At 39.0% G+C, this 81,335-nt stretch carries 63 protein-coding genes (1 of these 63 cut by a window edge); 34 read left to right on the top strand and 29 right to left on the bottom strand.

Annotated elements, in window-relative coordinates; all coding sequences use genetic code 11:
- Positions 1-282 precede the first annotated feature (282 nt).
- From QL995_RS13030 to QL995_RS13015, 4 genes are all read right to left on the bottom strand, one after another.
- Complete coding sequence (locus QL995_RS13030) at positions 283-750, bottom strand: glycine zipper 2TM domain-containing protein (RefSeq protein WP_010554239.1); 468 nt, start codon at positions 748-750, stop codon at positions 283-285.
- Between the two features lie 178 nt (positions 751-928).
- The gene (gene lpoB / locus QL995_RS13025) at positions 929-1,549 is read right to left on the bottom strand and encodes a penicillin-binding protein activator LpoB (RefSeq protein ID WP_007375407.1); all 621 of its coding nucleotides are present in this window, start codon (positions 1,547-1,549) and stop codon (positions 929-931) included.
- Positions 1,550-1,560: 11 nt separating this feature from the next.
- Entirely contained in the window at positions 1,561-1,986 is a 426-nt protein-coding gene (locus tag QL995_RS13020; protein ID WP_007582549.1) for a YcfL family protein, read from the bottom strand.
- A gap of 8 nt (positions 1,987-1,994) precedes the next feature.
- On the bottom strand, positions 1,995-3,359 hold the full coding sequence (locus tag QL995_RS13015) for an adenine DNA methylase (RefSeq protein ID WP_290294341.1): 1,365 nt from the start codon (positions 3,357-3,359) through the stop codon (positions 1,995-1,997).
- A gap of 513 nt (positions 3,360-3,872) precedes the next feature.
- Between QL995_RS13015 and QL995_RS13010 the strand changes: the two genes are divergently transcribed.
- Positions 3,873-4,742: a DMT family transporter gene (locus QL995_RS13010; protein ID WP_290294340.1), complete on the top strand. Its 870-nt coding sequence runs from the start codon at positions 3,873-3,875 to the stop codon at positions 4,740-4,742.
- Positions 4,743-4,761: 19 nt separating this feature from the next.
- Here the strand turns inward: QL995_RS13010 and QL995_RS13005 are convergent, their stop codons facing one another.
- From QL995_RS13005 to QL995_RS12975, 7 genes are all read right to left on the bottom strand, one after another.
- Positions 4,762-5,448 (bottom strand): M15 family metallopeptidase, encoded by a 687-nt coding sequence (locus QL995_RS13005; RefSeq protein ID WP_290294339.1) that lies wholly within the window; start codon positions 5,446-5,448, stop codon positions 4,762-4,764.
- Positions 5,448-6,578 (bottom strand): succinyl-diaminopimelate desuccinylase, encoded by a 1,131-nt coding sequence (dapE, locus tag QL995_RS13000; protein ID WP_290294338.1) that lies wholly within the window; start codon positions 6,576-6,578, stop codon positions 5,448-5,450. The genes QL995_RS13005 and dapE overlap by 1 nt, the downstream gene beginning before the upstream one ends.
- Positions 6,578-6,922 carry an ArsC family reductase gene (locus tag QL995_RS12995; protein ID WP_024592532.1) on the bottom strand — a complete coding sequence of 115 codons (345 nt, stop codon included), beginning with the start codon at positions 6,920-6,922 and terminating at the stop codon, positions 6,578-6,580. Before QL995_RS12995 ends, dapE begins: the two co-directional genes overlap by 1 nt.
- A 4-nt stretch (positions 6,923-6,926) precedes the next feature.
- Complete coding sequence (locus tag QL995_RS12990) at positions 6,927-7,424, bottom strand: PTS glucose transporter subunit IIA (protein ID WP_290294337.1); 498 nt, start codon at positions 7,422-7,424, stop codon at positions 6,927-6,929.
- A 3-nt stretch (positions 7,425-7,427) separates the two neighbouring features.
- The gene (locus tag QL995_RS12985) at positions 7,428-7,814 is read right to left on the bottom strand and encodes an ACT domain-containing protein (RefSeq protein WP_007582563.1); all 387 of its coding nucleotides are present in this window, start codon (positions 7,812-7,814) and stop codon (positions 7,428-7,430) included.
- A gap of 226 nt (positions 7,815-8,040) precedes the next feature.
- Positions 8,041-10,200 (bottom strand): phosphate acetyltransferase, encoded by a 2,160-nt coding sequence (gene pta, locus QL995_RS12980; RefSeq protein ID WP_165721502.1) that lies wholly within the window; start codon positions 10,198-10,200, stop codon positions 8,041-8,043.
- 1 nt (position 10,201) lies between these two features.
- Positions 10,202-11,416 carry an acetate kinase gene (locus QL995_RS12975; protein ID WP_290294336.1) on the bottom strand — a complete coding sequence of 405 codons (1,215 nt, stop codon included), beginning with the start codon at positions 11,414-11,416 and terminating at the stop codon, positions 10,202-10,204.
- 284 nt (positions 11,417-11,700) lie between these two features.
- Between QL995_RS12975 and yfbV the strand changes: the two genes are divergently transcribed.
- The gene (gene yfbV / locus QL995_RS12970) at positions 11,701-12,147 is read left to right on the top strand and encodes a terminus macrodomain insulation protein YfbV (protein ID WP_007582569.1); all 447 of its coding nucleotides are present in this window, start codon (positions 11,701-11,703) and stop codon (positions 12,145-12,147) included.
- Here the strand turns inward: yfbV and QL995_RS12965 are convergent.
- From QL995_RS12965 to xthA, 3 genes are read right to left on the bottom strand one after another with little or no spacing between them, the layout of a single operon-like run.
- Entirely contained in the window at positions 12,144-12,959 is an 816-nt protein-coding gene (locus tag QL995_RS12965) for a putative RNA methyltransferase (RefSeq protein WP_290294335.1), read from the bottom strand. The two genes, yfbV and QL995_RS12965, sit on opposite strands and share 4 nt — an antisense overlap.
- Positions 12,956-13,603: an energy-coupling factor ABC transporter permease gene (locus QL995_RS12960; RefSeq protein ID WP_010554248.1), complete on the bottom strand. Its 648-nt coding sequence runs from the start codon at positions 13,601-13,603 to the stop codon at positions 12,956-12,958. Before QL995_RS12960 ends, QL995_RS12965 begins: the two co-directional genes overlap by 4 nt.
- 5 nt (positions 13,604-13,608) lie before the next feature.
- Positions 13,609-14,415 (bottom strand): exodeoxyribonuclease III, encoded by an 807-nt coding sequence (xthA, locus tag QL995_RS12955; protein ID WP_290294334.1) that lies wholly within the window; start codon positions 14,413-14,415, stop codon positions 13,609-13,611.
- Between the two features lie 240 nt (positions 14,416-14,655).
- Here xthA and QL995_RS12950 point away from each other — a divergent pair, with 240 nt between their 5' ends.
- The 4 genes from QL995_RS12950 to rluB all read left to right on the top strand — a co-directional run bounded on the left by QL995_RS12950 (position 14,656) and on the right by rluB (position 17,448).
- Entirely contained in the window at positions 14,656-15,087 is a 432-nt protein-coding gene (locus QL995_RS12950; protein ID WP_007582577.1) for a hypothetical protein, read from the top strand.
- Positions 15,088-15,314: 227 nt separating this feature from the next.
- Entirely contained in the window at positions 15,315-15,836 is a 522-nt protein-coding gene (locus tag QL995_RS12945) for an EF-hand domain-containing protein (RefSeq protein WP_290294333.1), read from the top strand.
- Between the two features lie 152 nt (positions 15,837-15,988).
- Positions 15,989-16,579: an SMC-Scp complex subunit ScpB gene (gene scpB / locus QL995_RS12940; protein WP_024592539.1), complete on the top strand. Its 591-nt coding sequence runs from the start codon at positions 15,989-15,991 to the stop codon at positions 16,577-16,579.
- Positions 16,576-17,448 (top strand): 23S rRNA pseudouridine(2605) synthase RluB, encoded by an 873-nt coding sequence (gene rluB, locus QL995_RS12935; RefSeq protein ID WP_007582584.1) that lies wholly within the window; start codon positions 16,576-16,578, stop codon positions 17,446-17,448. The genes scpB and rluB overlap by 4 nt, the downstream gene beginning before the upstream one ends.
- An 83-nt stretch (positions 17,449-17,531) precedes the next feature.
- Here the strand turns inward: rluB and QL995_RS12930 are convergent, their stop codons facing one another.
- Complete coding sequence (locus QL995_RS12930; RefSeq protein WP_007375386.1) at positions 17,532-18,278, bottom strand: YciK family oxidoreductase; 747 nt, start codon at positions 18,276-18,278, stop codon at positions 17,532-17,534.
- 206 nt (positions 18,279-18,484) lie between these two features.
- Between QL995_RS12930 and QL995_RS12925 the strand changes: the two genes are divergently transcribed.
- Together QL995_RS12925 and sohB are read left to right on the top strand one after the other, a co-directional pair.
- Complete coding sequence (locus QL995_RS12925; RefSeq protein ID WP_290294332.1) at positions 18,485-20,914, top strand: VolA/Pla-1 family phospholipase; 2,430 nt, start codon at positions 18,485-18,487, stop codon at positions 20,912-20,914.
- A gap of 100 nt (positions 20,915-21,014) precedes the next feature.
- Positions 21,015-22,031 (top strand): protease SohB, encoded by a 1,017-nt coding sequence (sohB, locus tag QL995_RS12920; protein ID WP_007582588.1) that lies wholly within the window; start codon positions 21,015-21,017, stop codon positions 22,029-22,031.
- Between the two features lie 97 nt (positions 22,032-22,128).
- Here sohB and QL995_RS12915 read toward each other — a convergent pair whose 3' ends face one another.
- Positions 22,129-23,463 carry a dicarboxylate/amino acid:cation symporter gene (locus QL995_RS12915; RefSeq protein ID WP_007582590.1) on the bottom strand — a complete coding sequence of 445 codons (1,335 nt, stop codon included), beginning with the start codon at positions 23,461-23,463 and terminating at the stop codon, positions 22,129-22,131.
- Positions 23,464-23,656: 193 nt separating this feature from the next.
- Here QL995_RS12915 and QL995_RS12910 point away from each other — a divergent pair, with 193 nt between their 5' ends.
- The gene (locus QL995_RS12910; RefSeq protein ID WP_290294331.1) at positions 23,657-26,980 is read left to right on the top strand and encodes a hypothetical protein; all 3,324 of its coding nucleotides are present in this window, start codon (positions 23,657-23,659) and stop codon (positions 26,978-26,980) included.
- Positions 26,981-27,228: 248 nt separating this feature from the next.
- Entirely contained in the window at positions 27,229-29,934 is a 2,706-nt protein-coding gene (gene topA, locus QL995_RS12905) for a type I DNA topoisomerase (protein ID WP_290294330.1), read from the top strand.
- 318 nt (positions 29,935-30,252) lie between these two features.
- On the opposite strand, the gene QL995_RS12900 is transcribed toward topA, so the two are convergent.
- A complete protein-coding gene (locus QL995_RS12900; RefSeq protein WP_007582596.1) occupies positions 30,253-30,495 on the bottom strand; it encodes a hypothetical protein in 243 nt (80 codons plus the stop codon).
- Between the two features lie 240 nt (positions 30,496-30,735).
- Here QL995_RS12900 and QL995_RS12895 point away from each other — a divergent pair, with 240 nt between their 5' ends.
- A complete protein-coding gene (locus QL995_RS12895; protein WP_007582598.1) occupies positions 30,736-31,281 on the top strand; it encodes a TIGR00645 family protein in 546 nt (181 codons plus the stop codon).
- Between the two features lie 92 nt (positions 31,282-31,373).
- Here the strand turns inward: QL995_RS12895 and QL995_RS12890 are convergent, their stop codons facing one another.
- On the bottom strand, positions 31,374-32,996 hold the full coding sequence (locus QL995_RS12890) for an alpha-glucosidase family protein (RefSeq protein WP_197188882.1): 1,623 nt from the start codon (positions 32,994-32,996) through the stop codon (positions 31,374-31,376).
- Between the two features lie 662 nt (positions 32,997-33,658).
- On the opposite strand from QL995_RS12890, the gene QL995_RS12885 reads away from it, so the two are divergent.
- The 6 genes from QL995_RS12885 to QL995_RS12860 all read left to right on the top strand — a co-directional run bounded on the left by QL995_RS12885 (position 33,659) and on the right by QL995_RS12860 (position 45,785).
- Positions 33,659-36,442, top strand: coding sequence for a TonB-dependent receptor (locus QL995_RS12885; RefSeq protein WP_007582601.1), 2,784 nt, complete (start codon positions 33,659-33,661; stop codon positions 36,440-36,442).
- Between the two features lie 132 nt (positions 36,443-36,574).
- Positions 36,575-38,065, top strand: coding sequence for a tryptophan halogenase family protein (locus tag QL995_RS12880; RefSeq protein ID WP_290294329.1), 1,491 nt, complete (start codon positions 36,575-36,577; stop codon positions 38,063-38,065).
- Between the two features lie 2 nt (positions 38,066-38,067).
- Positions 38,068-39,918, top strand: coding sequence for a glycoside hydrolase family 13 protein (locus tag QL995_RS12875; protein ID WP_290294328.1), 1,851 nt, complete (start codon positions 38,068-38,070; stop codon positions 39,916-39,918).
- Between the two features lie 90 nt (positions 39,919-40,008).
- Positions 40,009-41,868 (top strand): alpha-amylase family glycosyl hydrolase, encoded by a 1,860-nt coding sequence (locus tag QL995_RS12870; RefSeq protein WP_290294327.1) that lies wholly within the window; start codon positions 40,009-40,011, stop codon positions 41,866-41,868.
- Positions 41,861-43,366 (top strand): MFS transporter, encoded by a 1,506-nt coding sequence (locus QL995_RS12865; RefSeq protein WP_197236692.1) that lies wholly within the window; start codon positions 41,861-41,863, stop codon positions 43,364-43,366. Before QL995_RS12870 ends, QL995_RS12865 begins: the two co-directional genes overlap by 8 nt.
- 10 nt (positions 43,367-43,376) lie before the next feature.
- On the top strand, positions 43,377-45,785 hold the full coding sequence (locus QL995_RS12860; RefSeq protein ID WP_290294326.1) for a glucan 1,4-alpha-glucosidase: 2,409 nt from the start codon (positions 43,377-43,379) through the stop codon (positions 45,783-45,785).
- A gap of 128 nt (positions 45,786-45,913) precedes the next feature.
- On the opposite strand, the gene QL995_RS12855 is transcribed toward QL995_RS12860, so the two are convergent.
- Positions 45,914-47,821, bottom strand: a complete 1,908-nt coding sequence (locus QL995_RS12855) for a prolyl oligopeptidase family serine peptidase (protein WP_290294325.1) — start codon at positions 47,819-47,821, stop codon at positions 45,914-45,916.
- Positions 47,822-47,894: 73 nt separating this feature from the next.
- Positions 47,895-51,080, bottom strand: coding sequence for a TonB-dependent receptor (locus QL995_RS12850; RefSeq protein WP_101164482.1), 3,186 nt, complete (start codon positions 51,078-51,080; stop codon positions 47,895-47,897).
- A gap of 1,347 nt (positions 51,081-52,427) precedes the next feature.
- Between QL995_RS12850 and QL995_RS12845 the strand changes: the two genes are divergently transcribed.
- Entirely contained in the window at positions 52,428-55,355 is a 2,928-nt protein-coding gene (locus QL995_RS12845; protein ID WP_290294324.1) for a TonB-dependent receptor, read from the top strand.
- Between the two features lie 207 nt (positions 55,356-55,562).
- On the opposite strand, the gene QL995_RS12840 is transcribed toward QL995_RS12845, so the two are convergent.
- Positions 55,563-56,579 carry a LacI family DNA-binding transcriptional regulator gene (locus QL995_RS12840; protein ID WP_290294323.1) on the bottom strand — a complete coding sequence of 339 codons (1,017 nt, stop codon included), beginning with the start codon at positions 56,577-56,579 and terminating at the stop codon, positions 55,563-55,565.
- Between the two features lie 291 nt (positions 56,580-56,870).
- On the opposite strand from QL995_RS12840, the gene glk reads away from it, so the two are divergent.
- The 6 genes from glk to QL995_RS12810 all read left to right on the top strand — a co-directional run bounded on the left by glk (position 56,871) and on the right by QL995_RS12810 (position 64,105).
- Positions 56,871-57,863 carry a glucokinase gene (glk, locus tag QL995_RS12835; protein ID WP_010555044.1) on the top strand — a complete coding sequence of 331 codons (993 nt, stop codon included), beginning with the start codon at positions 56,871-56,873 and terminating at the stop codon, positions 57,861-57,863.
- A 36-nt stretch (positions 57,864-57,899) separates the two neighbouring features.
- The gene (locus QL995_RS12830) at positions 57,900-58,913 is read left to right on the top strand and encodes a LacI family DNA-binding transcriptional regulator (protein WP_007582617.1); all 1,014 of its coding nucleotides are present in this window, start codon (positions 57,900-57,902) and stop codon (positions 58,911-58,913) included.
- Positions 58,914-59,249: 336 nt separating this feature from the next.
- On the top strand, positions 59,250-61,100 hold the full coding sequence (gene edd, locus QL995_RS12825) for a phosphogluconate dehydratase (RefSeq protein ID WP_007582619.1): 1,851 nt from the start codon (positions 59,250-59,252) through the stop codon (positions 61,098-61,100).
- Between the two features lie 33 nt (positions 61,101-61,133).
- Positions 61,134-61,754, top strand: coding sequence for a bifunctional 4-hydroxy-2-oxoglutarate aldolase/2-dehydro-3-deoxy-phosphogluconate aldolase (gene eda / locus QL995_RS12820; RefSeq protein WP_024590106.1), 621 nt, complete (start codon positions 61,134-61,136; stop codon positions 61,752-61,754).
- 9 nt (positions 61,755-61,763) lie between these two features.
- Positions 61,764-62,768, top strand: a complete 1,005-nt coding sequence (gap, locus tag QL995_RS12815; RefSeq protein WP_007582622.1) for a type I glyceraldehyde-3-phosphate dehydrogenase — start codon at positions 61,764-61,766, stop codon at positions 62,766-62,768.
- Between the two features lie 212 nt (positions 62,769-62,980).
- The gene (locus tag QL995_RS12810; protein ID WP_290294320.1) at positions 62,981-64,105 is read left to right on the top strand and encodes a sterol desaturase family protein; all 1,125 of its coding nucleotides are present in this window, start codon (positions 62,981-62,983) and stop codon (positions 64,103-64,105) included.
- Between the two features lie 77 nt (positions 64,106-64,182).
- Here the strand turns inward: QL995_RS12810 and QL995_RS12805 are convergent, their stop codons facing one another.
- The 4 genes from QL995_RS12805 to QL995_RS12790 form a co-directional block, all read right to left on the bottom strand.
- A complete protein-coding gene (locus tag QL995_RS12805) occupies positions 64,183-65,508 on the bottom strand; it encodes a leucine-rich repeat-containing protein kinase family protein (RefSeq protein WP_290294319.1) in 1,326 nt (441 codons plus the stop codon).
- Positions 65,509-65,549: 41 nt separating this feature from the next.
- Complete coding sequence (locus QL995_RS12800) at positions 65,550-66,263, bottom strand: YebC/PmpR family DNA-binding transcriptional regulator (RefSeq protein WP_010555049.1); 714 nt, start codon at positions 66,261-66,263, stop codon at positions 65,550-65,552.
- A 269-nt stretch (positions 66,264-66,532) separates the two neighbouring features.
- Positions 66,533-68,611, bottom strand: a complete 2,079-nt coding sequence (locus QL995_RS12795) for a M13 family metallopeptidase (RefSeq protein WP_290294318.1) — start codon at positions 68,609-68,611, stop codon at positions 66,533-66,535.
- Positions 68,612-68,851: 240 nt separating this feature from the next.
- Positions 68,852-70,630, bottom strand: coding sequence for an ABC transporter ATP-binding protein/permease (locus QL995_RS12790; RefSeq protein WP_290294317.1), 1,779 nt, complete (start codon positions 70,628-70,630; stop codon positions 68,852-68,854).
- A gap of 108 nt (positions 70,631-70,738) precedes the next feature.
- On the opposite strand from QL995_RS12790, the gene QL995_RS12785 reads away from it, so the two are divergent.
- The 7 genes from QL995_RS12785 to QL995_RS12755 all read left to right on the top strand — a co-directional run bounded on the left by QL995_RS12785 (position 70,739) and on the right by QL995_RS12755 (position 76,032).
- A complete protein-coding gene (locus tag QL995_RS12785) occupies positions 70,739-71,200 on the top strand; it encodes a hypothetical protein (protein WP_197151363.1) in 462 nt (153 codons plus the stop codon).
- A gap of 108 nt (positions 71,201-71,308) precedes the next feature.
- Complete coding sequence (gene secD, locus QL995_RS12780) at positions 71,309-73,147, top strand: protein translocase subunit SecD (protein ID WP_290294316.1); 1,839 nt, start codon at positions 71,309-71,311, stop codon at positions 73,145-73,147.
- The gene (gene secF / locus QL995_RS12775; RefSeq protein ID WP_290294315.1) at positions 73,140-74,075 is read left to right on the top strand and encodes a protein translocase subunit SecF; all 936 of its coding nucleotides are present in this window, start codon (positions 73,140-73,142) and stop codon (positions 74,073-74,075) included. The genes secD and secF overlap by 8 nt, the downstream gene beginning before the upstream one ends.
- Positions 74,076-74,261: 186 nt before the next feature.
- Positions 74,262-74,738: a GreA/GreB family elongation factor gene (locus QL995_RS12770; RefSeq protein ID WP_101217297.1), complete on the top strand. Its 477-nt coding sequence runs from the start codon at positions 74,262-74,264 to the stop codon at positions 74,736-74,738.
- 323 nt (positions 74,739-75,061) lie between these two features.
- Positions 75,062-75,319 carry a type II toxin-antitoxin system Phd/YefM family antitoxin gene (locus tag QL995_RS12765; RefSeq protein WP_010555056.1) on the top strand — a complete coding sequence of 86 codons (258 nt, stop codon included), beginning with the start codon at positions 75,062-75,064 and terminating at the stop codon, positions 75,317-75,319.
- Entirely contained in the window at positions 75,307-75,624 is a 318-nt protein-coding gene (locus QL995_RS12760; protein ID WP_024592928.1) for a type II toxin-antitoxin system RelE/ParE family toxin, read from the top strand. The genes QL995_RS12765 and QL995_RS12760 overlap by 13 nt, the downstream gene beginning before the upstream one ends.
- Before the next feature lie 198 nt (positions 75,625-75,822).
- Positions 75,823-76,032, top strand: coding sequence for a zinc ribbon domain-containing protein (locus QL995_RS12755; protein WP_007582647.1), 210 nt, complete (start codon positions 75,823-75,825; stop codon positions 76,030-76,032).
- A 270-nt stretch (positions 76,033-76,302) separates the two neighbouring features.
- On the opposite strand, the gene QL995_RS12750 is transcribed toward QL995_RS12755, so the two are convergent.
- Complete coding sequence (locus tag QL995_RS12750) at positions 76,303-76,641, bottom strand: zinc ribbon domain-containing protein YjdM (RefSeq protein ID WP_101217298.1); 339 nt, start codon at positions 76,639-76,641, stop codon at positions 76,303-76,305.
- Between the two features lie 293 nt (positions 76,642-76,934).
- Here QL995_RS12750 and QL995_RS12745 point away from each other — a divergent pair, with 293 nt between their 5' ends.
- Genes QL995_RS12745 through QL995_RS12735 form a run of 3 tightly spaced genes read left to right on the top strand, consistent with a single transcriptional unit; the run spans position 76,935 to position 79,967 of the window.
- A complete protein-coding gene (locus QL995_RS12745) occupies positions 76,935-78,329 on the top strand; it encodes a RimK family protein (RefSeq protein WP_169060176.1) in 1,395 nt (464 codons plus the stop codon).
- A gap of 4 nt (positions 78,330-78,333) precedes the next feature.
- Positions 78,334-79,446 carry a GNAT family N-acetyltransferase/peptidase C39 family protein gene (locus QL995_RS12740; protein ID WP_290294313.1) on the top strand — a complete coding sequence of 371 codons (1,113 nt, stop codon included), beginning with the start codon at positions 78,334-78,336 and terminating at the stop codon, positions 79,444-79,446.
- A gap of 8 nt (positions 79,447-79,454) precedes the next feature.
- Positions 79,455-79,967, top strand: a complete 513-nt coding sequence (locus tag QL995_RS12735; RefSeq protein ID WP_007582656.1) for an MgtC/SapB family protein — start codon at positions 79,455-79,457, stop codon at positions 79,965-79,967.
- Positions 79,968-79,983: 16 nt separating this feature from the next.
- On the opposite strand, the gene QL995_RS12730 is transcribed toward QL995_RS12735, so the two are convergent.
- From QL995_RS12730 to QL995_RS12720, 3 genes are all read right to left on the bottom strand, one after another.
- On the bottom strand, positions 79,984-80,802 hold the full coding sequence (locus QL995_RS12730) for an EAL domain-containing protein (protein WP_290294312.1): 819 nt from the start codon (positions 80,800-80,802) through the stop codon (positions 79,984-79,986).
- A gap of 157 nt (positions 80,803-80,959) precedes the next feature.
- Positions 80,960-81,208 carry a hypothetical protein gene (locus tag QL995_RS12725; RefSeq protein ID WP_290294311.1) on the bottom strand — a complete coding sequence of 83 codons (249 nt, stop codon included), beginning with the start codon at positions 81,206-81,208 and terminating at the stop codon, positions 80,960-80,962.
- 88 nt (positions 81,209-81,296) lie between these two features.
- Positions 81,297-81,335: the 3' end of a helix-turn-helix domain-containing protein gene (locus QL995_RS12720; RefSeq protein WP_290294310.1), read on the bottom strand. The gene runs 972 nt beyond the window's last position; the window shows 39 of its 1,011 coding nt (coding positions 973-1,011); its start codon lies beyond the right edge, outside the window — the gene reads right to left on this strand; the stop codon is at positions 81,297-81,299.

Here is an 81,335-nt window from a genome sequence, read left to right as displayed (position 1 = left end):
AGGGCACACCCCAAACGCGATCGAAAAACAGGAGTATTTCAGTATGGGGTAGAGCCAAATTTTTAAGGCTGTACTTAATGTTTTTCTTAAGTACCTACCTATGACATCCATGTAGGCAACAAAGAGTTAATTGCCGCTAGGCAGAACCCTTCGGGCAGCGCATGTTTGGCATTTATGCTGCGTTATCGCCTATTTATAGGGAACAACCACAGTTCATAGGCTCTGCCTTGTCTAAATACCAAACATTCTGCTGTAAATTCAACCACCAAAGTTCAGCACGTCCTAGTACGCTTTATCTACACGCACTGTGTTGTCGTTCAAGTACACTAATCTTACGTTATCGCCTTTGCTAAAACGCATTGATTGGTCCTGATCTTGAACAACCATAAACTGGTCGCCATTTTCAACTTGTATTAATAACTCTACAAAGTGATTTTGCTGATAATGACTTTGCTGCTGCCTATTATGTGCAACACTGCCGCCAATTACCGAACCTAATATTGTTGCTACTGTGCGGCCGCTACCACCACCAAACTGGTTGCCTACTACGCCACCGAGTAATGCACCGCCGAAGGTTTTCCAGCCGTTGTTTTTGTCTTGAATGATTTCTTGTTCGGTAATATTGCGTACCGATTTTACGTCACCAAATAAAACTTGCTGCACAGGGACTGCTTTATTGCGCTCGTATTTAGCAAACGTAGGCGCACTTATTGTAAGTAAAGCGCACATAATTACAGTAACTGCTTTCATAACTTGCTCCTTTTATACCAACCTGCATAAATCTCTGATCAATTTAACGAATTAAATTGCGCTATAACGTCGTTAAAATTTTTTTATTTAGAACAACTAGATACAAAAACTTTTGCCTAGTACTAGCGTAATTTTCTTAACGTTAAATAGAGCCCATATATAAGCCGATTGGTATTAGCTACCAGCCAAAGGTTGATTTTTCTTTAGTTTTACGAATTTCAGTTTCGTCTGCCCATTCAACTAGGCCGCTTTCCATATCCATTAAACGCATCGTAAATTTATAGTATACGTCTGATTTATCGGCATTTGATTTAACGATGCTTGATAAATTTCCGTATAACATATATTGCGCGCCAATTTGTTTACCAAATGCAACGGCTGTTGCAGGGTTAACAAGGGCATCTTCGTTTTGAAACGTTAATTGCTCACGTACTGACTCAACACGCGTCATATCTACAAAACGGAACTTACCACTGCGTAGCATTTGTGTTGAGATTGAATCGGTGATTGATTCTGTATCAATGTGCTCACTAGTTTTGTTTTTAATACGCTCAACAAATACTACAGGGCGTTTATTAGCGGTCATTGTGCCAACAACGGGTGAGCTGAGTAATGAGTCGGTCATTTGGCTCGCTACTTTTTGTAAGTCGGTAGAACCAAAATTAATATCTGTTGTTTCTACTGCTTGTGCATCGCCATAACTTACTACGGCTTTATTAGCACAGCCACTTAATACTAAAGCGCTTAGGCCAACTAAAGCGTAAGTTGATGCTGTTTTAAATTTGTTACTGATGATCATGGTTGTTTCCTTTAATCTTTAAATTCTTGTGATTCGGTAGACACTTCTCTTACTGCTAAAGAAAAGGTAACCGCATCAGAGCTAGGTGCTAAGCCCGGTAATTGTGTTTTTGCAAAACCAAATAAGGTGAGTGCTTGCCAAGGTGAATGATTGCCTTTAATAACAAAGCCGTCTTTATCAAACCAATTAAATTGATACTGCAAATACTGTGATTTTTTATACTGGCTCGAAAGTGTCACTACTACATCGGTTAACTGGTTGGTTTGACGTGTTTTAACATCAGTAATGGCCAGCTTTTTACCGAGCTCTGGGTTATCTACACGTAATTGCTCATTAAACTGATTTTTATTTTGTTCAACAGAAATACCCGATGTAACCGGTTTGCTGGAACATGCACTGAGCATTAAGACTGCTAATAATGGCGCTATGTATTTCATGATGGCTCCTAAAGTTGAACTACGTGGTAATTAAAGTAGTTATTAACGGAGGTTAAGTAAATTAACGTTAACCCTTGCTTACTAACGATAAAATTTATAGGTGCTTGTGTGCCTATATGCAGAGAATGCTCACCTGTATTTAGGCTTTGCCTTGCAACACTTATTTGATTTGGAAGTGTAAGCCAGCTACGTGTATCAGCTTGCTCAGACGCCAAATTATAAATATTAGCAAGTATGTTACCTACATCACCGGCACTGCGAGCAAGTTCTGCACGCACTTTCTCTTTAGCTACTAATCTAAGTACTTGGCGAGCTACTTTTGCAGGTATTTGATCTTCTAATGTTTTTGCTGCAAGTGCTTCAATGTGTACTAATGGGCTCAGCTCTAAGCTTTGTGCATCTATGTTTATATTATTAAGGCGGCGCACATAGGCGTTATCTTTGTAGACTGGCATTGCAAGGCTGTAAAAGCGTGCATCGCCGCGTGATGAATAAATTGGTAAGCGCAGTTTAAATTCATCTTGTTTTGGTACTAAGCCTTGTTCAAATAAAACAATTACTTCGCCTTGTGTTGCAGAAATAGTGGGTGCATCACTAAAGCGTTTTTTAAATTCGCTTAGGTCTTGGTCAAACCCTTGTTTTTTAGCAAGGCGCATTACGTCCTGCTGTAAATAAATATTGTTAGGTTGTATAGCCAGTGCTTTTTTATAATCAATATAAGCATCGTCATACTGTTTAGCACTTTGGTAAAGCAAAGCAGATAAATAAAATGTGTAGGCATTTTGAAAGCCATTTTTCACGTCTCTGGTCACATTGCCCATGCTAGGGTAGTGCTGCTGCGCTTCCTTAACTGTTGAGTCGCCATCTGTTTTATTTTCGCTTAGTGCATCAACTTGTACTTTATTAGCGCGGCGAATTTCGACCAAAGCGCCTTCTACATCATTTTTATACACGTAGTTAAGTGCTTTATAACTATGAAGCATACTCATTTCGTAAGCCGGTGGCACATAAGTTATGGCTGAGTCGTTAGTAAATAACGCATTGCTTTGCTCAAGCCCCGCACTTACTTGTATTTTGGCGGCTTCACGTTTTTTTTGCATTTGCGTATACACGTTCTCAAATTTACTTTGTGCCTCTTGTGGCGTATTGGCTAAGTCGTTTAAGCGAGCTTGCTCAAGTTGGTTGAGTAAGTAGCTGCTGTGCATGGCGCTATTATTGGCAATAAGGGATTGCGCTTCTTCGATATTGTTTTTCTCGATCGCATTTCTTATTGGTGTCATTTGCGTGGCATAGTCATTAAATAGGTCATTAAAGCCCATTGTGCTACACCCACTTAAAATACAACAAAAGCTTAAAATTATACTTAGGCGCACTGCGCACTCCTCTCAATTCACCTGTATAGATTAACATATTATTTTTAGCTAAATGTGTGAAATATTGTAAAAAATCGTAGAGTAAAACTGCCTGCTAATAAAGAAATATAAAATGACATTGGTGAACAAAGTGTGAATTTTCTTGTTGGGTAACAATATTGAAATGCTTAAGGTACTTTATTGGTCTTATTGAATACAATGATCTCTAAAGCGTAATGATAAATGAATTTTTTAAATGAAGTAATTGCTATTCACTAAGTCGTATACGAAAAATACTAAAAGGGTATCTTGTGTTGTAGACACCGTATTTTGCAAATGCGGCTAAGATTTTAGTATAAATGATCTAATTTATTAAAACTAAATACTCCCTTTGCACAGTTATAACAATCCTGTTTAAATGTGCTGCTCAGTAAGCGGTTTTATAGGCGCTTATGACAATGTTTTTAGCTTAGTAGGTTAATTAATTAATTGAAATAACGTTGTAATTTGTTTTTTCGTTGCAAAGGAATTTTTTTGAAAGCCACCCTATACACATTAATTGCTTTAATTGCGTTTGCCGCAAATTCTCTTTTTTGCAGAATGGCTTTAGCCGAAGGCTATATAGATGCTTGGAACTTTACAGTTATTCGCTTACTCAGTGGTGCTGCGTGTTTGGGCATTATAATGGCTATTTATACTCATAATTTAAAACGAAAAGGCACATTTAACCCCGCTATTTTAAGTGATAAAGGAAGCTGGCGAAGCAGTATAAGCCTATTAGTTTATGCACTTTGTTTTTCGATTGCATACGTAGAGCTAGATACAGGCACCGGTGCATTGATTTTGTTCTCAGCCGTGCAACTCACTATGATTGGCTGGGGTATATATCAAAAAGAGCAGTTGAGTGTGCTTCAGTGGTGCGCGTTTATAGTGGCGCTAGGTGGGTTTGTATATTTAATGCTGCCATCTGCTGCTATACCGTCATTATTAGGTGCATCACTTATGGCACTCAGTGGTGTGGCATGGGGTATTTACAGTATTCGCGGTAAAGTGTGCGTATCGCCACTGCGTACTACTGGGTTTAACTTTATAAGAAGCTTAGTGGCTATCCCTGTTTTATTACTTGTTGGTATGAGTTATTTAAAAAATATGAGTATTGAAGGGGTTTTGCTTGCATGTGCCTCGGGTGCGATAGCTTCTGGAATTGGTTACAGTGTTTGGTATGTGGCTATGCCACTGCTTAAAAGTACCCAAGCTGCTGTTGTGCAGCTTTGTGTACCTGTACTTGCAGCCGTTGCCGGGGTCTTGTTTTTATCAGAGCAGGTAACAATGGAATTTATTGTAGCAAGCTCATTAATATTAGGCGCTGTGCTGGTATTTATCTTAAATAAAAAGAAGGTGTGATACCACTTAAACAAGTTCTTTATGGCGGACTAACGTTTGTTACAAAGCGTGTATAAATAGCGGGTAAGTTATCAAGTATTGCCTGCTTACCCTGTAGTTCACTGTTTTTTATGCATTCAAAAAGTACTTGTTCGCTAAGCTTATTCACTAATAATTGCGATTGCTTAATATGGCTTATATGCCAAAGCTCAGGTGCGACACCACCTAAATCATGCTGGTAAGGGCGATAAAAGCCAAATTTATCTAAGTTAGTATCAAGCCAATTACTTAAAGGCGCAAACGGCCCACCTTGCTGGTATTCATCAGGTGTTAGCTGTAGTTTATAATCATTACTTACCGCAGCTTTATCAAACACATCTAAATCGGTGCCTAAATGGTGCCTGCTTGCCCCAGGTAGTGCAGAGTAGAGCATTATTGCTATGCATTTATCTACATCATTTAATTTAGTTAAATCTACAACCTTTTGCTGTTTATTATAAACAGGTCGAATACCTAAAAACTTATTATTCCAAATAATTGATTGACGATTAAAGTCGCGAAAACTTGAGGCAATAGTAAGCTCAAATCCCGCTTTTTGTGCTGCACTTTGCAGCGCTAAAAAGTCGCTAATAATAGCGCTGTGCAAGCGATGATTTTGTATATCAGTTAAATGTGTATCACTTTGGCCTGTGATACACATTATTGATGTGGGTTGAGTGACATTCATTATGTTAAAAGTTGCTCTAATATTAGCTCGTAAATGTCGGTAAGGGCGACTAAATCATCGGTACTTACGCATTCATCTACTTTATGAATAGTGGCGTTACGTGGACCAAGTTCAATTACTTTAGCACCTGTTTGTGCAATAAAACGACCATCTGATGTGCCACCGGTAGTTTCTAGATTCGTAGTTAAACCGGTTACTGATTTAATCGCTTTAACGGTGGCGTCAACAAGTGGGCCGTGCTCGGTAATAAAAGGCAAGCCATTTACTATCCAGCTTAATTCATAATTTAAGTTATGCTTTTGTAGGATGTCATTCACACGCTGTTGTAATTGCTCATGCGTTACTTGCGTGCTAAATCTAAAGTTAAACTGTACTTCTAGTTCACCCGGGATCACATTACCTGCACCTGTGCCGCTATTAATATTTGAAATTTGGAAGCTGGTAGCAGGGAAGTATTCATTTCCGTTATCCCACACCGTTTGGCTAAGCTCAGTAAGTGCAGGCGTTGCTAGATGAATTGGGTTTTGTGCTAAATGTGGGTAGGCAACATGACCTTGTACGCCTTTAACCGTTAGGTAAGCGGTAAGTGAGCCTCTTCGGCCATTTTTAACAACATCGCCTAATACATCTCGTGATGAGGGTTCGCCTACTAGGCACATATCTATTTTTTCACCACGTGCCTCTAGCGTATCAATTACGCGAGTGGTCCCGTTTACAAAAGGTCCTTCTTCGTCAGAGGTGATTAAAAAAGAAATCGAGCCTTTATGATCTGGATGTTTAGTAACAAAACGTTCGGTTGCTACAAGCATTGCGGCTAATGAGCCTTTCATATCGGCAGCGCCACGCCCGTGTAATAGGCCGTCTTTTATTAATCCTGAAAACGGCGGGTGTTGCCAATTTTTCTCTGGGCCTGTTGGTACAACGTCGGTGTGACCAGCAAAACAAAAGTGCGGCGATTGTGTGCCTTTTCGAGCCCAAGTATTAAGTGTGTCGGTAAAAAATAATGACTCTATATTAAAACCAACCGCAGCAAGGCGATTGTTCATCATTTGTTGGCAGCCAGCATCTTCGGGCGTTACCGATTCACGTTGGATTAGCGCTTGGGCGAGTTGAATTACGTCATTAGTCATTATTTAAAAATCTCGTCGTATTGGGCTGCTTTAAAACCTAAATGGTAACTGCCATTGTTTACCAGTACTGGACGTTTGATCATGGCAGGTTGTTCAACCAACAATGGGATAGCACTTTCTTTAGTTAGGCTTTGTTTTTGCTCATCAGTTAATGCGCGATAAGTTGTTCCACGTTTATTAACGAGTTGTTCCCAATCGAGCTTGTCTGCAAATTCACTCACCATTTGCTCATTTACGCCATCTTTGCGGTAGTCATGAAACGTAAATTCGATGTTGTTATCAGTTAAATGTTTTTTAGCTTTTTTTATCGTATCGCAGTTGCTAATGCCGTATAGAGTGATCATAAATCTAGTTCTTCTTAATAATAGTTAATAGTGTGTCTTCACCCGCATTTACATGCGAATGCGAGTAATGAAATGTGCCAAGGTTATGGCCGTTTAGTAAAATTAAACTAGCAAGCATTGGAGTATCAAGTTCTCGTAAATCAAAATAAGCAAGGCGTTGACCTTTGCATATTTTGCTACCATTGAGTTGCGCAATATGGGTATGCGTAATTGATTGCGAATCAAAAATAGTTAAGTTAATCAAGATTTTTAGACCATTATTAGCTTGTAGAATAAACTCAGTACCTGCATTTTTTACTTGTAACAAAGTTCCATCAAACGGTGCTAAAATTTTATGACTTGTTAGTTGCACCATAATACCAGGGCCCAGAGTGCCAAAACGAAAAAAAGGTTCTGGATGCTCTTTCAGTTCAATTACTTTACCTGTAAATGGGCTGGTAATATTTATTGCATTAAGAGGCGTTTTATTTTGAGCTAAATAGTCAATTTTTTGAGCTTTCATAAGTTAGTTTACCACCACGTTATAACCTTCTTTTTTTAAAGCGGAAATAGCATTTTCTGCAGTGTGTTTTTTTATGAGAATATAATCAGTATCGTAGGTTGAAATTGAAAAGATAGAAATTTTAGCGCGCGCTAATACCCCTGAAATATTAGCCATAATTCCGGTTAACGAAAAGCCAAGTGGACCTACAACCTCTAAAGCTTGCCAGTCGGGTTCGGTATCCAGGCTTTTTACTTCAAAATCGCTTGGGCATACAATTGAAAGTTCATCATGGGTTTTAGAAATAAAAAACAAAGATTGCTTTAAAAGTGCCGCAGGTATGTCGGCATCTACATCTAAACTGTGTATAGATAAAATGGTGCTGTGTAATTGTAATGTTTGTTTTGACATTAAAAGCCTGCGAACAGCAATATTGATAGCTTTATAGTATAGATTATTGGCTTTAAATTAAAGGTGTAACAACGACTAACTCAGCAGTAAATAAGTAGATAAAAGAAGGGAGTAAAAACTTACCCACAATTTCTGTGGATAAGTATGGGGGTTGCAGGGTATAAATAACCTAACTAGTTAATTATTAAATAAATAATAGCTAGGCTATAAAAAGCACACGTTACGTTTAATGAGTAATTAGCGCTTCTGTTTGAGCTGCCTGAATGGCAGTTAAGGCGATTGTATACACAATATCATCAACTAATGCACCACGGCTTAAATCGTTTACAGGTTTACGCATACCTTGCAGCATAGGGCCAATACTTATCAAGTCGGCACTACGTTGTACTGCTTTATACGTGGTATTACCCGTATTTAAATCTGGGAATATAAATACGGTCGCTTTACCGGCTACAGGGCTGTTAGGTGCTTTTTTAAGTGCTACGTTTTCCATTATAGCTGCATCGTATTGTAGTGGGCCGTCGATAATTAGATCAGGACGTTTTTGTTTTGCAATTTTTGTGGCTTCACGTACTTTTTCAACATCGGCACCTGTACCAGAAGTGCCCGTGCTGTAGCTGATCATGGCAACACGCGGCTCTATGCCAAATGCAGCTGCAGAGTCGGCAGATTGAATCGCTATGTCTGCAAGTTGTTCAGCATTAGGGTCTGGGTTAATCGCACAGTCACCGTAAACTAACACTTGGTCAGGCAGTAGCATAAAAAATACAGATGATACTAGTGATGACCCTGGTGCTGTTTTAATCAATTGCAGTGGTGGGCGAATTGTATTTGCCGTAGTGTTTACTGCACCCGATACTAAACCGTCTACTTTACCTTGCTCAAGCATCATTGTACCCAGTACGACGTTATCTTGTAATTGCTCTTGTGCTACTACGGCAGTTAGGCCTTTGCTTTTACGAATTTCGACCATAGGCGCAATATAATCATTAATAATGCTTTGAGGCTCGATAATACTTACATGTTCGTTTAGCTCAATACCTTGCTGCTGTGCAATGCGCATTATTTCTTCGCGATCGCCTAGTAATATAGTTTTAGCAATTCCGCGTTGACCACAAATAGCAGCCGCTTTAATTGTACGAGGTTCATTACCTTCTGGTAGAACCACGGTTTTACCTGCTTTACGCGCTTTAGTGGTAAGTAAGTAACGAAATGCGGGTGGTGATAACTTACGAGTTTTACCTACACTTTTAGCTAGAGTATCTAGCCAGCTTGAATTGATATGCTCTGCGTTGTGATCTTTTACTTTTTCAATACGTTGGTCATCATCATTTGGTACTTCCATATTAAAGTTATGCAGTAGTAATGATGTACGCCACGTGTCTGCATCGGTTGCGAGTATTGGTAAGCCGGTTTGCATGGCTTGCTCACACAAGGCCATAATACGTGGCTCTGGCTCAAAACCACCGGTGAGTAATATAGCACCAAGTTTAGTGCCGTTCATAGCAGATAAGCACGCAGCAACAAGTATGTCAGAGCGATCGCCCGGTGTTACTAATAAAGCGCCTGGCGTAAAATAATTTAAAATATTTGAAACCGTACGAGCACAAAAAGTAATACGGCGCAGACGACGATGAAGCATATCGCCTTCGTTAATAATCGTGGCTTTTAAGTATGCGCTTAAGTCTTTTACGCGCGGCGCTACTAAGTCAAAATCCCACGGGATTGCACCAAGTAACATAAACGGATTTTTTTTAAAAATAGGAAGGGATGCTAAACGATTTAACTCGTTTTCAAGCTCTTCAGGTTTATAGGCATCGACTAAATCGGCGCGTGCACGACCTTCTTCATCAAGTGGCGCATTTACTTTATTAAAAATACAGCCCAGTACGCGAGGATGATCGATACCACCATAGTTACCTGCTGCAATTTCAAGGCGGTCTTCTATTTGAGTAATGGTGTAATTACCAGGGGTAAGTACAAATACAATTTCGGCGCCGAGTGTTTGCGCAATTTCGCGGTTTACACGCCCAGCATAAGGTTGACGACGAGTAGGTACCATACCTTCAATAATAGCGACTTCGTCATCGTTTATTTTACTTTCAAAGCGTTCAACAATTTCCTCTAGGAGGTCATCACCTTTACCGTCGCCAATCATTTGCTCAGCATAATCAAGTGCAAAAGGCATTGGTGGGTTAATAGGTGAGCCTTGAGTAACTATTTGTGTTGATTTTTCAGGGCCTGTTTCACCAGAACGTGGCTGAGCTATTGGTTTAAAAAAGTTAACTTTAACTGTTTTTTGTTCAAGTGCACGCACTAAACCAACTGATACCGACGTCAAACCCACACCGGTAGAAACAGGAATTAACATAATACGACGTGCCATATTAAAGCTCCTTTACAATATTTGCAGCATCAAGGGCAATAACCCATTCTTCATTGGTTGGCATTACAACTGCTTTGACGTGTGAATTTTTACAGCTAATAACGCCTTCTTGACCAAAGCGCGCATTGAGGTTGGCTTGCGGATTACAATTAATGCCTAAAAAGGCAAGTTGTGTAATTACTTTTTCACGAATAATATCTGAGTTTTCACCAATACCACCAGTAAATATAACAGCATCAAGGCGCTGTAATGGCACCATATACGCCGCGATTTGTTTTGAAAGTCGGTAGCAAAACATTTCAATTGCGAGTATCGCTTTTTTATCACCGGCTATAGCGGCTTCTTCAATGGTACGGCAATCGTTAGAAAGCTCGCTAATACCTAACAAGCCACTTTTTTGATTTAGTAGGTTATCTATTTGCTGGGCTGTGTAATCAAGTTGAGTGGTTAAAAAGTTAAATAAACCAGGGTCAATATCGCCGCTACGTGTGCCCATTATCAGCCCCTCTAGAGGCGTTAGTCCCATGCTGGTATCAACACTCTTACCATTTTTAATAGCGCATACAGAACAGCCGTTGCCTAAGTGGGCACTAATAAAATTGCTTTGCTCGATAGGTTGCTCAAGTAACTTTGCTGTTTGCCCTGCAACATAAAAATGACTTGTGCCGTGAAAACCATAACGCCTAACACCAAACTCGGTGTACAACTTATATGGAAGAGCGTAAAGAAAGGCAACTTCATTCATAGTTTGGTGAAATGCAGTATCAAACACCGCGACTTGTGGCAAACCTTCAAACGATGCCTGCGCCGACGATATACCTAGTAAATTAGCGTGCCCATGAAGCGGCGCAAGCGTTGCCGACTGTGTAATGCCTGCAATTACTTGTTCGTCAATCAATACCGATCGCGTAAAGTGCTCGCCGCCATGTACAACACGATGGCCCACTGCGATAAGTTGCTCGTCTAAGTTGTGATCTTTTATTAAGCTTACAAGCGTATTTATAGCCTCAGCATGTGCTTGATTAGCCGCTAAGTCGATAACTGTTTTAGTACCATTAAATTTGTATTTAATAGAGGGTGCTTTAGCGCCTAAGCGTTCAGCAAGACCTGAAATGATTTCGTGACCATCGTTCGCATCAATAATGGCAAACTTTAAGCTAGAGCTACCACAATTTAAAACTAAAACGTGTTGTGATTCAGGAGGGGTTGTTGGCATAGATTCAATTTCCATAAACAAATTTAGTAAGTAAACGTTAATACGTAATCGTTACACTTACGGTATTAAATAAAGCTAAAACAATTGAATGTTCAATTGCAAAGTGGTTAACGCAATGTTAATTACTTTACCTTAATTAAGATGTTTAAGTTAGGATTGTTCGCCATTAAAAGGTAAATTTAAGCTGTTTTACTGAGAAAGTGTAACTCTTTCATTTTGTGTTACACTTTGCGTACAGCTCGTTTTTCCATTGTATTTAAAAGCAGTATCTGTGAGGAGTCATGATGCAAAAAAGTGTGATGTCACAATTACAAACTGGCCGTTTGTATGGTAAAAAATGGCCAATGCGCAAAGAGCTTGCGCCTTTGTTTTTAGAGTTTAGAGTAATTAGAGCGACTGAGCTTGCCATTACAGTAATGCCAATCTTAGCCATGCTAACATTGTTTTTTCAGCTAAATTACTTGGGTTCTGATTTTTTACCGCAAGCCATTGCAAGTGCATTATTTTTTATATCGCTACCATTACAAGGTTTATTTTGGTTGGGTAAGCGAGCGCAAACGCCTTTAGAGCCTGCGATGCAAAAATGGTATAACGAGCTGTACACTAAAATGGCAGCTAATGGATATCAAACGCAGTTAAGTGAAAACAAGCCCCGTTATATGGAGCTTGCCAATTTACTTAAAGATATGTTTGATAAAATGGACAGGGCGTTTACTAAAGAGCAGTTTTAGGGAGTTACATCATTATCTATTTTGGTAAACTGAGTAATATAAAACGATAAGGTGACAGTGTGTTCACCTTTTTCTTCGAGAGTTGTCCAGTGCTCGGGTCTAAATTTCCATGCAAATGGCGTCATCATTATTAAGTTTTTAATATCAGTAAAGCTAAGCGCTACATGCTCTGTTAAAAGGATCTGCTCTGATTTTTGAAACCCTTTTGGAGTGGCTATTTCAGTATGTTCGTTTACTTCTGAATATATATACGATTTTAGCTCTTTTAAATGACAAGGTCCTGGGCTTGCAACCACTAATGTTGCGTTTTGATTTGCTAGGCGTTCAAGCTCTTGCTCAAACAAAGGTGCAAATACACTTACAAGTACATTAGCAAATTGGCTTTTAAAGGGGGCTTGGCTGATTGATGCCACACTAAAATGGCAATTAGGGTAGCGCTTAGCTGCATATTTAACCGCTGATTTTGAAATATCGACACCGTATACAACAGCATTTGTTTTATTCGCGATTGCTTGGGTATAAAACCCTTCACCGCATCCTAAATCAATAATAGTATTCGCACTTATATTACTGATTATATCACTAAGGCTTTGCTGTAAAAAACGATAATACCCACGCTCTAAAAATGCACGTCTGGCTTGTACCATTTCAAGTGAATCACCCGGTTGTTTTGAATTTTTCTGTTGCACAGGCAGTAAATTAACATAGCCTTCTTTAGCAAAATCAAAGCTGTGGTTGTTAGCACAACGAAGTGTTGAATCAGTTTTCAAAAGTGCTAGGTTACACAGCGGGCATTGATATTCAAGACTCATGAGCCTAGGTAGTCCTTATCGTAAAAAGTTTTTACCCAATGCGGGCGATAGGTGATCATAATTGTTATAGCCATGCCGTTGAGCATTGCTTCAGGAAACCAAATTATGGCACTTAAATAAACGTAGTTATCTGCAAGTTCTTGCCAATTGTATTGCCCTATAGCTAAGTAAAATAAAGCACCTAGGCCTATTTTTATACAGGCTATAAATCCTGCGGTTATAAACGCACAAACAAATATATAAACAAAAAAATGACGAGGTAAATATTGGTAACTAATTATAAAGCCAAGATAGCTCAATAAAATAGGAATAAACGCACCAATAAGCAGTTGTACTGGTAACAGCTCAAGTTCAATTTGACCAAAGGCAGCGAGTAGGGCTGTGGCAAGTAGGCTACTTAAAATAGTCAATCGCCAGCCTAAAATTAATGTAGCAGCCGTAACACCTAGGATGTGTAAATCAAGGCCAGTTAAAATGCCAGCCTTTATTCGCCAAAGCACCGCAAACACTAACGCACACGCAAGTACGCCAGTTTGACGGACTGGCGTATTAAGCAATGTTTTATATGTTTTTTTATCAAAGCTCAATAGAGCAATAATAATTACAAGAGCCCAAAGTAGCCCCTGCATCGTTAGGCTGAGCATAATAATTACTTAAATGTTGACCATATAGGGGCATGATCTGACGGTTTTTCAATACCGCGAAGTTCGTAATCAATACCTGTATCTATGCAGCGTGCTGCAAGCTCATTGGTTGCAAGCACTACATCTATACGAAGTCCTCGATTATCTACAAACCCTTTAGAGCGATAGTCAAACCACGAGTATTGATCGTCTGTTTCGGGGTTTTGCTCTCTAAAGGTGTCTTTAAAACCCCAATTAAGTAATGTTGCAAGCCATTCACGCTCTACCGGTTGGAAAGAACATTTACCCGTTTTTAACCAACGTTTAGCATTTACTTCGCCAATACCAATATCTAAATCGGTAGGTGATATGTTGATATCACCCATAACGATGACATCTTGATCGGGTGTGTGATTGGCTTCAAGGTGTGTCATTAAATCTTTATAAAATTGACGTTTATAAGGGAATTTAGTTTCGTGATTAATATTATCACCTTGTGGGAAATAGCCATTCATGACAGTAAGGTCGCGACCGTTTTCTTGTTCAACAGTGACGCTTATCATGCGTTTTTGCGATTCATCTGTATCGGTGGCAAAACCTTTTAAGACCGATTTAGGCTCTTTTTTGCATAACATAGCTACGCCATAATGCGCTTTTTGACCATGAAAGTAGACGTGATATCCCATTTTTTGTACATCTTCTAATGGGAATGCTTCGTCGTGAACTTTAATCTCTTGCAAGCCAATAACGTCTGGTTGATGTTTGTCGATAATTGCTTGTAATTGGTGAAGACGAGCACGCAGACCATTGATATTGAAAGAAATCACTTTCATAAAATTTACCTTAAAATTGGTTCTATTTAATAGATTAAATTGTATCAGTAAATACGCGTACATAACATGACTGAATTGAGATAATAGCTGCGCAAATGTTGATCAAATGATGGGTAAAGTTTAAACATTGTGAATACAATATTAATTATTTAAATAAATAAAAAATTCAATTGAACTTAACTTTATTGAATATATAATGCGCGAAATTCACTTGTTTAGCTCGTTCAAATAGGATCTCTCATGAAAACTCAACTACTTTTAGCCACTGCTTTACTAGCATCTGCAACTGCGTCAGCTCAAAGCAATACTTACTTTAGCCAAGATAACAAAATTGAGTCTAAGTTATGTGTACTAAGTGCAAACGAAGGCTTTAGCGTTGCTCGTAAAGAAGCTGCCCAGCACGGTGTTTACCTATCTCGTTTTTCTAAAAGCATTTTATGTAATGGTGAAGATATTCGTGATATTGCTAAAAAAACGACATTAAGCAACGCATCAGTTGAGAAAGTAGAAGTATTTGCAAAAGACGCTCAACAAGAAACTCAATTATGTATGACGGCTTTAAAACAAGGTTTAGCACCTGTTCGTCAAAAAATTGGTAACCTAAACTCATTAAAATGTAATGGTCAAAACGTTACTGAGTTTGTTAAACGCTACCAAAACGCAGCAATCTAATTATTAGCTTAACTATAATAAGTAAATTTGAAATGCCTGGTTTTTACCGGGTATTTTTTTGCAAAAATTACAAGGTTGTTTGCAAAGCTTGCAAGCTTAACTTATTGAAACTGTTTAATAAATATACCGATCGAGATTAAGTTATTGATTATTATAAGTTAACTATTATTGGCATTGGATTTGTATTAGTTAAAGTGACATTTAATTAATTACGAAGGATACGTCTTATGAAAAAGTTAACATTAGCAGCCACTATTTTAGCATCATTAAGCATAGCGGCTTGTTCATCTAATCAAGGTCTTGAAAGAATAGACAGTGACTTTGCAAGTTTAGATAATGATAGCGATGGCTACATCTCAAAAATTGAAGCTGATGACGATAGCATTTGGGGCCATTTTTCAAATATTGATACCAATATGGATAACGAAATTAGCCGCAAAGAATTTAACACTTATATGAAGCTTAATAATGGCAAAGTAGCCACTGATTCTGAAGTAAGTGAGTCGGCATTTAAAGCTGAAATTGCTAAATTCGATAAAATTGAAAGCAGTTTTTCAAGCTTAGATAACGACAGCAATGGCTATATCTCGGTAGTTGAAGGTAACGATGATGATATTTCAAATCATTTTGGTTACATGGATAAAAACCAAGATAAGCGCATCAGTAAAAGCGAGTTTATGGGTTACATTAAAAAATACGGTAACGCAGTAGCTGAAGATGATGCATTAGAAGCTTTTAAAAGTAACTAATAGTTACCATTTTAGTAAGTAAGATTAAAGCCAGTGCTAGTCACTGGCTTTTTTTGTGTTTTAAATTTAGTTATTTGATAGATATATTTTCCTAGTTTGGTGTTGTTCTGTCATAATAGATGGCTGTGTATTTTTATTTGTTAAGAGTGTGTATGGCGGGTCGGCGAATTAGTGATGAACAACTAGTTGAGATCATTGAAGCAGCTATTTTTGTTGCAGATAAGCCTGTTAGTAAACGCCACCTTAAAGATATCGTATTAATAGATTTAGCTATTTCTATGACGCGAATAAATGACGCAATAGATACAATACAAGAACATTTTCAAACTCGTGGTATTCGCTTAGTTGAAGTTGGTAGTGGGTATCGGTTTCAGGCATGCAGTAGTTTAAGCCCTTGGTTAAATAACTTGTGGCAAGAACGCGCACCAAAATACTCGCGTGCTTTACTGGAAACATTATCACTTATTGCATACAGGCAGCCCATTACACGCGGCGAAATTGAGCAAGTAAGAGGTGTTACTACGGGTTCGAATATTATTAAAACCTTACTCGAAAGAGAGTGGGTTAAAGTGGTAGGGCATAAAGAGGTTCCGGGAAAGCCGGCTTTATATGCAACTACTAAGCAATTTTTAGATTATTTTTCGTTAACTGGACTTGAAAATTTACCTGCGTTGCCAACAGAGCAGCAAAGTAAAATTAACCAGTTATTGAGCGATCCTTCTGTGAGAGAACCATCCGAATGAGTATTATACAAGGTGAAAAGTTACAAAAAGTCTTAGCCCGTGCAGGCGTAGGCTCACGCCGTGAAATGGAAAAATACATTGACGCAAACCGCGTTAGTGTAAACGGTAAAGTGGCAAAGTTAGGTGACCGTGTTGAAGAAACCGATTTGATTCGTGTTGACGGACACAGTGTAAAAATCGAAGAAAAAGCAGACCGAATCTGTCGTGTGATTATGTATAACAAACCAGAAGGTGAGTTAAGCACACGTAAAGATCCTGAAGGGCGTCGTACTGTATTTGACCGACTTCCTCGTATTGATGGCGATCGCTGGATTGCGGTTGGTCGACTAGACGTTAATACATCGGGTTTAATGCTTTTTACAAACGATGGTGAACTGGCAAACCGTTTAATGCACCCAAGCTATGAAGTAGAGCGTGAATACTCTGCACGTGTATTTGGTGAAGTAACCAACGAGACGGTTAAAAACTTACTACGTGGTGTTGAGCTTGAAGATGGTCCAGCCAAATTCACGACTGTAACCCCTATGGGTGGCGAAGGTGTTAACCGTTGGTTTAACGTAACGTTAAATGAAGGGCGTAACCGTGAAGTTCGTCGTTTATGGCAGTCTCAAGATGCGGAAGTATCTCGTCTTATTCGTATTCGTTACGGTAAATTAGAGCTTGATAAGCGCGTGCCACAAGGTGGTTGGATGGAGTATGATTTAGAAACAGTAAACTACTTGCGTAAAACCGTTAAATTAGGCCGCGAAACACAAACTAAGCTTTCTGTTATGCCTGAAAAACGCAAAGATAAACGCGCTAAAATCAATCAAATTCGTAAAGCAGTTAAAAAACACAATCAGCGTGTTAAGCCGACTAAACGTAAATAATCAATTAGTTATTTATTGAACACAAAAAAGCCGCTAATTGCGGCTTTTTTAATGTGTGTTGTTTAAACTATTTAAACTCTAAATTACTTTTTTACTTGAGCATCTAACGATTCGCCATTCACTTCACTTGAATCGTCACTCATTAGATATAAATATGTAGGCATTAAATCCTCTGGTGTAGCAAGTGCGTCTCTATCTTCACCTGGATATGCAGCAGCTCGCATTGAAGTGCGAGTAGCGCCTGGGTTAATACAGTTTACACGAATATTCGTTTTACCTACTTCACATGCCCATGTTTGCATCATACCTTCTACTGCAAATTTTGAGATGGCATAAGGCCCCCAAAATTCACGACCTTTGCGGCCTACACCTGATGACGTAAATACTATCGATGCATTATCAGACTTACGAAGAACAGGAAAAAGTGCTTTAGTGATCATTGCTTGTGCAGTCACGTTTACTTTCATTATGTTTTCGAACGTAGATGAGCAAAAATGTTCAAGTGGACCCAGCGACCCTAAAATACCTGCATTATTAAGCAACCCATCAAGGCGGCCAAACTGATATTCGATTGTTGCAGCAAGGTCACGGTAGTTTTGCTTCGTTGCGCCTTTTAAATCCATAGGGACTATTGCAGGTTTAGGGTAGCCAGCATTAACAATTTCATCGTAAACACATTCAAGTTTATTAGTTGTTTTTCCTAATAAGATAACTGTAGCGCCGTATTTTGCATACGTAATTGCTGCAACTCGGCCAATACCATCACCGGCGCCTGTTATTAAAATAACTTTATCTTTAAGTGCGTTTTCAGCTGCTTGATATGTGTGCATAAAAGTACCAATTCATATAATTTTTTTGATTTTAACATAGCGAAACGTGAAGTAATCGAATTTATTGTAAAATTAGGTGGCGAAAATAGAAACTTTACGTTAAGTTTAACTGGTCTAATGTCTCATTAATAACCTGATTACATTGTTTTAACTTAATACACTGATTAAACACACTATAAAAATAAAATACGTGCGGAGCCAACAATATGAAAAAAATGCTACTTTCACTCTCGGTTACAGCTGCTTTAGCAGGTTGTGGCGGTGGAGAAACGTTAACAGATGTCAAAAACGACACAGCGCCAGTTATCCCAACAGCAACAGTTACATTTGATCCAGCAGCAGGTATCTTATCGGTACCTAATGATTTATTAATGAGTGGAACTCAAGACGGTACACTTAATATTCCTGGTGAATTAGATGACAACAATGTGTCTATTTCGCGCGCAGCTTATGCAAACCCTCAACTTGCACTAGGTGCACTTGATGGTTGGTCTTCGCAGGTTCCTTATAAAATCGATTTAACATTCCCACCAAATGTGAGTTTAGATGAAGCGTCTGCTGGGACCCCTGGTACAGTAAGAATTTTTGAAGTTGTAATGGGTGCAAGTTTAACTGATGCAGAATGTTCAGTTGTAGCTGCCGGTACTGCTTGTAAATTGGTCGGTGAGCTTACTTTTGGTGTTGACTTTGTTACTCAAGCTTCAGGTGATGGCGTTGCAATTATTCCTTTAAAGCCATTTACGGCGGGTAGCTCATACATCAATGTGTTAACTACTGGTCTTAAAGATTCATTAGGGCGTTCTATTGAGCCTTCTTCTACTTATGGGCTGGTTAAACAAGAAGCGCCATTAATTACAGAAGCCCAACTTGGTTTGCAGGGTGCTGTTAACAGTTACGAAAATGTAGTTGTAAGTTCAGGAGATATCACAAAAGAAGATATTATTTTTTCTAGTGCGATGACTATTCAATCAGCAGGCCCTGTACTTGGGACAATTAAAAAGTTACTAGCTGCAAGCTTGCAACAGCCTGCGTTACCAACTCCTGCGCTTCAAGTTCCTGAACAGCCTATGGTAAATGTACAACAAGTATTTGCTTCTCAGGGTGTAGAAGTCTCTGCTGCTTTCTCTGGTGTGCAATATCAAAAAGGTAGCATTATGTTACCGATGTATTTAGGTACGCCAACGGGTACTGATATTAGTGATTTAAGTGATACATATTGGCAAGGTATGTGTGATAACGCGGTGGCAATAATTGGTTATAAGGCCGTTGCAGGCGATGCATTTCCGACAGATCCTATTAGTGAAAATGATGGTTTATGTTCTGCATTAAGTGACGGACAATTACGTGACTTAGGACTAGACAGCACACGTCATTTAACAAAATACAACTCAATTCCAAAAGTACAAAGCATGGCAAATGTGCCAGTGCAAGTTACTAAACCTATTTTACCGATAATTAATGGTGTCCGTGCACAGTTACAATTAGATCCTATCGCAATGCCTGAAGGTGGATGGCCTGTTGTGATTATGCAGCACGGTATTACAACACAAAAAGAAAGTATGCTTGCTTTAACTGCGCAGCTTTCTATTCAAGGCTTTGCAACGGTTGCTATTGACCATCCAAGACATGGTGAGCGCGGGATAGATGTTGATGGTGATGGAACAGACGACTTTAATGCAACAACGGGTTCTGTGCTTAGTTACATGAACTTAAGTTCATTACTTGTTGCACGTGATAGCTTACGTCAATCGGCTGCTGATTTATTAGGCCTTCGTTTAGGCTTAAACTTTATTAACGATACAACTATTAATAGTAAAGACGTTACCTACATTGGGCATTCGCTAGGTTCTATTGTTGCCCCAGCATTTATTGCTCAAGCTAATACGCCAATGGCAGAAACGCTTGATCCGCTATTTAATGTAAACACGGTAGCTCTCGCAAGTGGTGGTGGCGGTATAGCAAGCTTCTTACTTGAATCTGCTGCGTTTGGTCCATTTATTCAAGGTTCAGTACTTTCACAAGCGGGTACAACAGAAGCTGATGAATTTACTGCATATTTACAAGGAGATGCAGTTTCTAACTGTGGCTCATTAATACCAGACATGGAAGCTTACTTGACGTGTGGCTACAACGAATATATTGCATCACTTACCACTGCGGGTGAAACGACTAAACTTACTAACATTCAAGGTGTATTTACACAGTTTGCTTTTGCGGCGCAAACAGCGCTAGATAGTGGCGACCCAACGAACTACGCAGCCACTGTGAAAGCATTAGGTACTCCTGTTTATACTAATGTTGTTGTGGGTGATGGTGTTGATAACAAGCCTGACCAAGTGATACCACCAATGGCAGCTAATAATCCTATTTCTGGCACAATTCCATTAGCTAACTTGATGGGTCTTGAGACAGTAAGTTCTTCGCAAGCATTGAGTGAAACACCAGCAAGCTACTTAGTTAAATTTACTAAAGGGCATCATGGTTCTATATTAACACCAGCTCAAGATGCTGCACAGGCTGCAACTGTTGAAGGCAGTGCTGCCGCTAATGCAGAAATGCAGTTGCAAGTAGCTACTTACTTAGCTGCTCGCGGACGGATGTTATTAGTTTCCAACCCTGAGGTTGTGACTGATTAATAACCAGTAAAATAATTAACCTTTAAAAGCCACTGAAAAGTGGCTTTTTTTTGCTTTAAAGCATGCTAAATTAGCTGAAATTTATAAATGGAGAAACCAGTTGGAATTTTTATACGAATACGGTTTGTTTTTTGCTAAAACAGTTACTTTTGTTATCGCTATAGCAGTTATTTTAATGCTAATAGTTGGCGCTGCAGTTAAGCCAAAGGCCAAAAAAGGTGAAATACAAATTGACGATATATCAGAGCAGCTAGTTGAACTTAAAGAAAGTTTTTTACAAAATACGTTGGGTAAAAAAGAGCTTAAAGCGCATCAAAAACAACTTAAATCAAAGAGTAAAAAAGCAGATAAAGATGAGCCTAAACCTCGTTTATATGTAATTGACTTTGTGGGTAGTATGGACGCTCACGAAGTAGAAAGCTTACGAGAAGAAATAACGGCTATTATCTCTATTGCCGATCCAAGTAAAGACAAAGTACTTATTCGTTTAGAAAGTGGTGGCGGTGTTGTACATGGCTACGGACTTGCTGCATCTCAGTTACAGCGTATTAAAAGTGCGGGTATTCCTCTGAGTGTTGCAATTGATAAAGTGGCAGCAAGTGGCGGTTACATGATGGCGTGTGTCGCGGACGAGATACTTGCAGCGCCTTTTGCAATAGTTGGATCTATTGGTGTGATAGCTCAAATACCTAACTTTAATAAAATATTAAAGAAAAATGATGTTGAATTTGAGCAAATAACAGCAGGTGAATTTAAACGCACACTTACTTTATTTGGTGAAAACACAGATAAGGCCCGTGAAAAATTTCGTGAAGAAATTGAACAAACACATGATTTATTTAAAACGTTTGTAAGCACTCAACGTCCAAGCTTAGATATAAACTTAGTTGCGACAGGTGAGCATTGGTTTGCAACTCAAGCGATAGATAAAGGCTTGGTAGATGTTATAAAAACAAGTGATGATGCATTGCTAGAGCAGCAACATGAGCGTCAAATTTATAAGATTAAATACAAAGTTAAAAAAGGGCTGAGCGATAAGTTAGCTCTTGGCTTGAGTAGTGGTGTAAATAAAGTGGGAATAAACTTACTTTCTAAGTTTAAGTCGTTAAATCCTTAGATTAGAATCTTTTTCAGGATTCAGTTTAATTATTTTTACTCGAAAAAAAACCTTGATGGATTGCATCAAGGTTTTTTTATAGCTGTATAAATGTAGCTTATGAGTCAATAGATTTATGATAATCTTCTAAGTCTTTAGCGGCATTAGGGTCGTTAAAGATGCTCTCATCTAGCTCACCTTCAGACTTGGCAACAACACAGGTAACCATACAATCGCCGGTTACATTAACTGCTGTACGTGTCATATCAAGTAATCTATCTACACCGATAATAATTGCAATCCCTTCTACAGGTAAGCCAACTTGGTTAAGTACCATTGCCAGCATTATTAAACCAACACCAGGTACGCCTGCTGTACCTACAGAGGCAAGTGTTGCTGTTAATATAACCATTAGGTAATCAGATATTGTCAAATCGACACTAAACACTTGTGCAATGAACACGGTAGCCACACCTTGCATGATGGCAGTGCCATCCATGTTAATGGTAGCACCCAGTGGGATAGTAAATGAGGCAACCGAGTTATTAGCACCTAACTTTTTAGTAGCAGTTTCAAGTGTAATAGGCATAGTTGCGCTTGAGCTCGAGGTACTAAATGCAAATAAGCATGTGTGCTTCATTTTTGCTAAGAAAATAAGCGGGTTTAAGCCCGTTAATATTTTTAAAAGCAATGTGTAGTTTACAAAAGCATGTAATAACAGTGCAAGCACTACAACGCCAAAATACTTTGCTAAGCTCACAATTAAGTTAAGCTCAATTGTTGTAAACAGTTTTGCCATTAAAAAGAACACGCCATAAGGGGCAATATTCATTAAAAGCGTAACTAGTTTTAAAATCACAGTGTTTAAATCTTCAAATACGGTAGCAACACGTTTTCCTGCTTTACCACTTAATGCCATTGCTACACCAAATAAAAGTGCAAACACAATAACTTGAAGCATATTGCCTTTGGCCATTGCTTCAAAAGGGTTTGTAGGAAACATATCTATAATTACACGGGCAAGAGTAGGCGCTTCTTTAGCATCATAAGTTGCATTAGATGGCAAGCTGATGCCCTCACCAGGGCTAAATAATAAGGCAAGTGTAATCGCCACTGTTATAGCAATAGCTGTAGTTAATAAATATAAACCAATAGATTTACCACCTAGGCGGCCTAGTTTTTTAGGGTCGCTTAAGCTACAGGTACCACAAACAAGCGATACAAAAACAAGAGGCACAACTAACATTTTCAAGCTGGCAATGAAGATTTGACCACCAACATGGAAAATACCATCAACAAAAAAGGCTTTAATTGGCAAAGAGAATAACCCAAGTGGTATTAGATAATCGTCTTCACCAGCTAATATAGCCTGAAATATAAAACCTACTGTAACCCCAAGCGCCATACCAATCATGATGCGAGTGGTTAAACTCATTGAACGGATTTTTGACATATTTCCTGATCTACATTTTATAAATTTGCCATAGACTACCAGCAAGGAAATATTTACTACAGAAAAAGTTAGTATTTATTTAAAAATATTTTGCACAAAAAAGTAATAAAAAACTGTGATTTTAGACTAAGTTATAGGTTAATATTAAGTGTAAATTAATTTTAATTATAATAACAACGCTAGGGAGAGGTTCATGCCTTTAATGCGACTGCTCGGCATTTCATTGCTAAGTTTTTTACTCACAGCCTGTGGTGGCGGTGGGTCACTTGAAAAAGACGGTTCTATAAGTGATGGTGATTCCACTACAGAGGCTGCTACATACTCGGTTTCATTAAAGGGGTATTCTCAAACAGACGCAACAGAGTTAAATTCTGTTACCGCTACCTCCTCTTTAGATTTACGTGCAATTCTTACTCAAGACGGTGTAATTGTTGCGGGTAAGCGCATTACGTTTACATTAGAAGATGAGATTGGTGAACTGTCTCCATCAAGTGCATTAACTCAAAACGATGGTATTGCAACGGTTGAACTTACAGCCGGTGCTCAAGCCGGTGCTGGAGAAGTAACTGCTACTTATACAGTCGATGGTGAATCTTATACAAGTACTTTTGCTTTTCAATCAAGCGGTGGGCAGGGTGATGATACTGGTGTTAGTGGGTCAACAACTCTAACAGTAAATATTGTCGATGAAAATGGTGCTAAGTATTCGGATACAAACCCGGTTACAACTGACAACTTAGGCACGGTTACAGCGACTTTAAAAAATGATGGAGTTGCACTTAGCGAGCAGCTTGTTACTTTTACTACAAACTTCACAGGTAAAATAACACCAGACTTAGGAACTGCAATTACAAACTCAGCGGGTGAAGCAAAAGTAACTCTCTCTAGTGGTAGTTTTAAAGGCGCAGGTCAAGTTGTTGCAACTTATAATCCTACGAACTCAACAGAAGTGAGTAATACAGCTGTATTTTATTCATCAGGTGATTCTGCACCAGTTGATTTGGCACAATTCTCTATATCAGTAAAGCTCTTAACAGGCTGTAACGCAGGCTGGGACGATAATCGTTCTAGCGTAAAACTTGACCCTACACAAGCAGCATCGGGTTGTACGGTAGCTAATACTATCTCTTCATCAGAACTAGGTGAATTATTTGTTGAAGTCATTGATGAGCAAAGTGGTGAAGGTAGTAAAAATTCACTTGTTAATATTTCAACAAATTTAGGTTCTGTTCTCCCTTCATCTGGGACAGCCCTTACCGATAACTTTGGTATTGCTCTACTAAAATTGCAACCTGGTAATACTGGTGGCGCAGGTACTGTTACTGTAACGTCAGTAGGTGAAAGTAATTCAACTAATTTTGCTGTAGGTATTGCTGATTTAACCCTAGAGGTTGATAACGGGCTAAATAAAGATTCTTCAGGAAATGTTATTCCTCTAAAAGCAGGTGGTAGTACCGTTATTGAAGTAACACTTTTAGATGAAGATGGTAATTTATACTTAACTCCAACAGATGTTGAATTCAGCTCAACTTGTGTAATTAGCGGCGACTCAGTAATTGATGCATCAGTAAAATCATCAAGTGGTATCGCAACATCAACATACCGAGCTACAGGTTGTAGTATTGACGATGATATTAATATCACGGTTGAGACAGGCGGTAAAAACTTTACTGCTACTACGATTATTCCTGTGGAAACATCAGCGGTACAATCAATACAGTTTGTTGATGTCAGTGAAACATTTATTGCATTACCTCCAGGTGAAGGCGGCGCCCCGACTCAATCGATCGTTAGATTTAAGTTAATAGATGCGGATGGTCTTGCATCCACGCAGCAACGTATTGATTTCAAGTTAACAGATTCAGTGGGGGCAGCTAAACTGTCACTTAGAACAAGTGATACAAATAATGAAGGCTTTGTTCAGACAACGGTTGAATCTGGCATAGTGCCTGGTCCATTAGTGGTAAAAGCGTGTTTTATTTCTAAAGAAGATGTTAATAATTTACCTGAAGGTGATGATTTAACGTGTTGGGTTGATGATGTAGAACTGTGTACATCAGAACCAAGCAATGAAATTTGTCCAGACGGAACACTTACTTTAGTACCATTAAGCGAGCAGATAAGTTCTGTATCGGCTCAGTTAACTTTAGCTTCGGGCGTAACAGACCAAAACAGTTTTGATGCAAGCCCAAATACGTTCAATACTAACTCACTTAATTATAACGGTGTTTTAAATGATATTACGGTATATTTTGGTGACCAATTTAATAATTATAACGGTGATGGTGTAGAGGCAACTATTTTAGCTGAAGCTGGTGTCATTGGCTCATCTAGCAATGAAGTTACTTGTAAAACTGACGATGCTACTTGTGTTGTAACCTGGCGCTCTCAAGGAGACCGTCCATTTTATGATTACAAATGGGGTAACCGAATTGGCGATATTGACGGGGACGCAACAACTACTGAAGGTATTAATCCAAAAACAGGTATTATAAATTGTGACCCATATTTTGGTATTGCAGCTCCTTGTATAAATGGTATTACACGCGCTAAAAATAATGCTGATGGCGTTGTTATGGGAGGGCGTGTAAGTGTTCTCGCTGTCACTAAAGGACAAGAGAACTTTGTAGATGAGCAAACCACTGATGATGTTAAGCGCACCAATGGCTTGTTTGATATTGGTGAATATTATACTAGTTACGATTTACCTGAAGCATTTATAGATCACAATGAAAATGCTGCCTTCGATAAAGCAAACTGTAGTGATGCAGATGCTTCAAATTATGACCCGTCTACGGATGAATGTTCTGAGTTAATTTCACGAGGTGGTCATAATGAAACATGGCGAGACCTAGATAATGACGGTATTTATGACTTTGCTGATGGTAAATATAATGGCTTATTATGTAGCGAAGCTGCTGAAAATGCAGGTGAGTGTTCTCGTGAGCTAATTGAAGTGCGTAAACAAATTGAATTGGTTATGTCTGGAGATAACCCATATGTTCGTTTTTCTGTGTTGAAAACAACGGATATTCTTGATGCACCGTATCCTGTTTATGTACCAGCAGATTGCTCTGTTTCAGTTACAGCAGTACTTGAGCCATCCGATGTATCTGAGCGTTGTGATATATCAGCAGTTGATTTATCAAATGTTTTTGCAGATAACCCTGAATATGATGAAACGGATCCAGATGAAACTGATCCTCAGCTATTGGAAGTTGGCTTATCTGGTATTACAGTTCGTATTCACTACACAGATGAGTTTGGTAATCCACTACCAGCGGGTACAACTGTATCTATAGCCTCTACAAATGGCGACTTATCTATTATCGAAAATAACGCTATTATTCCAAGTACGAATACGGATAAACCAATGTATTCAGATGTTCGTATTTCTCGTGAAGCGGATGGTAATGATAAATTTGACGGTGTACTTTCAATAACATTTGAGTTTACTACTCAGGCTGGTGGCACTAAAACAGTCTCCAAAGGAATAGAAATTTACGATAGTAAATAAGGCTTTATTTTAAAAATGCCAACCTTTAGGTTGGCATTTTTGTTTCTGTTCTATATATTCCACATCAATTAATCTAAAAACACCTGTTTGTTTAATTTAACGACAAAAATTGTTCGTTTATTCAGTAAATACTGAAAAGTTTGTATTAAAAGCTTGTAACAACTAGTGTTTGTAGATATACCTATAAATATTCGCGCCGCTTATGTCGGCAAAACACATTTTTAATATTTGGTTAGAAATAGGCAACTATGGGCAAATCGCTAGTAATTGTAGAGTCTCCTGCTAAGGCTAAAACAATTAATAAATATTTAGGTAATGACTTCATCGTAAAGTCCAGTATTGGGCATGTACGAGATTTACCTACTTCAGGTTCGAGCAAAGCTAAAGTGCCGGCAACTAAAACGCCAGCAGAAGTTCGTAAAATGGAACCTGAAGAGAAAGCAGCGTATAAAAAGCAACGAGATTATACAAACTTAGTCGCGCGTATGGGTATAGACCCAAACCAAGGCTGGGATCCGCATTACGAAATACTGCCTGGTAAAGAAAAAGTTGTTCAAGAATTACAAAAGCTGGCTGAAAACGCAGACCAAATATATCTCGCAACGGATTTGGATAGAGAAGGGGAAGCAATTGCTTGGCACCTTCAAGAAATCATTGGTGGTGATCCTGCTAAATATAAGCGCGTAGTTTTTAACGAAATTACTAAAAACGCAATACAGCAAGCGTTTGAAACACCTGGCGAGCTCAATACTGATATGGTTTACGCTCAGCAAACACGTCGCTTTTTAGACCGTGTTGTTGGCTTTATGGTATCACCTTTATTGTGGGCGAAAGTGGCCCGCGGACTTTCTGCAGGACGAGTTCAGTCTGTTGCGGTACGTTTATTAGTAGAGCGTGAGCGTGAAATTAAGGCGTTTATCCCTGAAGAATTTTGGGATATTCACGCTGACGTTAAAAATACTGAGTCTGAGTTACGTTTAGAAGTAGCCAAACAAGCAGGGAAGCCTTTTAAGCCTGTAAATGAGGCTCAGGCTAGTGCAGCGGTTAAAAGCCTTGAGAATGCAGAATACAAAGTAATTAGCGTTGAAGAAAAACCAAGTAAAAGTCGCCCAAGTGCGCCATTAATCACTTCAACCATGCAGCAAGCAGCAAGCACACGTTTAGGTTATGGCGTTAAAAAGACCATGATGCTTGCTCAGCGTTTGTATGAAGGCGGTTATATTACGTATATGCGTACCGATTCAACTAATCTTTCAAAAGATGCCGTTGAAATGTGTCGTGAGTATGTAACAAACGAGTTTGGTGCTAAATACTTACCAAAAGATCCAATTAGCTACAGCTCTAAAGGCAATGCACAAGAAGCGCATGAGGCAATACGTCCTTCAAGCGTTACCGTGTTATCTGGTCATGTTGAAGGTGTAGACGCCGATGCTAAAAAGCTGTACGAGCTAATTTGGCGTCAGTTTGTAGCGTGCCAAATGGTACCTGCTGAATACGATTTAACAACACTAACTGTTGCAGCTAACGACTTCCAGCTTAAAGCGAAAGGCCGTGTGCTACGCTTTGATGGTTGGACAAAAGTACAACCTGCGATACGTAAGAAAAACGAAGAAGATCAATCACTACCGGCTGTTAAAGAAGGTGAAGTCCTTACTTTAATCGAACTCGATCCTAAGCAACATTTTACTAAACCGCCAGCGCGCTTTAGTGAAGCAAGTTTAGTAAAAGAGCTTGAAAAACGCGGTATTGGTCGTCCATCTACTTATGCGTCAATTATATCAACGATTCAAGATCGTGGTTATGTACGTGTAGAAAACCGCCGTTTCTTTGCTGAAAAAATGGGTGAAATAGTTACCGATCGCTTGGTTGAAAATTTCACTGATTTAATGAACTTTGATTTTACAGCTAAAATGGAAGGCCGTTTAGATGATATCGCTGAAGGCGAGCGTGTATGGACTCAAGTTCTAGATAAGTTTTATGCTGATTTTTCAACGCAATTAACTGTTGCTAAAGACGAGCCAGAGAACGGTGGCATGCGTCTTAACGAGATGGTTGAAACCGATATTGAATGTCCTACGTGTAGCCGAAAAATGGGTATACGAACGGCATCAACTGGTGTTTTCCTAGGGTGTACTGGTTACAGCCTTCCGCCAAAAGAGCGTTGTACTACAACAATGAACTTGGTGTCGGGTGATGAAGCAGTTGCAGCTGATGTAGAAGATGTAGAAACTGAAAAGTTAATGCAGATGAAGCGTTGTCCTATTTGTGAAACTGCAATGGATTCATACCTAATCGACGAAACCCGTAAATTGCATGTGTGTGGTAATAACCCGGCATGTAAAGGGCATATAGTTGAAGAAGGTACCTTTAAAATTAAAGGCTATGACGGACCAATTATCGAATGTGATAAATGTGGCTCTGACATGGAACTTAAATCGGGTCGTTTTGGTAAGTATTTTGGCTGTAATAATGACGAGTGTAAAAACACACGTAAACTACTTAAAAGCGGCGAAGCTGCTCCACCAAAAGAAGACCCTGTTCACATTACTGAATTAGAGTGTGAAAAGTCAGATGCGTATTTTGTATTACGTGATGGCGCCGCTGGTATATTTTTAGCTGCAAATACTTTTCCTAAGTCTCGTGAAACACGTGCACCTAAGGTAGAAGAGTTAAAACGCTTTAGAGACCGTATCTCGCCTAAGTTTTATTACTTAGCAGATGCACCTGCTAAAGATCCTGATGGTAATCTTGCTGTTGTACGCTACAGCCGTAAAAATAAAGCTCAGTATGTTATGACTGAAGTTGACGGTAAAGCTACTGGGTGGACTGCTCATTATGAAGCAGGTAAATGGACAGAAGAAGCGAAGAAAAAGGCAGCACCTAAAAAGAAAGCTGCTGCAAAAAAGGCACCAGCTAAAGCAAAGCCTAAAGCGAAAGCTAAAAAAGAAGATTAATAAGCACGTTATCGCTTATTCATAACTTTTTATAGGTTTTGAAAACCATAAAAAAACCGGAACGCACAGCTTGTGTCTATTCCGGTTTTTTTGTGCCTAGTTAAATGTTTTCGCAACGGCTTTATTAGCAGTACATTCAACTAAGCGTATTGGAGATACCAATTTTATTAAAAAATGGTCATTATATTGCACTAAATAACCTATTCACTGCGTTAAAAAACATTCATATAAAACAACTATATGTCATGCTATTTCACTTGCTATTGAGCTATTTTCTTAGTGCTAAAATAGATCACTAATTTAATGCAATTGGTATGATTAAATCTTAACAGAAGATACTTTTTTATAGCCTTCAGATTCAAGCTCATCATTTACGCATTTTAATACGTAGGCATTTAGCTCTTCATTGCTTACGTCATCATCTTTAGCCCAGTTAACACACATTTCTGTGTATTCTTTTACCATTTCGGCTGAAGCTGTTGGCGCATCGTCTGCTACCGCGTAAGTCGCAGATACTGCAAATAGTGGAGCTACGATTAATGCTAGCAATGCTTTTTTCATTCGTTTATTCCTAAAAAAATGGTGTGATGACTGATTTACCCAGTTTAAGATTAGGTTTAAATCAGTAGTGCCCAATCCAGAACAACTCTGTTGGTATACTGATTTTTAAACGAAAACGAAATAAAAGATAACGAAATTTTTTTATCGTGAGGATGAGTAATTTACTTGTCAGGATTTCGCAGCATTGTGTTGCAGTGGTTTATAAGCTAAGGTCGCTTTTTTTAATTAAAAGACAAATCAATGTCATCACACACCCCTAATAAAAAACCACGCCAAGCTAATAAAGTAGAGCATGCATTAGAATCTTTTATTTTTAAAGGGCGTTGGCTACTAGCCCCATTTTTTGTGGGTTTACTATTTGCAGTTGTACTGTTGTTAATAAAGTTTTTTAAGCAGCTTTATTTAATGGGTATTGCGACATTTACAGCAACAAATCAAGAGTTACTTGTCGGTATTCTAACTTTAGTTGATACGGCATTATTAGCGGGGTTATTGCTGATCATTACATTTAGCGGTTACGAGAACTTTGTTTCTAAGCTTAATATTGATAATCATGAAGACAGACCATCTTGGATGGGAAAAGTTGGTTTTTCAGGTCTAAAGATGAAATTAATAAGTGCGATAGTCGCTATTTCTGCTGTTGAGTTATTAAAAGTATTTATAAACTCAGGCGCATATCCAAGTGATGAGCTACTTTGGAAAGTGACTATTCATGTTACGTTTGTAATGTCAGGCGTTTTATTTGCTTTAACTGACTACTTAAACAGTAAAACCCAAAGTCATTAGAAAAATTAAACGCACAAAAAAGCCCAAGTAATTTACTCGGGCTTTTTATGTTTAGAGCTTAGCTGTAATATTAAGTGTAATTTTTGATGTCATTAACACTTTGCATAAAAGCAAGCGAAAGGCTCAAGCGTAAGTGTGTCTTGGCTTAATTTTGCGCTGTGGTGGCTAAGCTCATTATATTCTTTAACGATTGATGTGGGCATATCAATACTTGTTTGTTGAGAGCTTAGATTAAATATGCACAGCATTTTTTGCGGTCCAAGCGTTCTATAAAAAGCAAGCACAGGCTCAGGCGTTTCAATAAACTCAATATCACCCTCTAGTAAAACAGTTTGGCTTTTGCGCCACGCCATAAACTCACGATAAGCGTTTAAAATTGAGTTGCTATCATTAGTTTGCACAGCGACTGATTGCTGTTTGTGTGCATCATCAACAGGTAGCCAAGGTTTTACGTCACTAAAACCCGCATGAGGTGAATCAGCTTGCTCCCAAGGCATTGGCGTTCTACAGCCATCACGCCCTTTAAAATTAGGCCAAAATGTTATGCCATATGGGTCTTGTAAGTCTTCAAAGGCAACACTTGCTTCACCTAAACCTAATTCTTCACCTTGGTACATACATACACTGCCACGAAGGGAGGCAAGTAGGGCGGTTAGCATTTTACATTGCTGAGGGTTTATTTCGCCATTTTCGCTCCAGCGACTTGCTACGCGCTCTACATCATGGTTGCTAAATGCCCAACACGGCCAACCCTCAGTCATACGTTGTTCAAGAGTTTGAACCGTAGTTCTAATATATTCACTTGAATAATCATTTGTTAAGAGCTCAAAGCTATATCCCATGTGCAGCTTATCGCCACCTTGGGTGTACTGTGCCATTGTCGCCAATGAATCCTCTGATGAGATTTCGCCAAGCGATACAGTACCTGGGTATTTATTGAGTAATGTGCGAATGTCTTGCATAAACTCAATATTTTCTGGCTGAGTGTTGTTGTAGTAATGATACTGAAATGCGTATGGGTTATCTTCACTAAAACCACGACCCTGGCGCTTATCTTTTGGTTTAGCTGGGTTATCGCGAAGTTGTGCATCGTGATAACAAAAGTTAATAGCATCTAATCTAAAGCCATCAACGCCTTTTTTAAGCCAAAACTCTACGTTATCAAGTACAGCTTGTCTTACGTCAGGATTATGAAAGTTTAAATCGGGTTGTTCGGTTAAAAAGTTATGCAAATAATATTGCCCACGGCGAGGTTCCCACTGCCACGCGCCACCACCAAAAATAGACAGCCAATTATTAGGTGCTGTGCCGTCATCTTTAGCTTCAGCCCAAACATACCAATCCGCTTTATCGTTATTTTGATTTTCGCGGCTATCTGTAAACCATTGGTGTTGATCTGATGTATGGCTTAGTACTTGGTCAATTATAATTTTAATGTTGCGATCGTGGGCTTGGCTAATAAGTTCATCAAAATCGTTTAAATCACCAAAAAGCGGGTCAATGTCACGGTAGTCACTAATATCGTAGCCAAAGTCTTTCATCGGCGATTTGAAAAAAGGTGAAATCCAAATTGCATCAACGCCTAAGCTTTTAATGTAATCAATACGATTAATAATCCCTTTTAAGTCACCAATACCATCGTTGTTGCTATCTTGAAAGCTACGCGGATAAACTTGATAAATAACCGCACCTTTATACCACTGCTTTTTGGTCATGCTTTTCTCCGTCATTCCACACAGTATTTAGACTATTCTTTATTGTGATTACGATTAATCACGTTATTTTCAAAAAGCATACGTGAAGCCTTTAATTCTGTAAAAAGTCTGCATACGTATGCACTAAAAATAATGCAATAAAATTATTTAAAATAAGCGCTTAGCGCATCTTTAGCGGTGTTCGTTTTGTGTGTTTAATGTTTACCAATTATGTTATTCATTCATTTTTTAGTTAAATTTAACCTAACAGTTTGTACTATAAAGGAAATATACCCTTGGTTTTACTATAAATGGTCTGACCAATTTAACACTTAGTAAATGTGCAATTATTTAAACGTTATATAACAGCGCTAATTAATTTCATCTTGTTTACATTCAAGTAGGAAGGCTATTAGTTTTCTACAAAATAGATTTAATCTGCCATGCTCTTTCAGTGTTTTTTGTTTTGTTTATTTTCAATAAAATCATATGGTTAAAATTATATGTGTGTAATGTATGTTAATATTAGGCTATATTGAAATTGTTGAATACGTATGCATAAAGTTGTTAATAAAATAAATCTGGCGTTAATATTCATCCTGACAACAAAATTAGCTCGCCTTGTTTAACTATCACTTAAACATTGGACGCGGGTATCACAATATGGGTAACGGGAAAACATTATGTCTATGTTCAAACCAAGTATATTAACTTTGGCATTAACAGCTGCAGGCTTATCAAGCTTTGCTACACAGGCTGCTCAAGAAGATACAATAAAAAAAGATGATGTAGAAGTTATCGAAGTTAAAGGCTTTCGTGGCAGTGTTGTAGAATCAATCAACACAAAACGTTTTTCTACACAGGTTGTAGAATCTATTTCTGCAGAAGATATAGGTAAGCTGCCAGACTCTTCAATTGCTGAATCAATTGCACGTTTACCAGGCTTAACAGCTCAGCGTTTAGATGGTCGCGCAAGTCGTGTCTCTATCCGTGGTTTTGGCGAGAATGAAAGTGGTACTACGTTTAATGGTCGTGAACAAGTATCGATTGGTGATAACCGTGGTGTAGAGTTTGACCTTTATCCATCAGAAATAATGAGCGGTGTAACTGTTTATAAAACGCCAAATGCAAGTATTGATGCTGAAGGTATTGCCGGTGTTATTAATATGCAAACCGTGCGCCCTTTAAGTAAAGGCGAGCGTGTTGTGCAAGTAAATGGGCAGTATGAGCAAACCAGCTTTGGTAAATTAAATCCAGACGGTAATGATGACGGCTATCGAGGCACTATCTCATACATCGATCAGTTTGCTGACGATACAATTGGTGTTGCCTTTGCTTTAAATACAATGAGTTCACCAAATCAAGAAAAACGTTGGAATTCATGGGGCTACCCAGAATTCACCGAAAATGGTAACGATTATTCAATTTTAGGCGGCGCTAAACCATTTGTACGTTCATCTACACTTGAGCGCGATTCTGCAATGCTAGTACTTGAAGCAGCCCCTACAGATAAATTAAACATGACGTTTGATGCGTTATATGTAGATTTTACAGATGAAAAAATTCTACGCGGTATTGAAGTTCCATTTGCATGGGGACAAGGTAGTATTGATGCAAATAGTGTTGTAGTTGATGAAGCATCTGGCTTTATAACTAGTGCAGTAACACAAGGCCAACGTGTAGTAGTTCGAAACGATTATGAAGAACGCGAAGCGGAACTTACAGCTTTTGGTTTTAATACTAAATATGATATTGACGATTCGTGGTCAGTAGAGTTTGATGCAAGTTATTCACAAGTAGACCGTAAAATCTGGAGTGTTGAGAGCTACTCAGGTACAGGGCGTGGTGATGCTCGCGGTGTTGCAGATAACTTAGGTTATACATTTAATGGTGGAAATACCGGCGCAAGTTTTACTCATGACTTAGATTATAGCGATTATGGTTTAATACAGTTAGGTGGCCCGCTATCGTGGGGTGCAAGCTCTGCACTTAACGATAAATATGGTTTAACTGGTACTGAGTATGAAAACCAAGCGCAAGATGGTTTTATTAATGCACCGACCATTGAAGATGAGCTGTCAACATTAAAAATAGCGGCTTCAAAGGTATTAGAAAACGAGTACATAAGCTCTATTGAATTTGGTATGTCTTACAAAGAACGTGAGAAAACAAAAGATTCAGAAGGTTACTTTATGACGTTATCTAGCTTTTCGCTTGATAACCCAGGCATGCTTAATGTGCCAGAACAGTACCGTAACGGAAGTGTTGATTTAGGCTTTATAGGCATGGGCGATATGATTGCTTATGACGTAAATGGCTTAGTTAACGACGGTTATTACGACTTACTGGCAGAGAGCTTAACAAATACAAGTCATGCGACTAAATCGTGGACTGTAAAAGAAGAAATTACTTCTGCATTTGTTCAAGCTAATATTAATGCTGAAGTAAGCGGCCTTGCATTAACGGGTAACGTGGGCGTGCGTTATGTACAAACTGATCAATCATCACAAGGTAATGCATTTAGTACTGTTGATGGTGTGGTTGTTACATCACCTACAAACATAAGTCATGATTACTCGCACGTATTACCTAGCTTAAACTTGTCACTTGCGATTGATGAGCAACAAACGATACGTTTTGGTGCTGCTAAAACAATTTCTCGTGCACGCTTAGATGAAATGAATTCATCAGTTAATGCTTCATATAATCAAACACCTGATGAAAATGGCAACTATTGGTCTGTATCGGGTGGTAACCCAAATTTAGAACCTAAAGAAGCAACCGGCTACGATTTTACTTACGAGAATTACTTTAGCGATGAAGGTTACTTCTCTGCTGCGTTTTTCTATAAAGATTTAACTCAGTGGATTTTTGACGGCACGTATGCAATTGATATGTCAGGCGTAGCTGACCCTTCAACAGGTGAAGTTCCTGCAACATCATCAGGTACAGGCAGCGGTAAAATAAATGGCGGCGGTGGCGATTTATATGGTTACGAGCTTTCACTAGCGTTACCATTTAAAATATTCCATCCATCTCTTGAAGGTTTTGGTTTAATTGCCAGCCATACTGGTATTGAGTCTGATATTGAAGATCAAAACGGTAACGATTACGAGCTACCAGGTCTTTCGGATAAAATTCAAAGCTTAACTGTTTACTACGAAATGCATGGTATGCAATTACGTACCAGTATGCGCAAACGCAGTGCCTTTAAAGGTGATGTATATGGTTTAGGTTTTAACACTGAACAAGTTGATATTTTAGGTGAAACTATTTGGGATGTTCAAGCAGGTTATGACTTCTCTGAGGCCGGTATTGAAAGCCTTGAAGGTTTATCTGTTCAGTTTCAAGTACAAAACTTAACTGAAGAACCGTTTACGTCACTTTCTGGCGATAATGCTCTACAAGTACGTGACTACCAAGATTACGGTCGTACTTACTTGTTAGGCTTTAGTTACAAGCTATAATAAAAGTTGTGTGTAGAAGCCCTTGTGATTTGTTTTACAAGGGCTTTTTTATAGCTAGTTTATCAAACTCTGATTAATACCAATTCGCTTAATTAAGTTTATTGAGCGCTGTATTAAAGCGTGGGCAATAATATGAAACCAATAAAACATGTTGTAATTGCAGGCGGTGGTACCGCAGGGTGGATAACAGCAGCACTGCTTAATAAAGTGTTAGGTAAAGTAATTAATATCACACTAATAGAATCATCAGCTATTGGTACGGTAGGAGTGGGTGAAGCAACGATACCGCCCATTATTCAACTTAATAACGCGCTGGGTATAAACGAGCAAGATTTTATTAATGCCACTAATGCTTCAATAAAATTAGGTATAGAGTTCGAAAACTGGAAAACGCCAGGGCATAGCTACATGCATGCGTTTGGCTCGTTAGGTAAAAACTTTCCCTTTTGCGATTTTTATAACTTTTGGTTAAAAGGTCAAATTACGGGTTGCGAAGACGACTTATGGGATTTTTCACTCAATTACCAAGCGGCTAAACAGCATAAATTTGCGCCACTCAATACAATTCCAAATACCCAACTACCTGGGCTGAGTTACGCATATCATTTTGATGCGACGCTTTACGCTGAATACTTAAAAAAGTTGGCTATATCGCGCGGTGTTAAACACATAGATGCAAAAATAAGCCATGTTGAACAATGCGATACAGGCAATGTTAAAAGCCTAGCACTGGATAACGACAGTCAAATTAGTGGGGATTTATTTATAGATTGCACCGGGCTGCGTGCACTATTAATTGAACAAACATTAAATACAGGGTTTATTGATTGGTCTCATTACTTACCATGCGATAGTGCAGTAGCCGTACAAACAAAAAGTACTCATGAGCTTAAGCCCTATACGCGATCTATTGCACATAGTGCTGGTTGGCAATGGCAAATACCACTGCAAAATCGTATTGGTAATGGCCTTGTTTATTGCAGTAGATACTTGTCAGATGATGATGCTAAGCAGTTACTGCTAAAAAGCGTACCCGCTGAGCCAATTACAGAGCCCCGTATTATAAAATTCAAAACAGGTCGGCGTTTAAAGCAATGGCATAAAAATGTGGTGTCGGTTGGCCTCTCAAGTGGTTTTTTAGAGCCGCTAGAGTCAACCAGTATTCATTTAATTCAAACTGCGGTTACGCGTTTAATTAAGCTATTTCCACACAACGGTATTAGCGATGCGTTAGTAACGGAGTTTAATAAACAAAGCGTTATTGAATTAGAGCACATACGTGATTTTATTATTTTGCATTATAAACTCACCGAGCGAGAAGACTCCCCGTTTTGGCGTCAATGCATGCAAATGGATATACCAAATTCCCTTACCCATAAACTGAATTTATTTAAACACACAGGCAAAGTAATACGTGAAGATGATGAACTATTCGCCGAAGTTGCTTGGCAGCAAGTCATGATAGGGCAAGGGCTTATCCCTGATGACTATAACAGTATTGTTGATTCACTAAGTGATGATCAACTGAGCGATTTATTCTCTACTTTAAAAACGTTGATCAGCTCAACTGTAACGCAATTACCAACTCACCAGAATTTTTTAGCCAGCATTAAAAAGGTATAACAATGCGATTTTTAAACACACTTTTACTAGTAAGCGCTTGTAGCTTACCAAGCTTTAGTTATGCACTTAATGTAGAGCCTGCCAATTGGTGGGTCGGAATGAATAAAAATAACATTACAGTACTCGTGCATGAGCAAAATATAGCTAACGAAGAATTTAAATTAGATAAGTATAAAGGAGTTGAACTTAATAACGTAACACGTACCGACAACCCTAATTATGCTTTCCTTCATTTAAATATTAGCGATAACGCCAAAGCAGGAACGCTCATGTTTAACAGCACTAATACAGCGCATAGCTTTGAGTTTCCTTTATTTACCCGAGATAAAAATAGCGCGCAACGCCAAGGTTTCACAAGTGCAGATGCTTTATATTTAATTACCCCAGATCGCTTTGTAAATGGCGACTCCACAAATGACACCGTTAAAAGCATGCTAGAAGCTGCAAATCCAGGCTTTAAAGGCGGGCGACATGGAGGGGATATTCAAGGTGTTATTAACGCATTACCGTATTTAAATAATTTAGGTGTAACACAGCTTTGGCTTACTCCAGTGCTTGAAAACAACATGCCAGATTACTCTTATCATGGTTACGCGATTACAGACTTTTACAACGTTGATCCGCGAATGGGATCGAATAACCTATACAAAACGTTATCAATAAAGGCTAAAGAGCAGGGCATTGGGCTTGTTATGGATATGGTGCTTAATCACTTTGGTGCTGAGCACCCGTGGATGAAGGATAAACCAACTCAAGATTGGATTAACTTTAATGGGCAGTTTGAAAATGGCAAAAATGCCACAAGCCATGCGCGCCAAACAATTCAAGATCCACACGCAAGTAACTACGATAAACGCCAGTTTAGCGATGGTTGGTTTGTCGCTAGCATGCCCGATTTAAACCAGCGCCAACCATTATTAAATGAGTATTTAATTCAAAATGCAATTTGGTGGATTGAATACGCAGATTTAAGCGGTATTCGTGTAGATACCTATTCTTATTCAGATAAGGCGTTTTTAAGTGATTGGACCAAGGCCATTATGGATGAATACCCACACTTTAATATTGTTGGCGAAGAGTGGACTTCAAACCCTGCAATAGCGTCGTATTGGCAGCGCGGTAAAGTAAATCAAGATGGGTATGTGTCAAGCTTACCCAGTGTGATGGACTTTTCGTTGCAAGAGGCGGTAATTCGAGCTTTAAATGAAGACGAGGGTTGGAGCACAGGCTGGGTTAAAGTATATCAGTCATTAGCTAACGATTTTTTATACCCAAACACCAATAACATTATGGTGTTTGCTGATAACCATGATATGAGCCGTTTATATACGGAATTTGGGCAAGACTTAGCTAAAACTAAAATGGCGATGACTTTGTTTTTAACAACGCGCGGCATTGCTCAAATATATTATGGAACCGAAATATTATTGGATAATACGCCGAGTAAAGATCATGGTGATATACGCATTGATTTTCCTGGTGGGTTCAAAAATCAAAACGCTAATGCGTTTACTGGAGTCGGGTTAAGTAAAGATCAGCGCGATATGCACGAAACTATAAGCACGCTACTTAACTTTAGAAAGCAAAGCCCGGCGCTTGCAAAGGGTAAGCTCGTTCATTTCACTCCGAACAATGGTGTTTATAGTTATGCTCGCGTTAGTGATACGCAAACAGTATTAGTTTTTATGAATAAAAACAAAGTAACACAAAAGCATAATCTTGATTACATGCAAGAAGTTATACCAAAAAATGCCAATGCGCAGGCATTATTCACACAACACACTTTTAAACTAACTAACAGTATTAACTTAGAGCCAATGACTGCTACGGTATTAGTGATTAATACGCCGTGAATGTTTAAGTGAATACGTATGCAGCAACTGTATGCTTGCTGCAGATATCTTTAGTATAAAGCTATAACACTACTGACAAAAAGACACACAATGAAAAAATCAGTTTATGTACCCGCATTACTGTGTAGCGCACTTATAACAAGTGCGTGCTCAGACAATAATGAAACCGAACAACAGCAAGCCCCTAAACAGGCACAAAATGAGTTAACAAAGCCTGTTGTATACCAAGTATTTACACGCTTATTTGGTAACACACAGACCGCGAATGTGCCCTGGGGTACAAAAGAGCAAAATGGCGTAGGTAAATTTGCCGACTTTAACGATGCTGCACTTAAAGGTATTAAAGAATTGGGTACGACCCATGTTTGGTATACCGGTGTTTTACATCATGCGCTAGTGGGCGATTATACCGAGTATGGGATTACGCAAGACGACCCTGATGTAGTTAAAGGCCGTGCAGGTTCACCTTATGCAATAAAAGATTACTACGACGTAAACCCAGATTTAGCCATAAATGTGACCAATAGAATGGGTGAGTTTAGTGATCTGATTGAGCGCACTCATGAGCATGGCATGAAAGTGGTTATAGATATTGTACCTAACCATGTGGCTCGTAATTATAAATCAGTAGCAAAACCCAAGGGAATAAATGACTTTGGTGAACAAGACGATACAACCAAAGCATATGATAAAAACAATAATTTTTACTATGTCCCAGGTCAGTCTTTTCAGGTTCCAACATCACAAAGCTATACAGTTTTAGGGGGTAATACTCACCCTTTAGCTGACGGTTTTTTTGATGAAACGCCAGCGAAATGGACGGGGAATGGTGCGCGTGCACCCAAGCCAGATATTAACGATTGGTACGAAACCGTAAGAGTCAATTATGGCGTTAAGCCTGATGGCAGCTATGACTTTCCTGTATTACCTAAAGAGCTAGAAAACCAAGATTATCGCGCTCATTATGCGTTTTGGCAAAATAAGGAACTGCCTAATAGCTGGTATAAATTTAGAGATATCACTCTTTACTGGCTTGATAAAGGCGTTGATGGTTTTAGGTACGATATGGCCGAAATGGTGCCGGTTGAATTTTGGAGCTTTTTAAATTCATCAATAAAAATGCAAAAGCCCGATGCGTTTTTATTGGCTGAAGTTTACAACCCACAAATGTACAGAGCGTATATTCAGCAAGGAAAAATGGATTACTTGTATGACAAAGTCGGCTTTTACGACACATTAAAAGCCATTATGCAGGGTAAGCAAGCTGCTAATACTATTTTTGCAGCCCAAAGCCAAGTGGCTGATATTGAAGCGCACATGCTGCACTTTTTAGAAAATCACGACGAACAACGCATTGCTAGCCCTGATTTTGCAGGTGATGCACGCTGGGGGAAACCAGCAATGGTCGTTTCTAGCTTAATTAGTCGCGCACCTACTTTATTATATTTTGCCCAAGATGTGGGGGAGGACGGATCTGAAAACGCAGGTTTTGGCACATCTACTCGCACCAGCATTTTTGACTATATTGGTGTACCAGCGCATCAAGCATGGATGAACAACGGAAAATTCGACGGCGCTAACTTATCGAGCGAGCAAGCATCACTTCGTGATTATTATAAATCAATAATGGCTCTTAATCGTTTACCCGCTGTTGTAGGTGGAACCATGTCAGAGCTTTCAATTAGCAATAGCGAACGCGTTGTTGGTTTTGTACGCTCGCTGGGACAGCAATCTGTTTATGTTTTTAGTAATTTTAGTGAGGAGCCACAAACGGTATTAATTAATTTAACACCAGAGCAAGCAAATACCTTTGAGCGAAATAAACCGCTACACGACTTACTTGAACAAAACACGGTAAAGATCATCACTGACAAAGAAGTTACAAAGCTTATGCTTTCGCTAGATGCATTTAGTAGCGCAGTTTTAACTAATAAGGCTAATCATGAATAATCAAAATAATAATTATGACAGCAACAAACCAAATCTAAGTTTTTGGCAAATATGGAATATGTGCTTTGGCTTTTTAGGTATTCAATTTGGTTTTGCACTACAAAACGGCAATGTGAGCCGTATTTTTCAAACCCTAGGCGCACAAGTTGATGATATTCCTATTTTATGGGTTGCAGCACCGCTAACGGGCTTAATAGTGCAACCAATAATTGGTTATTGGAGTGATAAAACATGGGGACGTTTTGGTCGTCGTCGTCCATTCTTTTTCATAGGGGCGGTACTTACTACTATCTCACTCTTTATCATGCCGCATTCACCAACCCTTTGGATTGCTGCAGGTATGTTATGGATTATGGATGCCTCAATCAATGTCACTATGGAACCTTTTAGAGCACTTGTAGGCGATAACCTGCCAGAAAAACAACGCGCTACAGGTTACGGGTTACAAAGCTTTTTTATTGGTATTGGTGCGGTATTAGCCTCAGCGCTACCATGGATGATGACCAATTGGTTTGATGTAAGTAATACCGCTGCGCTAGGGCAAATTCCTGAATCTGTTAAATATTCATTTTATTGGGGTGGGGTCGTATTGCTAGTCGCAGTTCTTTGGACAGTTATGCGAACCAAAGAATATAGCCCTGAGCAATTAGCTGCTTTTGAAAACCACACTGCCAAACCGACTAACACCGCATTAGTAGATATCAACTTCAATAAAGGTGCCATTATTTTTGTGGTGCTAGGTTTAGCAACCCTTGCATTAGTAATGGGTTTATCGCTTGAAAAAGAGTTATACCTACTTGCTGGTGGCTTACTAGCGTTTGGTATTGTGCAGTGGATAGCAAGCGCATTAAAGGCTGCTAACAAAATACAAGGCGGTTTTTACCAAGTAGTACAAGATGTATTTACCATGCCAGAGGCAATGAAGCAGCTTGCTTGGGTGCAGTTTTTTAGCTGGTTTACGTTGTTTGCTATGTGGATATACACCACAGCCGCAGTAACAAGCTTTCATTACGGCAGCAGTGATGCAACAAGTAAAGCCTTTAACGATGGGGCTGATTGGGTCGGTATTTTATTTGCAGCTTACAATGGCTTTGCGGCTATTGCCGCTATGTGTATTCCATTCTTAGTTAAAAAGATGGGCTTAAAAGGCGCACATTGCTTTAACTTACTACTAGGTGCATTGGGCCTTGCGAGCTTTATGTTTATAACAGACCCAAAAATGCTTCTTATTCCAATGATAGGCGTTGGTTTTGCATGGGCTTCTATTTTATCGCTTCCTTATGCAATGTTAAGTAATGCACTACCGAGTAATAAAATGGGCGTGTATATGGGTATTTTTAACTTCTTTATTGTTATACCGCAATTGCTTGCCGCTAGTATTTTAGGGCTTATTTTACGCCACGTATTTTCTAACCAGCCTATTTACGCATTATTAATTGGTGCTGCATCATTCGTTGTTGCTGCGATTGCTGTAATGCGCGTTAAAAATTCAAACTAAGGGTCACACAATGAAAAAATATAACCTTATTACTACCGCTCTTTTAACTTTGGGCTTAACAGCCTGTGGTGCACAAAATACGAATAACGAAAATATTGACGCTACAGTTTCAGCCGCTCCTGGCGCACCGGGTGCTGAACCATATTGGGCTTACGCGGGTAAAACCGGAATTGGTACTTCTTTTGAGCAATACCAAAACGGCCAATATAATAACAACGCTGCGACAGGTGAAGTATCAAAAGTATGGTTTTCAATTGCCAAAGGTATGATCACCGAAACTATGTTTGGACTCATTCACCAAGCTCAGATTAAAGATATGCAGTTTGTAGTAACCGGTAAAGATTTTACTGTCACTGAAGCTGACGACTTAGACGTTACAATTGATTACTTACATAAAGACGATAAAGGCAGACCACTATCGCTTGCTTACAAAGTAACAAGTACAGATAAGAAAGGGCGTTTTACCCTCGAAAAACACATATTCACCGACCCTGACGGACAAACATTGTTTGTACGCAGTATTTTTAATACATCACTTAAAGGCGTGAAAGCGTATGTTGCTGTTAACCCTTATATAAACAACAACGGCTTAGGTGATTTTGCAAAAACCACTGAGCAAGGCTTAGTAGCATGGGAAGATGATAATTTTTTAACGTTGCAATCATCTACGCCATTCAAAATGCAAAGTGTAGGCTTTACAGGTGTGAGCGATGGCATCACCTCACTTAAAAAACAACACACACTAAGCAAAAAATATTCAAACACCGGCGATAAGGCCGGTAATGTCACTCTGCTGGCAGAGCTTGGTACTATCGATAGTAATACCACATTTGATTTAGCACTAAGCTTTGGTAAAACGCAGCAGCAAAGCCAGCAACAAGGTGCACAGAGCTTATCTAAAGGTTATCAAAATGTGCTTGATGCCTACAACGGTAAAGGTGAAGCGCTAGGCTGGGAAGATTATTTACAAAGCCTTGAGCCATTAAATACAATGGTTAAGCAAACAGCCGATGACGGTAAGCTACTTTATACCAGTGCAATGGTACTAAAAGCGCAAGAAGACAAAACTAATGCGGGTGCGCTCATTGCCTCACTTTCTAATCCTTGGGGTGAAACTGTTTCAGCCAAAGAGGGTTCGACTGGTTACAAAGCGGTATGGGTTCGTGATTTTTATCAAGTAGCTATGGCATTTATGGCCTTAGGCGATACCGCCACTGCAAAAACGGCCTTCGAATACCTTGAAAAAGTACAAGTTACTAGCAAAACCCCGGGTAACAATGGTGATACAGGATGGTTTTTACAAAAAACACATGTTGATGGCGAACTTGAATGGGTAGGGGTACAGCTAGATCAAACAGCTATGCCAATTATGCTCGCGTGGAAGTTACATCAAGCAAACGTACTAAGTGATAACGAACTTAAAGATTGGTACGCACGCATGCTAAAACCGGCAGCTGACTTTTTAGTTGATGGCGGAAGAGCTAAAATTTTATGGAACGACATGCAAATCACTCCACCTGCAACACAGCAAGAGCGCTGGGAAGAGCAAAGTGGTTATTCTCCTTCTACAACGGCTGCCGTTGTTGCTGGCCTTATAACAGCCAGTGACATAGCAACACTCAGTGGTGATACTCAAAATGCAGGTCGTTATTTAGCAACGGCTAAAAAGTACAACAGTGATATAGAATCGCAAATGTTTACCACCGAAGGTAATTTAAAAGGTGATAGCACCGATGGCGAGTATTTTATTCGTATAGGTCAAGACACCGACGCTAACTCTAATACTAAAATTAACGCCAACAATGGCCGTAAAGGTTTTAACAAAAAGCAGATTTTAGACGGTGGTTTTTTAGAATTAGTCCGCTATGGAGTAAGAAGTGCCAACGATTCAAGTATAGTTAAAACCCTGCCTGAGTATGACGACGAAACGCTTGAAGATAACTTACAAGTTAAATACAGCTTTACCTTTACCGATGGTAGCGGCACATTTGCAGGCTATCGCCGTTATGGCAACGACGGTTACGGCGAAGATGAAACCACAGGTACTAATTACGCCGAAAGCGGGAGCAACACGCCAGGCCAACGTGGTCGTGTATGGCCATTTTTTACAGGCGAACGCGGACACTATGAAATAGCGGCCGCAAACGCAAATAATACGCTAGATGATGCAAAACAAGCGGACATTAAAAATAGTTACGTAAAAGGTTTAGAGCAGTTTGCCAATAGCGGCATGATGCTACCTGAGCAAGTATGGGATGGCGTTGGCGTAAATAAAGCAGGTTATGAATTAGGCGAGGGCACAAACTCAGCAACACCTCTAGCTTGGACACATGCAGAATACATTAAGCTTGTACGCTCACTCAGTGATAAACAAGTTTGGGACTATTATCCGGTGGTAGCTGAGTCGCTTAAAGACTAATATAAAGCATGCTGTAGTTATTAAAAAAGGCTTCTAAATAAATTTAGAAGCCTTTTTGTTATGTACTCACTTAATATTAAAACAAAAGAATGCTCTTCAAATAAAATGAGTGTCACTTTTTAGTTACATTATTTGAGGCCACACTTATTATCAAACCATGATAACAACTCGGTATAAAATTCTTTTTTATGATCGTAGAAAAGCGTATCAGAAAAGTGATCGGCATCTTCAAGCTCAATATATTTAAAGTCTTTTTTGTACTTTTCAAGCTCAGATACGAAGTCTCTACTGTGTTTTACTGGAACACGACTGTCGATATCACCATGCACAACCAGTATAGGAATATTTACTTTATTTACTTGCTCTACAGGAGAGACACCTGTAATCGTAGGGCGTTGTAAGATACTTAAAAAGCGATTTTCGTTAAGAGTTGCATTAATACGACTTAAATCACTTACCCCGGCACCGGCAACAACACATTTGTATATGTTATTTTCACGCATAGATGCAGCAAATGCAGCGTAACCACCATAACTCCAGCCAAATAAAGCGAGTTTATCTTTTGTCGCTAAGCCTTTATCGATCAAGTACTGCGCAGCATCGTCTAAATCATCTTGTTTTTTTAAGCCCCAGTTATTATCACCGGCTATCCAATGCTCCAGACCGTAACCCGTAGAACCACGATAGTTTGGTTGAATAACGACGTAACCATGATAGGCGAGTAACTGCGCCCAGTCATCAAATACAACAGAGTCACGCACCCAAGGACCACCGTGAGGAAGTACTATCGCAGGGTAAGGACCTTTAGTCGCAGGAATGGTTACATATGCTTTTATTTTGCGTCCATCTCTTGCTTTATAAGAGATATATTTAACGGATCCTAATTTACTTTTATCAATAAACGGAAGTCGATCACCAATTTTAGTCAGCTTCTGCTTATCAGTAACAATGTAATAGCTGCCAGGATTATCGTCAGCAGATACTCTTACTACTAATACGTTATCGTTATCAGAGCTACTAATGATTTGTACAAATTTATCTTTAAATAAAGAAGCAACAGATTCGTTAAGTGCTTGAAGGTTTGGGTCTGTGAAATAAAACTTAGGCTGCTTGGTTGTATAGCGAAAGCCTTGTAAAGTACCGTCGGTATCAAGTATAACACCGTCTGTATCTACAGATTTAAGACCAAATTGACGTTCAGAATACTGACCTGTTTTAATATTGTAAATATAAATGCCAGTCGTATTTTCGCCTAAGTTGGCATTAACATAAACTTCGTTAGGATTACCTTTTGCAAATCCTAATATCTCAAAGTTTTCACGCTTTTTAGGACTAACTTGCTTAATTACTTTCCAATCATCATTGCCTTTATCTCGGGCATAATAATCGATTGCGTTATCAGATTTATTCCAACCTTGGGCTATTCTTATTTCACCATCGTAGTCAGAAACAAACGAGCCTGAGACTTTTTCATTTCCGCGCATTACAGTAACGCTTCGTCCAGTGTTAATATTAAATCTCACTACATCTGGAATGTAGTTATTATTAATATCAACTTCTACAAGTACTTCATCTTTTTTGTCTGGAAGTATATTTATTATATTAAATTGAACATTTCGCTTTTTCTTAAATGGTAATAACCAGTCGCCTTTACCATCTGCATCAGTTATTGCAAACTTATTAACCCAGTATTTGCGACTTCCATCTTCTAGTATTTGTCTAAACATAACGCCAATTTTTTCATCGTTTAACCATACGATGGAAGATATCAACATTTTATCCGCGCCCAACCTTACGGGGTCTGATTCTAGGTTATTTGGATCTCTTATCTCAATTATATAGTCACCATTTTTGGTAGTCGCTCTTAAAATAGCAAGCTTCTTACCATCAGGTGATGCTACAACACTACGGATAGCCGATGACATTGAGAAAGCATCGATATTGCTCACTTGTGTCGCATCTTCAGTTTCGCTATTAGCGAAAGAAGATAGGCTTAGTAAGGTAAATCCTACTAACATTCTTTTTTTAAGTTTCATTTTTTATTCCCTCAAAAAAAATGGCCTAAAATTTTAGGCCATCTGGATTGAATATATACTCAGCCAATTCTAATTAAAAAGAAGCTGTAAAACTGATGTATGGGCTACGTCCTGAAGTATCATAACCAACACCTAGAGGGATGTTAGTATTTGAGAAAGAACCATTTGGATCTACTTTTGGTGGAGCTTCATTAAATACGTTACGTACACCAAAGTTCACTTTATAAGCATCGTTAGACCAAGTCATACCGATGTTATGTACAAAGTAGTCATCAGTGAAACCAACAGGGCGACATTTAAGTGGAGCACCATTTGCGTCAGTTAAACCACGACAACCTGCAGTACCTTCTTCGAATTCACCTAAATCATCTTCATCTTCACGACCTTTACCGATGAAACGTGTTTCCCAGTTAAACCTAAAATCAGAATATTTAAGTTGTAAGCGTGCTGTACCGCGCCATTCTGGTGAATCTGGCTCACCCATATTGTCATCAATAGTACCAAGTACATCAAAAACTTGCTCTGTCATACGCGTGGCTTGAAGGTCTAGTGTAATACCTAAGTTTTCTTCTGCAATTACCGTATCTGTTTCAAAGTAGATATTGTAATCAAAACCTTTAGAAGAGATTAAACCAATATTGATAAAGCTAGCATCAACTAAATCAATTTGACCATTTTCGTCACGGCCTATACGGCTACAAAAAGCATCATTACCATCTGCAGAATAACACTGACCAATACTGTAGAAAGCACTTGGCTCTGCAATACTATTTGTTACTTCAATATCAAAACGAGTTAATGACATTGTTAAATCAAATGCATCAGTGAACGGTTGTTCAAAGATAAAACCGTATGTTTTAGCCACTGATGTTTCAGCACTAAGCTCAGTTGTACCGCCAGTTTCAATCTCAGCGCTGTAAGTAGCAGTATATGAATCAGTCCCACCTTGACCTAAACCAAGAGTAGTTGGATCAATACCTGATGCTTGACAAGCGTTTAGTACCGCTGTATCACGTGTTTCTTCAGCTGCATTATATGTAGCTGCTGAACCTGGGTTCAATGGGTCTATATTACGAGCATCTTCCGGAACAACACATGGATCGGCAACTGTATTAAAACCAGACGTACCGTTTAAGAAACGTTCACGTAAGTTTGGCGCTCTATAAGAAGTACCTTTTGTAGCACGAAGAGTAAACCAATCAACAGGACGGTAGATAGTTTTAAGACTATAAGTTGATTCAGCATCGTAGAAAGATTCTTCAGAAACACGGCCAGAAGCTGTAAATGTAAGTTCTTCAGCACCTTTAACTCCTTTAAGTAAAGGGAAGTCAACTTCTGTGAATATTTCTTTTAGATTACGAGAACCATCAGCGCCTTGGTCAGCAAAGTAGCCCCATAGTAAGCCTTGTGATGCTGCTGCATTAGGATTTGATTCAATCTCATCACGACGATATTCAATACCAACGATACCTGCAACAGTTTCGTTATTCCATGGTAGTGCAAAGAAGTCACCACCCATGAATGCATTAAAAACAAACTGGTTTACTTTAGTTTCGATGTCGCGATCAATAAATAAATAGGCCGCTTCTTCAGGTGAAAGCGTACCGCCACCTTCTTGGTAAATACTGTCTGCAAATAAATTAACAGGAACACATCCATCAGAACCGGTACCACAGGTAACAGTACCATCATCATTAAGAACAGCGGTTTCTAATGAGTTAATTAAGCGCTCTTCATCAATACCAACACGGTGGTCAGTACCTTTAGATGCGCTGTACGATACAGACGCGTCGTAGTACCAATTGTCTAAACCAATGTTTTCGAACATACCAAGATTACCAGTAACACCGGTAACTAAACGATATTGTGATACTTCAACCTCAGTTTGATCACGGTCACCACGAATATTGATGATTGGCTGAACGGCTTCTGGTCCACCAGGGCCCACACCTAACACGCCAAAACAGTCAATACCGTTTGTTCCACAAGGGTTATATGGGTTTGATGCCGCTACTTGTTGAAATATTTGTGCACCTGGGCTAAAAATTGGTGATTTACGACTCGCATATAAACCTTCGTAGTAGAAAGTTGTATCGTTATCATCTTGGAAGTTATATTCACCATTAAGCATTAGTGAAATACGTTCATTTTTACTTCTGTAATCACCACTTTTGTAGTAATCAGATTGTTGGAAAGCGTATAGAGGGTCTTGGAAATCAACGTCACGGAAACCATCTCCGTTACCATCAACAAATACACCATCATTAATACCATCGCCATCGAAATCGCCAGCTACCCATGAAGGTAAAAATCCTTCAAGACTTGATGGTACAGTTGATTCGCTGAAGTTTGGAATACCAGTGTTTGTAAAGTTAGGAGTGTAATAAACACTACCAAAGAAAGAAGGTACGCTAATACGGTTTGTTAGAGGGAAAATATCACATGAATCTTCACCACTCGCCACAGGACCATAGCCACTGTTTCTCGTTACGATACTGCCATCTTCAGCTTCCCAAATACGCTCTTCACACCCTTTAACAAAAGGGTTACCAGATAAAGATTGAGATTTTTGTTCTGAATATTCAACGCCTACAGTGATAAAACCATTATCCATGGTTTTGCCCCACATACCCGAAAGTACAGTTTCTTCACCGCCTTCACCTTTAGGTTGACGATAAGATGCATCAAAAATAAAACCTTCAACATCTTTTTTCAATATTACGTTAGCTACACCCGCTACCGCATCAGAACCATAAACGGTTGATGCGCCATCAAATAAATTCTCTACACGCTCAATCATTACGCCAGGTATTAAATTTAAATCAGGGGATGTTGGTGCACCACCAACGCCAGCAGGCGCCATTCTTCGGCCATTAATAAGTACAAGAGTTCGTTCAGCACCTAAACCACGAAATCCGATTGTTGCAGCGCCCGGACCGTTATCTAGTACAAAACCACCAAATGTATTATCTATTTGAGCACCAGCCGCTTGGCTGGTCGATTGAAGCATTGAGCCTGCATCAAATAAACCCATTTCACGAGATAAGTCGCCATTGATAATTTGAATTGGTGATGCATTTGAAAATTCAGCTTTTCTTATACGTGAGCCTGTTACAACTATTCGTTCAGGTGCTTCTTCTTCTAATTCTACGTCTGAATTCAAGTCATTTTCTTGAGCTAGCGCGTTAGGCGCTAAGGCTACAGAGCCTAGCAATAAAGAGTACCTTATTGCATTTGATAGAGCTTTAGTTTTAAACATATGTAAATCCCTGAGATATTGTTGTTATTTAGGCTATAAAGTTACAGATCAAAATCATAGCAGCACAATAAATTTACATTATAGAAACAAAATAGTAAATGCAGTTAACAGTTTGCTGTTGCTATGGAATGTGTAATTGATGTTTTTTTGATGAAAAAGTATAGTTTTTTGGGTGGTGTTTTTTTTAATTTATTGTTTATTATATGATTTTATTGTTTGTAAATGAATGTGAACAGATGTAATCAGTATTTGCTTAATAAAGAAGGCTCAGCTTGACCTTTTAGGAGTGAGAATAGGATTTAATAGGGCGCTTTGTACTTATTCACCACATATCAATTTTAATAAGTTCTCTACTACATTTGCCCAGCAACAGTGGTGTTTCGATCTATTGTAGTTAGTTGTGAGTTTACGTAACTTGCAATGACTGTAATAACAAAGCCGATGCAACAAATTTTGGTACGTTAATATTAGCTTCTTTAAGCGCACGAATAACAACAATAGCTACTGAATTGCTTGCAGCAAACAATGCGTTAAATTTTATGTTATTGGCGATAAGTGAACGGCGTGATACCTCAATTATTCAGTGGGTATAGTATTAGCTATTTTTCGCTCTCTTATTTTCACGTTATTAGCAAGTAGTGCGCTAAATGATGTAAAACAAGCGTGGGATGTATAGGTGTAAATAAAGCAGGTTATAAGTTGGGTGAGGACACAAACTCAGCTACACCTAAAGTTTGGATACATGCAAAATATATTAAGCAGGTACGTTTACTCAGTGGTAAACGAGTTTGGGATCATTATTTGGTGGTTTTCGAGTCATTTAAGTAATGATTTTGAAATTATATGACATAAAAAAAGATTTTAATTAGGCGTTTTTTTTTCTAAATTAAATTCCGTTTTTTGCAACGGTATAGGGTTTGTGAAGTGTGGTGTGAATATTTATGCTAATTAAGTGGGATAGTATTTTGATGGGAGTTTTAAGTGAATTGTATAAGAGTTGTTCTTTAATGGTGTTTATGGCGCTGTTTTTATAAATAATGGAGTCTGCTTTTTATTCATTTTGTTGGTTTTGCAAATAACTAATAATGTAAATTATATGTTTGTTTTTTTGTTTTTATTTTGTTTTTTGGTTTTATCCTTGGTTTTTTGTTAATTTATTGTTTTTTATGGTGATTTTCCTGTTAATTGCTGTCGCATTTTGTTGGTAAGTTTGTTTTTATTGTGTTATTAATTTGTTTCTCCTTACACGTTAAGGGGGTTAAATACTTTAAATTAGTAGGCGTTATATAAAGTATTTAACGTAAGACATAAAAAATAATAATCTAATTATCTAGGGATAAATCAAAAATGAACCATAATTTTTCTAAGACATTTAAACGCTCATTCACTGCTGCAGCAGTTGCAATGACGTTAAGTGCGGCAATGCCAGCAATGGCAGATAACGTTAATGGCGCTATCAAAGGTAGCTTAACTGCTCAGTCAGGTGTTTCATTAGCGGGTGCATCAATAACAATAACAGATAAAAGCAAAGGTTATTCTAAAACACTAACTGCTGATGCAAATGGTGAGTTTGATCTTAAGCAAGTGCCTGTAGGTAAATATGATATTACAGTATCCCAATCTGGTTTTGACCAAGCTCAAGTTAAAGATGTTGTTATAGGGGTAGGTAAAACAGCTCTCATTCAAATTCCACTAACTACAGGTAATATCGAAAGAATTGCTGTTGTAGGTGGCTCTATTCGTGCAATAGATGTTTCTGCATCAGAGTCTTCATTAAATATTAGTTCTGAAGAATTATCGCTACTACCAATATCTCGCTCAGTAACTTCAGTAGCATTGCTTGCGCCTGGCGCAACTGAAGGGGACAGTCGTTTTGGCGACCAAGCTTCATTTGGTGGTGCTTCTGTAGCTGAAAATGCTTATTACGTGAATGGTCTAAATATGACTAATTTCCGAAATGGTCTTGGCGGTGCAACAATCCCATTTACCGCGTACGATAGCTTCCAAGTTAAAACGGGTGGTTATTCTGCAGAGTTCGGGCGTACTACCGGTGGATTAATCTCATCAGTTACTAAATCTGGTTCTAATGATTTTCACTTTGGTGTTGAAACGATTTATTCATCTGACTCGTTAAGTGAGCAAGCTCCTGATTCACTTTACAAGCAAAATGATCGCTGTGAAGACGCGGATGGCCATTGTATTGGTGACTTATACGTAAACAATCAAGATGATTATAATAATTCTTTTGAAACAAATATTTATGCATCAGGAGCTATAATCGAAGATACTTTGTTCTTTTATGGTATCTATACGGCTAGAGATGTTGACTACGAATACGGTAATGCATCTCAAACAGATTTAACAGTTGAAAAAGATGATGACCCATATTACCTAGCTCGTTTTGACTGGAATATTAACGAAGATCATCAACTAATGCTTTGGGGCTTTAGTGATAAACGAACTTATTCTGAAAAAACAATTTCAGACCCTCAAGGAAATGGTAATTACACTGAAGATGGTGGTACAGCTTACCATAAGCGAGGCGGAGAAAGTTTTGCAGTTCGTTATACTGGTAACCTAACAGATGATCTAAGTATGTCAGCAATGTTTGGTCAGGTTAAGTTTTCAGAAACTGATTACTCAGACTTTGATGATTGTCCTACAGGTTATGATGCCGATTTAGGTGAGGATACTACGTGTTATGTAAACTTTACCGTTGGTGAAAATGAAGATAAACGTGAGCAATTGCGCGTTGACTTTGATTATTACCTAAACGATGAGCATACGTTAAAATTTGGTTATGATTCTGAAACTAATACAGCTGATTCAACAACACAAAACTCTGGTGGCGTTTACTACTATTATCGTACATACGAAGAAGGCGCTAGACTGGCTAATGGTTATGTCTTACCTGAAGAAATGAAGACAACACGTGTACGCGATTATAAAAATGGCGGTTCGTTTGAAGTAGAAAACTGGGCTATTTATATTGAAGATCAATGGTCAGTTACTGAAGATTTAACATTAACATTAGGCCTTCGTAATGATAGTTTTACTAACTACAATGCAGATGGCGAAGAGTTTGTTTCTATTGATAACCAAATTGCCCCTCGTATAGGTGGTTCTTGGGATATTAATGGAGATGGCGATAGTAAGTTGTTCTTCACTGCTGGTCGTTATTACCTACCAGTTGCAGCTAATACTAATATCCGTTTAGCTGGTGCAGAGACTTATATTCAAACATGGTATGCATATGAAGGCTTAAACGCAGACGGTACTCCTGTTGGTTTAGGTACTCAGCTAGGTGATCCTGCTATTTCTAATGGTGGTGACGGTACTGCAAAACCATCAAATACCTTATCTGATAAAGATCTTGAACCAATGTATAACGATGAGTATATGATTGGTTATCAAGCAGCAATTAATGATGATTGGTCATGGGGTATCAAGGCAACTTACCGTGTTTTAGGTAATCAAATTGATGATGGTTCTTATATCTTTAATGATGAAAATGGTGAATATTTAGGTGAGAACTGGTTCTTATTTAATCCTGGCAATGGCGCTACTTTCAATTTTGATCTTGATGGTGACGGCACCACTGAAGAATATAGCTTTACTGCACAAGAGTTAGGTTACCCGGAAGCCAAGCGTAAATACGCATCAGTTGATTTAACATTAGAGAAAACATGGGATCAGGTTTGGTCTTTAAAAGCGCTATACACATGGTCTCACAACTATGGTAATACAGAAGGTTTTGTTAAATCTGATAATGCTCAAGATGATGCTGGTCTTACGCAAGATTGGGATTACCCTTATTTAATGGATGGTGCTAATGGTAATCTACCTGCAGATCGTCGTCATAACATTAAAATTTATGGTGCTTTTGCTGTTACAGAAGACTTCTTAATTGGTGCTAATGTTAATATCGCATCTGGACGTCCTTGGACTGCTTTAGGTCAAGGTTATACTCCAGACCCTGATCAATACGTATACGGTGATACTTACTACGTAGGTGACAAACGTTTCCCTCGTGGCAGCATGGGTACTACACCATGGACAGCACGTTTAGATCTTAACTTTACTTATAACCTTCGCTTTAACGATCAGAAAGTTCGTTTAGCTATGGATATATTTAACGTATTTGATGCCTCTACTGAAACTCGTTACGACGAAGCTGCAGAAATAGCTGCTGGCGATGGAAATGCTACATTTGGTTTAGCTCAGGCTTACCAGTCTCCTCGTAGAATTCAATTATCAGCGTCTTACGATTTCTAATAACTTGTTAGTATGAGTTAAAAGTTGTTTAATAAAAAAGCCTCGTTAGAGGCTTTTTTTATATCTAAATTTTGAATTTTTGTGAGATATGAATACATCAGAAAGAAAAGTGAAATGAATAGATAAAAATATACTGAATAAAATTTAAGTAGTTGTAACTGCCAATTAAAACCTTTTGTTAATTCTGCTTTATTTTATCAGGCAGGCTCAGCTTGACCTTCTAGGAATTAGAATAGGAGCTAATAGGGTACTTTGTACTTCTTCACCACGTATCAGTTTTAATAAGTTCTCTACGAGCATTTGCCCAGCAACAGTGGTGTTTTGCTCTATCGTCGTCAGCGGTGGATTTACATAACTAGCAATGGCTATGTTATCAAAGCCGACTATCGCAACATCTTTTGGCACGTTAATATTTGCTTCTTTAAGTGCACGTATAGCGCCAATAGCAATTAAGTCGCTTGCAGCAAATAAGGCGTTAAATTTAATATTATTAGCAATGAGTGAGCGAGTGGCGTGATACCCAGATTCTTCAGTTGATATAGCATTAGCCATTTTACGCTCGTTTATTTTTACGTTGTTAGCCAGTAGCTCATCTTTAAAACCCTGAAAGCGACTAAAGAATTCAGGGCTATGATCAGATGCATCACCAATAAAAGCGCAATCAGTTCTGCTGTGAGCAATAAAGTGCTCAGCGGCAAGCTTACCGCCACCGTAGTTATCACAACAAACAGTTAAATCTGGGCGATTATCAACCGTTGCACCCCAACAAACAAACTTAGTGTTTTGTTCAAGTAAGGTGTTAAATTTTGGTTGGTAATCAATGTAATCGCCATAACCGAGTAAAATAATACCATCGGCTCTGTGGCTATCTTCATAGTCTGCTTGCCAATCAGCACTGGCCGATTGAAATGATACTAATAAATCGTAACCTTCTTTAGCGCAAGCACGGGTAATGCTGCCAAGCATGGCTAAAAAGAAAGGATTAATTTGTGATTCATCAGAAGTAGGGTCTTCGAAAAGAAGTAATGCAAGTGTGCTGCTTTGTTGTGTACGCAAGTTGCTGGCATTTTTATCAACTTTATAATTAAGCTTTTTAGCTATATCGAAAACACGCTTACGTGTTTCTTCATTAACAAGATGGCTGTTACGTAAAGCGCGAGATACAGTTGATTGAGATACCCCTGCATAGTGGGCAATATCAAATGAGGTGGCTTTACCTTTCATTGTTACAACTTAATTAATTTGATAAATAATTGTGTCATTTTCGTTTATTAATGAATAATTTCAAGCTTTTTGTGAATTAACGTATATTTTTATTGATAAACGGCTGACACCGGTGTCATAATATAAATGTTTTATCATTTTGTTGTCAAAACGTATTCGCTGTTTATATATTTTATAGGCAGCATTTTTTACTGTGATAGCTACTTTGAGGTGATAGCTCAAAGTATAAATAACAATGGTATACCATTGTAAAATAATAAGCACGAGTCGCTTAACAAAAGAGATAATACTATGAGCCTAAACTCTTCTGCCCAATTTGATCCCATCTTAGTTGCTGATGTTGGCGGCACCAATGCCCGCTTTGCTTTAATAACTGCTTTTAATGAGCACACTAACCAATTTGTAATAGAGCACATTAATATTTTTCCTAGTGCTAATTTTGGTTCACTTGAAAGTGCGCTTGAGCAATATTTACAAACAGTCTCGCATATTACACCCAAACGCGCATGTTTAGCCGTTGCAGGTCCAATAAAAGCTGGGCAGGTACATTTAACCAATTTAGGTTGGCATTTTAGTGTTAGTGAATTTAAAACTCATTTTGATTTACAGCAACTAGAAGTCATTAACGATTTTGCTGCTTTTGCATATGCGGCTCCTTACTTAGATCCTAAACAAAATGTCATTGTTAAATCAGGTCAAGCTGATGATAATGCAAACATTGGTGTTATAGGTCCCGGTACTGGTTTTGGTGCCGCGTGCTTAGTTAGAACGTCGCAATCTACCGCTGTTTTAAGTTCAGAAGGGGGGCATATATCGCTTGCACCAGTTAATGAACTCGATACTTTACTATTAAATGAGTTACGTAAAGATCATCCCCATGTTTCTATCGAAACTGTATTTTCAGGCCCTGGCATAACGCATTTATACAAAGCGATGTCTGCGGTTAAGGGTGTAACAGCTAAAAATTTAGATGCTGCGCAAATAAGTAGTCTAGCAAATAGCGGTGAATGTGCTGTGTGCGATGCAACGCTTAATCAATTTTGTGATTGGATCGGCAGTGTAGCTGGCGATTTAGCCGTTGTTTACGGCGCTTTAGGCGGACTATTTATTGGCGGTGGAATACTGCCTCGTATGCAAGCAAGACTTCTAGAGAGCCGTTTTGTTGAACGATTTTCGCAAAAGGGTATTATGTCGCAATACGCAGGGCAAATTCCTGTAATACTTGTAACACAAGATAATATTCCACTAATTGGTGCCGCAGCGTGTTTGCACAACAGCAAATAAGGAGCTTTCCTTGTTCGCATTTGGAAAAATAGAGTGATGAAAAAAGTAACAATAAACAGTGTGGCAAGTCATGCTGGTGTTTCTAAAAAAACCGTATCACGCGTTTTAAATAACGAGCCTAATGTTAGTGCTGCAACCCGAGAAAAGGTGCTTGCGGTATTTAAAGAACTCGATTACACCCCAAATCCAATTGCACGAGGCCTCGCACAAAATCGTAGCTTTATTATTGGGTGTCTTTACGATAACCCAAGTAAAAGCTACATTACTCGCGTGCAAACGGGTGCTTTAGAAGCATGTAAAGAAAATAACTATAATTTATTGATACACCCTTGTGAGTTTCGTGGTGAAGCCCTTATAAATAATATTGAGCAATTACTACAGACTTCTCGATTAGATGGCATTGTGCTAACACCTCCTTTTGGTGATTTTGCAGAGCTTGTTACTTTTTTAAAATCTAAAAAAATTCCTTACGCAAGGGTTGCGTCAGCTTTACTTCAAGATGATTCTATTTCAGTTCGTAGTAATGATGAGCAAGGCGCATTTGAAATTACTGAACATCTAATTAGTCTTGGGCATAAATCTATAGCGTTTATTAAAGGGCACCCGGATCACAGTGCCACGCAACAACGCTTTAAAGGCTACAGGCGTTCACTTGCAAGCCATGGAATAGAGTTTGATGAGCGCTTAGTAGAGGAGGGTAACTTTAGTTATCACTCAGGTGTAGATAGTGCACGCAGTATTTTAGATTTATCTCCTAGGCCAACAGCTGTATTTGCATCAAACGATTACATGGCGGCAGCGGTATTAAAATTAGCTACCCAGCGCCAATTAAAAGTGCCTGATGACATTTCAATAGCCGGCTTTGATAATGCACCCATTGCACGTCATATTTGGCCTGGTTTAACGACTATTGCACAGCCTGTTGAAGAAATGACTAAACAAGCCGTAACTCAACTTATTTCACACATCGCTCAACCGCAAGAACAGCCGTATCAGGTAACGCTTGAGTCACGCTTGATTACACGCGAGTCTACCTCTGCGATAAAATAGTGAGTTAAAAACACTTTCACAGTAGCCCGAATATGAGTGACGCTTATTCGGGCTTTTTTTTGCTCTGAACTTGCTAAAATATACTTTGTGCCTAAAAATCAATTAGGTCATTATTCGGTCATGTTAAAATATTAAACTATTTTTGTTACCCGGGGTTGACACCGGTGTCATTGCTATGCGTTAATACAGTGACACCGGTGTCAGGGCTGTTGTGAGAGGCTCCCTGGTAGCGTACCTTTGAACGGGTAAATCAAAGATGCTCAGTACAGTTATTTACGTGGAGTCTGTAGTTGCTACTGAGCCTTTATCCTCTAACTAATAGAGATGAGTTAAATTATGTTACATCCTCGTATTCAAGAAGTTACCCAGCGTGTTATCGAACGCAGTAAAAATACCCGTCAAGATTATTTAGAACGTATTTCGCACGCAAAAAAACAAACAAGAGTTCGTGCCGGTTTAGGTTGCGGAAATATAGCCCATGTTATGGCTGCATGTAGCAGTGATGACAAAGCGCGCTTAAAGGCTGATGAGCAGCCAAATCTTGCTATTATCAACTCATATAACGATATGCTATCGGCTCATGTGCCATACAAAGACTACCCAGATTTAATTAAAGACATTGCTACCAAATACGATGCTACAGCACAAGTTGCTGGTGGCGTTCCTGCAATGTGTGATGGTGTTACGCAAGGGCGTGACGGCATGGAACTTTCGCTTTTTTCTCGTGATGTAATTGCTATGTCTACGGCAATATCGCTTTCACACGATGTGTTTGATGGCGTTTTTTGTTTAGGCGTTTGCGACAAAATCGTCCCGGGTTTATTAATTGGTGCATTGTCGTTTGGTCATTTACCTGTGTTCTTTTTACCAGCAGGTCCAATGCAGTCAGGTATTCCTAATAAAGAAAAAGCACGTATTCGTCAAAAATTTGCACAAGGTTTAGTAAGTCGCGAAGACTTATTAGAGGCTGAAAGCGCGTCTTACCACAGCGCAGGTACTTGTACGTTTTACGGTACTGCAAACTCAAACCAAATGTTAATGGAAATAATGGGCTTACACCTTCCTGGTAGTTCGTTTATTAATCCTTACACTGAGCTTCGTGATGGTCTTACAGGTAATGCTGTAGAAACTATGCTTAAGCAGCTTACAGATGATAAAGAAAGCCCGTGTTTGGCCGATGTGATCAGCGAAAAAACGATTATAAACGGTTTAGTAGGCCTGCTTTCTACAGGTGGTTCTACTAACCATGCAATTCATATTGTTGCGATAGCAAAAGCTGCCGGCATTCAGGTTACGTGGAAAGATATGTCTGATTTATCAGAAGTTGTACCACTACTTACACGTATTTACCCTAACGGCTCTGCAGATGTAAACCACTTCCAAGCAGCTGGCGGTATGGGTTTCTTAATGCGAGAGCTAGCAAGCGCTGGTTACTTACACACAGACGTTAAAACAATGCTAGGCGATGGTTTAGCACCTTACATGACAGAGCCTCGTTTGGATAAAGACGATAGCCTGATCATGAGCAACTCAACCGGCCCAACTAAAGTTAAATGGGTAGATTGCCCAGCAAACTCACACGATGAAGAAGTACTTCGCCCAGTGAGTAACCCTTTTAGTAAGCAAGGTGGTCTGCAACTTCTAACGGGTAACTTAGGTAAAGCTGTTATTAAAGTGTCAGCTGTTGCTATTGAACATCAGGTTGTTACTGCTCCTGCAAAAGTGTTTAGCTCACAAAGTGCTCTGCAAGATGCATACACGCGTGGCGAATTAAACCAAGACTTTATTGCCGTGCTAAAAGAGCAAGGCCCTAAAGCGAAAGGTATGCCAGAGCTACATAAATTAACGCCAGTAATGGCAACGCTTCAAGATGAAGGCTTTAAAGTAGCCATTGTTACTGACGGTCGTATGTCGGGTGCATCAGGTAAAGTACCAGCTGCTATTCACTTAGCACCAGAGGCAGTAGAAGGCGGCATTATTGCTAAAATCCGAGAAGGTGATTTAGTGACACTTGATGCGCCAAACGGAATATTAAAAGTACACGTTAGCGACGAAGAACTTGCTAAACGTGAAGCAGAACTTAGCCTGCCAAGTGCAACATTTGGTACAGGTCGCGAATTATTTACTGGATTTAGAAATATCGTAAGCAGCGCTGATTTAGGCGCGAGTGCTTTTGGACTTGAATAAATATTAGCCATACTGGGTAATGAGGAACAAGTAATGAGTATTGAAAAAATCTTAGCATCGGCACCCGTAGTGCCAGTGGTTGTAATCGAAAAATTAGAAGATGCAGCACCACTTGCAAGAGCGTTATATAACGGTGGCTTAAAAGCCTTAGAAATAACACTACGTACACCTATTGCTGCAGAAGCTGTAAAGCTGATGAAAGCAGAAGTACCTGAAGCCTATGTAGGTACTGGTACGGTAGTAGATAAAGCAAGTTTTGATCTTTCGGTTGCCGCAGGTGCAGATTTTATGGTGAGTCCAGGTGTGAGCGATGAGCTTATTGCTTTGGCTAAAACATCAGATATACCATTTTTACCGGGCGCTGCAACTGCAAGTGAAGTTATGCAACTTGCGTCGCATGGTTTTACGTATTTAAAATTCTTCCCTGCAGAAGCTGCAGGCGGAACAGCAATGCTTAAATCAATCGGTGGCCCATTACCACATATTACTTTTTGCCCAACTGGCGGCATTAGCCTAGCAACTGCACCGAACTATTTAGCGCTTAACAACGTTATTTGTGTGGGTGGTACGTGGATGCTAGATAAACAACTAATTGAAAATAAAGACTGGCAAGCAATTGAAGCGCTTGCTCGCCAAGCAAGTGAACTTAAATAGGAGTCTAAAATGATTAATGTAGCAATTAACGGTTACGGCCGTATCGGTAGAAATGTTTTACGTGCACTTTATGAGTCAGCTCAAAACAGCGAAATTAAAATTGTAGCAATTAACGATTTAGCACCTGCTAACGTTAATGCACATTTAACGCAGTATGACTCAGTTCATGGTCAATTTTCTAAAAAAGTAACACTTGAAAATAACACCATGTTAATTGACGATGACGTAATTACGTTAACGCAAGAACGCGACCCTGCAAATTTACCGTGGAAAGCACTAAACGTAGATATCGTTTTAGAATGTACTGGTTTTTTCACTAAACGTGATGACGCTGCTAAGCACATTACAGCGGGTGCTAAAAAAGTAATCGTTTCTGCTCCAGGTAAAGATATGGATGCAACAGTGGTTCATGGTGTAAACAGCGATGTAATTAACGCTGATAGCCAAATCATCTCAAATGCATCGTGTACTACTAACTGTTTAGCACCACTTGCAAAAGCAATTAACGACACCGTAGGTATTGAAAAGGGGAGTATGACAACGATTCATTCTTATACGAATGATCAAAACCTATCTGACGTATACCACCCAGATCTATACCGTGCTCGTAGTGCGACTCAATCTATGATCCCAACTAAAACAGGTGCTGCGGCAGCTGTTGGTTTAGTATTACCAGAACTTGCTGGTAAATTAGACGGTATGTCGGTACGTGTACCAACAATCAACGTATCTTTAGTTGATTTTACGTTTATTACTAAGCGCGATACGACTGCAGAAGAAATCAATGCAATCATGAAAGAAGCATCAACGGGTTCAATGAAAGATATTTTACAATATAATGAGCTTCCGCTTGTTTCTATCGACTTTAACCATAACCCAGCGTCATCTATCTTTGATGCAACGCAAACTAAAGCCGATGGCAATCTAGTTAAAGTAATGGCTTGGTACGACAACGAATGGGGTTTCTCAAACCGCATGTTAGACCAAGTTAAAGCATTAGGTGCGTTTTTATAATACAGCCCTAATGATGTAAAGTTTTAGCTTTATCCAACCAAGCCACGCATTGCGTGGCTTTTTTGCGTTTGGTTTATCTGTATATTTGCAACTCAGACTATGGAGGGAACTATTTGTATTTTTTATACCCTAAATTTTGTTAATATGTGGGTGTGTAAATCAATGGAATTTCGTTGTATTTAATCAACTCAACGAAGCAAGGAATAATAAAAATGATCAGAGCTTTATCACGAAAGGTATTTCGCACAAATCATCTTCAGATAGGTGAGGGCAACATAAGTGGCTACATAGCCTGCTTTTTAGCAATACTGAGTTGCTTAGGCGTATTAGCGTTTCACTTTCCTGAATACTTAACTACACCAGAGCTGAGGAAAAGCTACAGTGTCGACTTTTTACGTCAGCTTATGTTTGCATCATTATTGGTCTCGGGTAGTTTAGGGCTACTTAACTTTGTACGTAATACCAATAAGCGTTTAGGGGCTACAGCGTGGTTTTTTATTATTCTGGCAATTATGTTTGGCGGACCAAACGTTGAGGTGAACGAGTTTGCCAGCGACACACCTTACATAGGGCTCGATTGGTTTATTTTAGATTTACTCGGCTCAACACTCATATTTATTGTTATTGAAAAGCTGCTACCCCATCGAAAAGATCAAAAAATATTACGTAGCGAATGGCGAGGCGATTTAAACCACTTTTTCGTAAACCATTTAATTATTGGTTTTGTATTACTCGTTACTAACCACTTTGTGCATTATGGTTTTGGCTGGGCTGTATCATCTACGGTACAAGGTTATATAGAGCAAACACCATTTGTAGTGCAGTTGTTTTTAATAATACTCGTGGCTGATTTAATGCAATATTGGGTGCATCGTGCTTATCACGAAGTCCCTTTATTATGGCGCTTTCATGGCGTACATCACAGTGCTAAAGAAATGGATTGGTTAGCGGGCTCTCGCCAACATATTCTTGAAATACTCGTAACGCGCAGCTTAGTGCTCACGCCTATATTTGTACTTGGATTTTCACAGCAAATAATTAGTTTATACGTAATAATTGTGGGTTTACAGGCTGTGTTTAACCATGCAAATGTGCGTGTGAAATTTGGTTGGCTAAAATATTTTATGGTTACACCGCAGTTTCACCATTGGCATCATGCGTCAGATAAAGCCGCAATTGACCGCAATTACGCTGCGCATTTTTCGTTTTTAGACTACGCATTTGGTACTGCTGTTAAAGGCCAAAAAGAGTGGCCAGAGGCGTATGGTGTAGTCGGGGATTACATGCCGGTAGGTATGCTTAAACAACAGGTTTACCCGTTTAAGCGCACTAAATGAGCTCGATTAATTTAATAAACATAAACTAAAAAAGTAGCAACGTGCTACGCGTTGCTCTTTTTTATAACTCTACTTAATTATATATTTAGCTCTTCTAATAACTCAGTAAATGTAGGTCTTTGATTTAATGAAGGTTGCATAGCACACTTTGCCATATCGGACATTTCATCAAATAGCTCACTTTGCCTATCATCACCGGTTACCGTGCCTAATAAGTCTTCAATTAAACAGCCCAAAGCCCTTACTTCTATCCACTCTAGTTGCTTTTGTTGATACTCACTTAGCTTCGTTAAATTAGTTGCAGCACCAAAATCACCAAACAGAACGTCATGGTTTTGGTTAACCATAGTGTTATGCGCATAAATGTCGCCGTGACTTACTTTACGAACATGTAAGTGATGCAGTGTACTTACCATTTGCTGTGCAATTTTTAAAATAGCGTGAGTTGAGTAATGGCAATCATTGTTAAAGGTATCACGCGTACAGGTTTCAAGGCTTGGAGGCAGGCCTAAATTAGCAAAGCTTTTATCTATTAGCTCCATCACTAAACCTAACTGATCACTTTGTTCAATGTAGGCAAGTACTTTAATTAAATTAGCGTGATCGCCTGCTTGTAAGCAGCAATTCACTTCATCAAGCGGGTAGCCGTCGCTGGTAATTGCACCTTTAAATAATTTAATCGCTACAGCGCTATCAGCAGCTTGCGCTAAATGAATAACGCCCGATGCACCTTGGCCAATAACATGACTAAGTGTGTAATCGTTAAGCGGGTTATTTTCTAAGCTGCACTTTGTAAGGCACTGGGCTTTATTAAAATCGTTACCGGCAAACGCAAGCCAAGCAAGTTTAGGCAGTTCAAACAGCCAGTCGTCTACGTGTGTTAAGTTATTAGCAGAGAGCCTAACAAGCTCGAGGTTTTTACACTGCGCCATGCTACTTGGCAGTTGCTTAAGTTGATTGCCCGCAAGCGCGAGCTTTATAAGTTGGGTAAATTGGCCAAAACTTTGCGGTAGCTCAGTAATATTATTATCGGTGAGGATGAGCCATTCAATATTTTTTGGTAAACAATAATCACTAAACTCAGTTATTTTACAGCCTTTAAATGCAACCATTATCAGAGCAGGGCATTTAGCTAAAACCGCAGGAATATGCTTAAACTGATTAAACGATAAAAATACACGCTTAAGGTGTGTTAAGCAGGCAAATTCATCAGGTAGTGTTGATAAGTTATTATTTGATAAATCGAGAACTTCAAGCGTGTCAGCTAAGCTAAAAATCTCTTCCGGGAATATTGTTAGCTCTTCTACTAATTGCAGGCGAGTAGCACCAGCAAGTTTGCCACTTTTAAGCTCTTTAAGGGAGTTCATATTAATACCATGTTCTAAAAATGAAAAAGCCAACATAGCTGTTGGCTTAAAGTCGTTCTAACTTACTAAATCGCTCTTTAGAATTGCGCGTTATGGTAAACGTTTTGTACGTCGTCGCAATCTTCTAACATTGCTAAAAAGCGTTCCATAACTTCAACGTCTTCGCCTTCAATCGGCGTTTCAATTTGTGGCACAAAGCTAATTAGGTCTTCGTCAAATTCAGTCACACCCATTTCTTCAAGCGCTGTACGCGTATTGTTGTACTCTGTGTGAGGAGCAAAAACAGTAACTTTACCGTCATCAACTTCTACGTCAGTTACATCAACATCAGCCATCATAAGAGCTTCAAGTACTGCTTCGTCGTCATCACCGTCAAATACAAAAATAGCAAGGTGATCAAATAAATGTGAAACAGAGTTTTGAGCGCCAATTTTAGCATTTGCTTTGGTAAAACAAACACGTACATCAGCAAAGGTACGCTTGTTATTGTCTGTTAAACAATCAACAATAATCATACAGTTACCTGGGCCGTAACCTTCGTAACGTGTTGCTGAGTAGTCTTCGCCGCCGCCGCCTTTTGCTTTGTCGATTGCGCGGTCAATAACGTGTGCTGGCACTTGGTCTTTTTTAGCGCGTTCAATTAAACGACGTAATGATAAGTTACCATCTGGATCTACACCGCCGTTTTTAGCACAAATATAAATTTCTTTGCCGTACTTAGAATAAACTTTAGTTTTAGCACCCGCAGTCTTAGCCATTGAATCTTTTTTGTTTTGGTAAGCTCTTCCCATCTGCGTTTCGCCTTAATATATGTAAATAATAGAATAAAATTATAATGCGTATTCTAAAGGTAAATGCATTCAAGGGCTAGTAAGTATTAAAACAGATTAGAACAGCCGCGTTTAAAAACCATCTAAAATACGTTTTATTGAGGCGTCTTGGTACTGACTTAAAGAAGGTTTAAGAGCAAATTTAACCCAATAAAAAGGCAACTCACTTAATGAGTTGCCTAATTGAGTAATATAATTACACGAGGCAAATTAATAGCCTCATATACTAGTTACCAAATACGTACACGTTCATCTTCAGGAAGGTATAACTCATCGCCTGGTTTTACATCAAACGCTTTGTACCATGCATCGTGGTTGCGTGGTGCTTGTGCTCTAAAGCGACCTGGGGCATGTGTGCCACCACGAAGTTGGTTAAGCATGCTTTGCTCAGTACGTTTTTCTTTCCATACTTGTGCCCACGCAAGGAAGAAACGTTGATCGCCAGTCACGCCGTCTATTACAGGCGCTTCTTTACCATTTAAACTTAGCTTGTACGCGTGATAGGCCATTGATAAGCCACCTACATCACCAATGTTTTCGCCAAGGCTATTTCGTCCATTTACAAAGTTACCTTCGATTGGCTCGTATTTACTGTACTGCGCAGCCAGTTGATCGGCTTTTTTGTCAAATGCAGCGCGGTCAGCATCAGTCCACCAGTTACGTTGTACACCGTTTTCGTCTGATTTTGAACCCTGATCGTCAAATCCATGACCCATTTCGTGACCAATTACAGCGCCAATACCGCCATAGTTTACAGCCGGATCGGCATTTGGATCGAAAAACGGTGGTTGTAGTATCGCAGCCGGAAATACAATTTCATTAAACGAGCTATTGTAGTAAGCGTTTACGCGTTGTGGCGTCATGCCCCAGCGGTTACGGTCTGTTTTTTGTAGCTCTTTTTCAACACTTTCTGCGTGGAAAAACTCACGCATGTTTTTCACATTACCAATCAAATCGTTTTTAGTAATGCTTAAACCTTCATAAGACTGCCAAACATCGGGGTAACCAATTTTTGGTACAAATGCAGCAAGCTTAGCGCGCGCATTTACTTTAGTTGCATCACCCATCCACTCAAGGTTATCAATACGTTCACCCAGGGCTTTACGAAGGTTTTCAACCAGCTCTGACATTTGTTGTTTTGATGACTCAGGGAAGTAACGCGCTACGTATATTTTACCAATAGCAAAACCAAGCGAACTTGTGCCCGACATTTCACTGATTGCACGTTTCCAACGAGGGCGAGGCTCTTGCTGTCCGTTTAGTTCTTTACCAAAAAAAGCAAAGTTAGTATTAAATACGTCTTCTGATAGTAAACCTGCGTTACCGCTAATAGCGTGATACGTTAGGTAGTCTTTCCATACTGCAATATCTTCTTGATTGATTAGCTCAATCATCGCTTTTATTGGTTCAGGCTGAGATACATTTAACTGAGGTACTTTATAGCCTGTTTGCGCAAAATATAAATCCCAGTTAAAGCCAGGATAAGCAGTGCTTAAATCGGCACGTTCAATTTGGTTTAGGGTTAAATCGCGATTACGGCGCTTTTCACGTGGCCAGTGACCTTGTGCAATTTTGGTTTCAAGATCAACAATTGCTTGAGCACGCTCTGCGCTATTTTCGACTCCTGTAAACTCAAGCATGTCAGCAATGTGAGCAACATAAGCTGTACGGGTTTTTACAAAGCGCTCAGCGTCTTCAAGGTAGTAAGAGCGATCTGGTAAGCCTAAACCACCAGCACCTAGTGACATTTCATATTTGTTAGGGTCTAGGCGATTAAACCACATACCGCCGCCAAAAGGGGCTTTATTACCGGTTAACCAAGACTTACCAAACATTTCAGCTAAATCGTCAGTCGACGATATATCATTAATTTCACTTAACAATGGCTTAATAGGCGCTACACCTAGTTTATTAAGTGTTTCGGTATCCATATAGGCATTGTAAAAATCAGCAACGAGTTTTTCTTCTGCGTTTAAATCTTTACGTGCGGCTATTTCTTCAATAATAGCTTTAACATCGTCTTCACTGCGCTCAGCTAATCCTGAAAATGCACCGTAGCGGGTTTTATCTGCAGGCATTACGTAGTTGTCATACCACGTGCCACTGGCATACATAAAAAAGTCATCGCCTGGTTTCACGGCTTCGTTACGGGCTGTTAGGTCAACACCAAAACTGCCTAACTCTGCTTTTTCTGTTACTGCTGCAGTGGCTACTTTAGATTGTTGCTCGTCTGTTTTTGTTGTTTGCGGCTCTGAACAACCGGTAATAAATGTGGCAGCTAATGCTGCGGCAATTAAACTCTTTTTCATTACTTACTCCTGAGTATCACTGATTGAATTAAAGCAGCAGTGAATCATTTTTATTGTTACGAATATTTAACTTATCGATTGTTATTGATATTAATCATACAAACAAACCTTTTGAGGTGAATCACCACAGTGCTCGATAAAACTAATATAGAGGAAAAGAAAAAGGCTAATAGGTGCTATAAAAGCTTTATTTAGCTCGAATACTTGAAAGTATCCGAGCTAAGAGGGGTTACACACTATTTATTTTTTATGCTGAAGCTCCCACATACGGGCATATTCTCCGGCGAATGTAAGTAACTCATCGTGTTTACCTTGCTCAATAATTTTTCCGGCTTTGAGCACAATAATAGTGTCTGCATCGGTAATAGTAGAAAGGCGATGAGCAATAACAACGCTCGTATGGTTACTGGCAACTTCACGCATTGCTGCGAGTATTGCTTGCTCAGAATGAGAATCGAGTGCAGATGTTGCTTCATCAAAAATTAAAATAGGGGATTTTTTCAAAATGGCGCGCGCAATAGCAATACGCTGTTTTTCGCCGCCGGATACTTTTAAACCGCGCTCGCCAACCAGCGTTTTATCGCCTTTATCAAGTGTTGCTATAAAGTCTTTTAAATGCGCCATAGCGATGGCTTCGTCAATTTCAGCATCGCTTGCTGATGGTCTACCGTAAGCGATATTTTCACGAATGGTGGTGTTAAACAGCACAGTATCTTGCGGGACTATTGCAATGGCTTTTCGTAAACTATTAAGTGTTACTGAGTTTATAGCTTGATTATCAATACTAATTTCACCAGCGCTTACATCATAAAAACGATAAAGCAGTCGTGCTAATGAGCTTTTACCAGCACCACTGGCACCAACAATGGCTACTTTGCTGCCTGCTTTAACGCTAAAGCTAAGGTTATTAAGAATAGGGCGATGGGTATCGTAACTAAAATTTACATTATTAAATGTTATTTCACCTTGGCTAATATTGAGCTCTTTAGCATTAAGTGCATCGGTTATTTGTGGTTTTTTGTTAAGTAGCCCAAGCATGTTTTCAAGGTCGGTTAGGGCGCGTCTTATTTCGCGGTACACAAAACCTAAAAAGTTAAGTGGTAAAAATAGCTGAATCATATACGCGTTAATCATCACAAGTTCACCAATAGAGAGTGTACCTGCAACTACCTCGGTTGAGCCCAACCACATTAAAGCGGTAATAGCACAAGCGATAATAAGTGCTTGGCCTGAGTTAAGAGCGAGCAACGACATTCTATTTTTTAAACGGGCTTTTTCCCAGTTTGCTAAAAAGGTGTCGTACGTTTTTGCTTCAAACTGTTCGTTATTAAAATACTTTACAGTTTCATAATTAAGCAAGCTGTCTATTGCGCGGGTATTACTTTGATTGTCGGCAGCATTTGCTTCTCTAATAAAGCGGTTTCTCCACTGGGTAACCACCACAGTAAAGGTAATATAAATAGCGACTGCCAGTAATGTAATAAGCGCAAACCAAACAGAAAACAACGTGCCAAAAATAATCGCAACGGTCAGTATTTCAAACAAAGTCGGCACAATATTAAACATTAAAAAGCGCATTAAAAAGCTTAACCCGCTCGTACCGCGTTCTATATCGCGGCTAATGCCACCGGTTTGCCTATCTAAATGAAAAGCCAGCTCAAGTGAGTGCAAATGCTTAAATACTTTTAAACCAATATCGCGCATGGCGTGTTCGGTAACGCGAGAAAATACAGCATCTCTTATTTCACCTAAAAATACGCTAGCAAAACGCAGCGCGCCGTACATCAATAACAATAAAGCAGGAATAACTAACAGTGGGTTAATTGACTTATCTACAGAGTCTATTATTTCTTTAAGCGCCCAAGGCATTAAAAGCGTGGCAGCTTTTGCGCCTATAAGCGCCATAAGTGCAATAAAAACACGGCCTTTAAATTTTGTAAGGTAGGGCCACAGTGTTTTTACACTTTGGCGTAAATTCATGGCGTCTGGTCGTTTTTCACTGCTTTGTCTGGGGCGCATTAAAAGTCTCAGTAAAATTAAATTAGATAGTAAATAGCTAAGGGCTATTGTATTTCAAATACTAGCCCTTATATACTACGCATCCCTTATTTTAGTTTTAAAACGTGAATGTTTAAATTTAGAGTGTTTTTAACTGCCTTTTTGCTACTTGCTGCACTTTTTAGTGTGCAGAGCAATGCTATGGGCGCCTCACAAAATTTAAATATCAATATTAGTACGCAGGTTTCGCTTACTGATATTGGCGATTTAACTAAAATACAGCCTATTAGTAAGTCTGTAGATACTTCGCAACATAAAAAAACGCATCAAACCGATTTTGACGCGCACCAACCAAGGTTAACTGCCAATAATTCATCATTGTTTTTGCACACTGTTCAAAGTGAGCCAGAATACGATGTGGTTTTTGAATTTTTTGCTCAAAATCTTGTTAGGCATATATTTTTAAAACCACGCGCTGTTAACCCTATACAACCTTGGTATACGTTTGTAACTAATAGTAAAAAGTCGCGTTTGAGTGGCTGGAAAGACGTTAACTTACTCTACAAAGCTGTAACTACCTACCACGCTTAATTTTCCTTATTTAATTTTATTAGGTTTTAACTTTTAAAGTTTTAGCCTGCAGATTAATTGTGCTTTTAAAAAGTACGTTGCTAGCTTTGCTGGCAATAAGGATTCAACATGTTAAGTTTTAAAAAAGATAAAAAGCCGTCTACGGCTAAGTTCAAATTAAGCTATATCGCCATGCTAATTGTATTGGTTTTATTAGCTATCAGCGCATTACCAAACCTATATCCAAATAAATCGTGGTTGCACGTAAGTAGTACGCCGCACAGCGAAACGCAATCTTTACCGAGCACTAAAACGCTAGTTACTTTTTTAAATAAACAAGGGCTAGAGGTTGAGCAGGGTTTAGATAAGCAATCCACTATTAATATACTTTTAAACGAGCCAACTAAAAGCGCTCAGGCGCAAGCGGCTATAAAAGCGCAATATCCAAACACGCAAGTTAAAATTGTTGAGCATGCAACCAGCCCAACATGGTTACAAGATTTTGGTTTATCACCAATAAAGCTGGGCCTTGATTTAAATGGCGGTGTGCTATTTGTACTAGACGTAGATTTAGATAAAGCCGTTGATGAGCAATTAGTCAGTGCGTATCAACAAGCTAAATCAATCATCATTAAGCAAAAAGCACATGGCGTAAAAGCGCAGCAAACTCAGCAAGGGTTTGAAATAAACGCATTGCCTAATGCAACCGACAAGTTAACCCCAGTTATTGAAGAGCTACAAAGCCGATTTGCTAATTTAGCCGTTGTAACAAGCAATAACGGCAGCGTTAAAACTGCCAAATTTAGTTATTCGGAGCAAGGCCGCAGCAGCTTTGATAAAGAAGTAATGGGGCAAACACTCACAACCCTTCGTTCACGTATTGAAGAGTTAGGCATTACCGAAGCGGTAACACAGCGCCAAGGAAAGCACCGCATTCGTATAGAGCTACCAGGCGTGCAAGATCCAACCGAAGCAAAACGTATTATTGGTGCAACCGCATCGCTTGGTTTTTATCAATTAAAAGAAATAGGCGGGCAAACATTTAATATGCAATCGGGCGGAACGATAAAGCTCGATCCTGTGCCAATTTTTACAGGGGACCATATTAATAATGCAAACATAGGCCGCGACGATTGGGGTAAACCACTTGTACAACTGAGCCTAGACGGCCAAGGTGGGGATGCAATGTCGGCGTTTTCAAAAGCCAATATTGGTAAGCCAATGGCGACGGTCTACTCTGAGTATTCTCAAAACGCTAAAGGCGAAGTAGTTAAAAAAAGCGAAGTTATTAACGTTGCCAATATTGCTCAGCATTTAAGTTCGCGTTTTAGTATTACCAATATGAAAAGCCAACAAGCGGCAGCCGATCTGGCATTATTACTACGTGCAGGCTCGCTTACAGCGCCCGTTACAATTGTGCACGAACAAACAATAGGGCCAAGCCTCGGCAGCGAAAATATTAGTAATGGCTTAGCCGCGCTTATGTTAGGCATGGGTATTACGCTTGCATTTATGGCGCTTTGGTATCGCCGTTTAGGCCTTATTGCAAACGTAGCACTTATATTAAATTTAACGTCGCTTGTGGGCTTAATGTCATTATTACCAGGGGTTGTGTTAACGCTTCCGGGTATTGCAGGCTTGGTGCTAACCATAGGTATGGCGGTAGACACTAACGTAATAATATTTGAACGCATTAAAGAAGAACGTCGCCAAGGCCGTGCACCATATCAAGCTATTCAAGAGGGTTATAAACAAGCCGCAAATACAATACTTGATGCCAATATAACCACCATGATCACCGCACTTATCTTATATGGCATAGGCTACGGGCCCGTTAAAGGTTTTGCTATTACACTCGCACTGGGGCTTTTAACGTCTGTATTTACAGGTGTGTACGTATCAAAAATATTAAGCCAAACGTTGTATTTAAAAATGGGTAAAAAAGCAGGAGTAAAAGCACATGCTTAATTATTTTTTGAAAGGTGAAAAGGGCACACGTTTACGCTTTATGGGTATGCTTTTAAGTGCCATTTTAGTGCTGCTATCCGTATTTACGCTTACGCAAAAAGGTCTAAATTTTGGCCTAGATTTTACCGGCGGTTATTTAACTGAGTTTACAACCAGCCAAAGTGTTGAACTAAAAGAGCTTCAATCGTTTATTGCTAAAAATCACAACGGTGAGTTTGAGCTAACCGCGCAAGGTAATAGTCATTTTCAATTAAGAGAAGCGCCAAGTGCATCAACAACAGCTAATAGCCTTGATTGGCAAAGCGCTGTTACACAAGACGATGATATAAACGCACAGGTATTATCGTCAGCTTATATTGGCTCACAAGTGGGCGATGAGTTATTTGATCAAGGCTGTTTAGCAATGTTTGCTGCAATGATTGCGGTAATGATTTACCTTGCAGTGCGTTTTGAATGGCGCTTAGCACTCGGCTCTGTGGTTGCGCTAGTGCACGATTTAATACTCGTACTTGGGTTATTTTCACTATTACAAATTGAGTTTAACCTGACCGTGCTGGCAAGTTTACTGGCTATTATTGGTTACTCACTTAACGACTCAATAATAGTAGGGGATAGAGTACGCGAGCTTTTACGTGTTCAATCAAATAATGTACTTAGCCCAGCGACTATTATTAATAATGCGATTAAAAGCACACTAACGCGCACCTTAATAACGTCGGGTACCACACTTGCAACGGTTGCGAGCGTTTGGCTACTTGCAGGCGCACCACTGCAAGGCTTTGCTATTGCATTATTTACCGGCATTGTAGTGGGTACGTTCTCGTCTATTTGTATAGCGGCAACCTTGCCAGAGTTATTGGGCTTAAGCGCTAAAAACTACGAAGTTAAAGTTGATGCCCACACGCAAACATTATTAGATATGCCATAAGGCTTTTAAATAAAATACAAGCAAAGAGCCGTACCAACCAATCAATGGCTCTTTGTTAGTTTAATGCAAATTTAAGCCCGGCTAGTATTCCCACCAAGCTTGCGGGGTTTAAAACAATGGTTTTAAGCCCCGCAAAAATGTTAAACTAGCTGCCTTATTTTTACAGCCTGTATTGTACTAATCCCCATGAATAAAACCCACGTTATCGAACATCTTCGCTTTGCGCTAGAAGCGCAGCTTACAACAGCAAAAGTAGCGGCAAAAACTGCGCACGACACCGCCACACATGAAGAAAACATAGCCGAAAATAAATACGATACTCTAGGGCTCGAAGCCGCTTATTTAGCACAAGGCCAAGCTCAGCGCGTAAACGATTGCTATAAAAGCATAGAATTGTTCGAACCTGCCTTTAATGAAAAACCAACCGACAAAATAGCTATCGGTTCGCTGGTGTGTCTAGAAGATGATAACGCAGCCCAAAAATGGTTTTATTTAGGCCCCGCAGCTGGTGGGTTAACAGTAAACGTTAAACAGCACGCAATTGCTGTAGTAACACTCGGCGCACCAATGGGTAAGCAGTTATTAAATAAACAGATTGATGATGAAATTACGTTAACAATTGCAGGTAAAGCCCACGAATACGTGGTGGTAGAGATCTTATAAAGCTTTGGTTTTTAAGAGAAGCGTTTGCTGACAAAGCTATGCCAACGTAATAATCGCTTATTTATATTCATAAATTAATTGTCGGATGGCATGGCTCCGCCATTTATCCAACCTACAGCTATGCTTTTATAGCGTAACTTGGTGTGTATTTCAATTTGTGCAAAGGCATATAATGAGAAGTACCTAATAGTTTAAAAATGAGCAGGGTTGACGTTAGGTGCTCCCTTTTTAATTGATTTTAGTGGTTATACAGCCTCGTTAGTTGTATTTCCCAAGTTGGCTACTCGGTGCTACTATAGTGATACATTTGTTTGGGGATTATTATGAGAGTAGAACTAGTAACAACATTGAAGCGTCAAGCAACGAAGATATTATCTGAACTTCATTCCTCTAAAGAACCTGTGTTGATAACTGAACATGGACAACCATCTGCATACTTAGTAGATGTTGATGATTATGAATTTATGCAAAAGCGTATGCAAATTCTTGAGTCTCTTGCAAAAGGAGAGCAGGCAATAAGTCGTGGTGAAACCATGTCGAATGTTGAAGCTAAAGATAAAATGAATAAATGGCTGAAATAATTTGGACTAATCCAGCTTTGGATGATCTTAACGATATCGCTGAATATATCGCATTAAGCAATTTGCAGTCAGCGAAAAAATTGGTTTCCAAAATATTTGAAAAAGTTGAGCGTCTCGAACTCTTTCCTGAATCAGGTAAAAAACCAATTGAGTTAGCTAACCTAAATTATCTTGAACTGGTCGTGAATCCTTGTCGTATATTTTACAAAAAAGATAACGATAAAGTATATATTTTGCACGTAATGAGACAAGAACGAGACTTACGAAAATTTTTGTTGCTAACGCAATATACAGCTAACAAGTAGGTAATCCCTGAGTGAAATTAGTATGACCCCCATACTAATTATTATAAAAAGCAATTATTAAAAAGCCATCCAAACACCTATCAAAATTCCAACTTAACCAATATAAGAACTAAATTATAGTTTGTTTATTAAAAAAATTGCTACACACGTTCCTTAAGTGTTTAATATACCGTACATAAATAATATGGAGGTTGAAATATGAGACATAACAATTGGTCTTGCTCTAAGTGTAATAATAACGAATTTGATACCGGTGAAATAAGAGTTTCGGGTGGCTTTTGGTCAAGAATTTTTGATGTTCAAAATAAAAAGTACACCGCTGTGACATGCAGCCGATGTAGTTTTACTGAATTTTATAAAGGTTCATCATCAACACTTGGTAACGTATTTGATTTCTTTACTGGGTAATCAAAGCTTAAAAAGCACTTTAACTGAAATGTAAACTGATCGTTCAAGAGATACCTCCTCATTAAGGTGAGGAGGTTAAATGCTTAAATATACCTAAGCGATAATTCGCCCTATTAAATGTAGGTGGACCTTTAGATATACACAACTAATAGCAGTTAAACAAAATCTATTACACGCACTAATAATAGGCTTCAATAACAGACCATAAGGCTTGGGTGAATTTATTTTTATGATTTTTCATCTAACATCCTATATTTTAAATATCCAATTTTAGGTAGCTTTTTTCACAAATTTCGCTGTTACCATCATTTCGCCAATGCCATCTACTTTACAATCAAGTTCGTGATCTTTTTTATCAAGCACTCTTCTAACTACCGCTTTGGTGCCAATTTTAATTACTTGCGAGCTGCCTTTAATTTTTAAATCTTTGGCTACTGTCACTTTGTCACCATCATTTAGCAAAGTGCCATTGGCATCTTTAACTAAAATTGCGTGTTCATCGCTTGTATTATTAGGGTTCCACTCATGGGCGCACTCGGGGCAAACAAGCAGTTGTTGGTCCTCGTAAACATATTCACATTGGCATTTTGGGCAAGCAGGCAGCGACATTTTTAACTCTCATAAGGTATTGTTTTGCGTATTTTAATCTGCGTTATTAGTTAATCAATATTTTTTATCTTCACGCTAAAAATATCTCGTTTGTGCGTTTTTAAAAAAGGGCATATAAAGCACATGTCGCTTAAGCAATTTAAGCGCTAACTCGTACAGTAGGTACCTGTTAAAGCACCCATCATATTAAGTGATTCGCGCAATGCCCACTTAGTACGATGGGTGTTTCTATTTATAATGCTTAGTATTTTACTAAGCATGCTTTTTATATTTTGACTTAACTAGGAAAAGTCGTGTTTAAAACCTTAATTGTGGTTGATAACAACGAGCAAACGCTTGCTCAATCGTTCGAAAATGTAATTACGTTTAATACCTACTTACGTGATTACCCAAAACATAACGAACCAAAAACACGCATTATTAATCTGTGCGACTCAAGCCAATACTTGAGCAAAGGTTACTATTGCTCGTTACTTGCAGAGGCACGCAAGCACCAAGTTTTACCCAGTGTAAAAACCATTAATGCTCTTCGTAGTGGCCAAGCACCTATGTTAAATGTGGGCCAAATAGATGGCACACTTTACTTTGGCAATGCCCAAAATGATTTACAATCAAAAGCGGCAAAGTCGGTATTTAAACAATACCCAGCGCCTATTTTATTTGTTGATGAGCAAGGCTTATTACAACAAGGCTCGATGTCGTCTTTAAGCGAGCAACAGTACAGCGAATTTGTAGCCAAGCTAGATAACTTTACTAAAACGCAGTGGCGTATTAGTTCGGTACAACGTCGTTTTAGATGGGACATGGCAATACTTGTTGATCATAACGAAAAAGTACCACCGAGTGATAAAGACGCCATTGCACGTTTTATTAAAGCAGCGGCTAAACATGGTATTAATGCACAAGCATTAAGCTTTGACGAAATTGATAACATTGCCCAGTTTGATGCGTTATTTATTCGCCAAACTACAGCGATTGACCATCCAACGTACCGCCTTGCAAGCAAAGCGCAAAGCCTGGGTTTAGTGGTTATTGACGATGCTGAGTCTATTTTACGTTGTTGTAATAAAGTGTATTTACACGATGCTTTTAATTATCAAAAAGTGCCAAGTTTAAAAACGGTTGTAGTGGCTGATCAAGCAAATGAAACGCTTGAGCAATTAGAAGAAGCGTTTACGTATCCGCTTGTTTTAAAAATGCCTGAAGGGTCGTTCTCAAAAGGTGTGTTTAAAGTTTCAAACCGTGATGAGCTTGCCGCTAAGCTTACAGAGCTGTTTGAATATAGCGCATTAGTGCTTGCACAAGAGTACATGTATACCGAATACGATTGGCGAGTGGGTGTGTTAAATGGCCGTGCAATTTATGCATGCCGCTATTTAATGGCGCGTAACCATTGGCAAATTTATAACCACGACGCGAAACGGTTTTTCTCTGGCGGCTTTGAAACTCTACCAACCTTTGAGTTACCAAAAGCGGTATTAGATGCAGCATTAAAAGCATGTAAAACAGTGGGTAGGGGTTTATATGGCGTAGATGTTAAAGAGCATCAAGGCAAAGCATACGTGCTTGAAGTAAACGACAACCCAAGTATTGATCACAAAGTAGAAGACGGCTATTTAGGCGATGAGTTATACATGATCATTATGGATGAGTTTAAACAACGCTTAGAAGCACGAGGCCGTGGGTAATAACATGAGCAACCTTGTTATTCGAAAGGCGCTTAGCAGTGATTTGAACGCACTGATTGACGTTGAAAACGCCTGCTTTAATAACGATAAATTAAGCCCGCGTAGTCTAAAGCGCTGGCTTAGTGCAAAACACGGTATTTTGCTCGTTGCAGAAAATGGCGAGCAAGTATGTGGATATGGGCTAGTGTGGTGCCATAAAGGCACGCGTTTAGCGCGTTTATATTCGCTTGCTGTAAAACCCACAATGCAAGGTAAGGGGATTGCAAAAGCACTGCTTACTAGCCTAGAAAAAGAAACGTGTGAGCGGGCTCGTATTTACCTTCGTTTAGAAGTGGCTGTAAATAACGAAGGTGCGATTGGGCTTTATAAAAGCTTAGGCTACAGAGTATTTGGTCAATATAGCGATTATTACGACGACCACAGTGACGCACTACGAATGCAAAAAAACATTCGACAAACGAGTGAGTTAAAAGTGGCGCGTTTAACGCCGTGGTATCAGCAAACTACCGAGTTTACGTGCGGACCTGCTGCACTATTAATGGCAATGGGCGCACTTGAGCCTACTACTGAGCTTAGCCAATCACATGAGCTGGCACTTTGGCGTGAAGGTACCACCATTTTTATGACATCGGGTCATGGAGGGTGCCATCCATTTGGTTTGGCACTTGCCGCTAATAAGCGTGGTTTTAAAAGCGAAGTAATGGTTAATACCACCGAGCCTTTGTTTTTAGATGGCGTACGCAACGAGAACAAAAAAGTGGTACTTGCCACCGTGCATCAACAATTTGTAGATGGTATTGCACAAGCAAATATACCGCTTACACATAAAGATGTAGAGCTTGAGCATATTGAGCAGTGGTTAAGTAAAGGCTTTAGTGTGCTGTTATTAATTAGCACATATAGTTTTGATGGTAAAAAATCACCACATTGGGTGTGTGTTACGCACCTTGATGAGCATTGCGTGTATGTTCACGATCCGTTTTGTGAGCCCGGTAACGATAAACAGCTCGCAATAGATTGCCAGTATGTACCTATTGCACGAAGTGATTTTAGTAAAATGTCAGCGTTTGGTAGCCAACGTTTAAGAACGGCGGTGGCTATAGCTAATAAAATATAAGGTTAACAGTGACTTTTTTAGATTTAATTGATGTAGCCCCGTATTCGTGGGCAGCTATTGGTACTGCGGCTTTTTGCGGTGCCATTATTGGTATAGAGCGCCAGTTGCGCGGCAAACCTGTAGGTATTCGTACCTCTGCGTTAATAACTTTGGGTACGTATTTGTTTTTATCCACTGCGTTTAATTTACAAGGGGATGTAATAGATCATTCTCGTGTAGTGGGGCAAATAATTACAGGTATTGGCTTTTTAGGGGCAGGCGTTATGCTCGCAAAAGATGGTGCGGTAGTTGGCGTTACATCAGCTGCAACCATTTGGGTGCTTGCATCAATAGGCGTTATGATAGCGACCGAAAACCTTGGCGCTGCAATAAAACTCTCGGTGCTGGTGGTCGGTATTTTATACGGTGTTGACGTACTTGAGGCTAAATTTAAAAGCTTAAGCAAAGGCGTACACACTAAAGTAAAAAACTATCAAAAGCGCTATTATCGAAAGGAATTTAACGACACAGAACGCCACTAAAAGTGGCGTTTTTTAATTAGAGCGTAATTGTTTGATATTGGATGGCATCTTCAATAGGAGCTGGGCGCCCAATAAAATAGCCTTGTACGTTATCAACGCCTAGTTTTCTGAGTGTGTTTAATTCATCTTGATTTTCTATACCCTCAGCTACAATTGAGCAATTAATAGCTTTAACAAATCCGCATAGTGCTTTAGCTAATAAAAACTTTCTACGGTCTGTGTTTATATTTTGAGTGAGGCTTATGTCTAACTTAATGATATCTGCCTCTAATTCTAAAATATGCTGAAAAGATGAAAATCCAGCACCTACATCATCGATAGCTAGCTTTAAACCCCGGTTTCTTAATGGTCGAAGTGCGGTTCTCATAGCTTGGTAGTCTAAAATAGGTGAATGTTCAGTCACTTCTAAAATTATTCTATTACAATCAATGCTTTGTAATACTTTGTCTATTGAGCCTGATAAAATATGCTGAGGTGAAGTATTTATAGTGATATAAGCTTTTTCATCAAATTGATCTAAGCAATGTAATGTATTTTGTATAGCAAGTATTTCTAATGCTTCTCCTAAACCCAGTTTTTCAGCATCTTTAAACCAAATATCAGGTGTTTTATAGGGTTCAATAAAAAAGCGTGACAGAGACTCATAACCCGAAAGTTGATTGGTTGATAAATTAAATATGGGCTGAAAATAAATCGTAATATCGTTTGTTTTTATAATATTTTCAATAAGCGACTTTGACTCATTATTTAAAATGTCAGATTGAACTTTTTTTTCGATTAACTCAGTAGCTATTTCAGAAATCAGCCTAAGAAATGACAAATCTCTGTCGTTCAAGGTATTGTCTAATACGGTTTTATAACAGCAAAAAGTTCCATAAATTTCCCGGTGGATAAGATAATGGGTACACCAATATAAGAGCCAATATTTAGCTTTTCTGTCACTGGCATGTTGCGGGTTATTGGATGCTCAAGAGTATTAGGGATTATTTGTTCTAGCTCGTTATCGGATATTTTTTACAGTAAGTTTCGCAAATTGGATCTGAATTACCTTCTGATACGCAGGTATTTGTAGTTTGGTTATCTAGCACTTTAAAAACGCGATCAGTATTGGTGAATTCTGAAATAAACGCGACTTCCATACTCAAATGTTTTCGTACAAGTGAAAGTAACTTTAATAACTTTGATTCAATAGAAGCATCGCTTTGTGGATCAAAAAGGTGCTTACTAAGTTTATCTCTCATGCAGTTACCTTGGTATGGCGTAAATTATATTATTGATAAGAGTATAATTTATGTATAAAAAAATGCCAATTTAGAGTGTCGTCGCTGGTTATCCAAATAACTTTCGTCTAACTACTTTTCTATAACC

Origin of the sequence: Pseudoalteromonas sp. APC 3358 (genome assembly GCF_030408075.1) — a bacterium.
Classification (GTDB): Bacteria; Pseudomonadota; Gammaproteobacteria; order Enterobacterales; family Alteromonadaceae; genus Pseudoalteromonas; species Pseudoalteromonas arctica.
The sequence above is the reverse complement of the archived record's forward strand: the minus strand, read 5'-3'. Positions and strand labels throughout refer to the sequence as shown.

Excerpts from the sequence above, each read along its gene's own strand:
- QL995_RS13030 (WP_010554239.1), bottom strand. The coding sequence starts at position 750 with ATGAAAGCAGTTACTGTAATTATGTGCGCTTTACTTACAATAAGTGCG.
- lpoB (WP_007375407.1), bottom strand. The coding sequence starts at position 1,549 with ATGATCATCAGTAACAAATTTAAAACAGCATCAACTTACGCTTTAGTT.
- QL995_RS13020 (WP_007582549.1), bottom strand. The coding sequence starts at position 1,986 with ATGAAATACATAGCGCCATTATTAGCAGTCTTAATGCTCAGTGCATGT.
- QL995_RS13005 (WP_290294339.1), bottom strand. The coding sequence starts at position 5,448 with ATGAATGTCACTCAACCCACATCAATAATGTGTATCACAGGCCAAAGT.
- dapE (WP_290294338.1), bottom strand. The coding sequence starts at position 6,578 with ATGACTAATGACGTAATTCAACTCGCCCAAGCGCTAATCCAACGTGAA.
- QL995_RS12995 (WP_024592532.1), bottom strand. The coding sequence starts at position 6,922 with ATGATCACTCTATACGGCATTAGCAACTGCGATACGATAAAAAAAGCT.
- QL995_RS12990 (WP_290294337.1), bottom strand. The coding sequence starts at position 7,424 with ATGAAAGCTCAAAAAATTGACTATTTAGCTCAAAATAAAACGCCTCTT.
- QL995_RS12985 (WP_007582563.1), bottom strand. The coding sequence starts at position 7,814 with ATGTCAAAACAAACATTACAATTACACAGCACCATTTTATCTATACAC.
- pta (WP_165721502.1), bottom strand. The coding sequence starts at position 10,200 with ATGGCACGTCGTATTATGTTAATTCCTGTTTCTACCGGTGTGGGTTTG.
- QL995_RS12975 (WP_290294336.1), bottom strand. The coding sequence starts at position 11,416 with ATGCCAACAACCCCTCCTGAATCACAACACGTTTTAGTTTTAAATTGT.
- yfbV (WP_007582569.1), top strand. The coding sequence starts at position 11,701 with ATGCAAAAAAGTGTGATGTCACAATTACAAACTGGCCGTTTGTATGGT.
- QL995_RS12965 (WP_290294335.1), bottom strand. The coding sequence starts at position 12,959 with ATGAGTCTTGAATATCAATGCCCGCTGTGTAACCTAGCACTTTTGAAA.
- QL995_RS12960 (WP_010554248.1), bottom strand. The coding sequence starts at position 13,603 with ATGCTCAGCCTAACGATGCAGGGGCTACTTTGGGCTCTTGTAATTATT.
- xthA (WP_290294334.1), bottom strand. The coding sequence starts at position 14,415 with ATGAAAGTGATTTCTTTCAATATCAATGGTCTGCGTGCTCGTCTTCAC.
- QL995_RS12950 (WP_007582577.1), top strand. The coding sequence starts at position 14,656 with ATGAAAACTCAACTACTTTTAGCCACTGCTTTACTAGCATCTGCAACT.
- QL995_RS12945 (WP_290294333.1), top strand. The coding sequence starts at position 15,315 with ATGAAAAAGTTAACATTAGCAGCCACTATTTTAGCATCATTAAGCATA.
- scpB (WP_024592539.1), top strand. The coding sequence starts at position 15,989 with ATGGCGGGTCGGCGAATTAGTGATGAACAACTAGTTGAGATCATTGAA.
- rluB (WP_007582584.1), top strand. The coding sequence starts at position 16,576 with ATGAGTATTATACAAGGTGAAAAGTTACAAAAAGTCTTAGCCCGTGCA.
- QL995_RS12930 (WP_007375386.1), bottom strand. The coding sequence starts at position 18,278 with ATGCACACATATCAAGCAGCTGAAAACGCACTTAAAGATAAAGTTATT.
- QL995_RS12925 (WP_290294332.1), top strand. The coding sequence starts at position 18,485 with ATGAAAAAAATGCTACTTTCACTCTCGGTTACAGCTGCTTTAGCAGGT.
- QL995_RS12915 (WP_007582590.1), bottom strand. The coding sequence starts at position 23,463 with ATGTCAAAAATCCGTTCAATGAGTTTAACCACTCGCATCATGATTGGT.
- QL995_RS12910 (WP_290294331.1), top strand. The coding sequence starts at position 23,657 with ATGCCTTTAATGCGACTGCTCGGCATTTCATTGCTAAGTTTTTTACTC.
- topA (WP_290294330.1), top strand. The coding sequence starts at position 27,229 with ATGGGCAAATCGCTAGTAATTGTAGAGTCTCCTGCTAAGGCTAAAACA.
- QL995_RS12900 (WP_007582596.1), bottom strand. The coding sequence starts at position 30,495 with ATGAAAAAAGCATTGCTAGCATTAATCGTAGCTCCACTATTTGCAGTA.
- QL995_RS12895 (WP_007582598.1), top strand. The coding sequence starts at position 30,736 with ATGTCATCACACACCCCTAATAAAAAACCACGCCAAGCTAATAAAGTA.
- QL995_RS12890 (WP_197188882.1), bottom strand. The coding sequence starts at position 32,996 with ATGACCAAAAAGCAGTGGTATAAAGGTGCGGTTATTTATCAAGTTTAT.
- QL995_RS12885 (WP_007582601.1), top strand. The coding sequence starts at position 33,659 with ATGTCTATGTTCAAACCAAGTATATTAACTTTGGCATTAACAGCTGCA.
- QL995_RS12880 (WP_290294329.1), top strand. The coding sequence starts at position 36,575 with ATGAAACCAATAAAACATGTTGTAATTGCAGGCGGTGGTACCGCAGGG.
- QL995_RS12875 (WP_290294328.1), top strand. The coding sequence starts at position 38,068 with ATGCGATTTTTAAACACACTTTTACTAGTAAGCGCTTGTAGCTTACCA.
- QL995_RS12870 (WP_290294327.1), top strand. The coding sequence starts at position 40,009 with ATGAAAAAATCAGTTTATGTACCCGCATTACTGTGTAGCGCACTTATA.
- QL995_RS12865 (WP_197236692.1), top strand. The coding sequence starts at position 41,861 with ATGAATAATCAAAATAATAATTATGACAGCAACAAACCAAATCTAAGT.
- QL995_RS12860 (WP_290294326.1), top strand. The coding sequence starts at position 43,377 with ATGAAAAAATATAACCTTATTACTACCGCTCTTTTAACTTTGGGCTTA.
- QL995_RS12855 (WP_290294325.1), bottom strand. The coding sequence starts at position 47,821 with ATGAAACTTAAAAAAAGAATGTTAGTAGGATTTACCTTACTAAGCCTA.
- QL995_RS12850 (WP_101164482.1), bottom strand. The coding sequence starts at position 51,080 with ATGTTTAAAACTAAAGCTCTATCAAATGCAATAAGGTACTCTTTATTG.
- QL995_RS12845 (WP_290294324.1), top strand. The coding sequence starts at position 52,428 with ATGAACCATAATTTTTCTAAGACATTTAAACGCTCATTCACTGCTGCA.
- QL995_RS12840 (WP_290294323.1), bottom strand. The coding sequence starts at position 56,579 with ATGAAAGGTAAAGCCACCTCATTTGATATTGCCCACTATGCAGGGGTA.
- glk (WP_010555044.1), top strand. The coding sequence starts at position 56,871 with ATGAGCCTAAACTCTTCTGCCCAATTTGATCCCATCTTAGTTGCTGAT.
- QL995_RS12830 (WP_007582617.1), top strand. The coding sequence starts at position 57,900 with ATGAAAAAAGTAACAATAAACAGTGTGGCAAGTCATGCTGGTGTTTCT.
- edd (WP_007582619.1), top strand. The coding sequence starts at position 59,250 with ATGTTACATCCTCGTATTCAAGAAGTTACCCAGCGTGTTATCGAACGC.
- eda (WP_024590106.1), top strand. The coding sequence starts at position 61,134 with ATGAGTATTGAAAAAATCTTAGCATCGGCACCCGTAGTGCCAGTGGTT.
- gap (WP_007582622.1), top strand. The coding sequence starts at position 61,764 with ATGATTAATGTAGCAATTAACGGTTACGGCCGTATCGGTAGAAATGTT.
- QL995_RS12810 (WP_290294320.1), top strand. The coding sequence starts at position 62,981 with ATGATCAGAGCTTTATCACGAAAGGTATTTCGCACAAATCATCTTCAG.
- QL995_RS12805 (WP_290294319.1), bottom strand. The coding sequence starts at position 65,508 with ATGTTGGCTTTTTCATTTTTAGAACATGGTATTAATATGAACTCCCTT.
- QL995_RS12800 (WP_010555049.1), bottom strand. The coding sequence starts at position 66,263 with ATGGGAAGAGCTTACCAAAACAAAAAAGATTCAATGGCTAAGACTGCG.
- QL995_RS12795 (WP_290294318.1), bottom strand. The coding sequence starts at position 68,611 with ATGAAAAAGAGTTTAATTGCCGCAGCATTAGCTGCCACATTTATTACC.
- QL995_RS12790 (WP_290294317.1), bottom strand. The coding sequence starts at position 70,630 with ATGCGCCCCAGACAAAGCAGTGAAAAACGACCAGACGCCATGAATTTA.
- QL995_RS12785 (WP_197151363.1), top strand. The coding sequence starts at position 70,739 with ATGTTTAAATTTAGAGTGTTTTTAACTGCCTTTTTGCTACTTGCTGCA.
- secD (WP_290294316.1), top strand. The coding sequence starts at position 71,309 with ATGTTAAGTTTTAAAAAAGATAAAAAGCCGTCTACGGCTAAGTTCAAA.
- secF (WP_290294315.1), top strand. The coding sequence starts at position 73,140 with ATGCTTAATTATTTTTTGAAAGGTGAAAAGGGCACACGTTTACGCTTT.
- QL995_RS12770 (WP_101217297.1), top strand. The coding sequence starts at position 74,262 with ATGAATAAAACCCACGTTATCGAACATCTTCGCTTTGCGCTAGAAGCG.
- QL995_RS12765 (WP_010555056.1), top strand. The coding sequence starts at position 75,062 with ATGAGAGTAGAACTAGTAACAACATTGAAGCGTCAAGCAACGAAGATA.
- QL995_RS12760 (WP_024592928.1), top strand. The coding sequence starts at position 75,307 with ATGGCTGAAATAATTTGGACTAATCCAGCTTTGGATGATCTTAACGAT.
- QL995_RS12755 (WP_007582647.1), top strand. The coding sequence starts at position 75,823 with ATGAGACATAACAATTGGTCTTGCTCTAAGTGTAATAATAACGAATTT.
- QL995_RS12750 (WP_101217298.1), bottom strand. The coding sequence starts at position 76,641 with ATGTCGCTGCCTGCTTGCCCAAAATGCCAATGTGAATATGTTTACGAG.
- QL995_RS12740 (WP_290294313.1), top strand. The coding sequence starts at position 78,334 with ATGAGCAACCTTGTTATTCGAAAGGCGCTTAGCAGTGATTTGAACGCA.
- QL995_RS12725 (WP_290294311.1), bottom strand. The coding sequence starts at position 81,208 with ATGAGAGATAAACTTAGTAAGCACCTTTTTGATCCACAAAGCGATGCT.